A 115,343-nucleotide genomic window follows, 5' to 3' on the forward strand; every position below is an offset into this window, starting at 1 on the left:
TGCAGAAGCAAAAGTATTAAAACAGAACTCTACTAAAGATAAGGATCTTTCCATTCCGCCTCCACATCCTCCATCAGCAAATTTTGTACAGGCATCATTTCCCGAAGGCATGAATATATTGAGAAGCAAAGTAGCCCAAAATTTTGACGGCTCTGTTTTTAAAGGTGACGAAGGAACTGTAAAGTCAGCAGTTTATATTGTAATTGATGAAAATGGTAGTGTTGATAAAGTAGTAGCAACAGGAGATAGCAAAATATTTAACGACGAATCAGAACGTGCAGTAAAATCAGTAGTTGCCAAAACAAAATGGAAACCCGCAACAGACAATGGTAAACCTGTAAAGACAACATTCAGTTTACCATTAACAATGACATTTGAATCCGCCAAAAAAACACAATAAATTATATTCAGGAGTTCGTTTTCGGACTCTTTTTTATTTCATAAATTTGATGTATGAAATTTAATCTTCAATCAGAATATAAACCAACTGGTGATCAACCAACAGCGATCAAAAAACTGACCGAGGGTTTGGAAATCGGTGAAAAATATCAGACTTTACTTGGGGTGACGGGTTCCGGTAAAACATTTACGGTTGCCAATGTTGTTCACAATACTCAGAAACCTACTTTAGTTTTAGCTCACAACAAAACTTTGGCGGCTCAGCTTTTCATGGAGTTTAAAGAATTCTTCCCGGAAAATGCTGTTGAATATTTTGTAAGCTACTACGACTATTATCAACCAGAAGCCTATATCGCAAGTTCAGGAACCTATATTGAAAAAGATTTAAGCATCAACGAAGAAGTAGAAAAACTTCGTCTTTCAGCGATTGCAAGTTTACTGTCAGGAAGAAGAGACGTTTTGATTGTAGCTTCGGTATCCTGTATTTATGGTGTTGGAAATCCTGCCGAGTTTCACAAGTCTTTAATTTCACTGCAAATTGGTGAAAAGACAACAAGAACTTCACTTTTACATTCATTAGTTAATGCATTATATTCCAGAACATTGGCAGACTTCTCAAGAGGTACGTTTCGCGTGAAAGGTGATGTGGTAGATATTTTCCCTGCTTACGCTGATAACGGAGTGAGAATTCAATTTTTTGGAGATGAAATTGAAAAAATCCAGAGTTTTGATCCCGTTTCCGGCAACACTACAGGAAATTTTGATCAGATTCAGATTTACCCGGCAAACCTTTTTGTCACTTCAAAAGAAACTTTGAATGGAGCCATCAGAAATATTCAGGATGACATGGTAAAACAGGTCGATTTTTTCTCTGAAATCGGAAAACCTTTAGAATCAAAGAGACTTCAGGAAAGAACTGAACTCGATCTTGAAATGATCAAAGAATTGGGTTATTGCTCAGGAATTGAAAACTATTCTCGTTATCTTGATGGAAGACTTCCCGGATCAAGACCTTTCTGTCTTTTAGATTATTTTCCGAAAGATTATTTAATGGTTATTGATGAAAGTCACGTTACCGTTCCGCAAGTGCATGCAATGTACGGTGGTGACAGAAGTCGTAAAGAAGCTTTGGTGGAATACGGATTCCGTCTTCCTGCCGCGATGGATAACCGTCCGTTGAAGTTTGAAGAGTTTGAAGCCATTCAGAATCAGGTAATTTACGTTTCTGCAACTCCTGCTGATTACGAATTGGAAAAAACGGGTGGAGAATATATCGAACAAATAATTCGTCCGACCGGACTTTTAGATCCAATTATAGAAATTCGTCCTTCTTTAAATCAGATTGATGATTTAATGGAGGAAATCAGAAAACGTGCTGAAATTGATGAAAGGGTTTTGGTGACAACTTTGACCAAGAAAATGGCTGAAGAATTGACTAAATACTTCACAAAATTCGGAATCAGAACAAGGTATATTCACTCGGATGTTGAAACTTTGGAACGTATTCAAATCATGCAGGATCTCCGTCTTGGAATTTTTGATGTTTTAATTGGTGTCAATTTGTTGAGAGAAGGCTTAGATTTACCGGAAGTTTCACTTGTAGCAATTCTTGATGCAGATAAAGAAGGAATGTTAAGAAGCAGAAGATCAATGATTCAAACGGTCGGAAGAGCTGCAAGAAACCTGAACGGAAGAGCTATTTTATATGCTGATAAAATCACAAAATCAATGCAGTCAACTATTGATGAAACCGAATATCGTCGACAAAAACAGATGGCATACAACCTGGAACATGGTAAAGTTCCGATGGCATTAAATAAAAAGATCTCTGAAAATCTGGTTGGAAGAAGCAAAGATTTCCCGGACGAAAAATATACTCAAAAACAGATTTTACAAAAAGTTGCCGATGTAAAAGCAACCTACGCAACCAAAGATGTAGAAAAACTGATTGCCCAAAAACAAAAGGAAATGGAAGGAGCAGCGAAAAATTTAGATTTTATAAAAGCTGCGCAGTTGAGAGATGAAATTGCTGCTTTAAAAGGTTAATTTAGATAGATATTAAAAGGTTTCGGCGGCACCAAAGGTGCCGCCGAAACTTTTTTCAATAGAAAATTTTAAAACTTATAAACCTTCGTTGTAGGTTTCTGATAATCAACTTTTCCATCCCGAAGTGGCGTTAGCAAATCCATCAAACCATTTAATTTTATTTCGTAAACCGTAGACAACTGCATTCCCAGTTTTCCTTTTGGCATTCCCTGTCTGTGAAACCATTCAAGGTAACTTATTGGCAGATCAGCTAAAACGGTATTTTGATATTTCCCGAATGGCATTTTTACAACACATATTTCCCGCAAGATCTCCGGATCTATTCCCTGCTCCATTTTTTAAACAATTAAATCAATTTTATTTTCTAAATCTTCTGTTTTGCTTTTACTGGAAAGTTCAAGTTCTGGTGTATCATCATCTGAAAATTCATTTCTGTATACCTGAACCAAAAGAAGAGTAAAAGAGACCAGAATAGGACCAAAAACCAACCCCATGAAACCAAACAGTTTCATTCCCATAATGATTCCGAAAACGGTATTTAAAGGATGAATATCTTCTAGTTTTTTTAACAAAGTAAAACGCAAAATATTATCCGTCAAACCTACAACGATCACACAATATGCTGCTAAACCAAGACCTGGTCCCATTTGACCTTCTGCAATCATGAAAATACAGATGGGAACATATACAATTGCCGCCCCAACAATTGGGATCATAGATGCGGCTGCTGTTAATGCAAAAAGTAGAATAGGACTTGGAGCTCCAAAGATAAAATATCCTATTAAAGCGATAATACCCTGTCCTAAAGCAACGACCGGAATTCCGATTGCATTTGCCATGATGAGTTTTCGCATTTTTTCGCCGATCAAAGAAACATTCGCTCTTTTCAGCGGCGCTGCTGAAGCTAGAATTCTTTCAAATAATCTCGGTTTTTCAAACATGAAATACAGAATAAAATACATAGACATCAAAACGGTAAGTGTATTGAAAGTTCCGCTAACAGCAGATGTTGAGAATTTTCCCGCTGTATTTTTTACTTTATCTAAATTTTCCTTGCTTAAAATATCAAATTTAGTTTTAGAATAAACATAGCTGTGGATTTTATCTACAAAAACATTAAATTTCTGCATGTAAACCTGTGCATTTCCAAGCTTTTCTATCAAAAGGTCAGCAATAAAATAAATCGGAAGAATGATGATAACCAAACTTGCAAACATCAAAAGTAGTGATGATGCCCAAGGTTTCCATTTTCGCTCTTCCTGAAGATAAAAATTATATTTCCGGCAGACTACATAAATGGTGATTGCACCCAAAACCGCCGGGATAAAAAGTGCAAGATTAAAACAGATTAACGCTGTTAAAATCAGAATAATAGCAAGCAAAGCAACCTGCTTGATAACAACACTGCTAATTTGTTTTTCGTTGTGTGACATTATTTATATGTTATTTGTCTTGGTTTTCCTAAATATGCGCAATAGGTGGAATACATTACGATTGTGATAAAGGGTAAAGTAAAAATTATACCAACACAACATAAAAGTATTCCGGCAGCACTGATAATAAGTCCTAAAATTGCCGCACCTAAAAATACTCCGTAATTTTCTTTAGCAATATTGTATGTTTTACTTAAAGCATCCATCGCAGAAGAATTTTCAAAAAGCAAAATAGGATAACCTATCAAAAACAGCGGATATACGAAGAAAAAAGGAATAATGCACATGATAATAGAAATCCACAAAATAATATTTGTAATCAAACTGTACAGAAGAATATTTCCTAAATTCTGACGATAACCAATAAAAAGATCAGAAAACTCGACAGCAACTTTTGTGTTAAATTTATTGGTAATATAAATTAAACCTACAAAAAGAGGTGAAATTAAAATTGACACTACGCCTGAAAAAGACGAGTAAGTAGACACTCCCGGTTTATTCCAATAACTATAATCCTTATAATCACCATCCAAATCACGAAAGTCATTGAAATTACTCCAATAATTAAATCCGCTAATCGATTGAATGATAAAATCAGCAATAAAATAAATAATAGAAGCAACAACTGCGTATAGAATTACGCCTTTATACATTTCAAAAGCATGCGAAATAATAGATCCTGTATTTCGATCAGGAGCAGAACCTTGTTGGTCAAATTCGTTAAAGTCAGACATGGTGTTATTTTTTAATGTTTCTCAAATTTAATTTTTTTTGAGAAGAAAACTGTCACCATTCTGAATTTTAACTTTTTTCCTCAAAAATGGTTTTGTAAAGTGAATAAATCATCGCATTCCAGAAAGGCAAAGTCAGTAATCCGCCAACTAAGAATAATGCAAAACCGATATATTTAAATAAAACTGAGACAATTACGCAAACAAGTATTTCTATGAAATATATTTTCAAAGCTTTCCAATTTAAAGCGATTCCCTCAAAAATGGTTTTATTTTGGAAAAACATCAATGGTGCTACAAAAAGTGTAACCATCACCCAAACCACAGGAAGTATGATTGTCTGAGCAATGAATGTATAAAAGAAAAACCAGAAAATAAAATAGCTTATGTATCTGAAAAAATTAAGCCCGTTATATCCGGCAAATAAATCTCCGATAACTATCGTTTCTTTTAAATCAATTTTTTTGAAAATTTGAAAAAAACCTAAGTTTAGAGGATATAGAAAAACTTGAACCGCAACAATTCCTAAATAAAAATTCTGAAAACCCTCGGTTCCCATAATAACAGCAATACTATTTTTATATTCGTCTATCCCGGTTGGTCCAGCTTTCATATAATCTGAAGCTGCACCTAAAAACTGATTCATAATTCCATATTTTTCAGAAAAATAAAAAAATACAGTTAAGAAAATGGCAAAGTATATAATTGAAAACATCAGCTGGAACATCAAAGTTTTGTTCCAATAATAGAAAGCCTGTTTTAAGATAAAATCGATTCCCGGTTTTTGTGGATATTTCTCCTGCATTGAAAATATTTTGTGCAAAAGTAAACATCAATAACTACTTTTGCGGAATGTTTTCGGCAAATCATCAAAAATTTATTGAAATGGACGAACTTTCACAACAGAAGGTTCCATTTTTCTTTATAACAGATTTTCTTGTGGATCAGATTGAAATTTACACTGAATCTCAATTAGAAAAAGAAGGCTTATTAATTGATTTCCAAAATTTTAAAAACACAAAACCAACAGAAGAGCCCCATAAAAAAACAGAATGGAAATCTTATCCTGAAACGATTGAAGATTTTAAAAAAGGATTTGATAAAGTTCAGAAAAACATTAGATTAGGAAATTCTTATCTCGTCAACTATACCCGAAAAACAAAAATAGAAACCAATCTTACTTTAGAAGAAATTTTCTATCATTCTCAGGCAAAATATAAGGTTTTATATAAAGATTTTTTCGTATTTTTTTCTCCTGAAACTTTCGTAAAGATCAGTGATAACAAAATTCTCACTTATCCCATGAAAGGTACTATTGATGCATCTTTGGAGAATGCCGCAGAAGTTTTGAAGAATGATAAAAAAGAAAAAGCTGAACATTATACTGTTGTCGATTTGCTCCGGAATGACCTGAGTATGGTCGCAGATGATGTGCAGGTTGATAAATTCCAACATATTGATTTCCTTAAAACACAGCAAAAAGATCTGTTTGCCATGAGTTCTGAAATTTCAGGGAATTTAAAACCTGAATTTCAGGGAAAAATTGGTAGCGTCATGAAAAAACTTTTGCCTGCTGGATCAATTTTAGGTGCGCCAAAACCAAAAACTTTAGAAATTACCCTTGAAGCTGAAGGCTTTGACAGAGGTTTTTATACCGGAGTTTGCGGATGGTTTGACGGTGAAAATCTTGACAGTTGTGTCATGATCCGTTTTATTGAAAAAGAAAATGATATATTCTATTTCAAAAGTGGTGGCGGAATTACCCACATGAGTACATTAGAAGACGAATATCAAGAAATGAAAAATAAAATTTATGTCCCAATTCATTGAAAGCATCAAAGTAGAAGATCAGGAATTGTTCCTGCTTGAATTTCACCAAAAACGTGTTAACGATACTTTTGCCCATTTCGGGAAGGAAGGTTCTATAGATCTGGCTAAAATCTTTAAAAATCTGAATCATGATGAAGATGGTTTGTACAAACTGAGACTCACTTACGATCTGGATAAGAAATTCAGAACCATGATGATTCCTTACGCAATTCCTGAGATACAGGATTTTCAGCTTGTTGAGAATAACATTTATGATTATTCCTTTAAGTTTGAAGACCGTAAAGAACTGGAAAAGATGAAGATGAAATCGAAAGCCGAAGAGATCATTATCGTCAAAAACAACCATATTACAGATACTTCTTTTTCTAATCTTTTATTTCAAAAAGGAAAAGAATGGTTTACGCCGTCAACTTACCTATTAAATGGAGTTCAGAGACAGAATCTTTTAAAGAAAAAGAAGATCAAAGAGGCAGAAATCACTTTACAGAACATCAAGGAATTTTCACATTTTCAATTGATTAATGCATTGAATGACTTCGATGATATGTTTATCTATCCGATTTCTAAAATCACCAATCTTCCTGGAAATGATGATTATTTAGATCTTTAGAATTAAAATATTCTCGCAAATTAAGCGGATTTTGCAGATTTATAAGCTAAATAAATCTGCATTTTTTTGCCCAAAATTTAATGTTTGAAAATTCCTCTAATTTTCCTTTAAAAAATTAAAATATGCTTTCAAAACATCGGCATTGTTTTTTCCTTGTGTAAAAACTTCAATGATTTTTGGCTGAACATCCGGTTTGTAAAAGTTATCTAAAACACGGTCAAGGGTTCCGTCATCTTCTACTTTTGTATAAGTGAAACCGAAATGTTTGGCTAAAAACTCTGCGTTTTTATGGTGTTTTGTGGCGATAAATTCATCTAAAGTATTCGGATTGGCATTTCCCGGTCCTGGAATAATTTTGAAGATATTTCCTTCCCCGTTATTGAAGATCATAATTCTTGTAAATGGCGGAATATATTGATTCCAGAGTCCGTTGATATCGTAGAAAAAGCTTAGATCCCCGGTAATCAGTAATGTCGGATTTGCATTTTTAATCGCAAAACCCATCGCGGTAGAAGTCGAGCCGTCAATTCCGCTGGTTCCACGGTTACAATATATTTTTCTTTTACCGAAATCAAACAATTGCGCATAACGAATTGCCGAACTGTTACTAAAGTGAATATTGTAATTCTCAGGAATACTCTGCGAAGCTTTATTAAAGAAATAAAAATCAGAAAACTCAATCAGATTCAGAAACTCAGAATGCTTTTTATCTTTTTTATCTCTCAAGACATCCCAAAGATTGAAATATGGTTTTGGTTCTAAATTAATGAAATTAAGCAACTTAGAAAAGAAAACTTCAGGTTTTACCTCAACTTTTTGAGTTAGAGCAAAATAAGTATCCGGCTGCCAAATCTCGTCCAAATGCCAATGAGCTTTCGGATGTGCTTTTCTTAAAAACTGTTTAACTCTTTTAGAAACAACGTTTTGTCCGACTGTTATCAACAAATCCGGAGCATAGGTTTTATAATCTTCCTCTGAAAAATGAGTTACATAACGGTCGATATGTCTGAAAAATTTATCGTGATGCAGCTTTGAATTGGCTTCACTCAAAACCACAACCGAATGATTTTTGACCAATTGCGTCAATTGATTTTCAAGTTCAGGACTGTAATCTTTTGTCCCGACCAAAAGCATAATGCGTTGTGAAGTATTCCAGTCGGCAACTAAGTTTGACGGAATTTCGTATTCTTTCTTTTTAATCGTTTTTTCAACCACGGGAAATTTAGGTAATTCTGAAACTAAATCATACAATGGCTCTTCCAGTGGAATATTGATATGAACCGGACCCTGTTTTTCGAAACAAAGCTCAATTGCTTTTTTAATAATCTCTGAATTGATGTCTTCCGCATTGTCTTTACTATCTTCCAACAGTTCAAAATCTCCGTAAGAATGCTGATGAAAAATATTCTTTTGTCGGATCGTTTGTCCGTCAAAAAGATCAACATAATCAGTTGGTCGATCAGCCGTTAAGATCAAAAGCGGAATATTCGAATAAAAAGCTTCAGTCACGGCAGGATAATAATTTGCTGCTGCAGAACCGCTTGTGCAAGTGATTGCTACAGGTTTTTTCTCACTTATTGCCATTCCAAGAGCTACAAAAGCGGCACTTCTTTCATCAACGATACTGAAACAGTTGAAGTCATCCAATTCCGAAAAATGAATCGCCAAAGGAGCGTTTCGTGATCCCGGAGATATGACAACGTCTAAAATTTCGTATTGCTGAAAAAGATTGGCAAGTACCTGAATACTTCTCTTGGAGGAATATTTTTTCATAGGGCAAAATTAGTGGTTTTTGTTGAGTTCTTAAAGTAAATTTTAATGCGTCAAGTTTTGTCGCATCCCAGACTTAGCTTTGCTTTTAGAAATATTTAAATAAATACTAATTTCAAAACACAACATATGAAACTATTTGATGATGAATGGAGCGATGACCTCTCGGAGTTTAAGGTCATTTCCATAGATGATTTAAACAAAGGAATATTAGGCAAAGGAAAAGACCCTTTTGCAGAAATAAGAACCAGCAAAACATTTGATGAAATTTCTAATGAATATGCATTAAGTACACCTTTTGGAAAGAAAAGTGCTTTTTACAAACCTACTACTGAGGATTACGATGCATTATCCGAAGATTTTTATACAGGTGGAATTAATTATGAACTTCTTGCAGAACATTTAAAAGGGAAATTAGGGTTGATAGAAGCATTTTTATTTGATCCAGAAATTTACTTTTTAGGAGACAAAACTATTTATTCAGGTTCGTCTTCGATGGGTATTCCTACATTCAGTAATATTAAAAATAACAAACCTTTTGTATATAAAAAAGGAGAGCAAAAAGTTCAGGCGACTTTTGACTTAGCCAAATTGAATACCAGAAAGAATTTGTTAAGCAATTCTTATACTTTTGGAATTTATTTTGACAATTATAAGGTAAGTTATAATCTTAATTTTATCTATAAAGATGGAGAGGGTAAAAAATTTCAAGATGCGGAAACAAAACAAACATCTAATCCTACGGATTTTAAGCTAAACGACGAATATGTAGCTATTAAACTCTTTACATCAAATGTTAACACATTTATAGAATTTTTACGAATTGTTAAGGGAGATTCTAATGCAGAATCAATTAAAAAATCAATTACTAGTTATTATCAAGATTTCTTTGCTACGGCAAAAGGTAATCCTGATATTATTGATGGCTTATATGAAAATATTCCTGATTTTGTCTTAGAAGCTCTTACAGATGAAATGCTTTGGAAAGATTTTGTTTCTCTTTCTGAAAAAAGTATTAATGCATCTGGTACGAATGAAAACATTTCGATTATTAACTTATTGAAAGGAGTAAAAAATCCAAATTGGTGGTACAATCAAATTAATAAAAATCCTGAATCTGTCCGTAAAGTATTTGAAAAATTTAATAATAAATATATTAAGGAATTAATTACTACTTTTTCGAGAATTGGCTATAAAAACTGGGCAATTAAAGAACTTGAACAAGCATGGAAATTTGATGTTGATTATAAAGATTATAAACCTTCTGATGATGTTAATGATCCATATATAAGGTATACTGGTTTTGCTTATTATCTGGAAAAAGAAAAAAAATATAGAGTTGGAACAGCGTTATTTGGGTATGATAACAATTCTATTGTAATGCCATATAATGAAAAGGAAATTGGAAATAAAATTGAGTTGCCTTTTAGTCCAATGAAAATGATATTAGATGGAAAAGATTTACATATTCCATGCTTTGTTGCTGAGTATTTTACTAATAAAAAAATAGATGAAGAATTTTGGATAATTCTTAATAATATTGCTTCAGGATTGCTACCAGAAGTAGGAGCAGGAATTGCAAGAGGAGCAGCTATTTTATCAAGAATCCTTAATGGTAGAAAAATAAAAACGGTCGAAGAACTTATAGAATTTTTAGGAAAAGTAGATCAAAATGTAATGGCAGAAGATTTGGAAAAAGTAGGAATACAAGCCCTTTTTAGAGGAACAACGAGAAGTGTAAACGGAGAACTCTTTACAGGAAATGTTAACTCAATAGAATACGGAGCTTCAACCTCCACTGACCCAATAAGAGCTGTTATTTTTGGAGTAGAATCCTCATCTAAACCAGGAACAAAAGGCGTTTTACAAATTTATGTACCAAAAGACTTAAAAGGTTTAAATTTACAAGCCACTAATTATCGAGTTAGTAAAGAATTAGAAGTTATTGTTAATACTTCACCAGAAAATTTATCTAATTTCGCTGTAAAGGAGATTTCAATCGAGGATGCAAGGAAATTAGTTAATGAATTATACGGAATTGATATTCCTAAAACAATTACAAGTAACTCTATTCCTAACAGTAATATGCTATTAGAAGAGACTAAAAAATTAACACCTAAAGAAGCACAAGAATTCTATAAACAGATTATTAAATTTAAAAAATAAAATTTATGAATATATTAACTAATGAAGTGTTTGAAAAGCTAAATGAAAAAAAGTTAGTTTTTAATCCCTTTCTTTTTTCGCACAGAGCCCATTCAGATTCAGATATTAAATACTATGATTTGCCTATAATAAATAAAGAAAAGCAACTTTATTTAGATAATAATAGAAGTGATTTTGATTTTATTATTGGAACAAAATTTAATATTGCTTTTAGAAGAAAGGATGTCAAAGGTTATCAAAAAATTGATGGGGAATTAGATTTTGTTTCTTTAAAAAAAGGAGATAATATTGGTGTTATTCCAAAAGGATATGGGGGTATTGTTCGTTTAACATTTAAAGATAAAGTTCCTGAAATTACAAAACTACTTGTTCAAAATGAAAATGAAAAATATGATGATTCAAAAAACGATGTAATTTATTTTACTACCCAAGAAATAATGGATAAAATCTTAGAAGAATTGGAAAATTCTTAGAATTAGAAACCGTTCAGAATTGAACGGTTTTTTTATAAAATACTTCACCAGAAAATTTATCTAATTTTGCTATTAAAGAAATTCCTATTGAAGATGCTAGAATTAAGTCAAGATTACAGTATATATATATTAGAAAATAAAACAAAGCTTACCCCTAAAGAAGCATTAGGTTTTTATAAAAAAGCAATTAAATTAAAATAACAGAATTATGAATAAAATGATTTTTGATATATTTGGTCAACTAAGAGAGATTGGAATTCTTAATAAATATCCTTTTTTAGGAGCGGATGTAATGTTATCAGATAACGATATTTCTCATTATCAACTTTCTCCAGTTGATAGGAATAAATATATATATAAAATATTGGAAGAGACAGTGATATTATTCTTGGAGAGAAATATAACATTATGTTTAGTTTAAATGCACCTAAAAACTATCTAAAATTAGATTGCGAAATAGATTTCGTCTCTTTAAAAAAGAATGATAATATTGGTATTGTTCCCAAAGGATACGGAGGTTGTGTTCGTTTGAAATTTAAGGATAAAGTTCCTGAAATTACAAAGCTATTAGTTTAAGATAGAAATGAAAAATTTGATAAAGAAAAAAATCAATATATATATTTTATCACTCAAGAAGTAATGGATAAAATATTAGAAGAATTGGAAAATGCAGTAGATCAATAAACAAAAATCTGTAAATTAGCCCCACGTAAAATTTCTATAAAATGGATAAAATACCTAGTGTAGACCTGCGTGATTTCCTTTCGGGTGACCCGGAACGCAAACAGAAATTTGTAAATGAAATCGGAAAAGCTTACGAAGAAATTGGTTTTGTTGCCTTAAAAGGACATTTCCTTGATGACCAACTCGTAGATGATCTTTATGGAGAAGTGAAAAACTTCTTTGAACTTCCCACAGAAACCAAACAGAAGTACGAAATTCCCGGAATTGGAGGACAGAGAGGCTATGTAGGTTTTGGAAAAGAAACTGCAAAAGGATTTAAAAAAGGTGATTTGAAAGAATTCTGGCATTTCGGACAGTACGTTTCGGATGACTCAAAATACAAAAGCCAATATCCTGACAATGTGATCGTAGACGAACTTCCAAAATTCAACGAAGTAGGTAAGGAAACTTATCAGATGCTCGAAAAAACAGGAAAATATGTTTTGAGAGCATTGGCGTTGTATCTTGGTCTTGATGAATTTTATTTTGATGATAAAATTGCAGAAGGTAATTCTATTTTAAGACCAATTCATTATCCACCAATTACTCAGGAACCCGATGACGCGGTAAGAGCAGCTGCTCATGGAGACATCAATCTGATTACTCTTTTGATGGGTTCTCAGGGTAAAGGTCTTCAGGTTCAGAACCATAAAGGAGAATGGATTGATGCGATTGCAGAACCGGACGAATTGATGATCAACGTTGGAGATATGCTTTCGAGACACACCAACAATAAGCTTAAATCTACGATTCACAGAGTAGTAAATCCACCAAGAGAATTGTGGGGAACTTCGAGATATTCCATCCCTTTCTTTATGCACCCGGTGAGCGAAATGTCATTGAATGCTCTTGAAAACTGTGTAGATGAAAATCATCCTAAACTGTATGAAGATACAACAGCAGGAGAGTTTTTACATGAACGACTAATTGAATTGGGATTGATTAAAAAATAATTTGAAACCGGGCTTAAAGTCCGGTTTTTTATTGTTGTTTCTAACTTTGATACCCTAAAAGTTTCCTAATCTGATAGAAAAACCTTTCAATCAGCCTTAAATCCTGAGTTACAATTTCTGCATTTCCTCTTAATTCTTTATCAAACTTCAAAGTTTTGTTATAAGAAGTTTTCAGACCTTTAGGCAAAACAACATCTACATAATAATTTCCTTTGTCATCGGGAATAAGAGAGATATTCTGCACTTTTCCTTCGATAATTCCATATTCCTGAAAGCGGTAGTTGTCTAATTTAACCAAAACTTTTTGTCCGGTAATAATCTTTCCTGAATTTACTGTTGGTACAGACATTCTTCCCACCAGCTGTTCCGTATGATCTGGTAAAATTGATAGTATTGGATCTCCTGCTTTTACGAATTGATTCTCACCATAAAACTGCTGGAAACTCGCCATTCCATCGGTAGAAGAAATGATGAGATAAGTCTGCTCCCATTGTTTCAGCGATTTTCTCAACTGTTCAAATAATTGCAGAGTCTGAGACGAATAAGTGATTTTATCTTTTTCTGTATTGATCGCAGTTCCACTTTTTGTTTTATTAAGATTGGAAATACTTTCCTGCATTTGAGATAAAGAAATACTAATGTTTTCTAAATTTTGCTGAGCCTGAAGATATTTCAGTTTTTCACCCTCAAGTTCTACTGCAGCAATGACTCCCTGATTAAATAATTCCTGTGATCTCTGATAATTTTTGCGGGTAAGTTCAGTTTTTGCAGCTTCAAGATTTCTCTGCTGCTTTAAAGCTATAATTCTGCTTCTGGATTCTGACAAACTTTGATTCGCTGCAAGATTTTCTGGAGCGTAAGGCTGCAATCTTGTAAATAAATTCTCATCCTGAAAAGCTTTAGCAAAACTGTTGTAGTCTCCCTGAAGCTCACCCAGTTTGTAATGAGAAACTTCATTCACGGGAAAAGAAAGCAATTGATCAGAAGCGATTGAGTCCACAATCTTTTTTAATTTTAAAACATCTTCATAATGTGCTGTAGACTGCAAAACTAGCATTACATCACCTTTTCTTACTTTTTGATGATCTTTGATAAATATCTTTTCAATTTTCGAACTGCTTCTTGCCTCGATTTTCTCAGGTGGATTTTGTGAGGTCACAATAATAGGAGCCGGAACAAATTCCGGATATTTGATGATGTAACTCATCCCGAGAATAAGCAATAATATGAGTAATATAATCGTATTTCCCCAACGGAACATCCAATGTGGTGGTTCTGTGAGAATATCCTGAACGCTTTCTGAGCGAAGTTCTATGTTGTCTAAATTATCCAAAACTCACTTTAATTTTATTAAGAGGGTAATCTTTTTTGATTACCCTCTTACCCTAAATAATTGTTTTACAGCTAGCATAGCTCGCATGGCTGAAATTGGCATAATACAACAACATTATTTTCACATACTACACAAGCACCATTAAAGAAATTTGTAGCACCATTTGTAGCACACCCACAACCAAGACACCAAGCTCCCCCTTTAATTGTTCTTAAATTCTCTCTTGATAGTTTTTTTAAATTTTTCATAATAATAATTTGTTTTAATTTTTCCTACTCTTATAGCTTTTCGGATTACGCTTTTTAAATTCTTTTAAATGTAGAAATTAATTCTGACATAGATGATTTATTTTTTAAATTTAATTACCTAATTCAAGTTGATTTTTAACGAGTCTGTAATATTCACCTTTTAAAGCCACCAATTCCGCATGATTTCCTTCTTCCACAACTTTACCTTTATCTAAAACAATAATTTTATCGGCATGTTTTACCGTTGATAATCTGTGGGCAATCACAATGGCAGTTTTTCCTTTAAAAAACCGCTCAAGGTTTTCCATAATAACTTTCTCATTATTTGCATCTAAAGCACTCGTTGCTTCATCGAAAAAGATATATTCAGGAGATTTGTAAACGGCTCTTGCAATAAAAAGTCTTTGTTTTTGTCCACCACTTACGCCCAATCCTTCGTTTCCGATTTTTGTGTTGTAACTTAATGGTAATCCTTCGATAAACTCTTTAATATTGGCAATTTCTACTGCTTTTCTAAGTTTTGATTTATCCACATAATCTTCACCGACTGCAATATTATTGGCAATCGTATCATTAAAAACATACCCTTCCTGCATCACAACTCCACACTGATCTCTCCAGAATCTTGGCGAAATGTTTTTCATCTGGGTGTTTCCAATTTTTATTTCGCCTTCGTTCGGCTCATAAAATTTCATTAATAATTTTAAAAGCGTCGTTTTTCCGCTTCCGCTGGCTCCAACAATTGCTGTTGTTTTTTGGTAAGGAATATTTAAACTTAAATTTTCAAAAACAGGAACATCTGAACCGATATACCTGAAAGACATATTGCTGATTTCTATGTCTTTTTCCGGAACTTCGGTGGCATATTGTTCGTCTTTGCTTTCCTCATCTTCCTTATCATGAATTTCGCCTAATCTTTCTAAAGAAATTTTAGCATCCTGAGTTTGTTTGATAAAGTCAATTAATTGTAAAAGCGGACTGTTTAATTGCCCGATAATATACTGAACGGAAAGCATCATTCCCAAAGTAAGGTTTCCTTCCAAAACCAATTTTGCAGAAAGAAAACTCACCAAAATGTCTTTCATCTGATTGATAAAATTTCCACCTACGGACTGCCATTGTTCTAAAGACAAAGATTTTATTCTCAGTTTAAATAATTTAACCTGCAGAAACTCCCAATCCCAACGTTTTTGTTTTTCGGCATTGTGCATTTTGATTTCCTGCATTCCATTGATCAATTCAATGACTTTGCTTTGTTCTTGGGAAACCTGTGAAAATCTTTTATAATCTAGCTCTTTTCGTTTTCCGAGGAAAAAAGTAATCCATCCGATATACAAAATCGCTCCCACAAGATAAACAACAAATAACCTGTAATCATAAAACAGTAAAACGATGCTGAAAATAATCAGATTGACTAATGAGAATAATGTATTCAAAGAAGAATTGGTCAAAAGCTGCTCAATTCTGTGATGGTCATTGATTCTCTGCATGATGTCTCCCGTCATTCTCGTATCAAAGAAACTGATTGGAAGTTTCATCAATTTAATAAAGAAATCTGAGATAATCGAGATATTGATTCGGGTGGAAAGGTGAAGTAAGATCCAGCTTCGGATAACTTCAATTCCCATTCTGCCAAGAAAAAGCATGACCTGGGCCAATAAAACCAAATAGATAAAATTCAGATCCTGATTCTGAATACCCACATCCACAATACTTTGAGTAAGGAAAGGCAAAATAAGAGACAATAAACTTCCTGCTAATAAACCGACCGCTAATTGAACGATCAACGATTTATATTTCAGTAAATATTTTGAAAGAAAAGAAAAGCTTGCTTTACTTTCTTGATCGTCAAATTCGGTCTGAAAAAATGCGGGAGTGGTTTCAAGGATCAATACGATTCCTTCTTCCGTGTTTTCGTTGGCATTTTCGCCAATCCATCGTTTGATAAATTCTTCTCGTGTGTAAGTAATCAAACCATAACTCGGATCTGAAATGTAAACAATGTTATTTTTATCAATTTTATAAACAACTACAAAATGATTCTTGTTCCAGTGTACAATACACGGGAACGGGACTTCTTCAGCCAACGTATTAAAATCGATCTGCACTCCCAAAGAACGGAAGCCCAAATCTTCAGCAGCATCGCTCAAACCAAGCAAACTGCTTCCTTCTCTTGTTGTTTCGGAAAGATTACGGATCTGCTGCAACGAAATGCTTTTTCCGTAATGTTTACTGACTATTCTGAGACATGTGGGACCACAATCTTTGGAATCGGGTTGAAGGTAAAAGGGGAATTTTTTTGCCAATTAATTGTGATTTAATTTTTCTTAACTAACTCTTGCATACCATAATACTTTATCGCCTTCTCTTTAAGAGGGTTGGTACTCCATTCTTCCCATTCTCCGGTGTAAGGATTATAGCCACATTTTAAAGGCTTTGAAATGTCTAATCCCTCTTTATTTTCATGGGTTCTTTCAGTATAAGCTCTGCAATCTGTACAAATATAACGAAACTCACAATCTTTGCAAACTTCTATTTTGTCTTTGGTAAGATTCCAATATTTTTTGAAATCTTTGTGATCTAATGCTTCTTCTAAAGTTGTGTCTTTTATATTGCCGAAGCTTTGAGACATTGAAGGACAATTGCGAATATTACCATTAATATCAAGAGCGATTTTCCTATTAAGACAAGAATTTTTATTAAGAGATTCCGAAAAATTTTGAATATTTGGAGCAAAATAACTCTTACAAATAGTACCGCACATGTTTCTTTTTAAAAAATCTTTTGAATAAATAATATATCCCGTGTTATTCCATCTTATTGGAGGAGTGAAATTATTTTCTTTACTGTTTAAAACATACATATAGACTATACGTGGGTTTTCTTTCAATAATCGAATTAATCTCTGCTCAGAAAGTTTAACTTCAAAACTAATTACAATCCCAATAGATGATATTATCGATGATTTATTAGTAATGGTTGTCATCAATTTAACTAAGTTTTCTAAGCCGTTTTCATAGATTATAAATTCAACATGCTTACAATTAATTTCGTCTAATTGATTCAATATTAAATTAAAATTAAAATTGTTATTAACTTCAATTATTGCATTTGATATTTTAAAAGGGTATTCAAAGTTTTTATTTAGATCAGGAAAAGAATTAATATTTGAATCTAAAAAAGCAAAATTATTTTTCAGAAGAAAAGTTAAATGTTTTTTGGTTTTTTTTTCTCCTACAATTCTAATTATTTCATTAACAGAAATTTTATTATATTTTATAATAAATTCGTATAAATCAATAGAAATAGGTGTATAATCATTATTTTGTAAATCACATATTATCGCATTTTTGCTACCAATTATAGGGATACAATTTTGGTACAAAACTAACTTTTCAAAGTTCATCAAGATTTAATAATTTTGTTATGGGTTTATAAAAGCTCTGGTTTAAATAATTTTTAGTATTTATTTTTTTTATGTGTATCAACTCATTTTTAACAGGAATTTCATTTGTGTTTTTTAAAATTTTCTCGTGATTTGAAATATAAATTGATGTTTTTTTTTTCATTCTATGTTATTTAAAAATAAATCTTGAGCAATAATTTTTTCAATATAATAATTACAATTTTTTGATAACCAATCGAATTGTCCTTGTGGATTATTTTCTAAGAATATATATTCATTATCATTATTCACAATGACATCCACTGAACCCGTATTAATATTTTTCAATTTAAAAAAATGTTTAATTTTTTTTTCAATTTCATCGGGTAACTTATATGGAACATATCTATTAGGCTTTTTTTCATCATAATTTCGATAATCTAAAATAGTTTTTTTATTTTGCTGTGAAAATATAGCCATAGAAAAAATTAAATCTTTGTATACAAATATTCTAATTTCATATTTTTTCTTAATGCATTCTTGGTATAATCCAAAGGAATTAAGCTCAGCTAATGATATTATATCTTTCTTTTTAACTAAAAAAGTATTCTTGCCAAAAATTTGATACTCCTTAGTTGTTACTTCTAAAGGATATTTTATACATTTTGTAATAATTTTTTTTTTACATTCATTATAAAATGAAATAATCTCATTTTTACAATTTGAAATCAATGTTTTAGGAATGATGAAGCCTATTTCTTTAGCCAAAAAAAGATCTATTATTTTATTATGTTGTTCTTCTTCATTGTATTCTCCAACATAATTATTCCCGTTTTGATTTTTCGATATATATTCAATTGATTTTATGACAGGATTTTCCTCTTTAATTAAATAATCATAAAATATCTCATTCTTGTGTTCATTAGATAAAGTATTAATTCTTCCCCGTCTATGATAAGTATTTTCAAAAGGAAGTACTGTTTTTTCATTACTTAAATATATTGTTACGGATGTTAACTCTTCTATATTATGCCTTAAAAAAGTAGCATTAAAACCTACTAAAAATTCTGCGATATTGTTTGAAGATACATCATCATCGGTAGAAATTAGTTTAATCATGTTATAAAATTAATTCAGTATAAAATTTTATGGCTGCCTAAAATTGACAGCCATGCAATATGTAAATTTTTCAAAAATTGAATTTACTTAGAAATCAATTTTATTCTATCGTCATTGTTGATGTAAATTTTTCTCCTTGATTATATACTCCATTACCATCTGCGTCATCAAACGAATCATTATGAGTGACAGTGCATCCGTCGGCTGTCTTATACTTTGACAGTGTGCTAATGATTTTTCCTCCAAATATTTTTTTCATATCTAGAGATTTTAAAATTTTCTTTTTTTTCATAATTATTCTATTTTATTTATAAATATTATTGGTATATCGAATGAGTGATATTTTATGGAAATATTACATTTTAATTTTTTCCATGATTTTTTGTTCAAACTCTTTATAAGTAAGAGTGTAATTTTCTGGTAATGTTTCACCGTAAATGAAATACTCATAATATAATGGAGGAAGTCCCACTTGACTTCTATAAAAATCTATCTTATTAATATCTTCTATCGGATAAAATTGATATGGTTTTTGCGTGCCATATTTTTGTTTTTTATCAAATACAGAAGTTACTACATCCTCAAAAGGTGTAAAAAAAGAAGGTTCAACATTTCCAACTGCTATTTCTTTTTCTAAAAGAGGTTTAAAAAAATTCCAGAAAGGATCATTTTGCTTAAAAGAAAGCCTATGATGCCATAAAATTAACCAAGAATTCTTCTGATAACCTAGAGATTTAGAGATTTCAATTAATCTAGCTGCATTTATAGAATCTGTTTTGTCAGTCACATTTTCTTTGAAATCCAAATATTGTTGATTTTTTGATCCAGAATGATATTGATCCAAGTTTCGAACAAATTGATCGTGCGTTTTTAACTCTTCAATTTCAAAATAATTTTGAATATTATGAATATTTGAAAATGATTTTGCATAAAGATTTTCATAATCTTTAATAACTCTTAAGTAATTTTTGTTGGAAATATATTTTTTTAATTTGTCATGTGTTTTTAAATATTCGAGAGGTGTTCTGTAAAATAAAATAGACTTCTCTAATAAAACAGATGCTTTCTTATCTTCTCCTAATTCAAAAGCACAAAATGCTGCATCTAATAAGAAATCGGGGTTATCTGTTAATTTGTTTTCAAAAGATTTTTCAAAACAAAGCAAAGCTTTATTGTATTGCTTATTTTTTAAAAAGACTTCTGCTGCATAAATATAATTATATGAATCAGAAAGTTTTTGAGCAACAAAAAGATTACTAAAGGTAAGAGATATTATAATAAAAATATTCTTCATATCGTATATTAAAATTTACTGCTCCAATATATGGAACAGTAAATTATTTTAATAATAAATTTTATTTACAAACAGTCGAAACTGTTGATGTTCCAGACTCATTATTATCTCTAATCCCATTGTTGTTTTTGTCATCAAAAGAATCAGTTTGTGTAGTAGTACACGTAGTATTATCACAAGTTGATGTAGTTTTACCTCCGGTCGTTACTTCTTTACCACCGAAAATTTTAGATAATGATCTTTTTTCAAGAATTTTTTTCATAAGAATAATTTTTTAAAGGTTATGGACACACGATAGTCATTGTTTCGGTATGAGATTCACCACAATCTAACTTACCATTACCGTTATTGTCCTGATAAGTATCCGTAACTTGTGATGTACATCCTGTTGAAGAATCAGTTACTTTTCTACCGCTTGTTGCGACTTCTTTACCCCCAAATAGTTTACTCATCTCATTTGGTTTAAGAATTTTTTTTACTTTCATAATTAAAAAAATAAAATTTAAATATTTATTTTTTGCCATACAATCCCTGGCATGGGTTTTTAACAATTAACAATCTTCTATATATAATTTTGTACTGCGCACATACTCAAAAATAAATGGTTTTGTTTTTTGTTGAAGCAAATATGCATTAAGATTCCATAATTAAACAAACAAATACTTTATATATTTATGAATTTATATATATAAATTCATAAATATATAAATTGCAAAATATTGGCTTTTAAGGGTTTGTTTCTTTTTTTTGAAAAGTTGTTTCTACTTTTTCAATTTCTTTCAAATAAATACTAAGAGGGGTTCCAGTTCTTTTTTTGAAAGCCAAAGTAAATGCTTGTTCATTATTATATCCTAGCTCTTCTGCAATAAAAGGTATTTTATACGAACGAAATTTTTTGTCTTTAGCTAATCTGCTAATAGCATAATCTATTCGCAGATCATTGAGATAAACATTGAAGTTTTTTTCTTTATGAGTATTGATAATCTCTGACAGATAATTGGAGTTGGTTTTTATTCTTTTTGCTAGTGTGGTTAATGTTATTCCTTTCTTTAAAAAATGTTCCTTGGTTTCAAAAAGATTTAATTCTTTAAGAATCGTCTCTGCTACATCTTCGGCAATAACTCTGTTAGTCCTATCTTTTAGATTATCTCCTGAAGTTATATTCTCAGAATTTTCCACTTTGTTTTCACTATGATTATTAGCTATAGATTGAAGCAAATCATGTGCAATTTTTTTATGTCGCTTTTCAGCTTTTTTAGAACGATAATATAGCAGAATTAACAGAGATAAACTCAATAGTAAAAATCCTATGAACATATAAGAAATCGTTTTCTTATTTTCAATTTCACGGATTATATTTTCTTTTTCTTGCAGAAGTTTAGGCGCATCATACCTTCTAGGTAATTCTCGTGATATGTATCTAAATTTAGAATCAAGTTCCTTGTAAACAGTCAAAAAACGGTCAATATAATATAGTTGTTTTTCTTTATTATTTTTCTCTTTGTAATAATCAATCAGATAAGGATAGACTTCTTTAAGCTCAGGAAATATATTATTTGTTTTTTGTATATGGAAATCAATTTTTGTGAAACAATCAATTGCTTTTTCAGTTTCTTGTAATCCCGAATAGGACTGTCCTAAATACAAAAGAGCATAATTTAAATTTAAATCATTTGGTTGAGTTGAAAAATAATTTTTGCTTTTATTTAAATTATCAATAGCAATTTGATAATTTTTCGACTTTAGGTTATATAAGCCAAAAAGGGATAAATATTGATTATATCTGTCTATTTCTCCTCTTTTAGACGTACTATTTAATCCTTCATGAATCAGTTTCAAGGAAGGTTGTAGCTTGTTTATGTCTAATAAAGTATTTGCTAGATTTAACCTTATATGCTCATGTTCATTATCATCTAGAAAATCGCCATTATCATAATAATATTGCAATACTTTAACTGCTTCTGCATGCTTACCTATGTAATTATTGAGATATGCTAAATAAATTTCTGCGATAGCAATATGCCTTTTATTTTTATTTTTTTTTGCATATTTTAAAGCATTGATAAAATTGTTGAGTGCTAGCTTTTCATTGTCAGAATCATAATACAATCTTCCTTTCAACAAATAAATTCTAGTAGGATAACTGTCCTCTTGTGAATTTCTCTTAATAAATTCTAAGCTATCAATATATTTTAATGACATTGAAAGAGTTCTGTTATAGTGCATTAATACATATCCTTCAGCTATATAATTTTGCTTTTTTGCTTTTTTTGCTTTTTCAAGATAGTATTGAGCTATCAATTTAGATTCATTAATCTTATTACTCCCTTTAAAATTATAAAATTTATTTTCAAGTTCTGAATAATTGTATATAGATAAAGTATCACCAAAGATTTTATGCTTTTGAGCACATATCATACTATACCATGAACAGCATAGAAATAATAAAAAGGAATATTTAATTTTCATCCGTTTGTCTAATAACTTTACAAAAATATTATAAATTTCAATAATTCTTTTAAGTAAAGGATTATAATTTAATTCTCACTAATTTTATTTGTAATTTATTAATCTGCATAGTTTTATACTATCTATAAATTCATGAATTTATAAATTATAATTTTTTATATTTGAGAAAATATACATTTATTTGTGAACAATTTTAAATTTTTACAAATGAAAAAACAAGAAAAAGTTAAAAAGTTATCACTTAAAAAACTACAAATCACTAAAATTAATGATCTTAGTAAAATTTATGGAGGAACTAGAAACGGAGGATTAGAAAATGGTGATGGTGGTGATGGTGGCGATTGTAAGTTTCCAGAAAATGCCAGCAAAGTGAAAGACGACAGTCTACATATATAAAATAGCATGAAAAGAATAATATTTATTATTACTATTTTTTTAACAATATTTTTAAATGCTCAAAAGTATAATTTAGCATCATCTTTTCCTGTTTCAGATGAATATTTTGGTTTGAAAATAGTTGATGAGTATAGAAATTTGGAGGATTTAAAAGATGTTAAGGTTGTCAATTGGATGAAATCCCAATCAAGCTATACTGATTCTTTATTAAACTCAATCCCACATAGGAATTATTATTTGGAAAAAAGATTAGAACTTGACAAAAGACAACTTTATTCAATTTCTAATGTTAAAATAATTAGTAATAATAAATATTTTTATCTTAAAAAAAATGCTGGGGAAACTGCTGCAAAAGTCTACTACAGAAATGGGTTCTTAGGAAAAGAAGAATTACTATATGATCCAATATCTTTTAATTCTTTAATAGATAAAAATTCTTCCTCTAAATCTGAACATAAATACTTAATCAATTTAATATCTCCTAGCTGGGACGGTAGTAAGTTAGCTATTTCTTTAACTGAAAAAGGTAAAGAATTATCCGAAGTAATAATAATGGATGTTAAGAAAAAAACAGTCCTTCCTGAAATTATTACAAATACGAATCCGTCCAATATAGGAGGGGTTAAGTGGCTGGAAGATAATTCGGGCTTTTTTTATATCTATTATCCAGTTATTGATAATAAGGATAGTTTATTTGCCAAGAATACTCGTTTAGTTTTATATAAAATAGGTGAAGACCCTAAAAAGTTGAAAGATGTCTTTTCAAATATAAACAATCCAGAACTGAATATTGGCAAAGAAAGCTATCCTGCAATACTTACATTTAATTCAGACGACTTATATTATATTGGTATCTTGGTTGATTCAGAAGATTTCAGAAATACATTTATTATTAGTAAAAAAGATTTGTTAAATGGAAAGATGAATTGGAAAAAACTTTATACAAAGGATAGTAAAGTACATAATATACGATTAATTGGCAATGATCTTTTTTTTCTTTCGGGATATAATTCTTCTAATTATAAGCTATGTAAAACCAATATACTAAATCCGGATTTTAAAAATCCAAAAATATTAATTCCCGAAAAGGAGAATGAAGTGTTGCAAGACTATACAGTCACTAGTGATGGTATTTATTATACGACCAATACAAATGGTGTTGAAGCAAAATTGTTTTTATATAAAGATGGAAAGAATATTTTAATTAAGTTACCTTATATATCTGGAAATATAGATTTACAATCAAAAGGCAAAAACTTTTCTGATATATGGGTATCTTGTTCTGGTTGGGCAAATGATGTACAACGTTTTAGGTACACATTACAAACAAATAACTTTAGCTTAGAAAATCTTGTCCCCGCTATTGAATATCCAGAATTCAAAGACGTTATCGTAGAGGAGATTACTGTAAAATCCTATGATGGCACACAAGTTCCGTTGTCGTTAATATATAATAAAAATCTCAAAAAGGATGGAACCTCTCCTGTATTAATGAATGGTTATGGAGCTTTTGCAGAATCTTATTCTCCTTATTTCTCTATCAGTTATCTGCTTTGGGCAAATCAAGGAGGTATTGTAGCTGTACCTCATGTAAGAGGAGGAGGAGAAAAAGGAGATCAATGGCATGCTGATGGACAAAAACTTAAAAAGCCAAATTCGTGGAATGATTTAATTGCTTGTTCGGAATATTTAATTGCACAAAAATATACATCAGAAAAAAAAATAGCTCTTTTAGGAGCAAGCGCTGGAGGTATTCTTATGGGAAGAGCTGTTACTGAAAGACCTAATTTATTTGGTGCTGTTATTATAGAATCGGGTGTGTTAAATACTTTGAGGGTCGAAAAAAATGGGACAGGAGGTACGACTATTAAAGAATATGGCGATCCTAACAATTCCATAGAGTTTAAAGGTTTATTGGAAATGGATGCTTATCATCATGTTAAAAAAGGAGAAAAATATCCGGCAATGTTAGTTGTAGCAGGAATAAACGATCCTCGAGTTAAACCATGGATGTCTACTAAATTTGTTGCTAAAGTATTAGCAAATAATGGTTCTAAAAATCCAATCCTATTGAAAATACATTATGAGGGAGGTCATGGAGGCTCCATTCCTGTAGCACAACGATATGCAAATATAGGTGATATATTTGCCTTTGCGCTTTGGCAATTAGGACATCCAGATTATCAGCCAAAAGAAAACAGTAAATAATGTCCCAATTCCCTTATCGTTTTTTTGAAGAGTATGTAGTTCGTACTCCTTTATTTTCACGCAGAAGCTTTCAGGAAGAAGCAGTTAAAAAGGCATTTTCGGATATAGAATTAAAAGAAATTTGTAGTAATGTCATTTTTCAAGAGGCAATCTATTTGGCATCGCCAAATTTATATAAAGAATTAAAAAACTGGTTAGATTCAGAAAAAGAATTATCCTCAAGTCAACACCAAAAACTTAAAAACACCATTCTAAAATACTATATCAGAATGAGTACGAGATGTACGCCATTCGGACTTTTTTCAGGGGTTGGCTTGGGGAAATTTAATCAAGAAGAAACAGAAAACAACAACCTTTCTGACAACAGCCAATTGCAAGTGAGAGATACAAAATTGGATATGCACTTGCTCGTTTCTCTTTCGAAGATTTTGGAGAAAAATCCTGACATCAGAAGTCAACTTCTATATTTCCCCAATAATAGTATTTATAAAATAGGGAAGAGAATCCGTTACGTAGAGTACGAATATAAAGAAGGAAAAAGAGATTATATTATTTCCTCTGCTCCACTTTCTGCAGAACTATCCAAGATATTAGATTTCTCTAAACGAGGCAAAACTATCTTCCAAATTGCAGAAATTCTTACAGGAAATGACATAAGTAATGAAGAAGCCAAAGAATTCATAGAAGAATTGATTGATAATCAGGTTTTGGTAAGTGAATTGGAACCCAATGTTTCAGGATGCTATTATTTAGATATTCTCATTTCCGTGCTGAAAAAAATTGAGGCTAAAACAGAAGTTCAGATTCTTAAAAACATCAAAGAAAAACTCAATCAATTAGATTTGCATTTTGGAAATCCGGCTTCTTTATATTTGGAAATTGAAGATTTGATTAAATCTTTCAAGACAGATTATGAGCAAAAATATCTCTTCCAGACAGACGTTTATCTTAAAGATGAATTTACAATCTCAACTCATTGGAAAAAAGAAATCAAAAAAAGCTTGAGTTTTCTCAATAAAATCACTTTACAAAGCCAAGACACTCCCTTTAAACATTTTAAAAAAGCATTTTATGATAGATTTGAAACTCAGGAAATCCCACTATCTTATGTTTTAGATACAGAAATAGGAATAGGCTACCTTCAAAACACAAGTGTTAAAGGAATTCATCCCTATTTAGAAGATTTGAAACTTCCTAATTCTCAAAAGAAACAAAATCTTCACATTCAGCTAACACCATTTCAAAGAATCCTTAACGAAAAGTTACAGGAAGCTTTATTAGAAAATCAATTTACGATCTCATTAAACGATGATGACGTAAAAGACTTCGAAGAGACATGGTATGATTTGCCGGATACTTTATCCGTTATGGCAGAAATCATCTCTGAAAATAATAACGAGAAATTATGCATCGGAAGTGTTGGAGGAAGCAGTGCCGCAAACCTTTTAGGAAGATTCTGTTCAGAAAAATCTACTCTTCAAAAATTAACAAAAGAGATTACAAAAAAAGAAGAGATGCTTTCCTTCGACAAGCTCAGGATAAACTCAGATCAGCATGACAATAGTGAGATTTTAGCAGAAATCATATATCTACCTGAAGCCAGAATAGGAAACATCATCAGAAGACCTACGCTTCGTAAATATGAAATCCCGTATTTAGCAGCATCTGTTTTACCGGAAGAAAACCAAATTCTTGTCGATGATCTCTATATTTCTTTAAAAAATGACAGAATAGTATTGCGTTCAAAAAAACTGAATAAGGATATAAAACCTTATTTGACTAATGCACATAATTATCATCATAATGCTCTGCCAGTTTACCATTTTTTATGTGATTTACAGTCACAAAATACTCGGACAGGTTTACACTTCAATTGGGGAGGTCTTTCTCAGATATATAAATTTCTACCAAGAATAGAATACAAAAACATTATCTTATCAAAAGCCCAATGGAATATCACAGAAAAAGACATTGCATCATTAGAATCAATGATGAACAATAAAAATGAATTCCTTCCACAAATGAAAATATGGCAAAATAAAAGACAAATTCCCCAATGGATACAATGGGTGAAATCTGACAATACTTTACCCATGAACTTAGAAAATTATGACATGGCAAAACTTTTTATACAAACCATAAAAAGTGAAAAATCGATTACGATTGAAGAGTTTTTATACAATGAGAATGATGATTTTAGGCGTGAATTTATTTTTCCACTTTACAAGTAGAAAAAAATAATAATGGACAAGAGGAAATTTACTCCAGCAACAGAATGGCTATATCTGAAAGTTTATACAGGTGTTAAAACTTCTGACCTTATTTTAGAGGAAACAATAAAACCTCTGACAGAATATTTATTGACAAATAATTACATTTTAAAATGGTTTTTTATTCGTTATCATGATCCAAAACCGCATTTAAGAGTACGGCTTTGCTTAAATAATACTGAGGATTACACTACCGTTCTTAACAAAATACACGAAGAGCTTCAAGAGTTTACTGACAGCGGAGAAATTTCAAATATTTCAATTGAAACTTATAACAGAGAAATTGAACGTTATGGACAAAATACCATAGAAGAAGCCGAAACATTATTTCACAAAAACAGCGAATTTACGTTACTATGTCTGCCCTACGATGATGAAGATAAGGTGATATTCAGTATTTTTTATATTAATGAAATATTGAATAAGCTCAATCTTGGAATTCAGGAAAAGCTTGCTTGGATTAGAAATTATAATGATTCTTTTAAAGAAGAATTTAATGCAGACAAAACTCTCAACAGCCAGTTAGACAAAAAATACAGAGAGTTCAAACCAAAATTAATCAACTTTATACAGTCGGATGAGTTTTCGGATGAAAGAAATGCCATTATTCTTCACATAGAAGAATTTATTTCTGTATTGCAAAGTATTCTTCAGCATCATCAAAACCAATCTCTGGAAATTTCTTTACAAAGTTTTTTTCAAAGCATATTCCACATGAATATCAACAGACTCTTTGTTTCTAACCAAAGATTATTTGAAATGGTGATTTATGATTATCTAGTAAGGTATTATAAATCATTAGCATTTTATAGCCTTCATTAAAACTTAATAATTAAAACCAAAACAGTCCAATTAAGTAATGAGATAAATAATATTTTAAAATAAGCCAAACCCAATACCAAAAAGAGAATCAGGAAAGACAAAATAACTGATCTGGAATGGATGAGAATTTCAATACTTTTAGATGTTGAAGTTGATGAAATCTATGAGGAACATATTGAATCGAATAGAATCAACTTAAAAGAAGAATTACAAATATTGAAAGAAAAAATTAAAGTTTTAGAACAAAATTAGCATAAATATTATTTCAATACTATTAAAAAAAGAGACTGTTTATTCAGTCTCTCTCTTTTTTTAATGATTGTCAGATATTTGGACAAAATTAATTGTTACTATCTTTCTACACATACTGCGGACAAACCACAGCTGGACAGTAAATTTTAGGACATCTCGGTCTGCCATCTGTAGGGCAGCAAGCTGTTGAGCAACCAATAATTGGTCCTGCTCCTAAGATATCTTTCATTTCGTTTCTTGCTAATTTTTTCAGATTTTTCATATGACTATTTTTTAAGATTCTACCGGACATGGTGCATAACAATAAATATTTGGGCATCTTTTTATTCCCGGAGGAGGGCAACAAGCTTCAGAGCAAGTTAAACCGCCGCCGTTCAGGATTTTCATCTGACTTCTTGAGATTTTTTTTAAATTTTTCATAATAAATAATTTAGTTGATTTGGTGATTAAATTATGGTTGGTTTCCGCCACCGCAGCCGTCATAAGGCATGCATTTCCATTTTCCGTCGATCAGGCAAAGTTGTCCGCCTTTACAGGTAAGACCGCCCTGAATCGTTTTCATTTCCTGTCGGTTGATCTTTTTTAAATTTTTCATAAAATTGAATTTGGTAATTTCCTACTCTTTTTAAGCTTTTCGGATCTCGCTTTTCATTCATTTAAAATTAATCATTTTTAATTAAATGAAATAATTATGACAGAAAATCTTCATCTTCAATCAATTCGCTGATAAAATAGTGAATATCTTCCCGGTCATATTTATCCGGAAACTGGTAACCATTGATAATGAAAACAGGGGTGAAAGTAAGTCCTGCAGCACTGTTTTCTGCAGTCATCTGAATAATATTGGTAAAATTTTCGGGATTTTCTGATCCTGATATTCTTTTAATTTCACTTTCATCTTTATTTTTAAACCAAGTATCTACAGACTGTAAAAATTCTCTCTGTGATTTGTTTTTGTAAATGTTTAAAAAATCTGAAATAAGCCTTGTGTATTTTTCATCAGCTCTTTCATTTGAATAATTAAACCTCATCTGTGCAGAAATTTCATCAGGATATTGTAGCAATAAATCTTCTACAATCTTATGAGCGTCTTTACAAAAGCCACAGTAGGGGTTAGAAACCACAGAAATATGAAGTTTTGCATCTTTACTCCCTACGAAAAACGTTTCATTATCTGTAAATTCAATTTTTTCTTTATCTGTAAGTTCTCTTTTGAAGAGATCGTAGTTTCTTTTAAACCTGAGATTTTTTGCATTAGATTTTTTGAGTTCTTCTTTCTGATTCATCAAATTGTTTAAAAATGCAACCGTAAAAAACAAAGAAATGAATAATATGACACTGGTAAAGACAACAGGCAAATTTATTCCCCAACTAAAATAGAAAGAACTTAATGCGATCTGACCCAACAAAACAAAAATAATCACCAGACAAACTCTGCAAAGCGATTTTTCAACAAAAGCCTGAACATAAAAAGAGTAAAGAATCACCAGAATCGAAATCATTGCAGTAATCCTTAAAATAACCTGTGATTGTGGGAAAAGTAGTCCGACAAATGTAATTCCCAAAAAATAGATCAGGCTAAAATCTGAAAGTTTCAGACCTAAAACATCCATTTTATCCGAAGAAAAAATCTTGGAACAGGAGCTTTGAGAAGCATTATTGGCAGTACCACCGCAAATATTACTCACCACAGCAGATTCCTGACCAAATTTTTGATTGAAAAGTTCTAAAGAAATATAAACTCCAATCAATGACAAGATGTTGAAAACACTTTCGTACCAGGCAAACTGAAGAAGCGAATAGAGAGTAATAATTCCAAAAACCAAATAAATAAATGGCTTAAAATTGAAAAATGAGGTCGTTTTTACATTCTCAGTTTTCTCAAAAAGAAGTACAAAATCTCCTGAATTTTTGTAGAGTTCCTCTTTATTCAGAGTTTTTACTTTATCAGAGTAGATCGTAAAATCGTTTCCTTTCTTTTTGACCAAAGAAAACGAGTTATCGACCAAAGCCATGTATTCTTCAGGCAATTCGTCCCAATATTCTTTATCTAATTCGTAAGCATCATTTTTTAACCCTAAAAAGTTGAGAGTATCACTGAAAGCCAATGCAGAAGGGTAATTAGGATGAGAATTGAACTGAAAATAAAATTCCTGCTTGTCGAGTTTGAAATGGTCTATGAGACGGTCGAAATTCATGAGTTGGTGTATTATTAATTTTATGAAGATAATAAAAATAGTTATTTATTTAGAATTATATTCTATTATTTTTTAATCAAATATATTTATTGCGGTACGGAAATAAAATAACATGATTATGTGATTTTGTTATGATGTTATTTAAAATTAATGATTTACAGTTTCTTGAAGAAAATCAATTGGAATGGCATTACATCAGAAATAAAATTCTACTGTTTAGTCTATGAGTTTGTTAAAATTCATTGTTTTAATAAATCTAATTCTATAATATTATTGTCTTTCTTCAAGTCTTCAAGCGCCATTTTTTCAAATCGACGGAAAATTTCATCTCCTGTGTGAAAAACACCATCAGCATCTGTTTGATCCGGAAAAGCCCCAACTGAACCTGCCATCGGATTTTTCCGAAAATTTTTATAAATTTTTACGTATTTTGGATAAGTGATTTTCACATCTTTAAAATTATTTACATAAGGATAATTAAAGTCTCCTTTTGTGTCTTTTATTCCTTTCAATTCAAAAATGTGGTTTTTCTGAACATCCTCTATTTTAAGAATCAATCCCGGAAGTCCAAAAAATTTATACGGGCCACTTTGTATCGGGATCTCTTTTGCAAACCATGCAACCCACTTTCTTCCTCCAAACTCTGTGGTTGCTTTTTGCACATTATACCCCAAAATATTATCAAGCTCCGCAAGTATATTCCATTTTAAATCTATATTCTGACTCACCGAATATCTATAAGGTGGAAGGGGTGTAATAAAATCAATTTTTTGAGTATTACTATTTTTAATTACTCTATCACGATTCATTTTTTTGTTAAAGGGCATCGAAAAGACTCCTTTCTTGAAATCTGCATTCAATGTTGAGTCTGATTTGTATTTTTCAACACTATAGAATTCTGATTTATTGTTACCAATATTCAAAACCATTATTTCTCTTTCTACATTTTCCACGTTTGTAGAGTCAGGAATAGATTTGTATTCATAGAGAAATTGTTTGTTTTGACCAAAAATATTAATTGAGGTGAAAATAAGAATGATGATTTTAATTGTATTCATTATATTTTTTTTAAACAAAAGGCTGTCAAATAATTATTCAACAGCCTCAATAATTTTGATCGATTTTAAAAACAACCTTGTAAAAACTTACCTGATGGACAATTGCTGCTGTAACCACATCCACCGCAATCATAAAGCCTGTCACAACATCTATACTTTTTTTCAACTGCTTCACCATCACTTAAGCTTTCTTCAATGCCCAAATTTTTTCCACCAATTAAGTTTTTCAGATCTTTTCTTGAAATTTTTTTTAAATTTTTCATTTTGTTAATTTAAATTTAGTAATTAATTCTTTGTCATACAATCCCTGACATGGGATTTTTTGCTGATCAGCTATAAATATCTATTTTCCTGCACTGTACACATACAAGAAATAAATAATTATGGTTCAAAACTAAAAATTAAACTTTCAAAAAGACTGAATATTTTTTGCGATTTTTGGTAATTTTATTGCAAAATTTGCGCAAAATTCGCGTAATTTTGTTTAAAACATAATCGATGATTCAGGAAAAACTTAAAAATTTAAGAAAACAAAAAGGGTTATCCCAAGAAAAAATGGCAAAGATATTATCTACAGATACTTCTAATTATTCTCGAAAAGAACGGGGAGAAACAAGAATTCACGATGAAGAATGGCAAAAGATCGCCAATGCTTTGGATGTTCCTGTTGAAGATATTAAAGAAGAAAATTCGTCAGGAATTGTTCACAACGACAACTCTACTTTTAATGATAATTCTGGAAATTATTATAATCAAAATTTTAACATTCCAAATTCTATTGTAGAAAATCTTCAGGATTATATTTCACTTCTCAAAAAAGAAATTGAAAATCTAAAAGAAGAGAATGCAGCTTTGAAAGCTCAGAAATAAATTTTATAATCCTACAACAAATACAAAATTGAGAAACGTAATGCTTCTCAACTTTTTTTAATACACTACGATTTAACTTTATAGTTATTAAAAAACAAATGTATTTTTATTGACTTGGTTTGCCAGCTTTTGTGAGTTTTTAGGAACCTAGACAGGAGTTAAAACTCTAAGACAATATGGATTTGTTGGACAAGTTCTTTCTTTACAACATCTTACAATTTGTGGCAATATTCCACCACTAAAAGATTTTAGTTCTTTTCTTGTTAGCTTCTTTAAATTTTTCATAATAAATAATTTAAAATTTAATCCACATTACAATAGTAAGCGTTTGGTCCTGTTCCACCTGCTCCAGACATTGTTCTACATCCTTTTCCATTATTGTAATCTAATGAACAACAAAATCCAGGACCACAATCTGCAGCTGTATCACAGTACTTATAACCACCCTTGATTGTTTTTAAACTTTCTCTTGATAAATTTTTCAAATTTTTCATAATGATTTTAAATTAAAAACATACTTCACCAATAAGTTTACAAACACCGTTGCAATTGAAATGAGTATGAGGATTACATGGACAGTTCTCTGCTGGCTTTGTACCCGTAATATTAGTTGTACAACCTGCAATACCTCCATTTACAGACTTTAATTCTTGTCTTGATAATTTTTTTAGATTTTTCATATTTCTCTATTTATTTTATGTTAACATCCACTAGGAAAACTGCCTTCTACCCAAGGTGGGGGACAACTCATACTAGAAGGGGTATTACAACATCTTGCCAATGATGGAGGATAAGTAGTACAACATTTGATCATTCCACCACTAATTGATTTTAAATCCTGTTTTGATAATTTTTTCAGATTTTTCATAACAATTTATTTTTTATGAGTATTATTAGCAAAACTGGTTAATAGGAATGCATGTTCCATTAGGACACAATTGCTCTCCTCTTTTACATTTACAAATTGCAGGAGGAAACGGACCACTACAGTCATACCATCCGCCACTAATTAATTTCAAATTCTCTCTTGATAGTTGTTTTAATTTTTTCATAATAATTGTTTTAATTTTTCCTACTCTCTCTAAGCTTTTCGGATTTCGCTTGTAACCATTATTACGGATGTGAATTATTTTTAAAAATGATTTATATAGATTGGCATTTGTATGTTTTTTGAATAATAAATCCTCACGGAATTAGTATGCGGTTGATCATTAACTTTATATTCTAACAAATAATTTAGTCACAATTGCAGATGGTGATACTGCCTCCACTTTAATTAAATAGTTTCCAGGAGCCAAATTAGACACATCAATAGAATAAGAATTTGTTGGAGAAATTTGCTGAGTTTTTTTTAAGTTCCCTGATAAATCATAAATGGTGTACTTGGTAAACTGCACTTCTGCTGGCATTAAATAGATATTTAAATCATTTTTTGCCGATTGATTAATCATTATCCCAAAAGGATCAGTTCCGCTTCCTTGTCCACTGGAACTCTTCACCTTCGTACCATCACCATCTAAAGTAGATATTGATGTCGCACTAATCTGCCCAAAATATAGTGAGCATCCGAATAAAAAAAATATTAAAGTTTTTAGCATAATTATATGGTTTTATTCAACAAAAGTATTATTAATACATATTGCACACTATCCCATAAATATGGTATATTTACTTCTATGATGAAATATTTTATATTGCTCTGTCTGTTCAGTAGTATTTTTTTTATGGGCCAGAAGAAAGATCCGGAGATTGAAAAAATGCTTGTAAAATACAGAAGTAATCTAAACGAAAATTTAGATTCTTCCATCTATTATATTAACAAAATTAAAATTATCAGTAAAAAAAAAGGAGATAATTTTTACTTATCAAAGGGATATTATGGATTAGGATATTGTTTTTATCAAAAGGGAGATATAAAGAAAGCTCAAAATTATATTAATACATCTATCCCCATTGCCTACAAATCAAATAATTTTCAAACGCTTGCTCTAGCTTACAATCAATTAGGCTTGATAAAAAATAACGAGAGTAATTATCAGGTTGCAATACAATTATTCCTGAAATCATTAAAAATATCCGAAAAAAATGGACTTAATGAAAAAAGCATCACTTTAAAAAATTTAGGAAACCTATTTTTATCCCAAAACGATACCGTTCAAGCCATTAAATATTATACGGAAGATTATCAATTTACGAAAGACCGAGAATTGATCGCCGATCATTTCGGAAGCTGTAATAATCTAGCGATAATTGAGAGAAAGAAAAATCCTGATTTGGCTTTACAACATTTCAATACCGCTCTTTCAATTGCCAAACAACTTAATAATAAAAGATGGCAGTATGATGTTCATATTAACTTATCAATTCTTTATATGAGTGATAATCAATATAAGAACTTTAATAAAACTTTATTCCATCTTGATGCTGCAAAAAAACTGATCGAAGATATTGGTGATTCAAATCTGTACTTTTTATATTATTATAACTGTGGAGGATATTATTATAAAAAAGGTCAATATTCCGACGCTATCGATTATTATTTTAAAGCTGAGAAGATTGCCCAAAATTCTTCTATTCCTTTAGACTATAAAATCTCTCTGATGGATGATCTGAATACCGTTCTTGAAAAAAACGGAGATTATAAGAAAGCTTACCAATACCAGAAAATTTATCACAAGCTCAATGACAGCATTTTCAGTGTAGAAAAAGCCAAAAACATCAACGAAATTATCACCAAATACGAAGTTGATAAAAAAAACAATCAGATTCTATTACTCAATCAGCAGAAAGAATTTCAGGAGAAGAAAAGCAAATTAGTATTGGTTAGTTCTCTTTTATTGATATTGATATTGATCGGAATCTTGTATTTTGTTTATAAAAAGTCACAGTTTCAGAAAAAGCTGAGACATCAGGAAAACATCAATCATGAGCAGGAAAAAGAAAAATTATTACAGGAACAGGAAATCAAAGAAATGAATGCCCTTATAAAAGGAACAGATTCTGAACGAAACAGAATTGCCAAAGATCTGCACGATGGGATTGCGGGAGATTTGGCAGGGATAAAACTTTTATTAGCTAAAGAAAACTTAGATCTTAACAATAAAAATCTAGAAAAAATTCAGGACAATCTTTCTGATGTATTTCAGGAAATAAGACAAATCTCGCATAATCTGAGCATTAATAATCTTAAAGATAAAAATCTTAAAAATCTTCTATCAGATTTAGAAGCTAATTACCGGAAAAGAAATGAATTCAATTTTGATGTTCATATTTATCCGGAAGATGCTCTTGATGATTTAAGTGAAATAAAAAAAATAAATATCTATCGGGTTTTACAGGAGTTGCTCAATAATATTTCCAAACATGCTAAGGCGACTGAGGTAGAATTATCTGTTAACAGACATCTTGATGACATTAATTTTATTATCACTGATAATGGAATAGGGTTTTCTATCGATGAAAAAGGAATAGGATTAAAGAATATTCAGGAAAGATTAGAAATCATATCCGGAGTAATTAATATACATTCTGACAAAACTAAAGGAACTTCCGTAATTATTGAACTGAAATCATGAAAAATACAATAAAAATTGCGATTATAGATGACCATCTCCTTTTTTTGAAGGGTCTTAGAATGCTTTTAGAACAAGATGGAGATTTTGAAATAGTACATGCTTATGACAATTATTCTGATTTGCTAAAAAATATAAAACTACAGGAGCCGGATATATTAATTACAGACATATCAATGCCCGAAATCAATGGGATTGAACTTTCTAAAATGGTGCGTCAGATTTATCCTTCCGTAAAAATAATGGTCATGAGTTCTTATTCTAACATGATGTCACCTACAGATGTCGATGGTTATTTGCTTAAAGATACAGAGTCTGAAGTACTGATTGAAAGCATCAAAAAAATAGTATGGAATAACGATAAAGTATTTCACAAAGACTTACAAACAGTAAAATTTGATTTTAATAAAAGTATCGTAAGCAAAAGGGAAAAAGAAATTATTGATTTTATCAGTAAAGGCTTTACCACTGACGAAATTGCAGAAAAACTCTGCATCAGCAAACATACCGTTGAAACACACCGTAAAAATATTTTTAATAAACTTCATGTAAATAATATTGCGGCTCTCGTAAAAACATCAATTATGTTGGGACTAATTGACGTTTAGCAGAACTTTAATAAGTTGGGGTATTGATATTCAAAAAAAATAAAAGCAACATAAAAAAATTTTAATTATCTTTACTAAACCATCAAAATTTAAAACAAAACTTTATGAAAAATCTAAAAAAACTCAGCAAAAACCAGTTAAAATCAATTTCCGGAGCAGGAGGAATCAAAGATCTTCCTGAACCAGACTTCTGTATGTATTACTGTAATGGTGTTGTCATCTGTGCAACCTGCAGCAAAGATTTCAAATGTCCGGATGATTCTATGTAAAGAAATTGTCAAAAATGACAGAAAACCGTTCCTGATTGGAGCGGTTTTTTATTTTTAAAACAACCTCAACTGCTGTTCCCTCGTTCCGGTGAACCCATCGGTAGAAAGCTTGGGAAATTCTTTACCTTCGAAATATTTCTTCCTTCCTATTTTAAAAGTATTGTGAATCATTTCTGCTATATTCCCTTCCCCTTTCTGTCTGTCAAAATATCTTTTATCACCCAATTTTCCGCCACGCATCGATTTGATTAAATTTAAAACTTTCTGTGCCCTGTCCGGAAAACTTGATTCGATCCATTTCACAAAAACCGGTTCGACCGTATCATTCAGTCTCACCAAAGTATAACCAAAGCTCTGAGCTCCGGCTTCAGAAATAGCTTTTAAGATACCTAAAGGCTCATCACTATTCAGTCCGGGAATAATCGGAGCAACCATAACGTTGACGGGGATTTTATTTTCAGACAGAATTTCCACCGCCTTCAGTTTATTCTTGGAAGAGCTCGTTCTCGGTTCCATCTTTCTGCGCAGATCTTCATTGATTGTCGGAATACTTAAAGAAACCGAAACCAAATTCTGTTCTGCCATAGGTTTTAAAATATCTAAATCTCTCAACACCAAAGCATTTTTTGTCAGAACATTGACAGGATGTCTGTAATCAAGACAAATTTGCAGCAGTTGTCTCGTAATTTCAAATTGTCTTTCGGCAGGTTGATAACAATCTGTGTTTCCTGAGAGTAAAATAGGTTCGGGTTTGTAACCTCTTTTTCTGAAAAATTTCTCCAATAATTCAGGAGCATTTTTCTTAACCATAATTTTTCTTTCAAAGTCAATTCCTGCACTGTATCCCCAATATTCGTGTGTAGGTCTGGCAAAGCAATAGGAACATCCGTGCTCACAACCCTGATAAGGATTCATAGAATATTCCATCGGCAAATCTTCACTTTTTACCTGATTGACAATGGTTTTAGGAAAAACTTCGGTGAATGTGGTTTTTACAGTTTCAAAATCTTCATCTTCAGGCTCAAAGGTGAATCTGTCGAAACGGTTGATGACATTTCGCTGAGCTCCCTGGCCTTTTATGATATTTTCGTTCTGCATTTATAATGTAAAATTATAACGGTTTGTTTTTAAAATAATGAGTTTTAACACTAAAGTTTTCCACAAAAAAAATCCGTCATCAAAATATGATGCCGGACTTTCTTAAATATTTATTTCTTTTACTACTTCTTATTATTTGAAAGCATAGAATTCTATACCATGATCGTCGTCGTCATATTTTTTATCAAAATGTCTGTGATGATCAGAATAATAATCAGTATATTTTTTATGTTTTTTACTTAATATTTTTTTTACGCTTAAAAAGCTAAGCACTGCCAAAAGACCTACTCCTCCTGCCAGTAAAACTCCTACTTCTTTTTTCATATTTAGTACAATTTTGTAAATAGATTAAGCAAATAGTATACCTTTTTTTATTCGTCTCATGATAATTTTTGTTAATCTCAATATCAATTTTTGAGTCGAAATATCCTTATACTCATAAAATTGTGGTTTGAAAATTGTAGTAATTTAAAACAGAAACAAATCAAAAAAAGATAATATTATGGAAAACCCAGACAACATTGACAGAATGACCACTTTAAGTCAGGTAATGGAAAGACTCAGAGAAAGGGGCATTCACAGAGAATTCAGAATGAACGAAGCTTGCGAAATGAAATATGAAGATTCAGAAAAAAACTATAAGCCCGATGAATTGACAATTTTAAAAACTTATCGATTTGAAGGAGACAGCAATCCGGATGACAGCGCAGTACTTTATCTTGTAGAAGACAACTCCGGAAACAAAGGCATTATCATCGATTCTTATGGTGCAGACAGCAATTATCCCGGTCACGAATTTGATACTTTTCTAAGAGATATTCCTATTAACGAGAGTGATGAGTATGATTTTTAATTAAATAATTCTCAAAAAAATATAAAAATCCGAAACTTACTGAGTCTCGGTTTTTTCTTTTTTATTAAATATTTTTTTGAAGATTCCCTTCTTTTCCTCTGTCTTTTCAGGTTCCTTTTTTGGCGTTGATACTGCTTTGGAAATATCTTTTCCAGCTTCTTTCACAGATTTCTTCACATCTTTTACTGTGCTTTTTACTTCTTTGACAGATTCTTTCGTTTTTTCAACGGTCTTTTTAGCTTTGTCTACATTGATTCCGATCAGCGTTTTCTTCAGACCGTCTTCAATTCCCTTCCAGAACAGATTAAAGAATGACTTTGTAGGATCTCTTTCCACATCTTCCACGATCACAGATTCCGGAAATTTCCCCGAATCTGATTTAACGAAAATATTGACCACAGCGCTCAAAACACCTTTCTTCTCCTTGCTGTTTTTATCTAAAATTGAAACTTTTAAGTCTTTATGTTTAAGATTAAAAGTTCCGCCAATTCCTTTAGGATTTCCTTTAAAATTAAACAACATTTCCTGAATCGTTCCCGTTGCAGTAATACTCATATAAGGAACAACAAAAGCATTCAATGCCACCGCCGGAATATTGCTCAGCTTACCCGCAATCGTAAAACGGTCGCTCTGATCCGCAGTATTAAATCCCCAATTAACAGAAAGAGGTGAAGATTTCATAAATGTACAGTCTATTTTAATATCAACCTGAGTTGGCTTCCCTTTCATCTTTGCCGAATTCAGATTTTTTACGTTCATATTAAAATTAGTAAAAGTCAGCTTTCCGGGTCCGCTGCTTTTTGGCGTATCTTCTTCATATTCTAAAACTGAATTTTTTAGCTGAAAAACATCAATGAACATTGGGATTTTTATATTCCTCAAAAGCCTTGAGTACAATAATTTTTCCTTCGGATCATCTGCAGGAATTTTACTTCTGAAAATATTGGCATTGGCTGATAAAATCGTCATGTTGTTCGCATGAAGAAATTTGTTTTCAGAGAAAAAATCCCATTGTCCGACTGCGGTTATCTGATGGGCTTTCAGATCATACAAATCGCTTTCTACCGGGATCATTCTGATAAACTGAGCTCTTGAAACAAGAGGTTTCATTGCAACTTGATCAAGCTTTATCTTATTTTTACCAAATGCTAAAGCATCGACTGTCATGTTATAAAACTTTGTTTTGTATGCAAAATTTTTAGTTGTCAGATTATAATCTTTCACTTCGACAGCCAAACCTCCATTCTTTGATTTTTCTTTCAATTCAATATCTTTTATTGAAGCATTCAGATCATTAAATTGTAATGGCTGATTTTCTTTGTCGTAAATGATATTTGAATTTTTCAGTGTTACATTTCGAACCAAAACAGGAAACTGAATTCCATTAAAATTTGATTTTTTATCAGATTTAATAGTTCCTGCCGTGATTTTCCCATTGACTTGATTGACCAGAACATCTTTTACATCCAGATTAAGTTTTTCATTTGCAATTTCCCATTTATTGATGTTAAATGCAATTTGATTTGCTTTTAAATCCATCGTTGTTTTACCGGAACGTGAATCATTAGGAACAACCGATATACTCCTGATATCACCTTTTTTGGGAGTCATCGCAATGCTTCCGACTTTGATATCCTGATGATTAAAATACTCAATTTTTTTTCCTGAAAAACTGAAATCCTTATATCTCAAAGGAATAATTTCTGCAGAAGTTTCTTTGCTGAATTCAATATTTTTAATATTTAAATTGACATCCTTAGCAAAAAGCATTTTGTTTCCATCTGCTTTATTGACCTGAATAACAGCATTATTTAATTTGAAATCTCCTAAATTTAATTCAAAATTGAGAGGTTTTTTAACTTCATCAGGAATTGCATTAGTAGTATAAATTAAAATATTAGGATTCTGGAAAGTCGCATTGGTCAAAGAAACTTTGTTATCCTTTAAAACAACATCTTTAAAATCAATTTTCTGAATAGACGCCGAGATCAGTTGCTTTTTCTTTGGGTATGTTTTTTTAAAATTTTCAAAATCAATAATAGGAGCAAGCTGAAATTGATCAATTGAAACCTGTCCGTTTGTCGTTGTGATTTTTGCAATTTTTAAATTATAAATATTATCAGGCTGAAAGAAAATATCTTTTCCTTTAATGCTGTAGTGATCAAACGTCACAGGAAGTTTATTTTCTACCGTTTCTTCGTTCAACTGAAGATTTTCTACAATCAGATCTAAATCATTTACACTTAATAATTTTTGTTTGGTATATTTAAAAACCTGAATGGTTCCGTTGCTGATTCTGATATTTTCAAAACTGATCGGATTTGTCTTCTTATCCGTTTTTTTGTCTTTAGGTTTTGCCAGAATAATATTCAGATTTGGTTTCGCCAACAACAAATCATTTGAACTGATTGTCTTGTTAAAAATAGCATCGTAAATTCCAAAACGGCTGATTTTCAACGTATCGATTGTACCTTGAAGTCCTATTACTTTTGTGTTTTGAGGATTTTTATTATTAACGGTGATTCCTGTAGCGAAAATATTTCCTGTTCCCAAGTCTACATTCAGCGACTTGTAAGAAACTTTATAATCCGTATTTTTCTTAATATAATCCGGAAGCTGGGTTTTGAGCCAGATATTGATTGCTAAATTTGCAATCAGAATAAGTCCCAAAAAAATTCCAAGACCTATTAAAAGCTTTTTAACCCACGGTTTTTTCATAAATTATATTTGAATTAGTTCTTCACATTCATTTCAATCACGTATCCTTCATGCCCTCTCACATTCATAAAATTACCACCTTCGAAACCTAAATACTGACCTTTAATTCCTGTCAGTCTTCCTGCAAATCCAGGTTTTTTATCCAGAGTGAAAGAAGTCACTTTTTCAGGCTTTGAAAAAGGATAATCAAACTTCCACATATTTTCACCTTCAGAATAGAACTTTTGGAAATCTTCAGGAAAATACTCTTTTATTTTCTGCTGAAAATCTGCCAAATCAACTTCATCTTCAAAATCATCCTGCAGCATTTTTCTCCAATTTGTTTTATCAGCAAGATGTTCTTTCAATGCGACTTCGATCATTCCGGCTTCGTAGCGGTTTTCAGTTCTTGCAATCGGTAAAGCAAATGTTGCGCCCTGATCAATCCATCGGGTCGGAATCTGTGTATTTCTCGTCACTCCTACTTTCACGTCTCCTGTGTATGCTAAATATACGGTGTGTGGCTGCAATTGGATTTGTTTCTCAACATCAAGATCACGTTCACCAATTCCCAGATGGGCCGTAGAAAGCTCTGGTCGGATAATAGTGTCACTTGCATACGGACTTTCAAAAAAACAGCTTTTACAGAAACCCATTCTGTAAATCGTTTTATCTAATCCGCAATTTACGCACTGGAAACCAACATGCTTAATACTCAACTCCTTTCCAAGCAATTCATTCATATGAATAAGGTCGCCAGAAAGATTCAGATAATATTGAATCGGCTGATCATTGAAACTCGTCATTTTTAAAATTTGTCCTTGAAACTGCATGTGTGATAACTTTTTAGTAAATATAAAATTTTAGAATCAGTTATTGTTGTTTTTAGTTTTTATTCGTTCTATTTCCTGTTTTAATTCAGAAATCTGCGTCTGCATATCTTTCATTTGCGGAGATTCTGTTTTTTGCTGTTTTGGTGAATACTGCCAAATTAAATGAATATCTTTAACAAGACTGTTATGTTCTTCTAACCGCTCTTTACTGATGGCTAAACTATCATTCAACAATGTTATTTTCAAAAATCTCCCTCCCTTTTCTTCAAAAATTTCGTGATTGATAATCGCTAATTCAGGATGGTTTTCTTTGATTGTTTTAATATAATTCTCAGATCTTTCTTTCAGCTTTTCTTTATCCCATTTCTTTTTGGTGAGCCAAATACTTGGAATAAGGATCAAGACAGAGATCAAACTTATAAAGAGTGATATTTTATGGTTTTTGATTTTGTTTTTCTGAAGATAATATTTTTGATAGCCAAGTACAATGCTGAGTATCCACGTTCCAACCCCGATAAAAAAACAATTGATAAGATAAAAATAAAATCCTCCCCAGAAATATTCCCAATTGCCATTTGCAATCCCAAATCCGGCGGTACAAAGAGGCGGAATGCATGCTGTGGAAACTGCAACACCCGCTATTACTTTGATAGCTTCTTTTCTTACAATACCCAAAAACCAGGCAAAACCTCCCAATATGGCTAAAAAACAATCAAAAACAGTAGCCGTTTTAAAGCTTTCGAGTTGAGCGGTTTCTGAATGAAAAGGAGTGATAAAAAAATAAAGTGTAGATGAGCAAAGTGCCACAACAATCATTAATGCCCAATTGATAATACCCAACTTTATAAGATGCCTGTTGCCAATCGAAAAACCAAAGGCAGCCCCCACAATCGGTCCCATCAACGGTGATATAAGCATTGCGCCGATTACCGCCGCCGGACTATTAATATTAAGACCTATACAAGCAATGCCCATTGAGATGACCAAAAGCCAAAGATTATGACCCCGAAAATAAATTCCTTCCTCAATTTCATTAAAGGTAAAATCTTCTTCCTCTTCTTTGGGTAAACTTAAAAGTTTCTGAAAATTAATCATCTATCATATTTAAAAAACAAAAGTAAGAAAACAGCTTTCAACTATTATTAATAAATTTGTGGTCTAAAAAAAATACACATGACGTATCTCGTTACGGGAGGAAGCGGATTTATTGGTTCCCACTTGGTAGAAGAATTATTGAAACACGGACATTCTGTCATAAACATTGACAATTTTGATGATTTCTATGATTACCAGATGAAGATTAAAAATACTTTAAACTCAATTGAAAAAAATATTGATTTTGAATTTTCCGACAAGCAAAACGATATTGAAAACCTGATTTCTATTTCAAAATCAGAACATTACACTTTATATCATCAGGATATCAGAGACAAAAGTGGTTTAGAAAAAATATTTAAAAGTCATCAAATTGATCTGATTATTCATTTAGCAGCACTTGCAGGAGTTCGCCCCTCTATTGAAAGACCTTTAGAATACGAAGAAGTCAATGTTCGTGGCACAATGAATCTTTGGGAACTCTGCAACCAGTTTGGAATTAAGAAATTTGTTTGCGCTTCTTCATCAAGTGTTTATGGCAATAACGAGAAAATTCCTTTTTCCGAAACCGATAATGTAGACCAACCCATTTCACCTTATGCGGCGACAAAAAAATGTGGTGAGATTTTAGGTCATGTTTATCATAGTCTTTATCATATCGATATGATTCAGTTGAGGTTTTTCACGGTTTATGGACCGAGACAAAGACCTGATCTGGCGATACATAAATTCACTAAGTTGATTTCTGAAGACAAAGAAATTCCGTTCTACGGCGACGGAAACACGGCAAGAGATTACACTTATATTGATGATATTATTGATGGTATTGTAAAATCAGTTGTCTATTTAGAAAACCACTCCAAGGTTTATGAAATCATCAATTTAGGCGAAAGCGAAGTGATCAAGCTTTCTGAAATGTTGTCAGTTATCGAAAAAAATCTTGACAAAATTGCCACAAAAAAAATGCTGCCACTACAGCAGGGAGATGTGCAGAAAACCAACGCAGATATTACAAAAGCCCGAGATTTAATCGGTTACAAGCCAATTACAAACTTCCAAAATGGCACAAAAAAATTTGTGGAATGGTTTTTGAGAAAATGACATCAATCTATCGCAATCACGCTCACAAAAGCATTTGCAGTAAATATAGACGAAATTTAATAAAAGAATTGAAAATCAAGTCATAAAAAAAGTTTATAATATAACCTATTTTTATACTTTTGCAAAAAATAATAAATTATGTACTGGACATTAGAATTAGCTTCATACCTAAGCGACGCACCTTGGCCGATGACAAAAGCAGAACTTATCGACTACGCAATCAGAACTGGTGCACCAATGGAAGTTGTAGAAAACCTTCAGGCAATCGAGGATGAAGGTGAAGTTTACGACGCAATTGATGAGATCTGGAGCGATTATCCTACGGACGAAGATTATCTTTGGAACGAGGACGAATATTAATAAAAAAGCATTAAGCTTTAAGCAACACGCTTAAAGCTTTTTCAATAATAACATACACCCATTAGGTGTAATTTTAATATGCTTAAAGCCCTAGGTTTTGAGCTTAAAACAAATTCTATGAGTTTTTTAAATAAAGTTCTTAAAGGGTTTTTGGGAGACAAGAAAGCGCAGGACCTTAAGGAAGTAAAAAAAGTTGTAACAAAAATCAAAGCTGTTGAACCAAGCATCGGAGAATTATCTGATGATGGTTTAAGAGAAAAGACTGCTGAATTTAAATCTAAAATTAAAGCAGCGACAAATACTATTACAACTCAGATAGAACAAATCAAAGAGCAGATCAAGAATTCAAAAAATGTTGATGAAAAAGAAGCTCTTTTCTCTAAAATAGAAACTTTGAAAAAAGAATCTTACGAGATTGAAGAAAAAGTTCTTTTGCAGGTTCTTCCTGAAGCTTTTGCGTTGATCAAAGAAACCTCAAGAAGATGGGCTCAAAACGGAGAAATCCGTGTAAAAGCTACTGATTGGGACAGAGAACTTGCTTCAACTAAAGATTTCGTTGAGATCCAAGGTGAGGAAGCAGTCTGGAAAAACTCATGGAATGCAGCCGGAACTCCTATTTTATGGGACATGGTGCATTACGACACTCAGTTTATTGGTGGTGTGATTCTTCACAGCGGTAAAATTGCCGAAATGGCAACAGGTGAAGGTAAAACTTTGGTAGGAACACTTCCAATTTACTTAAATGCTCTTCCTGAAAGAGGAGTACACGTTGTAACGGTGAATGATTATTTGGCGAAACGTGACTCCGCTTGGATGGGACCATTGTACCAATTCCACGGAATGTCAATTGACTGTATTGACAATCATCAGCCAAACTCAGACGGAAGAAGAAAAGCATACAATTCAGATATCACTTACGGAACCAATAACGAATTTGGTTTTGATTATCTCAGAGACAATATGGTGACTTCACCTACAGAATTAGTGCAAAGAGAATTAAACTTTGCCATTGTAGATGAGGTTGACTCTGTATTGGTGGATGACGCAAGAACACCTTTGATCATTTCCGGTCCGGTTCCTCAGGGAGACAGACAGGAATTTGATGTTCTTAAACCTTCTATCGACAGAATTGTTGAAGTTCAGAAAAAAACAGTTTCTGCAATTTTTAATGAAGCTAAAAAATTAATTGCAGCAGGAAACACCAAAGAAGGAGGATTTAAATTACTTCAGGCTTACAGAGGTTTACCAAAAAACAGACAATTAATCAAGTTTTTATCTGAAAGCGGAAACAGAGCATTACTTCAAAAAGTAGAAGCTCAGTACATGCAGGATAACAACCGTGATATGCCAATCGTTGATAAAGATTTGTATTTCGTTATCGAAGAGAAAAACAATCAGGTTGATTTGACGGATAAAGGTGTTGAATATATGTCTCAGGGGAATTCTGACAACAACTTCTTTGTTCTTCCTGACATCGGAACAGAAATCGCTGAAGTGGAAGCTAAAAATTTATCTAAAGAAGAAGAATTTGAAGCTAAAGAAAAGCTTTTCGCAGAATTTGCCGAAAAATCTGAGCGTGTTCACACAATGAGCCAGCTATTGAAAGCATATACATTGTTTGAGAAAGATGATGAATATGTTGTCATTGACGGCGAAGTAAAAATTGTTGATGAGCAGACAGGTCGTATCATGGAAGGAAGACGTTATTCAGACGGTCTTCACCAGGCGATTGAAGCTAAAGAAAGCGTAAAAATAGAAGCTGCTACACAAACTTTTGCAACGGTAACTCTCCAAAACTATTTCCGTATGTACAACAAACTTGCGGGGATGACAGGTACAGCAGAAACTGAAGCGGGAGAACTTTGGCAGATTTACAAATTAGACGTTGTAGTAATTCCTACCAACCGTCCGATTCAAAGACATGACAAACAAGATTTGGTTTTCAAAACCAACAGGGAAAAATATAACGCAGTAATTGAAGAGATTGAAAAATTAACAGCAGCAGGAAGACCGGTATTGGTGGGTACGACTTCTGTGGAGATTTCACAGTTGCTTTCAAAAGCACTTCAGTTAAGAAAAATTCAGCACCAGGTATTGAATGCGAAGCTTCACAAAAAAGAAGCAGAGATCGTTGCCGGAGCAGGTCAGCCGGGAGTTGTGACCATTGCAACCAACATGGCAGGTCGTGGTACCGATATTAAGCTTACCAAAGAAGTAAAAGAAGCCGGAGGTTTAGCGATCATCGGAACAGAAAGACATGATTCCAGACGTGTTGACAGACAGTTAAGGGGTAGAGCAGGACGTCAGGGAGATCCCGGAAGTTCTCAGTTCTATGTTTCTTTGGAAGATAATCTGATGCGTTTGTTCGGTTCTGAAAGAATTGCTAAAATGATGGACAGAATGGGTCATAAGGAAGGTGAAGTAATTCAGCATTCTATGATTTCCAAATCTATCGAAAGAGCTCAGAAGAAAGTAGAAGAAAACAACTTCGGTACAAGAAAGAGACTTCTTGAGTACGATGATGTAATGAATAAGCAGCGTGATGTAATCTATAAAAGAAGAAAGAATGCATTATTCGGAGATCACCTGAAATACGATATTACAAACATGATCTTTGATGTATCAAATTCTATCGTAGCAAAAGGTAAAGCAACCGGAAACTATAAAGATTTTGAATTTGAAGTGATTAAAAACTTCACTATGGAATCTCCTATTTCTGAAAGTGATTTTAAGTCAAAACAAATTCCTGAGCTTACAGACATTCTTTTCAAAGCAGCTCAAGCTGACTATGATATGAAACTGAATCTTCTGAAAGAAAAATCATTCCCTATTATTGAGAATGTTTATCAGAACCAGGGTTCGATGTTTAAAATGATCCAGGTTCCTTTCACAGACGGTGTTAAAACATTAACCATCGTTACCGATCTGAAAGAAGCTCACGATACAAACTGCGATAGCCTGATCAATGATTTTGAAAAGAACATCACTTTATCAATCATCGACGAAAACTGGAAACTTCACCTTCGTGAAATGGATGATTTGAGAAAATCTTCTCAGGGAGCTGTTTACGAACAAAAGGATCCTTTGGTGATTTACAAACAGGAATCTTTCCATTTGTTCAGCGAAATGGTTGACAAAATGAACAAAGAAATTATTTCTTTCTTATACAGAGGAGAGATTCCCGCATAAGAGATAAATTACAGATATGATAAAAACCGCTTCAGTTGAAGCGGTTTTTTTGTTATTCAATAAATAACACTTTGCTCATAACATGACAAATGTCAATTTTTGTATTTTATTTAGAATAATTAAAAACAATATATTTGCAAAAATTTATCTTCATGAAAAAACTATTGGTTTGCACATCGCTGTTAGGTTCAATGATAACGTTTGCACAGGAAAGTGATACTATTAAATCTAATGATATTGATGAAGTAGTTGTTACTGGCTATTTAACGAAAGACAGTCAATCTGCAAACAAAATGCCACTAAAAGATATTGAAAATCCTCAGGTTTATAATACCGTAAATAAAAATGTGATTAAAGAACAAGTTGTCACCAACTTTAATGATGCTCTTAAAAACATCACCGGCATCGCAAGACTTTGGGAGTCTACAGGTAGAGGAAATGACGGAGGTGAATATTACTCAATGAGAGGTTTTTCTTTGCAGCCTAATCTCATAAACGGAATGCCTGCTTTCAACAACGGAACTTTAGATCCGGCAGGAATTGAAGTTATTGAAGCTATCAAAGGTCCTTCGGGAACGCTTTACGGAGGTAGTGTAATTTCTTACGGTGGATTATTAAATGTAGTTACTAAAAAACCGTATAATCATTTCGGAGGTGAAGTAGGATACATTACTGGCACTTATGGACTTAACAGAGTAACAGCAGATGTAAATGCACCTGTAGGAAAAAACTTGTATGCAAGAGTAAATGCAGCATATCAAAAGCAAAACTCATTTCAGGACGCAGGTTACAGTGAATCTATTTACGTTAACCCATCAATTAAATATGTTGTAAATAACAGATTGACATTCTTTGTAAATACTGAAATTAAAAAATCTGATGCTGCGAATGCTCCAATGATTTTCCTTAGCAGATATAGCCCTCTTTCTTTTAATTCTATAGATTTGTTTGAGCAGAATTATAAAAATTCTTATACTTCAAACGACTTAAGTATCAAAAACTCTTCATTCAACATCCAGGCTCAGGCTCAATATAAAATTTCAGATAATTGGACTTCAAGTACCATTGTTTCAAGAGGAAATACCAAAACCGATGGTTACAATCATTACTTGTGGGATTCTTCAAACGGAAATGAGTTTACAAGATTTATCTCAAAATTAGGTGGAGAAACAAACACAACTGCAATTCAACAAAATTTTGTAGGAAACTTCAATATTGGAAGTGTAAAAAATAAACTTCTATTTGGTTTAGATTATTTCCAGAGAGAATTTTTGCTTGGTGGAACAGGCTGGGCAGGGTTTGGAACAATCTCATTGGTTAATCAATCAGACACTAATGCAGGAATGCTAAACAAAGGAGCCGTAGATAACGCTTTGGCAACAACCTCTCAAGCAATAGGAAGCATGGAAACTAAAATTTACAGCGCATATATTTCAGATGTTGTTAACATTCTTCCTAATTTATCTGCAATGCTAAGCGTTAGAATGGATCACTTTACAGGAAATCCAACAGCATATGCAGTAGAGAAATCTAAAAATACAACAACTTTTTCTCCAAAATTAGGTTTGGTCTATCAGCCAATTCAAGATAAACTTTCTATTTTTGCGAACTACATGAACGGTTTCCAAAATGTTGAGCCAGTAGAAAACACAGATCTTGGCGGAAATAAATCATTTGCATATTTCGATCCTGAACATGCCAATCAATGGGAAGTTGGAACGAAAGCTAGTTTAATTAAAGATAAATTATCAGTTACTGCAAGTTATTACAATATTTTAGTAAAAGACAAAGTAATGGCAGACCCCACCAATCCATTGGCAAGTATTCAAGGAGGTGAAGTTGAAAGTAAAGGTTTTGAAATCAGTGTTGTAGGAAGTCCGGTTATAGGCTTAAATGTAATTGCAGGTTTCAGCCAAAATATCAGTGAAGTTACTGTTGGAGACCCAACATATGTAGGATATCGTCCTGAAGAAGCGGGTCCAAGGAATATATTCAACTTCTGGGCAAACTATAAAATTCAGGATGGCGCTTTAAGAAACGTAGGAATTGGCTTCGGAACAAACTCTGCAAGTAATCTTTACACATTAAACAGAGCGGGAATCGGAACATTTACTATTCCAAGCTATGCTATTTTCAACACAGCACTTTCTTATAACGAAGAAAGATACAGTGTGATCCTAAAACTTGATAATATTGCTAATAAAAAATATTTCTCAGGATGGTCTACTGTAACACCTCAGAGATTGAGAACACTTTCTTTAAGTTTAAATTATAAATTCTAATCAGAATATAAATTAAAAACCATCTGCCAAACTGCATGAGTAGTTTGGCAGATTTGTTTAGATTAAAACCATTTGATTCGCTAATTATAATTAATCTAAATAAAAATGGAAAATCTTATATTTGCACAACTTTAGAAATTCATGAAGAAAAAACATCACCACAAAAAGAAACCAAGTCTCTTCAAAAAATGGACTGGCAAAATACATTTATGGTTCGGTTTGGGAATAGGATTTTTGATTTTCATCATCTCAATTACCGGTGCTCTATACGTATTCAAAGATGAAGTGGAAAATTACACGAGAAAAGATGTTATCTATCATAACGAGCAAAATATTGATCAAAAACAGATTCTTCCGATAAGAGTTTTAGAAAAATCAGTTGTAGCACAGGTAAAAGAAAAATATCCTGTACATTGGGTTAATATTCCTATTGATAAAAAGATGTCCTATCAGTTTTATTGGTATGAGCACAATCCTAAAGCGTGGAATTATTTTGATGAATTTCCCATCTATAAACTAGCCTACGTCAATCCTTATAACGGTAAAGTTTTAAGGACTTATGATGAAAAAAACGGCTTTTTTCAAATTGTAAAAATGATTCACTGGAGTTATTTACTAAAACAGGAATGGGGAACTTATGTGGTCGGAATTCCAGTAATCATTTTCATTATCATGTTGATTTCAGGAATAATTTTATGGTGGCCAAAAAACAAAGCAGCAAGAAGACAACGCTTCTCATTCAAATGGAAAAATGTAAAAAGCTGGAAAAGAAAGAATTATGACCTTCACAATGTTTTAGGTTTCTACGCATCAATATTTGCTCTTATTTTTTCTTTGACGGGTTTATTTTATGCATTTTTTGTTGTTCAGGCAGCTTTCTACTTCATTTTTTCTGGCGGAAGTACAGTTTATCCTGACTTTTCATCCATTAAAACAAAAGCTCCGATCGAGCTAAGAACGGAAGGCACTTTGGATAAAATCAGCAATACTGTAAAAGAAAAATATCCGGACTCTTACGGATTTGCAATCGACTTAGGACATCCTCATATGGATGATCATGAACATCCCAATTTTGAGGTCTATGTAAAACACCTCTCCTACTCTTATCATAAGAGCAGCAGTTTGATTTTTGATGAAAACTCCGGAGAATTGCTTCATACGCATGATATGAAAGATAAAAATTTCGGTGAAAAAGCTGTGGGGGCCAATTACGACATTCACGTAGGTTCTATTTTAGGCTTGCCAACCAAAATTATTGCTTTTATTGTAAGCTTAATTTGTGCTTCATTACCCGTAACAGGATTTTTAGTCTGGTGGGGAAGAAGAAAAAAAACTAAAAAAGCAATCTCATAATTTTTTAATAATATTCTATATTAAGCAGTATTAATACAATCTTTTTTATAAATTTATTGCCTCGAAATTATACAATAAGAAAATGTCAGTAGTAGATTTGTCAAAACAGGTTGCATTAGGTATCGATATCGGTGGAACCAATACTAAATTTGGTTTAGTAAACCACCGAGGTGAAATTTTAGCAAAAGGCTCTATTCCCACCGACCAATATGCTACTCCGGAAGCATTTATTGATGCACTGTACACACAAATTAAACCTTTAATCGATGAGCATGGCGTAGGAAAAATGATTGAAGGAATTGGTGTAGGTGCTCCCAATGCCAACTACTACAGAGGAACAATCGAGCTGGCTCCCAATCTTCCGTGGAAAGGCGTGATCAATTTTGCAGATTTAATGACTGAAAAATTCGGACATCCATGCAAAATGACCAATGATGCCAATGCTGCAGCTCTTGGTGAAATGATGTATGGCGCTGCAAGAGGCATGAAAGATTTTATCATGATTACTTTGGGAACAGGTGTAGGAAGCGGAATCGTTTCCGGCGGACATTTGATCTACGGTCATGACGGTTTTGCCGGAGAACTGGGACATACAATCGTAAAACCAGGTGGCAGAAAACACTGGAGTACAGGTTCTGAAGGAAGCCTTGAATCTTATGCATCTGCAACCGGAATTGCAATTACGGCAAAAAAAATGAGAGCAGAATTTCCAGACTCGATGCTGAATCAATATCCTGAAGACACCATCAATTCTAAAACAGTACATGAATGTGCTTTGAAAGGAGATCCTGTAGCGATAGAGGTTTTCAGATATACAGGTCAGAAATTGGGTGAAGCTTTGGCTAATTTTGTTATGTTCTCTTCGCCAGAAGCAATCTTGTTGTTTGGAGGGGTGATCAAAGCGGGAGATTTTATTTTAAAACCTGCCAAACTTCACATGGAAAGAAATCTTTTACCTATTTTCAGAAACAAAGTTAGATTGGTTTTCAGTGAACTTGATGAAGCAGATGCTGCCATTTTAGGAGCAAGTGCTTTGGTTTGGGAAAAATAATTCAAAACAAATAAAAAATATTAAGCATTCTCTTTCGAGGATGCTTTTTTTGTTTAATTATTAAATCAAATTCATTAGTGATTATTTGTGAAATCTATTAGTGCGATTTGTGTTTAAGCAATTGCTTCATCCGCTTTTGGCTCAATTTTTTCTTATTTTTGATAAGTTTTTCAACGACTTGAAATAAGTTTGAAAAGAAAATATTTAAATATAAAATCAATCTAAAATGGATAAAAATAATTTACAGCAAATCACCTTCGGAGGCGGATGTTTCTGGTGTGTAGAAAGCTGTTTTAATATGTTAAAAGGTGTAGAATCTGCAATTTCCGGATATTCGGGTGGTCACACAGACAATCCGACTTATGAGGAAATTTGCACAGGTGGAACCGGACACGCGGAAGTTGTACAAATCACTTACGATCCTGCAATTATTTCTTATGATCAGTTGATGGATGTATTTTTCTTCCTTCATGATCCTACTCAACTTAACAGACAGGGAAATGACATCGGAACTCAATACCGTTCGGTAATTTTCTATAAAGATGATGCTGAAAAACAAAGAGCAGAAAATTCTATCAAAGAATCTGAAGCTTCAGGAAAATGGTCAGGAAAATATGTGACAGAATTGGCACCATTTGAAAAATTCTGGTCTGCAGAACAATATCACCAAGGATATTATCACGTCAATCCAAATCAACCTTACTGCAGTGCGGTAGTTGGTCCAAAAATTCAGAAATTCAAAAAACATTTCGGAGAACTCGGAATGTTGAAAGATTCAGAATAAAGTAAAAGCGAAGAGAAATCTTCGCTTTTTTATTCTTCTTGAACTCCTGCATATTTTAAAATCATATGATTGGTTGATTGATCGAGTTCTTTCCCTGTCTCTGGATCTACACCATCCATTGTGAAAAATTCAACATTTCCATTATACTTTGAATACCAAGTTTTTCCTAAAGCGTTATCAACAGTCAAAGTATCTTTTCTATTAATTTTCTTGAAATATTTCAACAATTTAAAATTTACAGGTTTCAGATCAAGATAAGGTCTATCATCCTCACAATCAGCAATTTTGTATTCAAACTTATCCCAATACATACATTTCTTTTCTTTCACAGGCTCAGAACTTCCAAAAAAACCCAAAACAGTAGACTTCTCTTGGTTTTGGTTTTTTCCTTGAGTATTTGAGAAAGCATAATTTCCTGTAAGAAGAAGTATCACAAAAGTAACTTCAACCATTCCGAAACCATTCTGTTTCATAAATTCCGGCATTGCAAGAATAGGTTTATTAATAATAGTAATAACAATTTTAGAAATTGTATGTTGTATTGTATACTCTATTGTTTTCCATTCAGAGCAATAATCTTTAAATGTATCATATCCTAAATATTGGCATAAATTATCTAATATAGATTTTTTTATGTTATAGTCTTCCTCTTTTTCAACTATAGTCTTATAGTAATTTTCAAAGGTTTTATAGCTTAAACTTTCATGTTCATCTTTTAAAATTTGTTCAAGATGTAAAAGAATTCCATTGAAAGAGCTTTCTGTTGCTTCATTAGATGCTTTCTCATAAACATCTTCAAGTAATTTTTTCTTCTGAGGTAAAAATTTTGACATACTCATGGTTATTAGTGCTAAAATTATGACGTTTTGATTACAAAACCTTACGGTTTCCCGTACAACTCACCGAAAAAACTTTCCAAAAACTTTCCAAAAACTTTCTAACCCCTGCCTTCCATTTCGCTGCATCTTTGCCATAGAAATCAGTGATAAACAAACAATTACAAAAAACAAATTTACAAAACTGATTTCAAATTCACTAGATAAAACGGAAGAAAACTCCGGGTTGGGAAGCAGATGTTTCTCTTCCGTTTTTGAAGGTTCACTTCCCAAAAAAATTTTAGAAGCGCTTCGAAATTTTAAATGTGTACAGCTCGTGATATCTACATCTGCGAGAGGAAGAAAAACAATTTCAACTTCAAATTTTAAAGGAAATGATTCAAATAATTTTAATGCTACTTGGCTTAGCATTCGGAAATAATAACGGAAATGCAACATGCAATAACAACAACGGAGGAACAGTAACAACTCAGGATTCCGGAGGCGGAACAGGTATCGATCCGGGAACGGGGACAGATCCGGACGATGGAACAGGTGGACCAGTAACTGGAAATACTGGACAAACTCCGCCTCCTAGACCTTAACATTTATTGAAGGACAGATTTTTATCTGTCCTTTTTTGTTAATTTGCATAAAAACTAATTTATGAGACCAAATTATGTATTTATAATATTATTAATCTTCTATTCTTGCAATAAAGTAAAAACAAGAGATGAAATATATCCAAAAAAACTTTACGAAAAAGCAAAAGAATTTGCAAATGAAAATACTTCAGATTCTGCGTTCTACTATTTTAATCTTGCCAAAAATGATTATCTCGAGATTTACGATTCAATTGGGTCAGGGAAATCATTAGTGAATATGGCAATTATTCAATCTAATAACGGAGATTTTTACGGAAGTATAGAAACTTCATTAGAAGCTAATAAATTATTGCGGGATGAAAATGACAGTATTGTAAAAAGTACTTTAGCTGCAAATTACAATAGTATGGCAATTTCATCATCTTTTTTAAAAAATTATGAAGAGTCTATTTCTTTTTACAAAAAAGCTTTACAATTTTCAAATGATGATAAAAATAAATACATATATAATAATAATATTGGTGATGCACTTATACTTTTAGGCAAATACAAAGAAGCTAAAAAGCATTTGGAATTAGCAACTTTAACAAAAGATAGTTTAATTTATGCAAAGGCACTTAATAACCTTGCTAGGGCTAAGTTTCTTGAAAATCAAGATTATAACCCATTACATGAACTAAATAAAGCTTTAAAAATCAGACAAAATAAAGAAGATTTAGAAGGACAAAATTCAAGTTTTTCAACATTAGCAGATTATTATTCTGATAAAATACCTAAAAAATCTTTATTCTATGCATACAAACTTCTTGAAACCTCAGAAAAAATAAAAATACCTGAAGATCAAATAAACGCATTACAAAGAATCATTATCCTTGATCAATCAAATTATTTAAAAAGCTTTCAAAGATTAACAGCAATAAACGATAGCACACAAACTGCCAGAAACAAAACTAAAAAACAATTTGCCGTAATAAGGTATGATGTAGAACAGAAAGATGTTGAGAATAAAAATTTAAAGCTTAGAAATGTTGAGAATAAAATTAATATAATTTACCTAAGTTTTGGATTAGGAATTTTAACCCTGACATTGATCTTGGGATACTTCTGGAACGAAAAAAGAAAAAAACATATAAGACAGGAGAAAGAAAAAGAAAAAGAACTCGAAGTCAAAAACACGCAACTCAAAATGTCCAAAAAAGTACATGATGTCGTAGCCAACGGAATATATCAGGTCATGACAAAAATTGAGAATCAGGAAAGTTTTAATAAAGATGAAGCTCTTGATGAATTAGAATTTGTTTACGAAAAATCAAGAGATATTTCTTACGAAAAAGAGGATTCTAAAAATTCTGAAGAAGAATTCAAAGAAAAAATATCAAACCTCATCGCTTCTTTTAAAAATTCTTCTATTGAAACCTACGTTGCAGGAAACGAAAGCGAGATATGGAGCAATTTAAGCTCGTCAATAGGAGAAGAAATTTATCAGATCATACGCGAACTACTTGTCAACATGAAAAAACACAGTAAAGCAGACAGAGTGGTTTTCAAATTTGAAAGAATAAATAATTTTATAAAAATTCAGTACACAGACAATGGAATCGGTATTTCCGGGGACTTGATTTATAAAAACGGTCTGTCTTCTACGGTTTCCCGTATGGAAAAAATCAACGGAGAGATTACTTTTGACATCAAAACTGAAAAGGGACTGAAAATCAATATTTCATTTCCTGCTTCTTAAAAAAACTAAAAAAGAATGTTCAAGAAAATTTTAATCGCCGAAGACCACGAAAGCATCAATTTATCCGTACAAAAAACATTGGAGGATCTCAACATTCCGAATGTTGATTACGTATATTATTGCGATGATGCATTGGCAAAAATCCAAAAATCAATCAGAGAGAATGAACCTTATGACCTTCTGATCACCGATCTGTATTATGAGGAAGATCATCGGAAACAGGAAATTAAAGACGGAAGAGAATTAATTCAGAAAATAAAAGAAATTCAGCCTTCTTTAAAAATCATCGTTTTTTCTGCCGAACACAAATCAGGAGTTATTGATTCGCTTTTCAAGGAATATGAAATCAACGGCTATGTTCGAAAAGCCAGAAATGATTCTAAAGAACTGAAAAAATCAATCGCCTCAGTTTATATCAACGAAAATTATTTGTCTCTCGATATGAAACAGGAAATGAGAAAACTTAATAGTTATGAGTTTTCAGCTTATGATATTACCTTAGTTTCTCTTTTATCTAAAGGAATTTTACAGAAAAACATTCCTGTTCATCTGCAGGAAAAAGACATAAAGCCTTATAGTTTGAGCAGTGTTGAGAAAAAACTTAACGGTTTAAAAGAAGATCTTGAAGTCACAAGCAATGAGCAATTAGTAGCTTTCTGCAAAGACATTGGAATTATTTAAAAACAAATTTTCAAAGCATATTTAATAAAGCCTTTCAAAAAAATTGAAAGGCTTTTTTTATTTTTTGCCGGTTTTACGGAAACCCGTAAGGATTGGATTTTAAAGGGTTATATTTTTGGAGTGTTAAATAAAAAACAATCATGGGAAAATTCACAATTACTCAAAGAGTAAACAAGGAGTATCAATTCAACCTTAAAGCCAATAATGGGGAAATCATTTTAATGAGTGAAGGGTACATCCAGAAATCATCTTGTCAGAAAGGAATACAATCTGTAAAAATCAATTCTCAGGATGACGCAAGATACGAAAGACGGGTCTCCACCAATGGCAAAGATTACTTTGTTCTGAAAGCAAGAAACGGAGAAATCATCGGAAAAAGCCAATTATACAGTTCAAAAACAGCAATGGAAAACGGAATTCACTCTGTGAAATCCAATGCTCCAACCGCAGAGATCGCTGATGAAACCATTTAAAAACAGAAACCATGGAACTTAAAATTAAACTTGAGCAATTACATCAAAAGGTTGTTGACTTAAAAGACCAGATCGGAACTGAAGAAGCCACAAAGAATGCTTTTGTAATGCCTTTCATTCAGATTTTGGGTTATGATATTTTTAATCCTACAGAAGTAATTCCGGAACACATTTGTGACATCGGAACCAAAAAAGGAGAAAAAATAGATTATGTTATTAAAAAAAATGATGAACCCATTTTTATCATAGAATGCAAACACTGGAAAGAAAGTGCAGATGCTCACAACTCACAGCTTCACCGCTATTTTCATGTTTCAAAATCTCGATTTGGAGTTCTTACCAACGGAATTGTCTACAACTTTTATACTGATCTTGAAAAACCAAATATCATGGATGAGAAACCTTTTTTCACCATTGATATTGAAGATATCAAAGAAAGCTCAATAAAAATTCTCGAAAGTTTTACCAAAAACGACTATAATCTGGAAAGCATTTTAGATTCTGCAGAAGCCTTAAAATACATTAAAGCCATCAGAAAAGAATTTGAGAAAGAAATCGAAACCCCTTCGGATGAAATGGTCAAAATGTTGGTCAGCAGATTTTTTGATAAACCTTTAACAGCCAATCGAATGATTGCTTTTAAAGAATATTCTAAAAAAGCATTGATCACATCGATCAACGAGTCTATTAGTTTTAGACTAAAATCAGCATTAAGCATCAATGAGCAAATTGAAAAACGGGAAGATGACGTGAAAAATTCTCAGCCCATTGATGAAAACAATGATTCTAAAATCGTAACCACGGAAGAAGAATTGGAAGGATTCCAGATTGTAAAAGCCATTCTAAGAGAAAAAATTCCTTCCGAAAGAATTGCTTACAGAGACACTTTGTCCTATTTCGGGATTTTACTGGATGATAACAACAGAAAACCGCTTTGCAGACTGCATTTTAATACCGCTAATAAATATTTAGAAACTTTTCATAATGGTAAAGATGCCGGAGAAAAGGTTTTGTTGAATAGTCTTGATGAAATCTACAATTTCAGAAATCAGCTTCATCAGACTTTAGAAAACTATAATTAAAACTAATAACCATGAAAACATTTATATCTATCCTAATTATTTTCTTTGGAGTATTGATGTCCGGTTATTTTTCTTCAACAAAAGAAAAAAGTCCACATAATGGCGAAAGATGCACCGGATCTTCAAACTGTTCTGCATGTTCAAGCTGTTCCGGTTGTGCACATTGCGCAGGCATGGGCGGAAGCTGTGGCGTTTGCGGAGGCGGTTCTTACAAGAAGAAATCTTCGGCAAACCACTCATCCTCAAAACATCAAAAATCTAAAACTCCGAACACTTCACTTTCCTATCGTTCTAAAAAAAGCAAACTTTCAGAGCCTCCAAAAATTCGTATTGATGAAGTCAATATCAAAACCGACAACAGATACAATGCAGACGTTTCTGTAATCAAAATTTATGAAAAACCTTCTCTTCAATCTAAAGTAATAGAGAAAGTCTCGAAAACCGCAAAATTAATTCCAGTTTCCAAGCAAAAGTATTGGCAGAAAGTAAAGGTGCAGAAATCCGGGAAAACAGGATATGTTTATTATAAAGATGTAAAATAACAAAACCAAAATATCATGAATTTAAAACAATTTTTAAACGAAGAGCAAGATCCGAAAGCCGTTGAAAAACTACTGGATAGAATCAATAGCCTTCTGACTTCACAAGAGTTTGTAGAATACATTGCAGTTCAGAAAAAACCTGCATTGAATCTTTCTCCCGACTGTATCGCACTTACCAACAGAAGAATTATTTTCTGCAGACCTAAAAACTTCGGTTTTTCTATGGATTTTCAGGATTATAGCTGGGTTGACGTAGCAGATTGCCATATTAAGGAAGGAATTTTGGGCTCTACTTTTACGATGAGAACCGTCAGCAATCTCAGTAATATGATGGATTATCTTCCGAAAGCACAAGCAAGAAAGCTGTATCAGTTTGCTCAGGAAATAGAAGAACAAATGAGAGGGGTTCGAAGAGAAAAAGACCTTGAAGTAAGAAGAGCTTCCGCGGGAGGCGGCGTCACAGTTAATAATACAACACCGATAATTGCTCATCCTTTACAGACACAACAGTCAACACCCAAGCTTATTGAAGCGGAAGATCCATTTGCTATTTTACAAAAACTGAAAGGTTTAGTTGAAAACGGAATCATTTCTCCAGAAGAATTTGAAAATAAAAAGAACGAAATATTATCAAGAGTTTAATTATGAAATCAAAATTTACAACCGCAATGCTTGCTCTTTTCTTAGGAGGACTAGGCATTCACAGATTTTATTTAGGGCAAAATACTATGGGAATATTTTATCTCTTGTTTTGTTGGACACTCATTCCTGCATTGATTGCATGTATTGATTTCTTTGTCTTCCTCTTTATGTCTGAAGATAATTTTAATTACAAATACAATCTCAGAACCGGATTTTAAAAAACTTAAACCATGAAACCTTTTCTCACATTTTGTGCGCTATGTTGTTTCGCTGGTATTTTCAGGCTTCCTATCGAATATTATACTTTTCTGAGAATTCTTGTTTTTATTGGAGCTTCAATCGTTATTTATAATTTTTTGAGCTCTAAACAATATTATTTCAGTATAATTTTTCTGGTTATTCTCATTATTTTCAATCCTTTTATTCCCATTTACTTATATCGAAAAAGTTTATGGATTCCTATTGATACTATAACAGGAATTCTTTTCCTACTTATTGCTTCTGTCGAAAAATTGGAACAAAAAAAGGAAGGAGAAATTACCGAAGAATCTTCAGTGAATACAATACAGCCGAAAGCATATCTGCGAGATAAAATTATTAATCCTAAAAAACCAAAAGAAGACTAAAACCAACTATGGAAAACACTCAAATTACTGAAAATCTCAAAGCGCATTTCCTCAGATTGTACCAAATGGCAATTTGTGATGACGATTTTAGCACCTTAGAACTGAAAATGCTTTATGAATGTGCAGAAGAAAGAGGTATTTCATCTAAAAATCTGGACGAAATATTACTAAACCCAATAAACTTTAAATCTCTTGTCCCTCAAACCATTGAAGAAAAAGTAGATTATCTGTATGATCTTACGGTAATGATCTGGGCAGACGGTGTTGTTTCACCAAATGAATATTCTGCCATGCAAAAATACGTTCTGATGTTTGGTTTTCTGGAAGAAAATGTGAAATCAATCGTTGATTATCTTATTGAATCTGTGAAATTGGGAAAGAATAAAACAGATATTTTATATGAATTAAAAAACTAAAATACCATGACAACAAATATTAAAAATTTATTCAAATTAAAATCAATTCCGATCGAAACTCAGGAAGAAAAAGAACCGGAAGTTTTAAAAACCGAATTTGATACCAACGGAGAATCTCCAGAAGAAAGCAGGAAAAGAACTTATCACGAATCGGGATACAGAGACAGCTCCCGAACCAACGGAAATCACGCTACATTATCAATTTGTCTTGATGCGGTTTATTCAAAATTTCAAAACGAGGAAAAAGAAATGGTTGAAAAACAGCAAAAACTGAAAGAATCCTACGTCAACGAACAGAAGAATAAGGAAACAGAAATTAAAGCTTTGACTGTATCTGTAGAAACAAAAGAAGATCAGTTAAAAAATAAAAATAAAGAAATTGAAAATCACCAAAATCAGATTCAGGTTTTAAAAGCTGAGATCAATGATCTACCCAGAAATCCTGAAAGACACAATGTAAAAGCCACAAAAGGCGCATCTACAAAGTTTTGGATTGGTGCTATTCTTCTTGTTCCGATTACATTATATCTGTTAACTTTTTATATTTCAACTTCTTACTCAGCGTTTTTTAAAAGTTTCGACGCGAAAGTTACTGTTATACAAAGTGTTTTGGATGCAAGAGCTTGGGAAAGAGCTTGGTCCGAAGGCTTTATTGAGGGTGCATTTGTATCTTTTATTCCTTTTGTCTTTTTAGGATTGGGATTTTTGATTCATATGTTTAATGAAACTAAAACTTGGGTAAATTATGTGAAATTGGGTTTGCTTTTTATTGTTACTTTCATTTTCGACGCCATTTTAGCTTATCAAATTGAGTCTAAATTATATGAATTAAACAAAACTTTTAATTCTCCGCCATTTGATCTAAAAATAGCCTTTACCACTATTCAATTTTGGGGAATTATATTCGCAGGATTCATTGTCTATATCATTTGGGGATTGGTTTTTGACTTTGTAATGAAGGAACATAAAGAAAAAGATAAGATTAAGAACGAACAGGAAATCAGACAGAAAAACGTGCTTTTCCTTTTAGAAAAAATCGATGTTCTCAAAAAAGAAATTGAAGAAATTCTTGCAAACATCGGAAGTACAAAAGAGATTGTCATAAAAACACGTGGCAGAATCGAAGAACTTCAGAATATTATCGATGGAGTAATTATTCCAACTAAAGATTATAAACTATATGCTTCGGAATATGTTCAGGGCTGGATAACATTTATTGGTGAAAAAATAGCCGTTTCAAGAACCGAAAAACAAACGATGATTGACAGTTGTATCGAAACATACAATAAAAATCTTGAAGTTGTGGGAGCTAATTCAGAAAATCAAAATCTAGTTTATTTATCATCTTTATAATTACAATTATGAAAAAAATATTTTACTTATTAATCATTATTTCTTTGGTTTCTTGTTGTAAAAAAATTGATACACCTCCTACTCCTCCGATAGAAATTGATTCAAACAATATCAATGTCAGTATTTTAATTGATTTATCAGACAGAATCGACCCTAAAACCAATCCAAATCCGACCATGGAATATTTCCAGAGAGATACGGAATATATCAAATCGATTGAAAAAGAATTTTTAAATCATATAAAAACAAAAAAAATCATCACATACAATGATCAGATGCAGGTTTTCTTCAATCCGGAACCTTCTGATCCGAAAATGAATCACTTTACTAAAGAACTGAAAGTTTCTTTTGATAAAAATACGAGCAAAGACTATTTCAGTTCTGTAGAAAAAAAATACTCTGAACTGCCGTCGAATATTTATCAGTCTGCCATAAATGATGGTAAATTCGTAGGTTCCGACACATGGGAGTTTTTCAGAAATAAAGTCAAAGATTACTGCATAAAAGGCGATCACAGAAATATCCTCTTTATTTTGACCGATGGTTATATGTATCATGAAGATTCAAAATTCTCGCAGGAAAAGAAAACCTCTTATCTAACTTCAAAATTGATAAAAGCAAACAATCTTACAGATTCTGACTTCAAAACTACAATTGAAAAAAATAAATTGGGTTTTGTAAAAGCGAATGATAATCTGAATAATCTTGAAGTTATCGTTTTAGGAATCAATCCTGAAAAAGGCAATCCTTTTGAAGAAGGCGTAATCAAAGAGTACTGGGAAAACTGGTTTAAAGAGATGAAAATTAAAAACTATCAGATAAAATCAGCCGATTTGCCATCTAATTTAGAGCCCATTATTTTAAAAGCAATCTCGGGTAAAAACTAAAAAACACTACATTATATTAAGAGGCGGAAAGAAATTTTCGTCTTTTTTATTTAAATTCTCTTTATAATTCATATTCAATTCAACCCTTCCAGCGTTTAAAACGAAGGGTTTTAAGAAAAACTTTATAAAAACTCATACTTACAAAGCCTTTGTTTCATTAATATTCTTTTCCTATTTTTGTGAAACTCGTTGCATTATGAAAAAAATTGTTCTGATCGAAGATGAAACCAGCGTAGTTTCTTTTATCAAAAAAGGACTTCAGGAAAAAGGATATGAAGTTTCCGTGGCTTTTGACGGTCGCACCGGAGTCAGCATGGTACAGGAAAATGATTTCGATCTGGTCATTTTAGACATCATGCTTCCCGAAATGAACGGATTGGATGTCTGCAAAGAGATCAGAAAAACCAACAAACATGTTCCGATTCTTTTTTTAACCGCTTTGGGAAGTTCAGAAAATATCGTTCTCGGTCTGGAAAGCGGTGGCGATGATTATCTGGTAAAACCTTTTAAGTTTATCGAATTGGTTGCAAGGGTAAAATCATTATTGAGAAGAAGCGTTCCTATTGCTCCGGAAGTGGAAGAAGAGGAAGACTATAACGAATATCTTTTTAAATTTTCAGATTTGACGGTGAATGATTACACAAAAAAAGTGACCCGCTCCGGAGAAGAAATTTCACTGACAACTACAGAATACAAACTTTTGATGTACTTTCTCAACAATCCTGAAAAAGTAATCTCCAGAGCCGAAATTCTTGATGCAGTTTGGGGAGTAAACTATGAATTGGGAACCAATGTTGTAGATGTTTACGTTAATTATTTAAGAAAGAAAATTGACAATCAGGACGATAAAAAACTCATTCACACCGTAATCGGAATGGGTTATGTGCTGAAAAAACCATAGAAAATGTTTAATAGAGTAATGACAAATCAGACCAAAACGATGGTACTTTTGATGGTTGTTTTTATAACCGTTATTTCACTTTTCGGAGGACTGGTTTATTTTTCTATTGTTAATTTTTCGCACCAGAGGTTTTATGAATTATTAAAAATCCGTACCACGACGATTGTTCAGATTGAGAAAAGTAAAGAACGTCTTGATCTTCCTGAAAATCATATTTTAAACAGTCTTAATGACGAAGAGCTTCCGATGGAACGCGATTATGTTTTCGCAGTTCCTACAGATTCAAATTTTAAAAATATTTCGAAGGAAGTACACATTCCTGATACTTTTTTTAAAAATATAATCAGAAAAGGTGAAGCTAATTATAACGATAAAGAGTTTTATTACATCGGGCAGTCTTTTAAGTTTAATAATAAAGAGTATATTGCAATTGCCTCTGCACAAAATCATTACGTAATTTATTATCTGGGATTTCTCAAGAGAACCATCATTACGTGTATGGTTCTTGCCATCTTCTTCAGTATGATTTTTTCCTTTTATCTGTCTAAAACTTTATTTAAACCGATCCTGAAAATCACCGGAAAAGTGAAACAGATCAGCTCAGAAAATTTACATTTAAGACTAGAGCCTCAACCCGACAATAAGGAACTTAATGAATTGGTTGACACCTTCAACACTATGCTGACCAGAATTGAAACTTCTTTTGAAACCCAAAATCACCTGATCGGAAATGTTTCTCACGAGCTCAGAACTCCGCTTACTTCGATTATGGGCGAAGCTGACGTGGCACTTTCTATCAACAGAACCGCAGAAGAATACAAAGAAACTCTGGAAATTATTCTGGACGAAGCCGAAAAGCTTGATAAAAAGATCAAAGCCCTTTTAATTATTGCTCAAACCGGTTTTGACGGAAAAATTCAGAAGATCGACAGAGTAAGAATCGATCAATTGTTATGGGACGTTATTGAAACCATCAGAAAAATTGATTCACGCAATAATATTTATCTTGATATAAGCATGCTTCCTGACAATCCTAAAAAACTGAAAGTTCAGGGGAATGAGCAGCTTCTTCATCTCGCCGTTGCCAACATTGTAAATAACGGTTGTAAATATTCTAATTTCCAACAGGTAAAAGTTTCGTTGGGCGCAACAGATACAGATGTGTACATCATTGTAAAAGACACAGGAATCGGTATCCCCGAATCTGAAATGGACAAAATCTACGATCCTTTTTTCAGAGCTTCCAACACCCGGAATTATGAAGGTTACGGCATCGGTCTTCCTCTCGCCCGAAATATTGTAAGAATGCACAATGGTGAGCTGATTGTAAGTTCACACGAAAATCAAGGTACAACTGTACAACTTCGTTTTCCTACTATTTATGGCACTCATCAGGAGGAAAAACAATCTTAGCTTCAAAACGAAGCATTTTAAAATAGAATTCTAATCTCATTTTAATCTCTTTAATTACATTTTAATTTTATTCCAAAGGTCTTCTAATCTGACAGATATAGTTTTGTATTATCAAAATAGGTAATCACTAAATCTAAAAGATATGATCAAGACCATTTTAATTGCAACAGACTATTCTCTTGAATCTTTAAACATATTAAAGAAAGTATTAAAAGAGAAAAATTCTCAGAAGGAAGATACTAAATACAATATTTTGCTTGTATCGGGTTATGACCTTGGAGATTCTATAAGAGATCTTTTATTCAATACCAAAGGAACGATTTTCAACAAAATAAGATCAAAAGAATTCTGCGATGCGTACAGCATTATTAAAAACAAATATCCGCACTTGGTCAATAAAATCGTTTGCGATGTGTTCAGCGGAAGTTTCCAGAGAGCTTTCAACAATTATCTGAAAGCAGAAAACATCGAAGAAGCTTATTACACATCATCTTTAAAAGACAAAAACAGCAAAGGAAAATTTGATCTGGCCCCTTATATCAAAAAAGCCAAAGATATCAAAGCACGAGAAATTGCGCTTGACGCTCCTGAATTCATGCCTGAAAGAGGAAGACTTGCAGAAGTTTTTGTTGAAGTTTAAGCTTAAATATTAACTATTTAAAATTAGAAAAATGTTAAGAAATTATAGTAACAGCAGGACATTGGGAGACAATATAAAACTGGGGACGCTGACTGCCTTCACGGCAGGAACTATAAACATTGCATCTCTATTGATCTTTCTTTCCTTTACCTCAAACGTAACAGGGCATTACGCCGTATTTGCAGCCGAAATCAGCAAAGGAAACTGGTCGCAGGTCGCTGTTGTAGGCGCATGGATCTTTCTGTTTTTCTTCGGAAGCTTTACAGCAAATTTTTTTGTGATCAACTTTAATAAAAAAAGTAAATATTTTGCCCACGCAATGCCGCTTATCCTGGAGATTTTATGTCTCGTTGGTGTTGGTTTTTACGGACAGTTCTATTACCGGAAAACGTTGGAAGAAGCAGAAGTTCTGGTAGCCTTAATGCTTTTTGCAACGGGTCTGCAGAATGGTTTAACAGCAAGTATATCCAACTTTTTGGTAAAAACCACTCACCTTACAGGAACAACAACCGATCTGGGAATTCTGATGTCAATGTTTACCCACAAAAACTACAGGAAAAACCCCGAATTGATCGCAAGAGCAAAGCTTTTATCAAGCATCATGTTTTCGTATGTCTTAGGAGCTGTTTTTTCAGGATTGGTTTATTATTCATTAGAATTCAGTGTATTTTATATTATCAGTTTATGTTTATTGGTCGTAATCGGCTATGATTTTTATAAAATCAACATAAGACACTTCAGAACCAATTACCGATATGCAAAAATTTATAACAAGCCGAATTTTATGGCATTTATGTATGACAAAATCCACGGTAACGGTGAAGTACTGGTAAAAGAAACCAGGAAAGAAAAATCTAAGCTTGTCCTGGAAGAAACTTAATCATATTAAAAAATAAAAGCATTAATCGTATATACTTAGTTTTGTAGCCTCTGTTTGTTTTGCAAATGGAGGCTTTTTATTAGATTCAATCATTTCTTTTTGTTTACATGTATGAATTTTAATCAGACTTAATTTTTAATTCATCATCTAATTATTTTAATTCTTATTTCCTTTGACTATTTTTGTAAGTTCATTCATCATTTTATGTCAGATATCATTCAGCTTTTACCGGATCATGTAGCCAACCAAATTGCAGCAGGTGAAGTGGTACAACGTCCTGCATCCATCGTAAAAGAACTTCTGGAAAACGCAATCGATGCCGGAGCTTCAAAAATTGAACTGATCATAAGAGATGCCGGAAAAAATCTCATTCAGGTGGTTGATGATGGAAAAGGAATGTCTGAAACTGATGCGAGAATGGCATTTGAAAGACACGCCACTTCAAAAATCCGTGCGACTGACGATATTTTTAAAATTTCAACAAAAGGTTTTCGTGGTGAAGCTTTAGCTTCCATTGCTGCTGTTTCTCAGGTAGAATTAAGAACAAAACAGCCGGAATCACCTTTAGGAACAAATATTTATATAGAAGGTGGGGTTTTTCAATTTCAGGAACCTATACAGACTGCGGAAGGATCGAATTTTTTAGTTAAAAATCTTTTCTATAATGTTCCGGCCAGAAGAAAATTTCTAAAAAATAATAATATAGAATTCAGACACGTTATTGATGAATTTCAGCGTGTGGCTTTGGCTCATGAGAATTTAGAATTTTCTATGTTTCATGATGACGAACCTATTTTCAGATTGAGAAAAGGAACTCAGATGCAAAGGATTGTAGATGTTTTCGGAAGAAAATTACATCCGCAACTGATTCCTATTAAAGAAGATATTCTTTGGTGCAGACTTCACGGATTTGTTGCTAAACCGGAAGGTGCAAAGAAAACCCGTGGCGAACAGTTTCTTTTCGTCAACGGAAGATTCTTTAAAAGTCCATATTTCAACAAAGCGGTTCAGGAAGCTTTTGAAGGACTTCTTTTACCTGGATACATTCCGACATTTTTTCTTTTTCTGGAATTAGATCCTGAGAAAATTGATGTCAATATTCATCCTCAAAAAACGGAAGTAAAATTTGAAGATGAACATTTGATCTTTGCGTTGATCCGTTCTACAATCAAGAGATCTTTAGGAATTTACAATATTGCGCCAAGCTTAGATTTTGAAAGAGATCCGCAGCTTGACGAAATGATGCAGAAAAGTTTCCCGAGCAAAAGCAATAATACCGGAAATCTGAAAATGCCGGAAATAATTGTAGACCGCGATTACAATCCTTTTCTGGAAGAAAGAGAAGTAACCAAAACGGAAATTCATAATCTTACGGAAATGTATCATCAGAATATTTCTGCCGAACCATCAAAGATCAATCTTTTTGAAGATGAAGATTTTGACGAAGATCTGATGCGACTTCCCAACGGATATTGGCTTTTCAACAAAGGCGACCGAACTTTGATGCTTGATTTGGGCAGAATGCACCGATTGCTGGTTGCCGAAAACAATAAAAATGTAAAAAAAGGCAATGTAAGTCACGCTTTACTTTTCTCTCTTGAGTATCATATGAACGAAATTGAGAAAAATAAATACAAATCGATCAAAAAGTTTCTTCCGGAACTTGGGTTTGACATGAAAATTGCACATGAGAACGTGCTTAGAATCGATACCGTTCCTGAAGGACTGAAAGAAACTCAGGTCATGAAATTTCTGGAAAATCTTTTTGATATCCTTGAATATAAAACCGAAGACGAATTTATGCAGTTTTACCATAACCAATGGGCAAAAATGCAATCGAAATCGAGATTTGATTTCATTTATAAAGCTGATGCTGAGCAAGTGATCAAAGACTTCACGGCATTAGGTTTCCCGGAGTTTTTACCTAACGGAAAAAGATGTTTTTATGAAGTTCCTTTTAATGATTTAAAAAATAAATTTTAAGAAGATGTTTAATAATATACCGCCAATTACCCGAAATATAATTATCATCAATGTTGTTGTTTTTATAACCTCATTTTTCTTACCACAGCTCAATAACTTGTTTGCTGCATATTACCCTTTTTCTCCTAATTTTAAATCTTGGCAGGTTATTACACATATGTTTATGCATGGGGGTGTTATGCATATTCTTTTTAATATGTTTACTTTATTTAGTTTTGGTCCTGTTTTGGAGCAGGCTCTTGGTGAAAAGAAATACTTAATCCTTTATTTTCTAAGCGGCTTAGGAGCTTTCTTTTTGTTTAATTTATGGAATTTTGTTGAAGTTCAACAATTAGTTTCTGGATTAGAAAACTTAGGACTAAATGCATCTGAGATTTATGCAAAATCAGCAATTGATTATTCTGGGGATTTAAAAATTAGTGCAACAACTGCCGAAGGGCAAGAGCTATCACAGAAATTATACATGGCACTCAGAACTCCTATGGTAGGAGCATCGGGAGCCATCTTTGGAGTTATAGCTGCATTCGCAACATTATATCCAGATGCGAAAATTGGAATTATGTTTATTCCAATTCCTGTAAAAGTAAAATATGTGTTGCCGATTGTTGTAATAGGGTCAATTTATTTGGGTATTTCTGGAAATGGCGGTGGTATAGCCCATTTGGCTCACGTTGGTGGAGCAATTGTAGGATTCATTTTAGCAAGAATCTGGAGAAAACATTTATATCGATTTAATTAAAACATTGTGAAAATCGTCCGAATCGTCCTTTTCATCCTGCACCTGGGAATATTATTTTTATTGACAGGTGTTTTATTGAATGCCTATATTCCGCCAAAAGTTTTCCCTTGGTTTAATCTCTTGTCTTTAGGTTTTCCTTTATTCATTATAGGATATGTTGTGCTTACATTTTTCTGGATTTTTTCATGGAAAAAAAGAGCGTTTGTCTTTATGTTTTTAGGATTGTTTTTCTTGAGCCCTGTAAAAAGATGGATCAATTATTCTACGGATAAAAAAGAATCAGCTAATTTAAAAATAGTCTCTTTCAATGTAAAAGGCGGAAAATTTGGCCCGGAAAACATTGAGAAATTCATTAATGAGCAAAATGCAGACATTGTCCTCATTCAAGAAGATGCAGATTTTGAATATGAATTTAATAATCTGAAAAAAGAATACAAAAACCCTGTTGTAGGTACATATTCAAAATACAAAACTGTAGGGCACAAAGAATTATTTGCCGGTATGTATAGCGAAGAATTCAACGCATATTCTGAATATACAGATATTGAAATCAAAGGGAAAACATACCGTATTATCAACACTTATATGCAGCCTTTCAAATTTGAAAAAAGTATGGTAAAGCTCAACGGAAACAGTGAGCAAGATGAGCAAAAAGTAAAAGATATTATTAAACGACTGATTCCTACATTTAAAATGCATCAGGAGCAGGTAGAGATTATTCGAAAAAGTATTGATGAATCGCCTTATCCTGTAATTTTAGCAGGAGATCTAAACTCTGTTCCCAATTCTTACGAATATTATCATTTGGGAAAGGGTTTAAAGGATACCTTTTTTGAAGTTGGAAAAGGAAGCGGTACCAGTTTTCACGATTACAAATATCCTTTGCGAATCGATTTTGTTTTTGCATCACCCTCAATAAAGCCTGTGACTTATCATGTTGACCGTTCGGTAAAACTTTCTGATCATTATCCTGTAATTGCAGAATTTCTATTAAATTAGTTCCATGAAAAAAGTATTGGTAACAGGATGTATAAGTTTTGTTTTGTTGATTGCATGTTCAAAACGAGAACCTGCAAATCTGGATCAAACTCAAGCTGTACAACCTCATTATGATACGACGGCTATCGATTCTTTTTCAGCAGGTGCAACATCCGTTGATATCGTTCGCCAAATCAGAATGTCATCTCAAAAATATCAGGATTCTTTGAAAGAAGCCATGAAGCTAGAGCAGGAAGAACAACGAATCGAGGCCGAATTGGAAAAAGAAAACAAGAGAAAACAGGAAGAAGAAAAAAAACAGAAGACAAAGGAAAATACGACAGTTTCCACTCCTGTAACACAATAATTTAATGTAAAATATACAAAATGAAAAAACAAATTATCACAGCATTTGCCGTTTCTGCATTTATCATAAGCTGCACACAATCTACTTCAAAAACAGAAAAAGTGGAAAATCCTGACGGATCTGTAACAACAACGACAACCACAGAAAGTCGCACAGGTTTTGTGGATACTGCAAAAGTCGACAAAGCTAAGTCTGATGTTAAAATGACGGTCAGTAAAACAGGTGAAAAGATTAATGAAGCCGGAAAAGATATTAAAAACGAGGCTGATAAAGTAGGAAAAGACATCAAAGCCGGTGCAAAAGAAGTAGGAAATGATGTAAAAGATGCTGCAGCAAAAGGAGCTGCAAAAGTGGAAGAAGGTGCGAAAAAACTAAAAGAAGATCTTAAAAAGTAAATATTTCATTGTATTTTGATTAAAATGCAATGTTTTTTGTAAAATTTATAGTAATTTAGAATTCTAAAAATTCACCAAAAAAAATTATTATGAAAAAGTTAACTGTATTAAAAGCAAAAAAACTGACAAGAGAAACTCTTAAAAAAGTACAAGGAGGCTATTACGTTCCGAAAGAAGAAGATGACGGGTGTGCATGGAATATGTGCAGAAATGCTTTTGGAAGATGTTCAGTTTTTGCTTGTCCAGGATCTATTTAATTAGATTTACTTTAAAAAAAACCGCAGAAAATATTTTCTGCGGTTTTTTTATGATTGATTCATCTCCAATAAAGGGTCGATATATTCTCTGTCATTACTCAGGCGTGGCACTTTATTTTGTCCGCCCAGTTTTCCTTTAGATTCCAGCCAGCAATAGAATAAATTTGGTTTTGCGATATGTATCACCGGTTTTTTCAACGTAATATTATTATATCTTTTGGCTTCGTAATCAGAATTGATCGCTTTCAGCTGCTGATCAAAAATATCTACAAACTCTTCAAGATTTTCCGGTTTCTCGCTGAATTCAAAGATCCATTCGTGAGCACCACTTTCATTTTCTTTCATAAAGATTGGAGCTCCGGTAAAATCTGTCACAGCCGATTTTGTTGCCTCACAAGCTTTCGTCAATGCCGATTCTACGTTGGTAATCATTAATTCTTCACCGAAAGCATTGATGTAATGTTTCGTTCTTCCTGTAATTTTTATTCTGAATGGATTGGTTGAAGTAAAAACAACGGTGTCGCCAATTAAATATCTCCATAAACCACCATTTGTTGTGATGACCATTGCATAATTTTTCCCAATTTCCACCTCTTCAAGACTTACAACTTTCGGATTTGAACAATGAAACTGATCCATCGGAATGAATTCATAGAAAATACCGTAATCGAGCATCAGAAGCATTTCATCACTATTTGGTCTATCCTGAATTCCGAAGAAACCTTCAGAAGCATTGTAAATTTCGTAGTAATTGATATTTTTTCCTATGATTTGTTTAAACTGATCTTTGTACGGTTTAAAGCTGATTCCACCGTGAAAAAACACTTCCAGATTTGGCCACAGTTCTGAAATGTTTTTTACATCAGTTTCTTTCAAAACCCTCTGTAAAAGCACCATCATCCAACTTGGAACGCCTAAAATACTTCCCACATCTTCATTCTTCACTTCAGAAGTAATTGCTTTTAATTTGCTTTCCCACTCTCCCATCAGAGAAACTTTCTTGCTCGGCGTGGTAGTAATTTCAACCCAAAAAGGAAGATTATCAATCAGAATTGCCGAGAGATCCCCAAATTTGGTGTTAAAATCTGCATATAATTCTGAACTTCCTCCCAAACGCAAATTTTTATTGGTAAAAAGCTGATTTTCAGGATGATTATTAGCATAAATGGAAACCATATCTTTTCCTGCTTTCATGTGGCAATATTCCAGACTTTCTGCTGAAATGGGGATGAATTTACTTTTAGCATTTGTTGTTCCGGAAGATTTTGCAAAATGTTTGATATACCCGGGCCAGCTTACATCTTTATGACCTTGTCTGGCTCTTTCAATGTAAGGTTCGAAATCCTCGTATGTAACTACAGGAACTTTATTTTTAAAATCCTGGTAACTCGAAATAGAATTAAATCCATATCTTTTACCATATTCCGTATCTTCTGCATGAAACAACTGTGAAAACAGAATTCCATTCTGCGTTTCGATAGGATGATCCATAAAATTCTGTATCTGATCTATCCTTTGACGGATAAACCAATTGACTACCGTATTGAAAAGTACTTTCGTTGCCATTTCAACAAATATAATCATATTTGAATTTCCTGCGAATGAATTTAAATAAAAAACCGTCACAAATTTTGTAACGGTTTCTATATGAAGTTTTTAATTACTCAATATTAGCAATATTCATCATAAGCAGCCTGAAGGTTTGCAGCGATTGCTCCTGCAGGATTACCTTCAATGTGATGTCTTTCTAACATATGAACCAATTCTCCGTCTTTGAAAAGAGCTACACATGGCGAGCTTGGAGGAAACGGTGCTAAATGTTTTCTTGCTGCGTCAACTGCGTCTTTATCAAAACCCGCAAAAACAGTTGTCAAATGATCTGGTTTTTTTTCTCCAGTTAAAGAATAAACAACTCCCGGTCTTGCTGCTCCTGCAGCACATCCGCAAACGGAGTTGATTACTAAAAGAGTGGTTCCGGACTGCTTCAAAGCATCTTCTACTTGTGAAGGAGTTTCTAAATCCTGAAAACCTTTATCTGTAAGTTCAGCCTTCATCGGCATTACTAAATCTGATGGATACATTTCTTGTAATTTTTAATTGTATACAAATTTACAACATTTATGAATTTATATCAATTAATAAAAACTATTGATGAATTCGTGAAACAAAATAAAAACAAACCCACACATATATAAATCACATTAAAATCATAAAATTGTTGAATAAAAAAGGTTAATAAGTGACGATTTTTTGCTAAATTTGAAATAATTCTAAAAACGACCTTCATGAAAAGAAACTTTATTAATAAAATTTCTAGGACATATCAAATTAAATATGATGTGAATTGTAGTTCCCCCTTATCCTTTTAAAATTACCTATTGCGTATAGTTTTTAGATAATTTATTGGTATTTTTGAAAGGTTTTTTGAGTAATGAAGTCTGGAGCAAAATGATCTGGACTTCTTTTTTATTTAAACAACTCAATAAACCCTAAACTATCCTTATGAAGAAAATCTACATGATTCTAATGTCCGGACTATTTGCCGGATCAAGTTTTTCACAAAATTGTACTATACCACAACTTGCCATTCCGCCCGTTTTTACCTGCGGACAATCTACCGCAACAATAAATGCTACAACTACTGGTACAGAAGTAAAATGGTTCAATTCAGCTACATCTACTGTGCCGATTTATTTAGGGAATACCTACACCACTCCTGCAATCACATCGAATACTTCTTTCTGGGCAGAAGCGTATAATTACGAATTAGGAGCGCAGGTGACCGGTGGAAAAACTACACCGTCAACAAGTTCTAGTGCTGTCGCTGCAATTTCCAGTCCGTGGGGATTGGCTTTCACAGCAACCAGCAGCTTTATGTTAGAATCCGTAGATATTTTTGCTTCTGCATCCGGAACTTTAGAACTCGAACTTTTAGATGCAAATTATGTAAAAATTGCTCAGAAAAGCGTTACTATTCCTACAGGAGGAACATCTTCTGCTCCTTTGCAGTTTACAGTTCCTGTCAGTTTTTCAGTTGTTGGAGGAAATTCTTATAAGCTCGTTGCTAGATCAGCGCCTTCAATGAGAAGAGATACAGGTGCTACAAATTCATTTCCTTATGCTCTAGGAACTTTAGGAAGCATTACAGGCGGAACTATTAACAGTTCTAATACAAATACCACAACTTACTATTACTTTTACAATTGGAAAATAAAGCCAATTTCAGGAATCTGCGCAATTGGACGGGTACAAACTACCGTAACAGTAAATGCTGCAACACCAGCTCCAGCAGCTGCAACTACCCAAACTGTTCCGTCAACATCAACTTTGGCTGATCTTTCTGTAGGCGGACAAAATCTTACATGGTATTCTTCTTCAGCTATGACTACAGTTCTTCCGTCTAATACCGTAGTCAGCAACGGAACAACTTATTATGTAACCCAAACTGCTAACGGATGCCAAAGTACAGCAACAGCGATTACGATAACAACAAATCTAAGTACTTCAGACTTAGATCTTGAAAAGCAGATTAAAATTTATCCTAATCCTGTTTCAGATATTTTAATGATTGAATCTAAAGATAAATTTAGAACAATAAGTATTTTTGATTTGTCCGGAAAATTAATTGAAGTAATAAATATCAGAGAAAATCAATCTGCTAAAATCAATCTAAATTCATATACAAAAGGAAAATATATTTTGAAAATTGAAACCAAAAATGGATCTCAGATTTTCCCTTTTATTAAAAAGTAAAATTTAAAATATATAAATAAATGAAGCCCGGAACATAAAGTCTCGGGCTTCTTTAATCAAATCGATATGCAAAGGTTGAATATCCGTTGTAAATAATTGTTAGTTGATAAAAATGATCATTATCTATTTCTTATCAATCATAATTTATGAAAGTAGCTTCTTAGCCATCTCAGAAATACTTTTTCCGTCAGATTTTCCGGCTAAATTTTTTGAAGCAATTCCCATTACTTTTCCTAAATCTTTAATAGATTCAGCACCCGTTTCGGAAATAATCTGCTTTATTTCAACTTCTAATTCTTCAGAAGATAATTGTGCAGGTAAAAACTTCTCAATGACTTTCATCTGAGCCTCTTCTACTTCTGCCAAATCATTTCTCCCTTGTGCAGTAAATTGCTCGTAAGAATCTTTACGCTGTTTGATCATTCTTTGCAAAATTGCAATTTCCTGTTCAGGAGAAACTTCAGCTCCTAAAGCTTCTGTTTTTAGCAATAATATCTGTGATTTCACAGCACGCAAAGAGTCTAAAGCAACTCTATCTTTTGCTCGCATCGCCGTTTTTATAGCTTCGCTTATGGTAAGTTCTAAACTCATACTTTATGCTTTTGGCAATTTGCTATTGGCTAAAAGCTAACAGCAAATCGCAATTTAATCTACATCTTTATTTAAAAATCTGTTTTCTCTGATCTGCATGTTTCCGTTGTTGTCAGACAAATAAGTGTTTATATTTTGGTCTGAAGCATTGGAACCGTCAATCGAGATATTTTTTCTCTTGAATGCAGGTACAGATTCAAATTCATTCACATGATCAAAATTCTGATAGCGCGAGTTGAATTCTTTTAGCTTGTTTCTTCTTTCTGTTGCTCTTTCCTGATCTGCAGGTTTGTTGACAAAAGTAAATTCAGATTCTGTGTGTCTCGTAGTTTCTACTTCTACTCTTCTTTCAACAACAGGATTTTCTTCTACTTTCGGTTGCTCAGGAGTTTGATAAAATGTTTCAACCTTGTGAGTTGTTTCTTCTATCTTCATCTCAATCACTGAAGAAGTTTCAATCTCATTTTTTGGCTGTTCAAAATCATATTTAGGCTCAACAATCGGTTCGTTAACTGTAAAATTAAATTCAACCGCTTTTTCATCCGAATAATTATTGCTGAAAGAACTTTGTTTTGTTTCTTCTTTTTTATTTTCGAAATCAAAAGAAAAAGACTGAATTTCCAGATCATTAGGATCGTCATCAAAAGAAAACAAATTGACATTTTCTTCCTGACCTAAATCTTCGTTTCTCCAGCTCTGAATTGGGCTTTCTAATGTATCTTCCTCTCTATCAGAGAATTTTATTTCAGTTTTTACATCTTCATCCTCAATAATCATTTTTTTTTCAGTAGACGTCACTTTAAATTGTGGCGTTGCCTGATCTTCATCATCCAGTCTGAAAAGGTTTTTACCTCCGAAATCGTAACCTTGCTCTGGAGCTACTTCTCTCTCGTCTCTTGTTTTAAAAGGCGAAGTTTTTGGAGCTTCTAAAGCATCATTTAAACCAATTCTGATTTTCTCAGTTGGTCCTGCAAATTTTTGATTGTCATTTGAAAAACCAGTAGCAATTACCAAAACGCTTACCGCATCACCTAATTCCTCATCAGCACCAACTCCAAAAATAATGTCTGCTGTATGACCAGCTTCTTTCTGGATATAATCCATGATGATTCCGATCTCATCCATTGTAGCTTCTTCTACACCACTTCTGATCAATAACAATACATTTCTTGCGCCTGTAATTTTATTGTCGTTCAATAATGGAGAATCTAAAGCTTTTCTTACAGCTTCTTCAGCCTTGTTTTCACCTGAAGCCATTCCTGTAGACATCAAAGCCGTACCTGAATTCTGAAGTACAGATTTGGCATCTCTAAAGTCAATGTTTACATCAAAGTAACCTGTGATAACTTCTGCCATTCCTTTTGCAGCATTAGTTAAAACTTCATCGGCTTTTGAGAATCCTTGTTTGAACCCAAGATTTCCAAACTGTTGTCTCAATTTATCGTTATTGATTACAATTAATGAATCAACATTATTTCTTAATTTTTCAAGACCCAATTCTGCCTGTTCCAATCTTCTTTTCCCTTCAAAACTGAAAGGAACAGTAACAATACCTACAGTAAGAATTCCCATATCTTTGGCAACTTTAGCAATAACGGGAGCTGCACCAGTTCCTGTTCCACCACCCATTCCTGCGGTGATAAAAACCATTTTGGTGTTTTGTCCCATTGAAGCTTTGATGTCTTCGATGCTTTCAATAGCTGCTTTTTCTCCAACTTCAGGATCTGCACCCGCTCCAAGTCCTTCAGTGATGGTAACTCCCAACTGAACTTTATTTGAAACCGGATTGTTATCTAAAGTCTGCGCATCGGTATTGCAAATCACGAAATCTACCCCGTGAATACCCTTTTCGTACATGTGCTTTAGTGCGTTGTTTCCACCGCCACCAACACCGATTACTTTGATGATCGAGGAATTTCCTTTTGGTAAATCAAATGAAAATCCTTGTGTACCTATATTTTCCATACTCTATTTTTTTATGTTTGATAAACGACTATGATAGTTGATGAGAAAAATCATTCATCGCTTATCATTCATCACTTCTATTAATTATTCTACTTCTTCAAAGAATTTTTTTACTTTTTCCATCAGAGACTGTCCGAAAGTCAATCTTACTTTTCTCTGTTGCTGCTGAGCCGGAGTTTCATATTCCTGCACAGACTGTTGAGACATTTGAGTTTGAGATTCCATTGTAGAAACTATTTGCTGCTCAGTTTGTTCAGCTTTTGTTTCAATCTCGATTTCAACTTCTTCTACAGCAACCGTTTTTTTATCTCTGATCTTCAAACTTTCCATCAGCAAACCGATAGACGTTGCAAATTCCGGTCCTTTAAGATACTGGTTTTTATCGTTTGCAATATATTCATTTGCGAAACCAATTCTACTATCGAATCCCGTCGTATAATTTGCCAATTGACGAAGATGTTTCAAATTTGAACCACCACCTGTCAGAACTATTCCTGCAATCAGTTTTTTCTTCTGTTCAAATGCTCCGTAAGCTTTTAATTCTGTGTTGACCATTTCCAAAATTTCCTCCACTCTTGCATTGATAATCTGTGCTAAAGTTTTTAATGAAATTTCTTTATCCGGTCTTCCGTGAAGTCCCGGAATCGTTACAAATGTGCTGTCTTTTTCCAGCTCAGGAACCGCAGAACCAAACTTAACCTTTAATTGCTCGGCGTGCTTTTCTATAATTGAACAACCTTCTTTGATGTCTTCCGTAATAATTCCGCCTCCGTAAGGGATGACGCAAGTATGACGGATTATATTATCTTTAAAAATAGCAATATCCGTAGTTCCACCACCGATGTCTACGATTGCTACTCCTGCTTCTTTTTCTTCTTTAGTTAAAACAGCTTCAGAAGATGCTAAAGGCTCCAAAGTAAGCGCTTCCATCTCCAAACCTGCTTCTCTTACGCATCTTGCGATGTTTCTAATGCTTCCCATTTGTCCTACGACAACATGGAAATTGGCTTCCAGACGTTTTCCGTGCATTCCGACAGGCTCCTGAATTTCTCCTTCAGAATCAACCTTATATTCCTGCGGAAGAACGTGGATAATTTCCTCGCCCGGTAACATGACCAGCTTTTTCACCTGATCTTTCAATGCTTCGATGTCATCATCTGTGATGAATCTGTCCGGATTCTCACGCATAATGTAATCTGAATGCTGCAGTGAACGAATGTGTTTACCCGCAATACCTACAGTTACCTTATGAATCGGAACTCCTGCGCTCGACTGTGCTTCTGCAACAGCGGCTTTGATGGAGTTGATAGTTTGTGAAATATTATTCACAATACCCTTATGAACTCCAAGACTTTTGGCCTTACCAACACCGAGAATTTCTATTTTCCCGTGTGCATTCCTCCTTCCGACAATGGCGACAATCTTGGTTGTCCCGATGTCAAGACCTACTGAATACTCTTGATTTTCCATTGTTTTATATCGATTTGATTTAATTACTTATTTAAATTAATAGGATTCCACCTATTTTACTCTATTTTCACCTTTGCTTTCGTATTTGGCTTTACTGCCGATTTCTTTTCGGGAGTTTTCTTTTTCTCCTTTGGTTTGACGACAACTTTTGGCTTAGTCGATTCTTTTGGTTTTAAAGAAGATGAATTAACCTTTTTCACTGTTGGTTTCAAATTGACTTCTGCTTTTTTAACAGGAGCCACTACAACAGGAGTTTTTGCTAAATCTTTATGCCCCGCTTTTAAAATACTGTCATTTTCTTTAAAATAAGGATTCAAAGTCGTTACAATCTGATTCTGATATTTTACAGAAACCATACTGTACTTCTGTGGGTCTTGAAACACAAGATATTTCTCAACAAACGTTTTAAAACCTTTTACTTTTAATTCAATATTATCTAAATCTCCAATCTCAACTTTATAATTTCCTTCACTCGTGAGAAGATTATAACTGTCTTTATATTTTGAAATTCCGATGAAATATTTTTTGCTGAAATCGTCTTTGTCAATTTTATCAACCAATTCTGCCAGCTTTTCATATTCGTCTCTCTTTACATCACCTGTTACCAACATACATGGATGGGAATAGGTTCTGGAAATTGGAAATTCGGTACCTTTTTCATCTACATAAAAATCTTTCCCATTATAATTTAGCCTGAAAACCGGAACTCGCTGTTTGATGTCTAGATTCAATTTTCCATTTAAATTTAAATAAACATTAGCGCTGTCGACCGCCGGAAGTGCATTGATTTTCTTTTCCAGTTCCGGAATATTTAAATCTCCTACTTTCCCTGATGGATTTTCTTTGATGACGATTTGCTTGATATCTTTTTCGTCAATAAAGTACACCGGAGTTTTCTCATTCATTTTTACAGAAATTTTCTCATCCGTAATCTTCTGACCACTGAATTTCTTTAACGAGAAACTCAGCAGGAACCCAAGAATGATCACTGTGATGGCAATTTTTAAAATTCTGTATTTGTTTTTCATTTATCTTTTTTTGAACACAGGGTGCACAAAGGTTTTTTATTTTTAAGTTTCACAAAGCCGCTTCGCTTATATAAGCTTACATTTTATTTTATATATCCGTTTATTACTCTTTGAATTCCGGTCTTAAAAAGTTTAGAATTAAAATTTAATAATAATCCCAATCTGTAATTTCCTAATTTCAAATAATTTAATAATTGAGCATTATCAAAATTATCTAACGCTTCCTGAGCTTTAATCTCTATAACAACCTTATTTTCAATTAATAAATCAATTTTAAAAGCATTTTCTACTTTTAAATTTTCATATTGAATTGAAAGAAACTTCTGTCTTTCGACCAGTAATCCTCTATTTTTCAATTCATATTCAAGACATTGTTCATAAACCTTTTCATACAAACCATACCCTAAAGCTCTATGAACTTTCAATCCTGCATCAACTACAATTGCCTATATTTCATTTTCATTCATTTGTGTGTTTTAATTTTTTTTGAACAAGAAGTTCACTAAATTTTTATAACATCTCATTCATTTGTTTCACGAAGCCGCTTCACTTGTAAGAGAAATTTCTGCTTTTATAAGCGAAGCGGCTCTGTGAATCCTCATTCGCATTAAAAAAACATCTCTGCGCACTCTGTGTTCATTTAACTCTTTCTTAACCATTCACAAATCGGGTCATACAGTGTATCAATATTCCCTGCACCAACCGTTAGCAAAATGTCAAACTCTTTCTCTTTAATTTTATTAAAAGCTTCAGCTAAACCGGAAACTTCTTTTTTATCTAAATTCACTTTTTCCAATAACCAATCTGAAGTAATGCCTTCAAAATTTTCCTGAAGTTCTCTTGCCGGATAAATATCGAGCAAAATCAACTCTTCAGAATTGCTTAAACTTTCAGCAAATCCATCCGCAAAATCTCTCGTTCTACTGAATAAATGTGGCTGAAAAACAACCAAAAGCTTTTTATCCGGATAAAAAGTTTTAATTGAGCCAACCACCGCATTGATTTCTGTCGGATGATGGGCGTAATCATCAATATAAATTTTACCACTCGGATAAATGTGTTTTGTATATCTTCTTTTAATTCCTTTAAAATTGGCAATGGCTTTCTTTAAAGTTTCAAAATGAACTCCAAGATTGCTTAAAATTGCCAATGCAACCGTTGCATTTTCTACATTGTGAATTCCCGGGACATCCCAGACAAAATCTTTTACAGTCTCTATCGGAGTATGAAAATCGAAGTAGATTTTATCATAATCCATACGAAGATTATCCGAGTAATAATCAGCTTCTTCGTTGACAGCATAGGTTTTATGCGCTCTTCCAATCTCAATACCTTTTCTCACAAAAAGTTGTTTATCTTCAGGAACCAGGGCTGCAAATTGTCTGAAACCTTCTTCAATTGTATTTTTATCTCCGTAAATATCCAAATGATCAGCATCCGTAGAAGTAATCACCGCCCAATCCGGAGAAAGGTTAAGGAAACTTCTATCGTATTCATCAGCTTCCACCACAGAATACTGATTTCCGTTGTAGAGAAAATTAGATTTAAAATTTTCAGAAATCCCGCCTAAAAAACATGAAAAAGGCAAATCTGCTTCTTTGCACAAATGCGAAACTAAAGTAGATGTCGTTGTCTTTCCATGAGTTCCTGCAACTGCGATGCAATCTGTATTTTCGGTGATTAATCCTAAAACTTTTGCACGCTTTAAAACTTTAAATTGATTTTCATTAAAATAATCTAAAATCCCAAGCTTTTTGATTGCCGGAGTGTAGATTACTAAGGTATTTTCTTTCTCAAGAGAATTGATTTTATCATCAATAATATCTTCAAAAACAATATCAATTCCCTCACTCATCAAAGCCGTCGTCAATTTGGTGTTGGTTTTATCGTAACCCAAAACTTTCTTGCCCGAAGCATGGAAGTAACGCGCCAAAGCACTCATTCCGATACCTCCGATTCCAACGAAGTAAAAATTTTGATATGTTTCTAAATTGTTCATTTCTAAATTATTATTAACTAAAAAAGTTTAATTCCCATCCAGACAAAAAATGCAATCGCTGATAGAATTAAAATATTTTGACCGTGGCTTCTATCATTTCTATCAAAACCATATATTCTGTCACCGTTTGGTAAAGCTTTTTTGTAATACATTAAATAAGCTCCTATAAATATCCCTAAAAAGCCACCAAGTATTGCAGTTACATAACCAATAATTATCAGCCATGTAGGACTTGTTTCTTGCGTTGCAAGATCTTTTACTCTTTGTTTATTGATAACATTAATAAGTTCTGGATTTACTTCCTTCCCTCTTTCTTTTAAAATTTTCTGAGCTAACAAATAATCAAATTTGCTCCACTCTTCTTTCTTCATCACGATTTCCATTAATTCTTCATCAGAATAGTCAAATAAGTGATATTCTTCATCTACATTTTCGATTGCATCATGAACTAATTTTTCTTCTAATTTTTCAGCTAGTTCAAAGTCTTCCTTATGGATTTTTAGCTCAAACTGTTTTGTATTGATATCACCTCCAAAATTAGAATCTAACTGAGATGAATTATTTGCCAATTCGTAAGTAATATGATTCTGTTTCAGAATTTCCATTAATTCTAAAGCATCATCTTCATAAATGAATTTTCTATACGTTGAAAGTCCTTTTATCATTACTTAATTATTTTAAATATCTCATTCACAATCTCTTTTGCCGCATTGGGTTTAGCGAAATATTTCAGATTGTCAGACATTTCTTTTCTTATACTTTCGTTTTCGCAGATTTCTGATAATGTATTCCAGAATTTTTCCTGCATTTCAGAATCTTTGACCATTTTGGCTGCTTTTTTTTCAACCAAAGTCATCGCATTTTTCGTTTGATGATCTTCCGCCGCAAATGGAAACGGAACCAACAAAACCGGTTTCTGTGCTACTGCTAATTCTGAAATGGCAATCGCTCCCGCTCTTGAAACAATCACATCAGCTGCTGAATACGCAGTTTCCATGTCTTTGATGAATTCTTTTATTTGGATTTGGCTGTTAGTTCCTGGTTGTTGGTTGTTGGAACTTCCATCAACTGACAACTGACAACTATCAACTATCTCTTTATATTCCAGTTTTCCGGTTTGCCAGATTAACTGATACCCTTTTTGTTCTAATTGATCTAAATTCTCTTTCCAGCCGTTGTTTAATGTTCTTGATCCTAAAGAACCACCGACTGATAAAATTGTGAGCTTATTTTTATCTAAACTCATTTTTTCTTTTGCCTGAGAGGTTTCCTGCATTCCTGAAATGATATTTTCACGAATCGGATTTCCCAAAAACTTTATCTTTTCAGCCGGAAAACCTTCTACTTTCGGATAGGCTGTAAAAACTGCTTTTGCTTTTTTACTTAAAATTTTATTCGTCACTCCTGCATGTGCATTCTGCTCCTGAATAAAAATCGGAATTCCCATTTTGCTTGCTTCATATAAAGCAGGTCCGCTTGCGAAACCACCTGTTCCGACCGCAAAATCAGGAGCGAAATTTTTAATGATTCTTTTTGATTTAGATAAACTTTTCAAAATTTTGAAAGGCAGACCTAAATTGGAAAGCAGATTTCCCCTATTTATTCCGGCGATGTCAATTCCTTCGATTTTATATCCCGCCTGTGGAACTTTTTCCATTTCCATTTTTCCGTTGGCACCAATGAACAAAAATTCTGCATCAGGAAATCTTTTCTTGATCTCATCCGCAATCGCAATCGCCGGGAAGATGTGACCTCCTGTTCCGCCGCCGGATAATAAAACGCGGATGGCTTTGGGGTTTTGGCTTTTTGCTGATTGACTGTCCATTTTATTTAATCAAAAATTTATTCGTTTTAATTTTTTTTGATAGGATTGTATCCTATCCTTTGTTAAATCGTCCCTTTGTGACTCTTTAAGCTATGTCATTTATTTCTTCAATATTTTGTCTCTTTCCCATTCCTTCTTCATCGTAAATCTGTATTCTTGAACTTATATTCAAAATAATTCCCAACTGTAAATAGGTGACTAACATTGATGTTCCACCATAACTTATCAATGGTAATGGCTGTCCAGTTACCGGAATCAGATTGACTGCCACTGCAATATTGACCGCCAATTGTATAAAAATCATCACCCCGAGACTGAGCACGAGCAACGATCCGAAAAAAGCAGGCATTTTGCTGGCTATCATTACAATTCTGATAATCATAATGAGATACATACTGATCAGAAATGTTGCGCCGATTACGCCATATTCTTCTACAATTACTGCAAAAATAAAATCAGATGCCGACTGTGGAAGCATTTGCTTTAAAGCACTTTTCCCTGGTCCCATTCCGGTAATTCCGCCGTGAACGATGGCGGCTTTTGCCTGCATTACCTGATAGTTTTTCGCCTTTACGCTCTCATCATCTACATCTGCAGTTTTTGCTTTGCTTGATGTAAATGTTTCGATACGGCTCATCCATGTATGAACACGGTTTCCACCAATCAGATTGGTATTTAAAGCAATGATTAAAAACAAAACTATCGCTACAAATGAAGACGAAATAAATCCTGCAATGTATTTCCAGTGAAGCTGTCCGATAATTAAAACCACAACAGAAACCATTAAAATCATCAATGCTGTAGAACCATTATCTTTTGCCACCAATACAAAAACCAGTAAAATAGGTCCGAAAATGTACATAATGTTCTCAATCGGAAGCCTTTCTCTTGTAATTTTCTTGGTCAAATATCTGCACAGATAAATAATCAACATCAAAAAAGCAAAAGATGAAGGTTGAAATGAAATCGGTGTTCCCGGAATTTTCAACCATCGGGAAGCACTCGCTCCGTCGATAGTCTGTCCCGTAAACATAGTGACAACCAACAAGATAATCATTAAACCGAGCAAAATACTGCTGAGTTTTCCGATGTATTCATATTTTACCGTTCCTACCAATCTCATTATTCCCAAACCTAAGACTACAAAGAACATATGCTTAATAACGTGACCAGTTGTAGTCCCGTTATTAACAATATATTCCAGATTTGAGCTTGCAGAATATACAGGGAAAATAGAGAAAATGGAGATCACAAGAATGACCATCCAAAGCACTTTATCGCCCTTTAGAAATTCAAATCTGCTTTCTGTGTCTTGTTCGTTCATATCTTTTGCTTTTAGCTTTTGGCTATTAGCTATTTACTTTTAAAACCTGTTCTTTAAACTGACGCCCTCTGTCTTCATAACTTTTGAATAAATCAAAACTTGCACAACATGGGGACAGCAAAACCGTATCTCCTTTTTTTGCCAGAGATTTTGAAATCTCTACCGCTTTTGCCATGCTCGAAGTATCGTAAATAAATTCTTTTTTCTCTTTAAAAAAATCTATAATTTTTTGATTGTCAATTCCAAGGCAAACAATTGCTTTTACTTTTCTTTTAACTAAATCCTCAATTTCTGAGTAGTCATTGCCTTTATCCTGCCCGCCAACAATCCAAACGGTCGGCGTTTTCATACTTTCCAAAGCATAATACGTTGCATTCACATTGGTTGCCTTGCTGTCGTTGATGAATTTTACTCCGTCAATTTCAGAAACAAACTCCAGTCTATGCTCAACTGCCTGAAACGTCATTAATGAATTTCTGATACTTTCATTATTGATTTCCAATATCTTACCTGCAATTGATGCCGCTAAACTGTTGGCAACGTTGTGATTTCCCATCAAAGACAATTCTTCCAATTTCATTGAAAATTTATCTTTCAGTTTTACAATTAATTGCTCATCATCAATAAAACCTCCTTCACTCAGTTTTTCTTTGGTAGAAAAAGGAATCATTTTCGCTTTTATTTCAAATTTTTCGAGAATATTCTTGCTCATTTCGTCATCTTTATTATAGATAAAGAAATTGTCATTTTCCTGATTTTCAGCTATTCTGAATTTTGCCAAAGCATATTCTTCATAGTTGTAATTGTACTGATCCAAATGATCTTTCGACAGATTCAACAACAAAGAAATATACGGTCTGAAGTTCTGAATATCATCCAACTGGAAAGAGCTTACCTCCAAAACATAATATTCATGGTTTTCATCGGCAACCTGTTTTGCAAAGCTGTATCCAATATTTCCGCCCAAACCTACATTCATGCCGTCATTTTTCAGAATGTAGTAAATAAGAGACGTTGTCGTTGTTTTCCCATTACTCCCGGTGATGGCAATGATCTTGGCATTTGTAAATTCTGAAGCGAATTCTATTTCCGAAGAAATTCTGATTCCTTTCATGTGAATTTTATGAATCATATCTGCCTTTTTCGGAATTCCAGGGCTTTTTACGATCCAGTCTGCGCCTAAGATTCTTTCTTCATCGTGGTTTCCTTCTTCAAAATCAATTTCATTTTCTGTCAGAAACTGCTTGTAGTTATCCTTAATGGCTCCTTTGTCTGAAAGAAACACTTTCAAACCTTTCTTTTTAGCCAAATAAGCAGCACCACAACCGCTTTCTCCACCTCCTAAAACAACTATTTTCATATAATTTGCTTTATGCACTAGGCTTAAGCTAATCGCTTATCGCTTACTGCTAATTTTATCTCATTTTCAATGTAATGAGACATACAATCGCTAACATTACACCGATGATGATCATTCTGTTGACAATTTTACTTTCGTGAAAACCGTCTTTCTGATAATGATGATGCAATGGCGACATTTTAAACAATCTATTGTTCTGGGCATATTCTAACCCGAATTTTCTTTTTCTGTATTTGAAAACAACCACCTGCAACATTACAGAGACATTTTCTATCAGGAAGATTCCGCAAAGAACAGGAATCATTAATTCTTTTCTTAAAATAACCGCTAAAACAGCAATCACACCACCCAACATTAAACTTCCGGTATCACCCATGAAAACCTGAGCCGGATAAGTATTGTACCAGAAAAATCCGATGACCGCTCCTACCATGGCGACGACAAAAATTGTGGTTTCACCCATATTTGGAAGGAACATGATGTTGAGATAATCTGCAAAGATGATGTTCCCGGAAACGTAAGTAAAAAATGCCAGAGTCAGTAAGATAACTGTACTAGTTCCGGCTGCAAGACCATCAATTCCGTCGGTAATATTGGCTCCGTTTGAAACCGCTGTTACGATGAAAATCACAATTGGAATGAAAACAATCCAAGCCCATTCGTGAGCATCTTCGTCGTTCATCCAAAATAAAACTCCACTGTAATCAAACTCATTATTTTTAGCAAAAGGAACGGTAGAAACAGTGATTTTCTCGGCAGGCATGAAGTTTTGCTCTACATTGTTTCTATTGACCACTTTTGTATCTGCATACTTTCTTTTAACTGTAATATCGGGATGGAAATACATTGTTACTCCGATGATTAACCCTAAACCAACCTGTCCTACAATTTTGAATTTCCCGCTTAATCCGTCTTTATTTTTCTTGATTTTCTTTAAATAATCATCTAAAAAGCCTATTGCTCCCATCCAAACCACAGTCACAATCAGAAGAACAATATAAATATTGGTAATTCTTGTAAACAGCAAAACCGGAATTAAGGTCGCAATAATAATGATAAAACCTCCCATTGTAGGCGTTCCTTCTTTTTGTTTTTGTCCGTCTAATCCAAGATCACGAACCAACTCGCCCATCTGTTTTCCTCTCAGATAGTTGATGATGCTTTTTCCGTAAATAAGAGCAATCGTCAAAGACAACAAAACTGCCATCCCTGCACGGAACGAAATGTACCTCAACATTCCTAATCCCGGAATGTGAATGCCTTGGCTCGTTAGATATTCATATAGATAATATAGCATAATGCTTTTATTTAAAATTTATTTGCTCATTAATTGCCATAACTCATTAATCACTTCTTTGTCATCAAAATGATGTTTCACACCATTAATTTCCTGATAGTTTTCGTGGCCTTTTCCGGCTACAAGAACAATATCTTTTGGTTCAGAGAATTTGATGGCCATTTTGATGGCTTCTCTTCTGTCTGGAATTGAAGTGTATTTGCTGAAGTTTTGAGGTTCAACGCCTGCTTCAATTTCTTTTATAATCTGATTTGGGTCTTCAGTTCTTGGGTTGTCTGAAGTGATGATTGCCAAAGTTGATTTCTTTGAAGCAATATTTCCCATTTCAGGTCTTTTCGAGTGATCTCTGTCGCCTCCACAACCGAAAACCGTAATCAGTCTTTCGTTTTTTGTTCTGATATCGTTGATGCTGTCTAAAACATTTTCCAATGCATCCGGAGTGTGTGCGTAATCTACGATGAAGAAGATTCCGCCATCCGATTTGAAGGTTTCAAATCTTCCGGAAACTCTTTTCAGAATGCTGATTGCCTGAAGAATTTCACCCTGCTCAAAGCCTAATTCAGAAGCAATTCCGAAAACTAAAAGCAAATTATAGACATTGAATTTTCCTGTTAGAGTCGTCCAGAATTCTTTACCGTTGAAATTTAACAGCATTCCGTTGAAATCAACTTCCAAAGTCCTTCCGTGATAATCAGCCATCGTTTTCAAAGCATAAGACCTTTTTGCAGCCTTTGTGTTTTGAAGCATCACGTTTCCGTTTTTATCATCAACATTGGTGATGGCAATTGCATTTTCATTTAATTCATCAAAAAATCTTTTCTTGATTTTTAAATATTCATCAAATGTTTTATGATAATCTAAATGGTCGTGGGTAAGATTGGTAAAGCCGGCAATTTTGAAAGTAAGACCTTCAATTCTGTTTTGAGCAATTCCATGAGAGCTTACTTCCATAAAAGCAAATTCGCAGCCTTCTTCAACAGCCTGAGCCAGAATTTTATTAATGGTAATTACATCCGGAGTCGTGTGTGTTGCCGGAATAATTTTTTCTCCAATTCTTATTTCTACTGTTGACAATAAAGCTGAATCATAGCCTAAATTTTTAAACACATCAAACAGCAAAGTCGAAACAGAAGTTTTTCCGTTGGTTCCGGTAACGCCGATCAGCTTTAATTTTTCTGAAGGATTCCCGTAAAAGTTGGAAGCTAAATGGCCTAAAGTTTTTGATGCGTCTTTTACTTTAATGTAAGTAATATTTTCATCTAAATTTTCAGGAAGTTCTTCGCAAACAATAGTTTTTGCACCTTTTTCAATAGCAGCTGCAATAAATGAATGTCCATCCACAACCGTTCCTCTCAACGCAATGTAAAGAGAGTTTTCAGAAACCTTTCTGCTGTCAAAAACCAACTCGGAAACTTCACGGTCGTTTTCACCGTGAATTTCTAATACTGGAATTCTGTTTAATAATTCAACTAATTGCATTTTTTTGATGCTTTATCTTTTTTAATTCTGCAGAGTCAAATAAATTCTCTGGTTTTTACTGATTGTTGTACCCTCCAAAGGAAACTGTTCCTTAATTCTTCCAACTCCTTTAAAGTCTACCCGATATCCTAAATTTTCCAATTGTGGGATTGCATTTTTACCAATCAATCCTACAACACTTGGCATTTGTTTATTATTGACTGCTATTTTCACATTCGGTTCAACCATTTTATTGAGGTTGACTTTTCTGTCGACAAGCATTTCTTTTTCAACATTCTGAGGTGTTTTCAGGAAAGTTTTTCCTGCGATTTCTTTAAAAACCGGTGCGGAAACCGTTCCTCCATAAAATCCTTTTGACACATTTGGTTCGCTAATCATTACGTAACACGTATATTTCGGATTATCTGCCGGATAAAATCCTGCAAACGAAGCTCTGTACTTCATCGGACCAGGCAACCAATATTCAAACCTTGCAGTTCCGGTTTTTCCTGCCATTTTCAGGTTTGGTGTGAAAATACTCCTTCCCGTTCCTTTTTCAACGGCTTTTGTCAAAGCACTTGTCATCATCTGAATCGCTTTATCTGAAGCCATTTTTTTAACCATTACTTCTTCTTTGGCTTCAAAAATAGTTTTGCCATCTTTCATTATTTTATCAATGAAAATAGGTTTCAGCATTTTACCTTTATTGGCTACACCGTTATAGAATGTTGCTAATTGTAACAAGTTTATATTCGTTGCATAACCATAACCAATTGAGGCTAATGTTGCTGCATTCCACGATTTGCTTTTTGGAGTTAAAATTCTCGGTTTTGTAATTCCGGGAAGCTCAATATCCATTTTGTCGAATAATTTCCATCTTCTTAAATGATCAAGAAAAATTTCCGGTTTGTCTGCGTAATATTTCGTGATTAGTTTTGCTGTTCCTACGTTACTCGATTTTGCCAAAACATCACTGATATCATAAGTTCCTCCACCGTGACCATCAGAAATTCTTTGTTTTGCGTAAACCCAAACTCCGTTTCCTACGTTTACCGTTGTGTTTTCATCGATAAATCCGTCGTCCATTGCAGCCAAAAGCGAAATCGTTTTGAAAGTAGATCCCGGTTCGATATTATCTTTTAAACCATAGTTATAAGCATCTTCGTAAACTCCAGGCTCGGTTTCTCTTAAATTAACCATTGCACGAACTTTTCCGGTTGCAACTTCCATTACGATTACTGTTCCGTGTTTTGCTTCAAAATTGATCAGTTGCTTTTCTAAAGCTGAATGTGCAATGTCCTGAATTCTAAGATCTAAAGTAGTGTAAACATCCTGTCCGTCAGTTGGTTCTTTAACTTTCCAGAAATCAATAGGCTTCCATTGTGAAGAGTTGACTCTTTGCTCAAGCCTTTCACCATCTGTTCCTGTTAAATATTTTGAAAAAGCACCTTCAAGACCTGCTTTTGCGACTCCATTATCAATTCCGATTGTTCCGGCTCCAATTTCTGAAGTTGCCAGCTCTCTCTTGTAGTTTCTGTCAATAATGAAACCTCCTTTATTTTTACCTCTTTTAAAAATCGGAAACTTTCTGATTCTGTCATACTGATCGAAATCTAACCCTCTTACCAAAGAATAATATTGATTTTTCTTTTTTCTCTGCTCATCAAATTTCTTTCTGAATTCAGCTCTCGGTTTTCCGAACATTTTACTTAAAGAATCTGTAAGCGGACCAATATTGTTAGTATAAACTGTGTCTTTTATCGTTTTAAAATCAAGAAAGACATCGTAACGCATCACGGTTGTTGCCAAAATAGATCCATCAGAAGCATAAAGATTTCCGCGGGCAGCTTTTAGAGTTGCTGTACGGTAATTATTATTGATATAATCATCCTTAATCTCCTGAACATTGGTATTCTGAAGAATGACAATTCTTGCAATGAAAAGCACAAAAACACACAAAGCTCCCACTGCAAAGAGGTAGCCCCATCGTAAAGTTTTTTTACGTTTGTTATCGTATTCATTTTGCTTTTGCATCTGTACTGTCTAATTTTATTAAGAGTTTATGTGGGTGGCTTTCTAAGGTCATTAACGAGTCTGCTGCGACTTGTTTCCCCAATTCAGATTCCATTTTTACTTTGATCAGCTTACTTTGTGCGTAAGCGTTTCTTGATTTATATTCTTCTGTTTCTTCTTTTAAAGCGTTTACGATTTTTATTTTTTTGTTTACCAAATGGTTAGAATATATCATTGCCATCATTAGAACAAATATTAACAGGAAAAATTTATAATGCGTTTTCAACTCATCACGATTCAGAAAATTTCCTTTTATAATATCTATAAAAGTGAGTCTTTTTTGAGGACGATATGTTGTTTTTTTTGCCACAGACTTTGTCTGATTTATTTATTAATTATTCTTTTTAAACCACTCCGTCAAAAATTCTCTCGAATTTTTGGCACCCTCCTCTGGAGGAGAATTTACGTGCTGTGATTTATAATTTTATTCCTGTTCTCATTTTAGCACTTCTGGCTCTTGAGTTTTCTTCAATTTCCTTATTATCAGGAATGATTGCCTTGCTTTTCACCAATTCAAATGCTTTTGCATAATTTCCGTAGATATCACGTTGCGGCTCACCTTCAAACATTCCATTTTTCAGGAATCTTTTTACCAAACGGTCTTCTAAAGAATGATAAGAAATAACGACCAATCTTCCCCCCGGTTTCAAAACATTGTAAGCCTGAACCAACATTTCTTTTAAAACTTCCAGCTCCTGATTTACTTCAATTCTTATTGCCTGAAATAGCTGCGCATAAAATTTATTCACCTTATGCGGCGGAAGAAAACTGAATAATTTTTTCAGGTCTTCCGTTGTATTGATGCTCTTTATTTTTCTGTGATGAACGATATCTCTTGCCAGTTTTCTCGCTTCTCTAAGTTCACCGTAGTAATAAAAAATATCCGCTAAAGCTTCTTCTTCATATTCATTGATCACTTTTTTAGCATCAAGACTCTGCATCACATTCATTCTCATATCGAGTGGCGCATTGTTTCTCGTTGAAAATCCTCTTTCAGCCTCGTCAAATTGATGGGAAGAAACACCAAGATCAGCCAGAACACCATCAACTTTAAAAACTCCGTACATCAGAAGAGAGTTTTCTAAAAACCTGAAATTCTGATTGATTAATGTAAATTTAGGATCATCTAATGTATTTTTAAGTGCGTCCAAATCCTGATCGAATGCGTATAATTTTCCATTTTCAGAAAGTCTTCCCAAAATTTCTTGTGAATGACCTCCACCTCCAAATGTGCAGTCCACATATATTCCGTCCGGATTCGTCACCAAATCATCCACACTTTGCTTCAATAAAACGGGGTTGTGATATATGCTCATTTGTGTACTTATTTATTCTTCGCCAAAAGCGCCCATTACATCTTCTGCCAGACTTGCGAAATCTTCTTCATTGGTTGCAATTACCTTTTCATATGCATCTTTATCCCAAATTTCGAAAAGCTCACCAGCGCTTGTTATTACAATATCTTTCGTAAGATCAGCAAAATGCGTAAGATCTTTTGAAATCTGCAATCTTCCGGCACTGTCTAACTCCACAGTTTTCACACCGGCAGTAAACATTCTGATGAAATCAGCATTCTTTTTAACGAATCTGTTTAGTTTATTTATTTTTTCCATAAGCTTATCCCATGCTTTCATAGGATAAACTTCGAGACACGGTTGAAACACAGAACGCTTTACCACAAAGGTTTTGTCCTCAAAGTCTTCCATCTGCTTGATTAGCGATGAAGGCACCTTGAGACGACCCTTGTCGTCTATTTTGCACTCATATGTTCCAATGAAATTTCTCATTTGGGACAAAATTATACAAAAAATTCTAAAACCTCCCACTTTTTCCCACTTTTTGACTTAATGTTAATAAGTTTTACTCAATCACTAACAAACCCAGTTTAAATATTTGATATAAAAACAGTTACAAACCTTGTTATTCAGCGAATAATAAAAAGATTTTCGAAAAAAATGGATGGATTACTGTTATTATATTATTTTTATTTTAAATTAGAGATATCAAAAAATTTTTGGTGTATAATTTGTATTTTTGCAATGCTTTATTAAAGCGACTTTATGATATTTAGTACAAAAAAAGATAAGAAATATACCTTCATTGAAGCTGGGGAAGGACATCCATTAGTGCTTTTGCACGGTTTGATGGGTGGATTGAGTAATTTTGATAAGATGGTGAATTTTTTTTCAGAGAAAGGTTTTAAGGTCTATGTGCCTCAATTACCGATCTACGATTTGCCGGTACTTAATACCAACCTTACCACAATTGCCAAATATGTGATCAAATTTATTGAGAGCGAAATTGGCAAACCAGTCACCATAGTCGGAAATTCTATGGGTGGTCATGTGGGACTTATTCTGACATTAGCAAGACCAGATTTGGTACAGAATTTAGTTCTTACAGGAAGTTCAGGATTATACGAAAGAGCTTTTGGAGATAGTTTTCCGAGAAAGAATGACCGTTCTTATATTAGAAAAAAAGCAGAAGAAGTTTTTTATGATCCCGCTGTAGCCACTGAAGCTTTGGTAGACGAAGTTTTCAGCGTTGTCAATGACAGAATGAAAGGGATCAAAACCGTTATGCTGGCAAGAAGCGCCATCAAACACAATATGCTGAATGATCTTCCTAAAATTTTGCGTCCGACGTGTTTAATTTGGGGAAAACAGGATAATGTAACACCTCCGGAAGTTGCGATTGATATGCATAAATTTATCCCAAATTCAGATCTTTTCTGGATCGATAAATGCGGACATGCAGCAATGATGGAAAAACCAGATGAATTTAATGAAATTCTTTACAACTGGGTAAAAGATAAAATATAAAATTAAGACTAAACCATTAAGACTTTCTTAATGGTTTATTTTTCTAAATAAAATCAAGAAAAAATGGTTATAAAAACAGCAGAGTTTGTAAAAAGTAGCGGAAAATGGCAGGAATGTCCTGAAGGAACTATGCCTGAATACGCTTTCATCGGACGCTCAAATGTAGGAAAATCATCGTTGATTAATGCAATGCTAAACAGGAAAGATTTAGCAAAAACGTCAGGAACTCCGGGGAAAACTCAGTTGATTAATCATTTTATTATTAATGAAAGCTGGTATCTTACTGATTTACCGGGATACGGATATGCGAAAGTTTCAAAAGTTATGAGAAGAGACTTTGAGAAACTGATCAACAACTATATATTAAACAGAAACAATCTTGTGAATCTTTTCGTTTTGATAGATTCTCGTCATACTCCACAGAAAATTGATTTGGAATTTATTCAATGGTGTGGAGAAAGTGGTGTTCCGTTTTCAATAGTTTTTACGAAAGCTGATAAGCTCAAACCGAATATTGCCATAAAAAATGTGGAAGATTACAAAGTTGAACTTCACAAAACCTGGGAAGATCTCCCCGAAATTTATGTAACATCAGCCGAAAAGAAAACGGGAACTGATGAGATTTTAAGTTTTATTCAAAAAACAAATGAGTTTTTGGCAAATAACAGTGTGACTTTTAATGAATAATATTATCTGGAAAATAAAAAGTTTTGAAGAAATTACCACTTCAGAACTCTATGAGATTATCAAAGCGCGAGTTGATGTTTTTGTGGTAGAACAGGATTGTCCATATCATGATTTGGATGGATATGACCAACAAGCCATGCATATTTGGGCTGAACAAGAAAATAGTGTTTTAGCGTACTGCAGAATATTTAATAAAGGCATAAAATATCCTGAAACTTCCATCGGAAGAGTTTTAACAACAGAAAAGGCAAGAGGAAAAAGTTTAGGCAAACAATTAATACAATATGCAGTTGAAACTATAGAAAATCGTTTTCATACAAATGAAATCAGAATTTCCGCACAAGATTATCTGTTAAGATTTTATTCAGGATTTGGTTTTGAAGATACCGGAAAAAAATATCTGGAAGACAATATTCCGCACACAGAAATGTTTAGGAAATAATTGAATATAAATACTGAACAGCACTTTTTTGAAGGTGCTGTTTTATTTTAAATTAAAAGAGCCTGATCTCAAAGACCAGACTCTCCATTTATAAAACAAAATAATGTTTAAGGATATTCATTTCTTGCTCTCGTAACAAGCCCTACTAAATCTGAACCGCCACTTGCAAAATTAATGCTTGGATTATGAGCACTTTGGGTAGCAACTGCGTAAGGTACTCCGTTCCAATACGCCCAGAAAGGACCACCGCTTTGTCCAGGCCAAATATCCGCATGATGATTGATGCTCTGATTATCATCCGGACTCCAAAAATCACCGTCTAAAGCAATTCCCGTTTGATAAGTTGGCCTTTGAGTTCCTGTCAAATCTGCGGGATAGCCAGCATGAGTAAACGAAGCTTGTCCGTCCCAAGAATCTGAGTAAGATTTTGAACCTAACCAGCCTGTACTATTTCCGATTGGTCGGTCTAAAACTACAACTACATAATCAAACTGCACTTCAGTACCGTCAATCGTAGGACCTGCAACTTTATGCTTGTAATAGGTTTGAATTCCCCATGCTGCTCCATAAGGAGCGCTCCCGTTGTAATACATTGGAGTGAATTTTAACCAGCCAGTCTGGTTATTGGGTTTCCAATCTATAATGTGAGAGCAAGTCAAAAGATGTCTCGGACCAATCATCACACCGCTTGCAATTCCCAAAGGACTTTCTACTCTTCCTACGCAACGCCAGGGATACGCTGTTGAATTGAATACTTTTCTCTGATCTATTCCGAATATGGTTTTTGCACCTTCAGCCGTAAGGAAAGTTTCTCTTTCAATAAATTTAGGTTTTCGGTCTTTCTTTGGCTCTAACTTTGGCTGATATTCGAAATCTGCGTGTGTAGGATAGAAATGATCGGTTTCCATAATTTCGTCGTCAACAGATTTTTCTTTCATTGTAATTGCGACAGATTTCATTCCTTTCGGATAAACTCTTCCATCGATGTTTTCCATTTCAGGCTCTTTGTCGATTGATTTTAAATTTGCTGATTTTTCAGCTGACTTTGCTTTGATTGTTTTAAGTTTTAAAACTTCTTCAGCTGTCATTGGGTTGTTGTTTTCAATATTAGACATGATTATTTGGTGTTTTAATCAGTTTTTTCCTACTCTTTGGATGGCTTTTCGGATTCCGCCAATGATTTATGAAAATATTTTTTGTGAAAATTCTGCTGTAATGCTTTCTGTCTGGTTGATCTGTGCAGCGCCCATTGCCGCTAAAGCCATAGCAATCTGTTTGTCGAGTGTTTTTCTGACAATATTTCCGTTAGTAGCACGAAGTATTTTACAGAAATGATAGGTAAAATAACCCCGGATTTGTCCGCTCATGTTTCCTTCCATTGAAACCTGATTATCTTTGGATGCAGCCCATAAAGTATGATTTAAACCCGCAACAGGAACCAAAGCTTTGGTTGTAAAGGATTCTTTTTTCGAACTTTTAGATAACGGAATTTCACTTGCATAAGTCATATAAAACTCATCTTCAAGCATGGGCGGAATAAAACGTGCTGCTTCGTAGGAAAAATCCATATCCAAACCTAAATCCATTTTTCTTGTTCCTGTTCCAGAATGACAACAATCGAAAATAACTTCAAGATTTACTCCTGCTTTCAGTTTGCTTAAAACCGCTTTAAAGTCATCGTCACGAATTACTCCTGCGCTCGCATAATCGTGCGGACAAATCGCTTCATCCAAACCATCGATTTCTAAATCTGCGCCGATGTTGGCAACACGTGTTCCATGTCCGGAATAATAGAATACAAGCGAATCACCTTTCACACTATTGTTGACCAGTGATTTTAAATATTTTAAAATATTGGCTCTTGTAGCATTCTGATTGGTTAAAATTCTGATTTGCGTAGGAGCAAAGCCACAAATCACTAAAGTATTTGCCATATCACGCGCATCGTTGATGCATCCGTTAAGATCCGGACCACCTGAACCGATCGGTGCGTAATCGTTGATTCCTACAATTAATGCTTTTTTCATGGTATTAGTTTTTTAAATTCCCTACTCTGTTTTAGGCTTTTGGGGTTCCGCCGTTATCTTTAATTTTATATGACAAAATTCTGATTTTCAGGAACATAAAAACAGAGGAGAATCCCTGAATCGTTACAGGAAAAGCACCTTTCTTTGATTGAATTTTAAATTGGAAAATGATTTAGAAAGAAAAAATCCTCACCGGAAATTGGTAAGGATTGATGTAATATTGATGAAGATAGCGTTTCTTCTGAATTTTAGCCTATGGACCAGGGTAATTATTCTAGAAAAAAAGTATCATTCCTACGGAAGTCACTGGTATAGTTTATTTATTACTCCTACAAACATTTTGCTCCTATTTATTAAGTTGATCATTGTTTTATTATCATGAATTATTATCTCAACATAAACTATGCTTTAAAGCAAATAGAACAAGACCGACTCTATTCTTTATTTCTAACTTAACAAAAACAGAATCTCGGTAACCATCAATCGTTTTTGGGCTCAGACACATTTTATCGGCAATTTCTTTGTAGGTCAGTTCGCTGCAAGCCAATTTGATGAATTCTTTTTCCCTTTCTTTTAAATCGGAAAGTAATGAAGCGTTTTTAGCATCTTCAGTCTGTACTTTCAGGAGTTTTTGAGCTACAAAATCTGTATAAAAACTTCCTTTTTCAAAAACGGTATCGATTGCCTGAAAGAGTATCGAAGGGTGCATATCTTTCAGCAAATACCCTTTTGCTCCGGCTTTCAGCATTTTAATTAATACTTTTTCATCATCTTCCATAGTGAGGGCAATCACTTTGATGTCGGGATGATGTCCGGTAAGCCATTCTGTGGTTTCGATCCCATTTTTGTATGGCATATTGATATCCATCAAAACAACGGCGGGAAGTTCAGAAGCATTTCCTAATCCTTCGATAAAATCCTCTCCATTGGGCTGATTCATCACTACTCGGTATTTTGGATTTTCTGTGATCATGTTTTCTAATGCTTTCGACATTAAAGTATGATCATCAACAATAGCTATCGGAATTGTTTTCATGATACGTTTTTATGATATATAATTGAAGTTTTCGTCCCTTCTTCCAATTTTGACTCGATAGAAAATTCTGCGTGAATTAGTTTTGCTCTCAATTCCATATTTTTCAATCCGGAACCGTCTCTCATAATATTGGTATTAAAACCCTTCCCATTATCTGAAATGGTAATTTTTAATATTTCGTGATCATCCTCGAGCTGGATAGATACATTTTTAGCTCTTGAATGTTTTAAAATATTATTGATACTTTCCTGAATGATTCGGAATAAAATCAACCCGTGTTTTGGAGTGATATCAATGTCGTTCTTCTGTGTTACAAATTCAATTTGCAGTAATCGTAATTTTTTTATTCTCTGAATTTCTCTTTCGATAGATTCTACCAACCCAAAATGAATGATCTGTTCGGTAATCAGGGTTTTAGATAAATTTCTGATATCCTGAATGCATTCACCCAATAATTCATTCAATTCATTCAGCTCTTCTTTTTCTGAATTATCGAGCCTGGTAAGCAGCTGATTTTGTCTTAAACGAACCACGGAAAGCTTTTGACCTAAATCATCATGCAGTTCCTGACCGATGTAATTAAGCGTTTGTTCTTTCATTTCTACCTGTGAAGTGGCTAGTTCCTTTTCAAAATGCATATCTTTTTCCTTCTGCTCGATTAACAGCGTCGTTTTTTTCCGAATGAAAATCACATAAACGAAAATCATCGTTAACACGATTATCAACAGAGTAACTGTAAAAATTATGACAAATCTATCTTCTTCCATGCTTTACAGTCAGGTATATTTTACTTCATCGGGTTTGTTCCAAAATATTCCTAAAACAATTAATCCGTTGTTGATCAGATTTAATAAAAATATTACGATAGCAAAAATATCTGTTGAAACTTTTACCCTGAAGAAAAAAAGCGGAATTATTCCTATGTAAAAGATAAGCGAACCCACCGAAATCCAAAAAGGCAGATAATTTTTTATCTCAAATATTTTATCTGAATTGAACGTCTGATACAAAAATAAAATGATCGAAAATATTAACAAAAGAATATTGATATAAAAAATATTAAAGGACAAGCCTTCAAAAAAACTGTGTTCTATAATAGACATTCCGAAAATATTAACAAAAAACATGATCAAAATTATCCGTTGTATTTTTCTAAGTATAGGAATGCACATCAATTTGTAATAGTAAATCAGGTACATTAAAAACACGATTGCAATACAAACACTATAATATTTTTCGGTGAGCAAATTGGTCATCTTGGTAAAAAAATAGAAAAAGAAATCGTTTAATGATAATAAGATATATCCTGCGAAGAAAAACAGATTCACTTTTTCTATTTTTTTATACTTCGCAGCAATCAATATCATCATGATGACCAAAATGATCATGGATATCTGTTTTCCCAATTCTACATTCCAAGCCATTACTTATCAATTTTAATTCAAAGTATTTGCAGATACATGATTTGGCGGTGGAGACAGATTTGTCATATTCATTGGCTGAATAGACTCTATTTTTTCATTTTCATCTGATGTTGTTCCACGACTTTTCATATTGGCATCAGAAGATCTCTCTTTTTTTGCGGTAGGCATTAAGAAGATGGTTTGGTAACCCGCATATTCAGGTTTCGCCATTTTATTTACAGGATGATTTGCAGGATATTTTCCCATATAGATTTTGATTCCCACGTTTTTAAGATTTTGCTTTTTAGCATTTTCTTTCACATATTTGATATATCCCTCCATCTCTTCAATAGTGAATGAGTACCATCTTGAATCGGGCTGTCCGTTTCTGGATGCTGTGAGAATTCTATTATTTGTTTTTGTATATTCATCAAAAAGAACCTGCGCTTCCCGATGCGTGATCAGCTTCTTTTTATAACTGTTATCAACAGGAGTTTCAGGCGGTGGCGGTGTACAACGGATAAAGCTGATGACAAATACACTTAAAACAAGTACACGAAAAAACACATTTGCATTCTTAAATAAAAAAGGAGTTTTCATCTATAAAATTTTATAAGGTTATGTAACAAAAGTAGTTAACTCTTTATAGATACAAAAGAGGAAAAACACTGTTTTTGAATTTTATAAGAAAAAAATTATGTAAAAATTTAGAAAAAATAGAGTTCCTAAACTCTTTAACAAGGAGATTATTGAATCTGTAGACCGGACAATTTAAAGAATTAGATGAAATGAGTGTAAATTTTCATATATAAACTGATAGGTAAAACAAAAAAGACTGCTAATCAATGATTAACAGTCTTTTTAAGTACCCCAGACGGGACTTGAACCCGTACATCCTTGCGGATACAGGATTTTAAGTCCTGCGTGTCTACCAATTCCACCACCAGGGCATGGTGTGGAGCGAAAAACGGGACTCGAACCCGCGACCCCAACCTTGGCAAGGTTGTGCTCTACCAGCTGAGCTATTTTCGCATAATTTTGTGCGGATGAAGGGACTCGAACCCCCACGCCTCACGGCACCAGATCCTAAGTCTGGCGTGGCTACCAATTACACCACATCCGCATTATTATTGAGTTATTTTAAAGAACTTCTTTCGTTTTTGTGAGTGCAAATATAGGGCAATAATTTGTATTTGCAAGAGTTTTCACAAAAAAAATTATTTTTTTTCAAAATTTCTTTGGGAGACGTTTTTATTACATTTCAATTTACTACTTTTACAAAGTTAATATTTACGATATGGAATTACAAGGAACGGTAAAGAAAATCACTGATGTTCAAACATTTGCGAGTGGTTTCCAAAAAAGAGAAATGGTTATTCTTACACAAGAGCAATATCCACAGCCAATCAACATCGAATTTTTACAGGATAAAATAAACTTATTAGATGCTTTGAAAGAAGGAGAAAATGTAAAGGTAGGAATCAACATCAGAGGTAGAGAATGGGTTTCACCACAAGGAGAAACGAAATATTTCAACTCTATTACAGGATGGAGAGTAGAAAAAGTGATGGATGGCGGTACAGGCTCAGAGCCAACTCAGGCATCTTCTCAACAATCTGCAGCGCCGGTTTCTAATGAAAATCCTTTTGCCGGAGATGATGACGACGATTTACCTTTTTAATTAAAGCATACAATCAAACATAATCCCGCTTTTTAAGTGGGATTTTTTTCACCCTTATGATCCGACTGGACCCAAACGAAATTTCATTTCCCAATCCGCTGCATTACGACGGGCACGAAGGCATGATCGCTTTTGGCGGAGACTTATCTGTGGAAAGAATTTGGTTTGCTTATCAAAACGGTATTTTCCCTTGGTTTAATCCCGATGAAGAAATTTTATGGTGGTGTCCTGATCCGCGATTCGTTCTTTTTCCTGACGAATTGAAAGTTTCAAAATCGATGAAAAAAATTTTAAAGAACAATGTTTTCACATTCACCGAAAATAAGAGCTTTAAAGAAGTCATTAAAAACTGTCAGGAAATCAACAGAAAAGGACAAGACGGAACCTGGCTTTCAGATGAGCTGATGGAGTCTTTCATTACACTTCACGAGTTTGGCTTTGCAAAAAGTATCGAAGTCTGGCAAAACGAAGAGTTGGTTGGCGGATTTTACGGTTTACAGATAGGAAAGGTCTTCTGCGGAGAAAGTATGTTTGCGAAAGTGAGTAACGCCTCAAAAGCAGGATTTATTCATTTTGTGGAAACCCATAAAAACGAACTCGAATTAATCGACTGTCAATCTCACACCGAACATCTTGAAAGTTTAGGCGCAAGAATGATTCCCAAAAAAGAATTTTTAAAAACTTTACACAAAAATAATGAACGCAGATAAAGAAAAATGGATTCTTCTGATCGTCCTCAGTATTATCTGGGGGTCGTCATTTATTTTAATCAAAAAATCATTAGACCATTTTACTCCTTATCAGGTCGGAGCATTGAGGGTTTTGATTGCAGGAATTATTCTGATGCCCATCGCAATATCAAAATACAGACTTTTCCCGAAGAAACATTTGAAATGGCTTATTTTAGCGGCGTTTACAGGAAATTTCATTCCGATGTTCTTATTTCCTATTGCTGAAACCGAAATCAGCAGCAGTATTGCGGGAATTATCAATTCAATGATGCCCATTTTTGTGATTATTGTAGGAACATTATTTTGGAAATTTGAAACTACCAAAAGACAAATGACCGGAATTTTTATAAGTTTTACCGGAGTTTGTCTTCTCGCCTTCGGTGGCGGAGATGATTCCAAATTTAAAATATTTCCTATTCTTCTTTTGCTTTTGGCAACATTATGTTATGCAATCAGTACAACGACTGTAAAATCTAAGCTAATGGAGGTTTCTTCAACTATTTTGTCGGCATTTGTGTTTTCTTTCATTCTATTTTTACCTTCCCTCATCGCATTAATATCAACAGGTTTTGTTTCAACATTTACTTTTTCAAAAGAAAATATGATCGGTTTAATGTTTGTGAGCTTACTTTCCGTTTTCGGAACCGGATTGGCAATGATGATGAATTACCGATTGCTGAAAGTTTCCAGTCCTCTTTTTGCATCGACCGTTACTTTGTTGATGCCGATCGTTGCGATCATCTGGGGAATTTTAGATGGTGAAAAACTGACGATTTTACAATTTGTGGGAGCTAGTATCATTATTGCAGGTCTGATCTTTTTAAGAGCTAAAACTATTGTTCAAAAATAAATCCCGCATTGCTGCAGGATTATTTTATTTAAATTGATTTTGATTGTCTATTTTAATTCTTACAATTAATTTAGATTAAAACGGATATTCAAAAAATTTTAGAACTATTAAGGTTTTCCGATTTTAAGAAAGGATTTAAAACTTCCATCTCAAGCTTCTAACCTAATTTTTTTTCTTCACTTTAGCTTTCACTTTTTTCACCTCGTCTTTGATGTACGGATATTTTTTCTGCATATCTGTAATCAGCGAAGGATCTAACTCTAAGGCTTTTAGTAGTGTTTCAGTACCTTTGCTATTATTTTTTAAGTTGAAATAGCAATTGCTCAGCTGATAATACAATTCTGCACGGTTGTGATGTTCCAAAGCGGAGATCAAAACAGCTACAGCCTCTTCATATTCACCTACCAACATTAAAACTTCAGTATAAGCATACCAATTATAAAATCTTGAAGGTTCTGCATCTACCAATTTTTTAAGGCAAGAAAGACTTTCTTCAAACTTACCTGAATCGATAAACAAGAACGCCAGTCTTTTCTGATATTCAAGGTTTCCGTCATTCAGCAAAGTGGCTTCCCTTGCGAAATGCAGAGCTTCCGACATTCCGCCCATTTCTTCATAAAGATAAGACTGCTCCATCATTGCCAGATAAAACTGAGGATCTTCTCTCAATGATTTCTGAAAATAATTTAAAGCTACCGTCGGCTGTTTTAAAGCCTTATAACACAATCCTATTTTATAAAATGTAAAAGCCTTTGTATATTCCAGCTCAAGCATTTCTTCATAAACCTCAACTGCTTTTTTGTATTGATTTAAAGCTTCATAACAAGCTGCTTTACTTGCATATACTCCAACAGCGCTGGAATTAATTGCCAACATATAGTCGAAACCTTTAATGGCTTCTTCATAGTTTTTTCTGTTGAAATAATACTGTCCATACTCGCTCCAGGCTACTTCCGAATAAGCAAAATTATCAAGATAATCATTCAGAAAAGCAATAGCTTCATCACTCTTATTCAGTTCGTTGAAACAGATCATTGCGTTCTCCAGAGAATATTCATCCGTAGGATCTTCTTTCAATGCCTGCTGATAATGTTTAAGAGCGTTAAAAGGATCTCCCAAATTCACATATTCGTCTGCAATAAAATTATTCAGGAAGTTTTCTTCTTCATTTAATTCTAAGGCTTTTTTGCAGATTTCAATAGATTTTCTAGGGTTTCCTAAATTCGAATAATATTTTGCGTAGCAAACCAAAAAGTCTGTATTCTCCATAGAAGAACCTTTTAACTCATCGATTAATTCCTTCGCCATATTATAATCTTCCCATTCTAAGAGCACTTCAAGTTTTTTAATCTTGATATCCAAAGAATTGGGATGAAGTTTGAGACCGTAATTGACTGCCATATCAGCATAATTAAAATCTCCCAACTCCAGATAATAAACAATAATATCATCTAATTCTTCTGTATCGAAATAGAATTCATCATTATTTTCCATCATTTCCTCGAACTTTTTTACAAGTTCATTTCCAAAATATTCTTCCAATATAGTATCTCAGCGTTATTTTCAAAGTTCAAAATTATTTTATAAACTTCGAAAAAACTTTTTTTAATTAAAATTTCCTATTGTTAGGATTTTGTCGATTTGAAAAAAATGAAATAATTTCAATCTTTTCATTTTCTATTTTATAGTACAAAGTATTAAACTTTGTTATCACCACTTTACGAATATCTAATTTTTCAGTTCTTGAAAAAAACAGCGGATTTTCTGAAATTATACCTAAATTTCTTTTCAATCTCACCCGACAACCTTCTCAATTCCTTATTTGTAAAATTCTGCTCCAGATATTCAATTGTTTCTTCTAACTCTTTTAATGATTGATCAGACAAACGATTTCATAACCACTTTTCATAAAGCTTTTTCACTTCAGAATGAGCAACTACTCTACCTTCTTCAATATCCTCTAGTCCCAATTCTATTGATTTTTTTTCAGCATCTGAAAGTTTATCATACCAATCTTCATCTGGACTTTCTTCTACAAAATCAATTTCAACCGCCTTTAAAATCGCTTTTATTTTGGCGAGCTCTTTTTTGTTTTTAGGGTTAATGGTAATTGTCATCGTACTATTTTTCTATATTAAATGTACAAAAATTCTGAATTAAATCAAACTTTTTATCTTTGCGATCATATCATCACCCAATTTGTCGGCTTCTTCTTGTGAGAAAGCCTCTGTATAAATTCTGATAATGGGTTCGGTATTCGATTTTCTAAGATGCACCCAATTGTTTTCAAAATCTATTTTTACTCCGTCAACGGTAGAAACCTCTTCATTTTGATATTCTTTTTCCATTTTAGTTAAAAGATCATCAACATTTATTTCAGGAGTCAGTTCGATTTTCTTTTTCCCCATGAAATAACTTGGGTAGCCGGCTCTCAATTCAGAAACCGTTTTGTTTTCTTTTGCTAAATGCGTCAAAAACAAAGCAACACCAACCAAAGAATCTCTTCCGTAATGAAGTTCAGGATAGATAATTCCACCGTTTCCTTCACCACCAATCACGGCATTTTTTTCTTTCATTAAATTCACCACATTCACTTCTCCCACTGCGCTTGCAAAGTATTCTGAATTGTGAGTTTTGGCAACATCTCTCAAGGCGCGGCTTGAAGAAAGATTTGAAATGGCAACTCCGTTTTTGTTTTTCAACAGGTAATCAGCAACAGCAACCAACGTATATTCTTCCCCGAACATCTCACCATTTTCATCTACCAAAGCCAATCTGTCAACATCCGGATCTACTACAATACCAAAGTCTGCTTTTTCTTTGATCACCAATTCACAAATGTCTCCCAAATGTTCTTTCAAAGGTTCAGGATTGTGCGGAAATTGTCCGTTTGGTTCGCAGTATAATTTTACCGTTTCACAACCCAATTTATCTAAAAGCATCGGAATTGCGATTCCGCCTGTAGAATTTACGGCATCTAAAACAATTTTATATTTTTTAGCTTTAATGGCTTCAACATCCACCATCGGCAAATCAAGAATCTGCTGAATATGAATATCAAAAGCATCATCTCTTATTTCGTATTTTCCTAAATCATCAACCTCAGCATAATTGAAATCTTCATTTTCAGCGAGTGCTAAAACCTCCGCACCGTTTTCTCCATTGATGAATTCTCCTTTTTCGTTTAATAACTTCAGTGCATTCCATTGTTTCGGATTGTGAGAAGCCGTTAAAATAATTCCTCCATCCGCATTTAATTCAGGAACCATTATTTCTACAGTTGGCGTTGTAGAAAGCCCAAGATCAACTACATTGATTCCCAATCCCTGCAAAGTTGCAGTTACTAAAGAATTGACCATTGAACCTGAAATTCTTGCATCGCGACCAATAATCAAGGTTAAATCTTTTTTATTTTTATTGTTCTGAAGCCAGGTTCCGAAAGCTGATGCAAATTTTACAACATCAAGCGGTGTCAAGTTATCATTTACTTTTCCACCAATCGTTCCTCTGATTCCGGAGATACTTTTTATTAATGACATACTATTTTAATCTAATTTTTCTGGATTTTTATTTATTTTCTTTTGTTCGGAAACTACTCTTCTTTCTAGTTTTTTAATATCTTCTTCTGCAGGTAAGTTTTCAGGTTTTATCCCTCTTTCTAAAAGAATTTTTCTTACTGATTTATTATTTGTAACATGTTCTGCCGAAATCTTACTTTCAGTTGAAAGGTTATTTTCTTTTGCATTAAAAATAGTGATTTCTGTTGCAAAATCTTTTGCCTTAATGGTAATTGTTGGTAGATAATCAGCTAATGCTCTTCCTTTTGGAATTCCTAATTTATCTTTCATCTGCTGGGTTGATTTTCCAAAAAGAGCAAAATCACCTTTACTTCTAATCAATCCGAAATCTTTTTCATTACCCGTTCTTTGAAATATTAAACTTGATAAATCATTTTCAGAAATACTTAATTTTTGCCTTGCTTGTAGTCTTTCCCAATCAATAATTCTTTTTTGAATTTCCTCAAACTTTCTTGTTTGTACAGCAAAGTAATTTTGAGCAAATGCTATTTTTTCTTTTCTTGGATCACCATTTTGAGCAATAAGATAACAAGCAAATCTTGTAAGCATAATATCATCAATTTCTCTTTTTGATCCAGATCCTAAGTCGACCATTTTGTTGACGTCAACGAAATGGTCTGAAATATTATTATCACTTGTTTCACAAGAAATTCTCGCTTTTACAATTACACCATTAAAATTTCTCCAATCTACATAACCTAAAAGTTGTTGAATGTCTCTGGCGAACCAATATTCAATTCCATTTTCAGTTTTTTGCGAATGATCTTCAAAAGAGTTTGTTAGTGATTGTATTAATTCTTCTTTCATCGAAATGTTTTTGCAAAAATACGAATAAAACAAAGATTGATTGATGAAATATGCTTAACGTTAGTAAGTTGTTATTTCTGTAAGGAACCATTTTCTTTGTTAAAATTTTCAGTTTGGAAAATATTAAGAACATCCGCAATCCTTATCGCAACCCGATCTTTTAGAATCAAATTTCTTTGGTACAAAATTTTTCCTGATCAGTCTAAATAAAGAATAACAGGCAAAAAGAACTACAAGAGCGATAATAATGTATTGAAAAATTAAGGAAGAATCCATTTTATTTTAAGATTTGATAAGCTATTAATGACACAAAATATGCCAAACCTGTCATCATCACAACCTGAAAGCCAGTCCATTTCCAGCTTTTGGTTTCTCTGTAAACTACTGCAATGGTAGAAACACACTGCATTGCAAACGCATAAAACAATAAAACCGAAATACCGGTTGCAAAACTGAAGACTTTTTCGCCATTTGGTTTTACATCCATTCGCATTTTATCGATTACTTTTCCTTCCGGAGCGTCATCATCTAAACTGTATAAAGTAGACATCGTACCAACGAAAACTTCTCTTGCCACAAAACTTGTTAAAATTCCGACTCCCATTTTCCAGTCGTATCCAAGAGGAGCAATTGCAGGCTCTATTGCTTTTCCCATTTTAGCCAAATACGAATGATCAAGATGTACATCTGTCGCAACAACCTGATCCGGATTTTGTTTCGGTCCGAAATAACTCAGACACCAAATGATGATACTTACAATGAATATAATTTTCCCGGCTCCTGTAATAAAATCCCAAACTTTCCCTAAAACCATTTTCAGATCATATCCGAAAAGAGGCTTTTTGTAGGTTGGCAAATCCATGACCAAGTATGTTTTACCTTTATTTTTAATAAAACCTTTCAAGATCGCTGCTGAAAGAAGCGCCACGAAAAATCCCAACAAATACATTCCTAAAAGTACTAAAGCTCTGTATTGAATTCCGAAAATCGTTTTATCTGAAATAATTAATCCAATAATAATGCTATAAACCGGAAGTCTTGCCGAGCAAGTCATAAATGGTGTCACCAAAATCGTGAGCAATCTTTCTCTGAAATTTTCAATATTTCTTGTCGAAATCACTGCAGGAATCGCACAAGCCGTTCCTGAAACTAACGGAACGATACTTTTCCCGTTTAATCCAAACGGTCGCAAAAATCTGTCCATCAGGAAAATCACTCTTGCCATATACCCTGAATCTTCCAAGAGATAAAGGAAGTATAATAAAATCCCGATTTGCGGTGCGAAAATAATGATACCTCCTAATCCGGGAACAATTCCGTCGGAAATTAGCGAATTGATCGGACCCTCAGGCAAATGTTCTTTGCTAAACGCCGAAAGCCCTGCAAAAAACTCATCGATCCAGTTCATCGGATATTCTGCAAGGAAGAAAACGCTGTTAAAAATGATCAGCAAAATTCCAATAAAAACAATATATCCTAAAATTGGATGAACAAGAACCTTATCTAATTTTTCGGTTAATAATTCTTTAAACTGAGGTTTTTTTGAGATAACATTTGATAAAATTTTATCAATATTTTGGTATCGCCTAACAACTTCCTGCACCTGCAATCTTTTCGGAACCAAACTTTTAGATTCAGGATCGTTAATTAATTCAGTTGCAGAATCTAATTTATTTAAATCTGCACCGATTGAAAGGCTCATCCAAGCTTTATAGTTGTTGTCAAACTTTTTGTGGGCTGAAACTTTATCTAAAAAATCTTTGTGTTCGGCAGGAATTTCAAATGATGGCTTTTCTGTTTTAGCAAAATCATTATTTAAAATGGCTTTCTGAATGGCTTCAATTCCTAATTGTTCCTTCGCATTGGTCTGAATAATTTTGATATTCAAAGCTTCGGAAAACTTTTCTATATCGATATTGATTCCTCTTCTCTCAGCCTGATCCATTTGATTAACAACCAAAATCATCGGAACGCCCAAATCCTGAATCTGCTGAAATAGAAGCAGTCCTCTTTTTAAACTTAAAGCCTCTAAAATATAAACAACTCCGGCAAAATTTTTCTGACTTTCCAAAAGAAATTTAGAAAAAATAGCTTCATCTTCCGAACTTGGATAAATGCTGTAAGACCCGGGAAGATCTATAACTTCTACTTCTTCATTTTTGTATGTATAAGATCCGGAATGACTTGCAACGGTAACACCTGCATAGTTTCCTGTCTTTTGCTTTTTGTTGCATAGAGCGTTAAAAAGTGTTGATTTTCCTACGTTTGGGTTGCCTACTAAAAGTATCTGTTTTTTGTTTTGTTGCTGCATCAATTCCAATCTTCTACGATGATAAACTCTCCTTCTTCTTTACGAAGTGCAATCCTGCTTTTTTCTTCGCCAAATTCCACGTAAAGAGGACCACTGAAAGGAGCCTGATACAGTATTCTGAAGACAGTTTCCGGCAAAAGCCCCATTTCTATGATTTTATTGGGCATTCTCAACTGATTATTATCATAGCCCAAAATTTTCCCAAGTTTGTTCTTCGGAAAGCTGCTTAATGTTTGTAAATAGTTATCTTTCAATACCTATATTTTTGTACGTGCAAATATACGCTATTTAAATTTAATCTAAATAAGAGCGATTTTAAATATTCACAGAAACTACTATGGAAAACAATAAACCCAAACACACTTCTGCATTTGGGTTTATTTCAATATAGCTGAGTTAAATATGAATGTTATTTTTTATCGTTTTCTTTTCCTACTTTTTCAACTTCACCAACAATTACTTTTCCGTAAGCCGGCTCTATTGAATTATCTGTAGCATTAAAGAAATCTTTGTACTGTTTTTCCTGTTTTTTCATCATATCACCGATAGTTCCATCCATTCCGGGGATTGATTTTGACATCATTTCCTGTGTCATCATAGGTCTGATCGTAGCAAATGGATCTTTTTTGAACTCACCGAATTTTTTCTCGAATTTATCTCTTGGTAATTCATTTACTTTCCCTCCTTTTGCCTGCATCAGATTTTCAATATAAGAAAATTCTGTATAGTCTTTTACTTTTTTATTACCCTGAAGCACCCAAGAATAATTTTTAGCATCATCTTCAATTTTTACAATTAAGCCTGGAAGACCTGAAAACTTGTACGGTCCGTCCTGAAAAGGAATGTCTGAGCTGAACCAAGCAGTCCATTTTCTTCCACCAAATTCCGTAGTTGCCTTTTGGGTATTATATTCGCCAATTTTTTGTTTATCGTTTAAGATTTTCCAGTTGAATTTTGCATCCTCGCTGTATCCAATGTTTGCTGGAGTAAATCCGCTTGCTATTTTCTCTACAAACTGAATTTTCATGCTTGGATACGTTTTGTAAACTCTTGCAGAAATTTTCGGTTGCTTAATAGACTTCGAAAGATCCTTCATGATACCCGCTTTCTGCATGGCTTCAATTTCTACTTTCATGATAGAATCCTGTGCAATCACAGTGTAATCCTGATAAACAGATCTGTTTTTATCTGTAATATCCAAAATTGTAATTACTTTTTCTATTTTAGCAGAATCCTGTTTAGGTTTAAAAGTCAATTCATAAAAGAATCTGTTTGCCGTTTCCTGTGCATTAGCAATTGCAAAAGCTGCAATCAATACTATTGAAAATAAATTTTTCATTTTAATAACGTTTAAATAATTAGTTAGCAGTTGTGCAATTTTGTTACAGTTTTTTATTAAAAATTTTCTTCACTTGTATTTCTCTAAAATTTCTAAATTTAAGTCACCTAAATACAAATATTTTATGGACACTTTAAAACAACTCAGAGACGAACTGGAAGCCGAATATCAAACAACCAAGAAGTTTTTTGAAATTTATCCTGAAGACAAAAATGATTATGCTCCACATCCAAAAAGCATGAAAATAGCCCATTTGGTCACTCATATTGCAGAAATTTTTGGCTGGGCTAGCTTTATGCTCAACAGCTCAGAACTTGATTTTGCAAAAAGTAGCTTGAGACCCAAACTGCTTACCACAAAAGAAGATTTGCTCAAAGTATTTGAAGATAATTACAAAGCCAGCAAAGAAGCTTTGGAAAAAGCAACTGAAGAAGAGCTTAATCCAACATGGTCTTTGAAAAACGATGGGCAGGTGCTGTCTTCCTGGACAAAATATGGCGCAATTCGTCACAGTTTGAGCCAAATTACCCATCATCGTGCTCAATTGGGCGTTTATTACAGGCTGAATGATATTCAGCTTCCAGGAAGTTACGGTCCGACTGCAGACTTAGAAAGTTTTTAGTTATAAATAAAAAACCAACCTCATTGAGATTGGTTTTGTTTCTATTTAAAGTTGAATTTTACTGTGAACATGACTTGGCTAGGTCTCAGCTGTATTCTTGTGTACTGTACTGCATTCTGAGATGCTATGATATTATACGTTTCAAACACTCTTCTGTTAGCAATATTCATCCATTTCAATTCAAAATCAATTTTTTTCTTTGACCAGGTATATTGATATGAAAGATCAAAAAATGCATTATCAAACTTTCTTTCGCCATCACTAGAATTTACCTGATCCCAATTAAATCCTAATGTGTGATTTTCTAATGGATATAGGAATGCAGCTAAATTATGATTGAAACCTTTATTTGTGGCTAACCTTCCGCCATTTGGAAGCCCTACGTTTTCCTGCTTGTTGCGAGACATACTTACATTATAGTCGATACTCATCCAGCTGAAATACGTATTATTAAATTTTAAACCATAAGACTGACTGTTATTTTGACTTTCATATTGGGTATTATCTAAGAAAGCATCTGAAACAGTGTCTGAATTTCTGTAATTTACAGATAAATTGGTTTTAAATTTTGGAAAGTATTTTCCAATTTCTCCACTAAAGCTGTTACTTTGTGATGAATTCTCTTGATTTCTATATTGTATCAAAGTAAATCCTGTCGTTCTATCTAAAATGGGAGATGACAACAAGTTTCTGCTGGTATCACTTATTCTATAATTTACATTAAAAAACAAGTTGTTTAGCGGATTTCTATATTCAATTCTAGAACCAACACTTTTGGTATTAATTTCTGGGATGGGATTATTCGCATCCATCACATTAAATCCAGCGGGGCTTGATAACATATAACCTGCATAAGCCGTTTGAATGTCTCCAAAATTATTACTGATATTTCCATTTAAACTGGCTTTCCAAAAAGAGGCAAAGCTGTATTGTACGAAAGCGTTTGGTGTAAATGTAGTTTTATTAAGAGATTTTGAAACACCTCTCAAATCATCTTCAGCTTTGATGCTGTTAAAATTGACGGGTACGTTTGCAAAAATACTCCACGAATCGCTTTTGTAATTAATACCTACAGATGCCGATGGTACAAGTTCAGTAAATTTCAAATTATTCTCATAAACTGAACTGCTGAAATCTGGCTGAACATCATTAGGTATAAGAGGATTAGGAATTGCCAAACCTTCAAAATTTGTAGATAACTTATCCGTAGAAAAATCTATTCCTACTTGCGGAGTAAATGTCCATCCTTTCGTTGTAAAGCTGATGTTAGCAGAGTGTGAGGTATCTAAAGTTTTAATTCTGAAATCCTGTACTGCTCTGGTTCCCGGTGCAAAATTTATGATTCCGAATTCGTCTGGGTCACTTGCATTAGCTTTTGGAAGCAAATAAGGAAACTGTAAATAATTCGCAGGAGAAATAGTTAAAGTCTGACTATCATCTTGATAATTGACATAAGATTTTAAGTTAACCATTTTTTCTTTCCAAGGTATAATTGTACTTAAGGAGTTCTGAAAAGAAGATGTTGGAGATTGCAATGACTGATCACCTACTCGACCTACTCTTATTGCCAATGCCCGATCAGCATTCCAGAATTGTGAGAAAGTAGTTACATTTTTGAAAAAACCTTTTTTAGCATTTTTCGTAAAAATTAATTCTCCTTTTAATTTGTCTGTAAAATAGTTATTTCTGGTAGTTGTTGTTATTGTAGATCCTGCTTGAGCATCTGTTCCCGCATAAACAGTTTCTACATTATCTTCTCTCTCTACAGAATTATTGGTATAGTTGGCATTTGCTTTAAGCTCCCACTCTTTTTTCTTATCAATATTAGTAAGATAATTTGCTGATAAATAATGAACATTATTAAATAAATATCTTCTCACGGGCAAATTTGGCGTTTGTGAATTTTCTACGCTCAACCAATTATTCTGTGAAGCATTTCCTCTTCTGCCTTCCCAACTGCTTCCGAAACCGATGATATTCCCTTCGTTTTCTACCTCCTCACCAACATTATTGGTTTTATAATTGACTACCCATTGACTTTTCTGCCCAAAAAACATGGGTGTCAGTTTCACATTCCAAAGCCATGGATCTCCGAAACCGGTTCCTACTTCGCCACGACCTGTCATTGTCACAGCGTTTTTAAGCTTGATATTGATTGCTGCTGCATCAGAAGGTATTTTTCCCTGAAGCATTTTTACGGGCTGGTGATTTTCAAGAACCTCAACTTTCTGCACAGCATCTTTTGGAAGC

115 protein-coding genes and 3 tRNA genes (2 of these 118 cut by a window edge) are annotated in these 115,343 nt (G+C 33.3%); 54 read left to right on the forward strand and 64 right to left on the reverse strand.

Annotated elements, in window-relative coordinates; translation table 11 throughout:
* Both K0R77_RS04440 and uvrB read left to right on the forward strand, forming a co-directional pair.
* Nucleotides 1-400, forward strand: partial view of a M56 family metallopeptidase gene (locus tag K0R77_RS04440; RefSeq protein WP_300349030.1) — the 3' end only. It extends 1,391 nt beyond the left edge of the window; 400 of the gene's 1,791 nt are visible here — the last part of the coding sequence; the start codon falls outside the window, past its left edge; it ends in the stop codon at nucleotides 398-400.
* 53 nt (nucleotides 401-453) lie between these two features.
* Nucleotides 454-2,445, forward strand: a complete 1,992-nt coding sequence (uvrB, locus tag K0R77_RS04445; protein ID WP_300349032.1) for an excinuclease ABC subunit UvrB — start codon at nucleotides 454-456, stop codon at nucleotides 2,443-2,445.
* A gap of 68 nt (nucleotides 2,446-2,513) precedes the next feature.
* Here the strand turns inward: uvrB and K0R77_RS04450 are convergent, their stop codons facing one another.
* The 4 genes from K0R77_RS04450 to K0R77_RS04465 form a co-directional block, all read right to left on the reverse strand.
* The gene (locus tag K0R77_RS04450; RefSeq protein ID WP_300350425.1) at nucleotides 2,514-2,768 is read right to left on the reverse strand and encodes a DUF3820 family protein; all 255 of its coding nucleotides are present in this window, start codon (nucleotides 2,766-2,768) and stop codon (nucleotides 2,514-2,516) included.
* Nucleotides 2,769-2,783: 15 nt separating this feature from the next.
* Nucleotides 2,784-3,878, reverse strand: coding sequence for an AI-2E family transporter (locus K0R77_RS04455; RefSeq protein ID WP_300349035.1), 1,095 nt, complete (start codon nucleotides 3,876-3,878; stop codon nucleotides 2,784-2,786).
* Nucleotides 3,878-4,612, reverse strand: a complete 735-nt coding sequence (locus tag K0R77_RS04460) for a beta-carotene 15,15'-monooxygenase (protein WP_300349038.1) — start codon at nucleotides 4,610-4,612, stop codon at nucleotides 3,878-3,880. The genes K0R77_RS04455 and K0R77_RS04460 overlap by 1 nt, the downstream gene beginning before the upstream one ends.
* Nucleotides 4,613-4,679: 67 nt before the next feature.
* Complete coding sequence (locus tag K0R77_RS04465) at nucleotides 4,680-5,414, reverse strand: hypothetical protein (RefSeq protein ID WP_300349041.1); 735 nt, start codon at nucleotides 5,412-5,414, stop codon at nucleotides 4,680-4,682.
* Nucleotides 5,415-5,461: 47 nt separating this feature from the next.
* Between K0R77_RS04465 and K0R77_RS04470 the strand changes: the two genes are divergently transcribed.
* Nucleotides 5,462-6,439 carry an aminodeoxychorismate synthase component I gene (locus K0R77_RS04470; RefSeq protein WP_300350428.1) on the forward strand — a complete coding sequence of 326 codons (978 nt, stop codon included), beginning with the start codon at nucleotides 5,462-5,464 and terminating at the stop codon, nucleotides 6,437-6,439.
* Nucleotides 6,423-7,049, forward strand: coding sequence for an aminotransferase class IV (locus K0R77_RS04475; RefSeq protein ID WP_300349043.1), 627 nt, complete (start codon nucleotides 6,423-6,425; stop codon nucleotides 7,047-7,049). The genes K0R77_RS04470 and K0R77_RS04475 overlap by 17 nt, the downstream gene beginning before the upstream one ends.
* 96 nt (nucleotides 7,050-7,145) lie before the next feature.
* Here the strand turns inward: K0R77_RS04475 and menD are convergent, their stop codons facing one another.
* Nucleotides 7,146-8,822, reverse strand: coding sequence for a 2-succinyl-5-enolpyruvyl-6-hydroxy-3-cyclohexene-1-carboxylic-acid synthase (menD, locus tag K0R77_RS04480; protein WP_300349046.1), 1,677 nt, complete (start codon nucleotides 8,820-8,822; stop codon nucleotides 7,146-7,148).
* A 126-nt stretch (nucleotides 8,823-8,948) separates the two neighbouring features.
* On the opposite strand from menD, the gene K0R77_RS04485 reads away from it, so the two are divergent.
* From K0R77_RS04485 to K0R77_RS04500, 4 genes are all read left to right on the forward strand, one after another.
* Nucleotides 8,949-10,985, forward strand: a complete 2,037-nt coding sequence (locus K0R77_RS04485) for a hypothetical protein (protein ID WP_300349049.1) — start codon at nucleotides 8,949-8,951, stop codon at nucleotides 10,983-10,985.
* 5 nt (nucleotides 10,986-10,990) lie between these two features.
* Nucleotides 10,991-11,458: a hypothetical protein gene (locus K0R77_RS04490; RefSeq protein ID WP_300349052.1), complete on the forward strand. Its 468-nt coding sequence runs from the start codon at nucleotides 10,991-10,993 to the stop codon at nucleotides 11,456-11,458.
* Nucleotides 11,459-11,666: 208 nt separating this feature from the next.
* Nucleotides 11,667-11,879, forward strand: coding sequence for a hypothetical protein (locus K0R77_RS04495; protein ID WP_300349054.1), 213 nt, complete (start codon nucleotides 11,667-11,669; stop codon nucleotides 11,877-11,879).
* Nucleotides 11,880-12,183: 304 nt separating this feature from the next.
* Nucleotides 12,184-13,134, forward strand: a complete 951-nt coding sequence (locus K0R77_RS04500) for a 2-oxoglutarate and iron-dependent oxygenase domain-containing protein (RefSeq protein ID WP_300349057.1) — start codon at nucleotides 12,184-12,186, stop codon at nucleotides 13,132-13,134.
* Between the two features lie 40 nt (nucleotides 13,135-13,174).
* Here K0R77_RS04500 and K0R77_RS04505 read toward each other — a convergent pair whose 3' ends face one another.
* The 10 genes from K0R77_RS04505 to K0R77_RS04550 form a co-directional block, all read right to left on the reverse strand.
* Nucleotides 13,175-14,467, reverse strand: a complete 1,293-nt coding sequence (locus tag K0R77_RS04505) for an HlyD family efflux transporter periplasmic adaptor subunit (RefSeq protein WP_300349059.1) — start codon at nucleotides 14,465-14,467, stop codon at nucleotides 13,175-13,177.
* Between the two features lie 358 nt (nucleotides 14,468-14,825).
* On the reverse strand, nucleotides 14,826-17,021 hold the full coding sequence (locus tag K0R77_RS04510; protein ID WP_300349061.1) for a peptidase domain-containing ABC transporter: 2,196 nt from the start codon (nucleotides 17,019-17,021) through the stop codon (nucleotides 14,826-14,828).
* Between the two features lie 11 nt (nucleotides 17,022-17,032).
* A complete protein-coding gene (gwsS, locus tag K0R77_RS04515; RefSeq protein WP_300349064.1) occupies nucleotides 17,033-18,121 on the reverse strand; it encodes a grasp-with-spasm system SPASM domain peptide maturase in 1,089 nt (362 codons plus the stop codon).
* Entirely contained in the window at nucleotides 18,111-18,284 is a 174-nt protein-coding gene (locus K0R77_RS04520) for a hypothetical protein (protein WP_300349067.1), read from the reverse strand. Before K0R77_RS04520 ends, gwsS begins: the two co-directional genes overlap by 11 nt.
* Nucleotides 18,281-19,219 (reverse strand): hypothetical protein, encoded by a 939-nt coding sequence (locus K0R77_RS04525; protein ID WP_300349070.1) that lies wholly within the window; start codon nucleotides 19,217-19,219, stop codon nucleotides 18,281-18,283. The genes K0R77_RS04520 and K0R77_RS04525 overlap by 4 nt, the downstream gene beginning before the upstream one ends.
* A 100-nt stretch (nucleotides 19,220-19,319) precedes the next feature.
* The gene (locus K0R77_RS04530) at nucleotides 19,320-19,511 is read right to left on the reverse strand and encodes a hypothetical protein (protein ID WP_300349073.1); all 192 of its coding nucleotides are present in this window, start codon (nucleotides 19,509-19,511) and stop codon (nucleotides 19,320-19,322) included.
* Between the two features lie 63 nt (nucleotides 19,512-19,574).
* A complete protein-coding gene (locus K0R77_RS04535) occupies nucleotides 19,575-20,513 on the reverse strand; it encodes a hypothetical protein (RefSeq protein ID WP_300349076.1) in 939 nt (312 codons plus the stop codon).
* A 61-nt stretch (nucleotides 20,514-20,574) separates the two neighbouring features.
* Nucleotides 20,575-20,775 (reverse strand): hypothetical protein, encoded by a 201-nt coding sequence (locus K0R77_RS04540; protein ID WP_300349079.1) that lies wholly within the window; start codon nucleotides 20,773-20,775, stop codon nucleotides 20,575-20,577.
* A 19-nt stretch (nucleotides 20,776-20,794) separates the two neighbouring features.
* On the reverse strand, nucleotides 20,795-21,037 hold the full coding sequence (locus K0R77_RS04545) for a hypothetical protein (protein ID WP_300349082.1): 243 nt from the start codon (nucleotides 21,035-21,037) through the stop codon (nucleotides 20,795-20,797).
* Nucleotides 21,038-21,239: 202 nt separating this feature from the next.
* Nucleotides 21,240-22,982 carry a helix-turn-helix domain-containing protein gene (locus K0R77_RS04550; RefSeq protein WP_300349084.1) on the reverse strand — a complete coding sequence of 581 codons (1,743 nt, stop codon included), beginning with the start codon at nucleotides 22,980-22,982 and terminating at the stop codon, nucleotides 21,240-21,242.
* A 207-nt stretch (nucleotides 22,983-23,189) separates the two neighbouring features.
* Between K0R77_RS04550 and K0R77_RS04555 the strand changes: the two genes are divergently transcribed.
* From K0R77_RS04555 to K0R77_RS04570, 4 genes are read left to right on the forward strand one after another with little or no spacing between them, the layout of a single operon-like run.
* On the forward strand, nucleotides 23,190-23,378 hold the full coding sequence (locus K0R77_RS04555; protein WP_300349087.1) for a hypothetical protein: 189 nt from the start codon (nucleotides 23,190-23,192) through the stop codon (nucleotides 23,376-23,378).
* A 6-nt stretch (nucleotides 23,379-23,384) separates the two neighbouring features.
* Nucleotides 23,385-25,586, forward strand: coding sequence for a prolyl oligopeptidase family serine peptidase (locus K0R77_RS04560; protein WP_300349089.1), 2,202 nt, complete (start codon nucleotides 23,385-23,387; stop codon nucleotides 25,584-25,586).
* The gene (locus tag K0R77_RS04565; RefSeq protein WP_300349092.1) at nucleotides 25,586-27,817 is read left to right on the forward strand and encodes a lantibiotic dehydratase family protein; all 2,232 of its coding nucleotides are present in this window, start codon (nucleotides 25,586-25,588) and stop codon (nucleotides 27,815-27,817) included. Before K0R77_RS04560 ends, K0R77_RS04565 begins: the two co-directional genes overlap by 1 nt.
* A gap of 12 nt (nucleotides 27,818-27,829) precedes the next feature.
* A complete protein-coding gene (locus K0R77_RS04570; RefSeq protein ID WP_300349094.1) occupies nucleotides 27,830-28,678 on the forward strand; it encodes a thiopeptide-type bacteriocin biosynthesis protein in 849 nt (282 codons plus the stop codon).
* A 358-nt stretch (nucleotides 28,679-29,036) separates the two neighbouring features.
* On the opposite strand, the gene K0R77_RS04575 is transcribed toward K0R77_RS04570, so the two are convergent.
* The 6 genes from K0R77_RS04575 to K0R77_RS04600 all read right to left on the reverse strand — a co-directional run bounded on the left by K0R77_RS04575 (nucleotide 29,037) and on the right by K0R77_RS04600 (nucleotide 32,449).
* The gene (locus K0R77_RS04575) at nucleotides 29,037-29,192 is read right to left on the reverse strand and encodes a hypothetical protein (RefSeq protein WP_300349097.1); all 156 of its coding nucleotides are present in this window, start codon (nucleotides 29,190-29,192) and stop codon (nucleotides 29,037-29,039) included.
* An 11-nt stretch (nucleotides 29,193-29,203) separates the two neighbouring features.
* Nucleotides 29,204-29,350, reverse strand: a complete 147-nt coding sequence (locus K0R77_RS04580) for a hypothetical protein (RefSeq protein WP_300349100.1) — start codon at nucleotides 29,348-29,350, stop codon at nucleotides 29,204-29,206.
* A 31-nt stretch (nucleotides 29,351-29,381) separates the two neighbouring features.
* Nucleotides 29,382-29,525 (reverse strand): hypothetical protein, encoded by a 144-nt coding sequence (locus K0R77_RS04585; RefSeq protein ID WP_263002858.1) that lies wholly within the window; start codon nucleotides 29,523-29,525, stop codon nucleotides 29,382-29,384.
* 94 nt (nucleotides 29,526-29,619) lie between these two features.
* On the reverse strand, nucleotides 29,620-31,128 hold the full coding sequence (locus K0R77_RS04590) for a vitamin K epoxide reductase family protein (protein ID WP_300349104.1): 1,509 nt from the start codon (nucleotides 31,126-31,128) through the stop codon (nucleotides 29,620-29,622).
* Nucleotides 31,129-31,367: 239 nt separating this feature from the next.
* Complete coding sequence (locus K0R77_RS04595; RefSeq protein ID WP_300349106.1) at nucleotides 31,368-32,186, reverse strand: GLPGLI family protein; 819 nt, start codon at nucleotides 32,184-32,186, stop codon at nucleotides 31,368-31,370.
* A gap of 65 nt (nucleotides 32,187-32,251) precedes the next feature.
* Nucleotides 32,252-32,449: a hypothetical protein gene (locus tag K0R77_RS04600; protein ID WP_300349109.1), complete on the reverse strand. Its 198-nt coding sequence runs from the start codon at nucleotides 32,447-32,449 to the stop codon at nucleotides 32,252-32,254.
* 235 nt (nucleotides 32,450-32,684) lie between these two features.
* Here K0R77_RS04600 and K0R77_RS04605 point away from each other — a divergent pair, with 235 nt between their 5' ends.
* The gene (locus K0R77_RS04605) at nucleotides 32,685-33,056 is read left to right on the forward strand and encodes a helix-turn-helix transcriptional regulator (protein ID WP_300349112.1); all 372 of its coding nucleotides are present in this window, start codon (nucleotides 32,685-32,687) and stop codon (nucleotides 33,054-33,056) included.
* A gap of 302 nt (nucleotides 33,057-33,358) precedes the next feature.
* Here the strand turns inward: K0R77_RS04605 and K0R77_RS04610 are convergent, their stop codons facing one another.
* Both K0R77_RS04610 and K0R77_RS04615 read right to left on the reverse strand, forming a co-directional pair.
* Nucleotides 33,359-33,550: a hypothetical protein gene (locus K0R77_RS04610; RefSeq protein ID WP_300349115.1), complete on the reverse strand. Its 192-nt coding sequence runs from the start codon at nucleotides 33,548-33,550 to the stop codon at nucleotides 33,359-33,361.
* Between the two features lie 723 nt (nucleotides 33,551-34,273).
* On the reverse strand, nucleotides 34,274-34,654 hold the full coding sequence (locus K0R77_RS04615) for a T9SS type A sorting domain-containing protein (RefSeq protein WP_300349117.1): 381 nt from the start codon (nucleotides 34,652-34,654) through the stop codon (nucleotides 34,274-34,276).
* Between the two features lie 126 nt (nucleotides 34,655-34,780).
* On the opposite strand from K0R77_RS04615, the gene K0R77_RS04620 reads away from it, so the two are divergent.
* From K0R77_RS04620 to K0R77_RS04630, 3 genes are all read left to right on the forward strand, one after another.
* Nucleotides 34,781-36,631, forward strand: coding sequence for a sensor histidine kinase (locus tag K0R77_RS04620; RefSeq protein WP_300349120.1), 1,851 nt, complete (start codon nucleotides 34,781-34,783; stop codon nucleotides 36,629-36,631).
* Entirely contained in the window at nucleotides 36,628-37,236 is a 609-nt protein-coding gene (locus K0R77_RS04625) for a response regulator transcription factor (protein WP_300349123.1), read from the forward strand. The genes K0R77_RS04620 and K0R77_RS04625 overlap by 4 nt, the downstream gene beginning before the upstream one ends.
* Nucleotides 37,237-37,340: 104 nt before the next feature.
* Nucleotides 37,341-37,505, forward strand: a complete 165-nt coding sequence (locus K0R77_RS04630) for a hypothetical protein (RefSeq protein ID WP_300349124.1) — start codon at nucleotides 37,341-37,343, stop codon at nucleotides 37,503-37,505.
* Nucleotides 37,506-37,559: 54 nt separating this feature from the next.
* Here K0R77_RS04630 and K0R77_RS04635 read toward each other — a convergent pair whose 3' ends face one another.
* Complete coding sequence (locus K0R77_RS04635; protein WP_300349126.1) at nucleotides 37,560-38,603, reverse strand: PA0069 family radical SAM protein; 1,044 nt, start codon at nucleotides 38,601-38,603, stop codon at nucleotides 37,560-37,562.
* 132 nt (nucleotides 38,604-38,735) lie between these two features.
* The gene (locus tag K0R77_RS04640; RefSeq protein WP_050377777.1) at nucleotides 38,736-38,927 is read right to left on the reverse strand and encodes a hypothetical protein; all 192 of its coding nucleotides are present in this window, start codon (nucleotides 38,925-38,927) and stop codon (nucleotides 38,736-38,738) included.
* Between the two features lie 178 nt (nucleotides 38,928-39,105).
* On the opposite strand from K0R77_RS04640, the gene K0R77_RS04645 reads away from it, so the two are divergent.
* Nucleotides 39,106-39,456, forward strand: coding sequence for a hypothetical protein (locus tag K0R77_RS04645; protein WP_300349130.1), 351 nt, complete (start codon nucleotides 39,106-39,108; stop codon nucleotides 39,454-39,456).
* A gap of 36 nt (nucleotides 39,457-39,492) precedes the next feature.
* Here K0R77_RS04645 and K0R77_RS04650 read toward each other — a convergent pair whose 3' ends face one another.
* From K0R77_RS04650 to K0R77_RS04660, 3 genes are read right to left on the reverse strand one after another with little or no spacing between them, the layout of a single operon-like run.
* Nucleotides 39,493-42,174, reverse strand: coding sequence for a hypothetical protein (locus K0R77_RS04650; protein WP_300349133.1), 2,682 nt, complete (start codon nucleotides 42,172-42,174; stop codon nucleotides 39,493-39,495).
* A 14-nt stretch (nucleotides 42,175-42,188) separates the two neighbouring features.
* The gene (locus K0R77_RS04655; RefSeq protein WP_300349136.1) at nucleotides 42,189-42,986 is read right to left on the reverse strand and encodes a DUF2797 domain-containing protein; all 798 of its coding nucleotides are present in this window, start codon (nucleotides 42,984-42,986) and stop codon (nucleotides 42,189-42,191) included.
* A gap of 36 nt (nucleotides 42,987-43,022) precedes the next feature.
* The gene (locus tag K0R77_RS04660) at nucleotides 43,023-44,081 is read right to left on the reverse strand and encodes a DUF389 domain-containing protein (protein ID WP_300349139.1); all 1,059 of its coding nucleotides are present in this window, start codon (nucleotides 44,079-44,081) and stop codon (nucleotides 43,023-43,025) included.
* Between the two features lie 78 nt (nucleotides 44,082-44,159).
* Between K0R77_RS04660 and K0R77_RS04665 the strand changes: the two genes are divergently transcribed.
* From K0R77_RS04665 to msrA, 7 genes are all read left to right on the forward strand, one after another.
* Nucleotides 44,160-45,182, forward strand: coding sequence for a GDP-mannose 4,6-dehydratase (locus K0R77_RS04665; protein ID WP_300349142.1), 1,023 nt, complete (start codon nucleotides 44,160-44,162; stop codon nucleotides 45,180-45,182).
* Between the two features lie 138 nt (nucleotides 45,183-45,320).
* Entirely contained in the window at nucleotides 45,321-45,542 is a 222-nt protein-coding gene (locus tag K0R77_RS04670) for a DUF2795 domain-containing protein (RefSeq protein WP_034709134.1), read from the forward strand.
* A 117-nt stretch (nucleotides 45,543-45,659) separates the two neighbouring features.
* Nucleotides 45,660-48,731, forward strand: coding sequence for a preprotein translocase subunit SecA (gene secA / locus K0R77_RS04675; protein ID WP_300349156.1), 3,072 nt, complete (start codon nucleotides 45,660-45,662; stop codon nucleotides 48,729-48,731).
* Nucleotides 48,732-48,883: 152 nt separating this feature from the next.
* Entirely contained in the window at nucleotides 48,884-51,013 is a 2,130-nt protein-coding gene (locus K0R77_RS04680) for a TonB-dependent siderophore receptor (protein WP_300349159.1), read from the forward strand.
* Nucleotides 51,014-51,154: 141 nt separating this feature from the next.
* Nucleotides 51,155-52,366 carry a PepSY domain-containing protein gene (locus K0R77_RS04685; protein WP_300349162.1) on the forward strand — a complete coding sequence of 404 codons (1,212 nt, stop codon included), beginning with the start codon at nucleotides 51,155-51,157 and terminating at the stop codon, nucleotides 52,364-52,366.
* Between the two features lie 82 nt (nucleotides 52,367-52,448).
* Nucleotides 52,449-53,417, forward strand: a complete 969-nt coding sequence (locus K0R77_RS04690; RefSeq protein ID WP_300349164.1) for an ROK family protein — start codon at nucleotides 52,449-52,451, stop codon at nucleotides 53,415-53,417.
* A 226-nt stretch (nucleotides 53,418-53,643) separates the two neighbouring features.
* Nucleotides 53,644-54,201, forward strand: a complete 558-nt coding sequence (gene msrA, locus K0R77_RS04695) for a peptide-methionine (S)-S-oxide reductase MsrA (RefSeq protein ID WP_300349166.1) — start codon at nucleotides 53,644-53,646, stop codon at nucleotides 54,199-54,201.
* 29 nt (nucleotides 54,202-54,230) lie between these two features.
* On the opposite strand, the gene K0R77_RS04700 is transcribed toward msrA, so the two are convergent.
* Entirely contained in the window at nucleotides 54,231-55,034 is an 804-nt protein-coding gene (locus K0R77_RS04700) for a hypothetical protein (RefSeq protein WP_300349169.1), read from the reverse strand.
* Between the two features lie 395 nt (nucleotides 55,035-55,429).
* Between K0R77_RS04700 and K0R77_RS04705 the strand changes: the two genes are divergently transcribed.
* The 22 genes from K0R77_RS04705 to K0R77_RS04810 all read left to right on the forward strand — a co-directional run bounded on the left by K0R77_RS04705 (nucleotide 55,430) and on the right by K0R77_RS04810 (nucleotide 72,614).
* A complete protein-coding gene (locus tag K0R77_RS04705; RefSeq protein ID WP_300349172.1) occupies nucleotides 55,430-55,621 on the forward strand; it encodes a hypothetical protein in 192 nt (63 codons plus the stop codon).
* A gap of 61 nt (nucleotides 55,622-55,682) precedes the next feature.
* Nucleotides 55,683-57,359, forward strand: a complete 1,677-nt coding sequence (locus tag K0R77_RS04710; protein ID WP_300349175.1) for a tetratricopeptide repeat-containing sensor histidine kinase — start codon at nucleotides 55,683-55,685, stop codon at nucleotides 57,357-57,359.
* Between the two features lie 15 nt (nucleotides 57,360-57,374).
* On the forward strand, nucleotides 57,375-58,040 hold the full coding sequence (locus K0R77_RS04715; RefSeq protein ID WP_300349177.1) for a response regulator: 666 nt from the start codon (nucleotides 57,375-57,377) through the stop codon (nucleotides 58,038-58,040).
* 140 nt (nucleotides 58,041-58,180) lie between these two features.
* Nucleotides 58,181-58,513, forward strand: coding sequence for a YegP family protein (locus K0R77_RS04720; protein ID WP_300349180.1), 333 nt, complete (start codon nucleotides 58,181-58,183; stop codon nucleotides 58,511-58,513).
* Between the two features lie 11 nt (nucleotides 58,514-58,524).
* Nucleotides 58,525-59,595: a type I restriction endonuclease gene (locus K0R77_RS04725; protein WP_300349183.1), complete on the forward strand. Its 1,071-nt coding sequence runs from the start codon at nucleotides 58,525-58,527 to the stop codon at nucleotides 59,593-59,595.
* An 11-nt stretch (nucleotides 59,596-59,606) separates the two neighbouring features.
* Nucleotides 59,607-60,137 carry an SH3 domain-containing protein gene (locus tag K0R77_RS04730; protein WP_300349185.1) on the forward strand — a complete coding sequence of 177 codons (531 nt, stop codon included), beginning with the start codon at nucleotides 59,607-59,609 and terminating at the stop codon, nucleotides 60,135-60,137.
* Between the two features lie 15 nt (nucleotides 60,138-60,152).
* Nucleotides 60,153-60,779, forward strand: coding sequence for a PH domain-containing protein (locus K0R77_RS04735; protein WP_300349187.1), 627 nt, complete (start codon nucleotides 60,153-60,155; stop codon nucleotides 60,777-60,779).
* Between the two features lie 2 nt (nucleotides 60,780-60,781).
* Complete coding sequence (locus tag K0R77_RS04740) at nucleotides 60,782-60,997, forward strand: TM2 domain-containing protein (RefSeq protein ID WP_300349190.1); 216 nt, start codon at nucleotides 60,782-60,784, stop codon at nucleotides 60,995-60,997.
* A gap of 12 nt (nucleotides 60,998-61,009) precedes the next feature.
* Entirely contained in the window at nucleotides 61,010-61,405 is a 396-nt protein-coding gene (locus K0R77_RS04745; RefSeq protein WP_300349193.1) for a DUF6804 family protein, read from the forward strand.
* 8 nt (nucleotides 61,406-61,413) lie between these two features.
* The gene (locus K0R77_RS04750) at nucleotides 61,414-61,821 is read left to right on the forward strand and encodes a hypothetical protein (RefSeq protein ID WP_300349196.1); all 408 of its coding nucleotides are present in this window, start codon (nucleotides 61,414-61,416) and stop codon (nucleotides 61,819-61,821) included.
* A 6-nt stretch (nucleotides 61,822-61,827) separates the two neighbouring features.
* On the forward strand, nucleotides 61,828-63,174 hold the full coding sequence (locus K0R77_RS04755) for a beta-carotene 15,15'-monooxygenase (protein ID WP_300349199.1): 1,347 nt from the start codon (nucleotides 61,828-61,830) through the stop codon (nucleotides 63,172-63,174).
* A gap of 8 nt (nucleotides 63,175-63,182) precedes the next feature.
* Nucleotides 63,183-64,061, forward strand: coding sequence for a hypothetical protein (locus K0R77_RS04760; protein WP_300349201.1), 879 nt, complete (start codon nucleotides 63,183-63,185; stop codon nucleotides 64,059-64,061).
* 196 nt (nucleotides 64,062-64,257) lie between these two features.
* Nucleotides 64,258-64,962: a response regulator transcription factor gene (locus K0R77_RS04765; RefSeq protein ID WP_300349203.1), complete on the forward strand. Its 705-nt coding sequence runs from the start codon at nucleotides 64,258-64,260 to the stop codon at nucleotides 64,960-64,962.
* A 3-nt stretch (nucleotides 64,963-64,965) separates the two neighbouring features.
* The gene (locus K0R77_RS04770; protein WP_300349206.1) at nucleotides 64,966-66,375 is read left to right on the forward strand and encodes a HAMP domain-containing sensor histidine kinase; all 1,410 of its coding nucleotides are present in this window, start codon (nucleotides 64,966-64,968) and stop codon (nucleotides 66,373-66,375) included.
* 142 nt (nucleotides 66,376-66,517) lie between these two features.
* Entirely contained in the window at nucleotides 66,518-67,015 is a 498-nt protein-coding gene (locus K0R77_RS04775) for a hypothetical protein (protein WP_300349209.1), read from the forward strand.
* Nucleotides 67,016-67,046: 31 nt separating this feature from the next.
* Nucleotides 67,047-67,895 carry a YoaK family protein gene (locus K0R77_RS04780; RefSeq protein WP_300349211.1) on the forward strand — a complete coding sequence of 283 codons (849 nt, stop codon included), beginning with the start codon at nucleotides 67,047-67,049 and terminating at the stop codon, nucleotides 67,893-67,895.
* 204 nt (nucleotides 67,896-68,099) lie between these two features.
* A complete protein-coding gene (gene mutL, locus K0R77_RS04785) occupies nucleotides 68,100-69,878 on the forward strand; it encodes a DNA mismatch repair endonuclease MutL (RefSeq protein WP_300349213.1) in 1,779 nt (592 codons plus the stop codon).
* A 4-nt stretch (nucleotides 69,879-69,882) separates the two neighbouring features.
* Nucleotides 69,883-70,617, forward strand: a complete 735-nt coding sequence (locus K0R77_RS04790; RefSeq protein WP_300349215.1) for a rhomboid family intramembrane serine protease — start codon at nucleotides 69,883-69,885, stop codon at nucleotides 70,615-70,617.
* A gap of 6 nt (nucleotides 70,618-70,623) precedes the next feature.
* The gene (locus tag K0R77_RS04795; protein WP_300349217.1) at nucleotides 70,624-71,616 is read left to right on the forward strand and encodes an endonuclease/exonuclease/phosphatase family protein; all 993 of its coding nucleotides are present in this window, start codon (nucleotides 70,624-70,626) and stop codon (nucleotides 71,614-71,616) included.
* A 4-nt stretch (nucleotides 71,617-71,620) separates the two neighbouring features.
* Nucleotides 71,621-71,962, forward strand: a complete 342-nt coding sequence (locus K0R77_RS04800; RefSeq protein WP_300349219.1) for a hypothetical protein — start codon at nucleotides 71,621-71,623, stop codon at nucleotides 71,960-71,962.
* Between the two features lie 20 nt (nucleotides 71,963-71,982).
* A complete protein-coding gene (locus K0R77_RS04805) occupies nucleotides 71,983-72,357 on the forward strand; it encodes a hypothetical protein (protein WP_300349221.1) in 375 nt (124 codons plus the stop codon).
* A gap of 89 nt (nucleotides 72,358-72,446) precedes the next feature.
* Entirely contained in the window at nucleotides 72,447-72,614 is a 168-nt protein-coding gene (locus K0R77_RS04810) for a hypothetical protein (RefSeq protein ID WP_300349223.1), read from the forward strand.
* Nucleotides 72,615-72,662: 48 nt separating this feature from the next.
* Here the strand turns inward: K0R77_RS04810 and K0R77_RS04815 are convergent, their stop codons facing one another.
* Together K0R77_RS04815 and K0R77_RS04820 are read right to left on the reverse strand one after the other, a co-directional pair.
* Nucleotides 72,663-74,180, reverse strand: coding sequence for a GH3 auxin-responsive promoter family protein (locus K0R77_RS04815; RefSeq protein WP_300350431.1), 1,518 nt, complete (start codon nucleotides 74,178-74,180; stop codon nucleotides 72,663-72,665).
* A 104-nt stretch (nucleotides 74,181-74,284) separates the two neighbouring features.
* A complete protein-coding gene (locus K0R77_RS04820) occupies nucleotides 74,285-74,695 on the reverse strand; it encodes a BrxA/BrxB family bacilliredoxin (RefSeq protein WP_300349225.1) in 411 nt (136 codons plus the stop codon).
* Nucleotides 74,696-75,116: 421 nt separating this feature from the next.
* Here K0R77_RS04820 and K0R77_RS04825 point away from each other — a divergent pair, with 421 nt between their 5' ends.
* The gene (locus K0R77_RS04825) at nucleotides 75,117-76,367 is read left to right on the forward strand and encodes a T9SS type A sorting domain-containing protein (RefSeq protein WP_300349228.1); all 1,251 of its coding nucleotides are present in this window, start codon (nucleotides 75,117-75,119) and stop codon (nucleotides 76,365-76,367) included.
* 144 nt (nucleotides 76,368-76,511) lie between these two features.
* On the opposite strand, the gene K0R77_RS04830 is transcribed toward K0R77_RS04825, so the two are convergent.
* The 16 genes from K0R77_RS04830 to mraZ all read right to left on the reverse strand — a co-directional run bounded on the left by K0R77_RS04830 (nucleotide 76,512) and on the right by mraZ (nucleotide 94,544).
* Nucleotides 76,512-76,958: a GatB/YqeY domain-containing protein gene (locus K0R77_RS04830; RefSeq protein WP_300349231.1), complete on the reverse strand. Its 447-nt coding sequence runs from the start codon at nucleotides 76,956-76,958 to the stop codon at nucleotides 76,512-76,514.
* Nucleotides 76,959-77,012: 54 nt separating this feature from the next.
* Entirely contained in the window at nucleotides 77,013-78,923 is a 1,911-nt protein-coding gene (gene ftsZ, locus K0R77_RS04835; protein WP_300349234.1) for a cell division protein FtsZ, read from the reverse strand.
* Between the two features lie 84 nt (nucleotides 78,924-79,007).
* Nucleotides 79,008-80,393 (reverse strand): cell division protein FtsA, encoded by a 1,386-nt coding sequence (gene ftsA, locus K0R77_RS04840; RefSeq protein ID WP_300349237.1) that lies wholly within the window; start codon nucleotides 80,391-80,393, stop codon nucleotides 79,008-79,010.
* A gap of 56 nt (nucleotides 80,394-80,449) precedes the next feature.
* Complete coding sequence (locus K0R77_RS04845; RefSeq protein ID WP_300349241.1) at nucleotides 80,450-81,421, reverse strand: cell division protein FtsQ; 972 nt, start codon at nucleotides 81,419-81,421, stop codon at nucleotides 80,450-80,452.
* Nucleotides 81,422-81,504: 83 nt separating this feature from the next.
* Complete coding sequence (locus tag K0R77_RS04850; protein WP_300350433.1) at nucleotides 81,505-81,864, reverse strand: GxxExxY protein; 360 nt, start codon at nucleotides 81,862-81,864, stop codon at nucleotides 81,505-81,507.
* A gap of 197 nt (nucleotides 81,865-82,061) precedes the next feature.
* A complete protein-coding gene (gene murC / locus K0R77_RS04855; RefSeq protein WP_300349244.1) occupies nucleotides 82,062-83,420 on the reverse strand; it encodes a UDP-N-acetylmuramate--L-alanine ligase in 1,359 nt (452 codons plus the stop codon).
* A 17-nt stretch (nucleotides 83,421-83,437) separates the two neighbouring features.
* The gene (locus K0R77_RS04860; RefSeq protein ID WP_300349247.1) at nucleotides 83,438-84,085 is read right to left on the reverse strand and encodes a hypothetical protein; all 648 of its coding nucleotides are present in this window, start codon (nucleotides 84,083-84,085) and stop codon (nucleotides 83,438-83,440) included.
* Nucleotides 84,085-85,245 (reverse strand): undecaprenyldiphospho-muramoylpentapeptide beta-N-acetylglucosaminyltransferase, encoded by a 1,161-nt coding sequence (murG, locus tag K0R77_RS04865; protein WP_300349249.1) that lies wholly within the window; start codon nucleotides 85,243-85,245, stop codon nucleotides 84,085-84,087. The genes K0R77_RS04860 and murG overlap by 1 nt, the downstream gene beginning before the upstream one ends.
* Before the next feature lie 85 nt (nucleotides 85,246-85,330).
* Nucleotides 85,331-86,569, reverse strand: a complete 1,239-nt coding sequence (locus tag K0R77_RS04870) for an FtsW/RodA/SpoVE family cell cycle protein (RefSeq protein ID WP_300349251.1) — start codon at nucleotides 86,567-86,569, stop codon at nucleotides 85,331-85,333.
* 25 nt (nucleotides 86,570-86,594) lie between these two features.
* Nucleotides 86,595-87,929, reverse strand: coding sequence for a UDP-N-acetylmuramoyl-L-alanine--D-glutamate ligase (gene murD, locus K0R77_RS04875; protein WP_300349253.1), 1,335 nt, complete (start codon nucleotides 87,927-87,929; stop codon nucleotides 86,595-86,597).
* 55 nt (nucleotides 87,930-87,984) lie between these two features.
* On the reverse strand, nucleotides 87,985-89,226 hold the full coding sequence (gene mraY, locus K0R77_RS04880; RefSeq protein ID WP_300349255.1) for a phospho-N-acetylmuramoyl-pentapeptide-transferase: 1,242 nt from the start codon (nucleotides 89,224-89,226) through the stop codon (nucleotides 87,985-87,987).
* 18 nt (nucleotides 89,227-89,244) lie between these two features.
* Nucleotides 89,245-90,705, reverse strand: a complete 1,461-nt coding sequence (locus K0R77_RS04885; RefSeq protein ID WP_300349257.1) for a UDP-N-acetylmuramoyl-L-alanyl-D-glutamate--2,6-diaminopimelate ligase — start codon at nucleotides 90,703-90,705, stop codon at nucleotides 89,245-89,247.
* A 21-nt stretch (nucleotides 90,706-90,726) separates the two neighbouring features.
* The gene (locus K0R77_RS04890) at nucleotides 90,727-92,718 is read right to left on the reverse strand and encodes a penicillin-binding transpeptidase domain-containing protein (RefSeq protein WP_300349261.1); all 1,992 of its coding nucleotides are present in this window, start codon (nucleotides 92,716-92,718) and stop codon (nucleotides 90,727-90,729) included.
* Nucleotides 92,702-93,067, reverse strand: a complete 366-nt coding sequence (locus tag K0R77_RS04895) for an FtsL-like putative cell division protein (protein WP_300349263.1) — start codon at nucleotides 93,065-93,067, stop codon at nucleotides 92,702-92,704. Before K0R77_RS04895 ends, K0R77_RS04890 begins: the two co-directional genes overlap by 17 nt.
* Before the next feature lie 106 nt (nucleotides 93,068-93,173).
* Nucleotides 93,174-94,067, reverse strand: a complete 894-nt coding sequence (rsmH, locus tag K0R77_RS04900) for a 16S rRNA (cytosine(1402)-N(4))-methyltransferase RsmH (RefSeq protein ID WP_300350436.1) — start codon at nucleotides 94,065-94,067, stop codon at nucleotides 93,174-93,176.
* 18 nt (nucleotides 94,068-94,085) lie between these two features.
* Entirely contained in the window at nucleotides 94,086-94,544 is a 459-nt protein-coding gene (mraZ, locus tag K0R77_RS04905) for a division/cell wall cluster transcriptional repressor MraZ (protein ID WP_300349266.1), read from the reverse strand.
* Between the two features lie 273 nt (nucleotides 94,545-94,817).
* On the opposite strand from mraZ, the gene K0R77_RS04910 reads away from it, so the two are divergent.
* The 3 genes from K0R77_RS04910 to K0R77_RS04920 all read left to right on the forward strand — a co-directional run bounded on the left by K0R77_RS04910 (nucleotide 94,818) and on the right by K0R77_RS04920 (nucleotide 96,708).
* Nucleotides 94,818-95,579, forward strand: a complete 762-nt coding sequence (locus K0R77_RS04910; protein ID WP_050377820.1) for an alpha/beta hydrolase — start codon at nucleotides 94,818-94,820, stop codon at nucleotides 95,577-95,579.
* 63 nt (nucleotides 95,580-95,642) lie between these two features.
* Nucleotides 95,643-96,266 carry a ribosome biogenesis GTP-binding protein YihA/YsxC gene (gene yihA, locus K0R77_RS04915; protein ID WP_300349271.1) on the forward strand — a complete coding sequence of 208 codons (624 nt, stop codon included), beginning with the start codon at nucleotides 95,643-95,645 and terminating at the stop codon, nucleotides 96,264-96,266.
* Nucleotides 96,259-96,708 carry a GNAT family N-acetyltransferase gene (locus K0R77_RS04920; RefSeq protein ID WP_300349273.1) on the forward strand — a complete coding sequence of 150 codons (450 nt, stop codon included), beginning with the start codon at nucleotides 96,259-96,261 and terminating at the stop codon, nucleotides 96,706-96,708. The genes yihA and K0R77_RS04920 overlap by 8 nt, the downstream gene beginning before the upstream one ends.
* A 107-nt stretch (nucleotides 96,709-96,815) precedes the next feature.
* Here K0R77_RS04920 and K0R77_RS04925 read toward each other — a convergent pair whose 3' ends face one another.
* From K0R77_RS04925 to K0R77_RS04965, 9 genes are all read right to left on the reverse strand, one after another.
* Nucleotides 96,816-97,823 carry a hypothetical protein gene (locus K0R77_RS04925; RefSeq protein ID WP_300349276.1) on the reverse strand — a complete coding sequence of 336 codons (1,008 nt, stop codon included), beginning with the start codon at nucleotides 97,821-97,823 and terminating at the stop codon, nucleotides 96,816-96,818.
* Nucleotides 97,824-97,889: 66 nt separating this feature from the next.
* Nucleotides 97,890-98,735, reverse strand: coding sequence for a caspase family protein (locus K0R77_RS04930; RefSeq protein ID WP_300349279.1), 846 nt, complete (start codon nucleotides 98,733-98,735; stop codon nucleotides 97,890-97,892).
* A gap of 391 nt (nucleotides 98,736-99,126) precedes the next feature.
* Nucleotides 99,127-99,771 (reverse strand): response regulator transcription factor, encoded by a 645-nt coding sequence (locus K0R77_RS04935; protein WP_300349281.1) that lies wholly within the window; start codon nucleotides 99,769-99,771, stop codon nucleotides 99,127-99,129.
* Nucleotides 99,768-100,538, reverse strand: coding sequence for a histidine kinase (locus K0R77_RS04940; RefSeq protein ID WP_300349283.1), 771 nt, complete (start codon nucleotides 100,536-100,538; stop codon nucleotides 99,768-99,770). Before K0R77_RS04940 ends, K0R77_RS04935 begins: the two co-directional genes overlap by 4 nt.
* 9 nt (nucleotides 100,539-100,547) lie before the next feature.
* Nucleotides 100,548-101,195: a hypothetical protein gene (locus tag K0R77_RS04945; protein WP_300349286.1), complete on the reverse strand. Its 648-nt coding sequence runs from the start codon at nucleotides 101,193-101,195 to the stop codon at nucleotides 100,548-100,550.
* Nucleotides 101,196-101,207: 12 nt separating this feature from the next.
* Nucleotides 101,208-101,774, reverse strand: a complete 567-nt coding sequence (locus K0R77_RS04950; RefSeq protein ID WP_300349289.1) for a hypothetical protein — start codon at nucleotides 101,772-101,774, stop codon at nucleotides 101,208-101,210.
* Nucleotides 101,775-102,040: 266 nt separating this feature from the next.
* Nucleotides 102,041-102,124 (reverse strand) — tRNA-Leu (locus tag K0R77_RS04955).
* Nucleotides 102,125-102,130: 6 nt separating this feature from the next.
* Nucleotides 102,131-102,206 (reverse strand) — tRNA-Gly (locus tag K0R77_RS04960).
* Between the two features lie 9 nt (nucleotides 102,207-102,215).
* Nucleotides 102,216-102,297: transfer RNA gene (locus K0R77_RS04965), tRNA-Leu, on the reverse strand.
* Nucleotides 102,298-102,471: 174 nt separating this feature from the next.
* On the opposite strand from K0R77_RS04965, the gene K0R77_RS04970 reads away from it, so the two are divergent.
* From K0R77_RS04970 to K0R77_RS04980, 3 genes are read left to right on the forward strand one after another with little or no spacing between them, the layout of a single operon-like run.
* Entirely contained in the window at nucleotides 102,472-102,855 is a 384-nt protein-coding gene (locus K0R77_RS04970) for a DUF3127 domain-containing protein (RefSeq protein WP_300349292.1), read from the forward strand.
* A gap of 56 nt (nucleotides 102,856-102,911) precedes the next feature.
* Nucleotides 102,912-103,565 (forward strand): leucyl/phenylalanyl-tRNA--protein transferase, encoded by a 654-nt coding sequence (gene aat, locus K0R77_RS04975; protein WP_300349295.1) that lies wholly within the window; start codon nucleotides 102,912-102,914, stop codon nucleotides 103,563-103,565.
* Nucleotides 103,552-104,436 carry a DMT family transporter gene (locus tag K0R77_RS04980; RefSeq protein WP_300349298.1) on the forward strand — a complete coding sequence of 295 codons (885 nt, stop codon included), beginning with the start codon at nucleotides 103,552-103,554 and terminating at the stop codon, nucleotides 104,434-104,436. The genes aat and K0R77_RS04980 overlap by 14 nt, the downstream gene beginning before the upstream one ends.
* A gap of 162 nt (nucleotides 104,437-104,598) precedes the next feature.
* Here the strand turns inward: K0R77_RS04980 and K0R77_RS04985 are convergent, their stop codons facing one another.
* The 7 genes from K0R77_RS04985 to K0R77_RS05015 all read right to left on the reverse strand — a co-directional run bounded on the left by K0R77_RS04985 (nucleotide 104,599) and on the right by K0R77_RS05015 (nucleotide 112,471).
* A complete protein-coding gene (locus K0R77_RS04985) occupies nucleotides 104,599-105,978 on the reverse strand; it encodes a tetratricopeptide repeat protein (protein WP_300349300.1) in 1,380 nt (459 codons plus the stop codon).
* A 350-nt stretch (nucleotides 105,979-106,328) separates the two neighbouring features.
* Nucleotides 106,329-106,553, reverse strand: a complete 225-nt coding sequence (locus K0R77_RS04990; RefSeq protein WP_300349303.1) for a DUF2683 family protein — start codon at nucleotides 106,551-106,553, stop codon at nucleotides 106,329-106,331.
* A 39-nt stretch (nucleotides 106,554-106,592) separates the two neighbouring features.
* Nucleotides 106,593-107,975, reverse strand: coding sequence for a phosphoglucosamine mutase (gene glmM / locus K0R77_RS04995; RefSeq protein WP_300349306.1), 1,383 nt, complete (start codon nucleotides 107,973-107,975; stop codon nucleotides 106,593-106,595).
* 6 nt (nucleotides 107,976-107,981) lie between these two features.
* Entirely contained in the window at nucleotides 107,982-108,821 is an 840-nt protein-coding gene (gene dinD / locus K0R77_RS05000; protein WP_300349310.1) for a DNA damage-inducible protein D, read from the reverse strand.
* Nucleotides 108,822-109,098: 277 nt separating this feature from the next.
* Nucleotides 109,099-111,132, reverse strand: coding sequence for a ferrous iron transport protein B (feoB, locus tag K0R77_RS05005; RefSeq protein ID WP_300349313.1), 2,034 nt, complete (start codon nucleotides 111,130-111,132; stop codon nucleotides 109,099-109,101).
* Entirely contained in the window at nucleotides 111,132-111,386 is a 255-nt protein-coding gene (locus K0R77_RS05010) for a FeoA family protein (protein WP_300349316.1), read from the reverse strand. Before K0R77_RS05010 ends, feoB begins: the two co-directional genes overlap by 1 nt.
* A 155-nt stretch (nucleotides 111,387-111,541) precedes the next feature.
* Nucleotides 111,542-112,471: a GLPGLI family protein gene (locus K0R77_RS05015; protein WP_300349318.1), complete on the reverse strand. Its 930-nt coding sequence runs from the start codon at nucleotides 112,469-112,471 to the stop codon at nucleotides 111,542-111,544.
* Nucleotides 112,472-112,595: 124 nt separating this feature from the next.
* On the opposite strand from K0R77_RS05015, the gene K0R77_RS05020 reads away from it, so the two are divergent.
* On the forward strand, nucleotides 112,596-113,093 hold the full coding sequence (locus K0R77_RS05020) for a DinB family protein (protein WP_300349320.1): 498 nt from the start codon (nucleotides 112,596-112,598) through the stop codon (nucleotides 113,091-113,093).
* Nucleotides 113,094-113,134: 41 nt separating this feature from the next.
* Here K0R77_RS05020 and K0R77_RS05025 read toward each other — a convergent pair whose 3' ends face one another.
* A protein-coding gene (locus K0R77_RS05025; protein WP_300349323.1) for a TonB-dependent receptor crosses the window boundary here: on the reverse strand, nucleotides 113,135-115,343 show its 3' portion. It continues 554 nt past the right edge of the window; the window shows 2,209 of its 2,763 coding nt (coding positions 555-2,763); its start codon lies beyond the right edge, outside the window — the gene reads right to left on this strand; it ends in the stop codon at nucleotides 113,135-113,137.

Source organism: Chryseobacterium sp. (assembly GCF_029240215.1).
Taxonomy (GTDB): domain Bacteria; phylum Bacteroidota; class Bacteroidia; order Flavobacteriales; family Weeksellaceae; genus Chryseobacterium.

Bases quoted from the DNA above. Each gene is read 5' to 3' on its own strand.
- uvrB (WP_300349032.1), top strand. From the start codon at position 454: ATGAAATTTAATCTTCAATCAGAATATAAACCAACTGGTGATCAACCA.
- K0R77_RS04455 (WP_300349035.1), bottom strand. From the start codon at position 3,878: ATGTCACACAACGAAAAACAAATTAGCAGTGTTGTTATCAAGCAGGTT.
- K0R77_RS04460 (WP_300349038.1), bottom strand. From the start codon at position 4,612: ATGTCTGACTTTAACGAATTTGACCAACAAGGTTCTGCTCCTGATCGA.
- K0R77_RS04465 (WP_300349041.1), bottom strand. From the start codon at position 5,414: ATGCAGGAGAAATATCCACAAAAACCGGGAATCGATTTTATCTTAAAA.
- K0R77_RS04470 (WP_300350428.1), top strand. From the start codon at position 5,462: ATGTTTTCGGCAAATCATCAAAAATTTATTGAAATGGACGAACTTTCA.
- K0R77_RS04475 (WP_300349043.1), top strand. From the start codon at position 6,423: ATGTCCCAATTCATTGAAAGCATCAAAGTAGAAGATCAGGAATTGTTC.
- menD (WP_300349046.1), bottom strand. From the start codon at position 8,822: ATGAAAAAATATTCCTCCAAGAGAAGTATTCAGGTACTTGCCAATCTT.
- K0R77_RS04485 (WP_300349049.1), top strand. From the start codon at position 8,949: ATGAAACTATTTGATGATGAATGGAGCGATGACCTCTCGGAGTTTAAG.
- K0R77_RS04490 (WP_300349052.1), top strand. From the start codon at position 10,991: ATGAATATATTAACTAATGAAGTGTTTGAAAAGCTAAATGAAAAAAAG.
- K0R77_RS04495 (WP_300349054.1), top strand. From the start codon at position 11,667: ATGAATAAAATGATTTTTGATATATTTGGTCAACTAAGAGAGATTGGA.
- K0R77_RS04500 (WP_300349057.1), top strand. From the start codon at position 12,184: ATGGATAAAATACCTAGTGTAGACCTGCGTGATTTCCTTTCGGGTGAC.
- gwsS (WP_300349064.1), bottom strand. From the start codon at position 18,121: ATGAACTTTGAAAAGTTAGTTTTGTACCAAAATTGTATCCCTATAATT.
- K0R77_RS04520 (WP_300349067.1), bottom strand. From the start codon at position 18,284: ATGAAAAAAAAAACATCAATTTATATTTCAAATCACGAGAAAATTTTA.
- K0R77_RS04525 (WP_300349070.1), bottom strand. From the start codon at position 19,219: ATGATTAAACTAATTTCTACCGATGATGATGTATCTTCAAACAATATC.
- K0R77_RS04530 (WP_300349073.1), bottom strand. From the start codon at position 19,511: ATGAAAAAAAAGAAAATTTTAAAATCTCTAGATATGAAAAAAATATTT.
- K0R77_RS04535 (WP_300349076.1), bottom strand. From the start codon at position 20,513: ATGAAGAATATTTTTATTATAATATCTCTTACCTTTAGTAATCTTTTT.
- K0R77_RS04540 (WP_300349079.1), bottom strand. From the start codon at position 20,775: ATGAAAAAAATTCTTGAAAAAAGATCATTATCTAAAATTTTCGGTGGT.
- K0R77_RS04545 (WP_300349082.1), bottom strand. From the start codon at position 21,037: ATGGCAAAAAATAAATATTTAAATTTTATTTTTTTAATTATGAAAGTA.
- K0R77_RS04550 (WP_300349084.1), bottom strand. From the start codon at position 22,982: ATGAAAATTAAATATTCCTTTTTATTATTTCTATGCTGTTCATGGTAT.
- K0R77_RS04555 (WP_300349087.1), top strand. From the start codon at position 23,190: ATGAAAAAACAAGAAAAAGTTAAAAAGTTATCACTTAAAAAACTACAA.
- K0R77_RS04560 (WP_300349089.1), top strand. From the start codon at position 23,385: ATGAAAAGAATAATATTTATTATTACTATTTTTTTAACAATATTTTTA.
- K0R77_RS04565 (WP_300349092.1), top strand. From the start codon at position 25,586: ATGTCCCAATTCCCTTATCGTTTTTTTGAAGAGTATGTAGTTCGTACT.
- K0R77_RS04570 (WP_300349094.1), top strand. From the start codon at position 27,830: ATGGACAAGAGGAAATTTACTCCAGCAACAGAATGGCTATATCTGAAA.
- K0R77_RS04575 (WP_300349097.1), bottom strand. From the start codon at position 29,192: ATGAAAAATCTGAAAAAATTAGCAAGAAACGAAATGAAAGATATCTTA.
- K0R77_RS04580 (WP_300349100.1), bottom strand. From the start codon at position 29,350: ATGAAAAATTTAAAAAAAATCTCAAGAAGTCAGATGAAAATCCTGAAC.
- K0R77_RS04585 (WP_263002858.1), bottom strand. From the start codon at position 29,525: ATGAAAAATTTAAAAAAGATCAACCGACAGGAAATGAAAACGATTCAG.
- K0R77_RS04590 (WP_300349104.1), bottom strand. From the start codon at position 31,128: ATGAATTTCGACCGTCTCATAGACCATTTCAAACTCGACAAGCAGGAA.
- K0R77_RS04595 (WP_300349106.1), bottom strand. From the start codon at position 32,186: ATGAATACAATTAAAATCATCATTCTTATTTTCACCTCAATTAATATT.
- K0R77_RS04600 (WP_300349109.1), bottom strand. From the start codon at position 32,449: ATGAAAAATTTAAAAAAAATTTCAAGAAAAGATCTGAAAAACTTAATT.
- K0R77_RS04605 (WP_300349112.1), top strand. From the start codon at position 32,685: ATGATTCAGGAAAAACTTAAAAATTTAAGAAAACAAAAAGGGTTATCC.
- K0R77_RS04610 (WP_300349115.1), bottom strand. From the start codon at position 33,550: ATGAAAAATTTGAAAAATTTATCAAGAGAAAGTTTAAAAACAATCAAG.
- K0R77_RS04615 (WP_300349117.1), bottom strand. From the start codon at position 34,654: ATGCTAAAAACTTTAATATTTTTTTTATTCGGATGCTCACTATATTTT.
- K0R77_RS04620 (WP_300349120.1), top strand. From the start codon at position 34,781: ATGGGCCAGAAGAAAGATCCGGAGATTGAAAAAATGCTTGTAAAATAC.
- K0R77_RS04625 (WP_300349123.1), top strand. From the start codon at position 36,628: ATGAAAAATACAATAAAAATTGCGATTATAGATGACCATCTCCTTTTT.
- K0R77_RS04630 (WP_300349124.1), top strand. From the start codon at position 37,341: ATGAAAAATCTAAAAAAACTCAGCAAAAACCAGTTAAAATCAATTTCC.
- K0R77_RS04635 (WP_300349126.1), bottom strand. From the start codon at position 38,603: ATGCAGAACGAAAATATCATAAAAGGCCAGGGAGCTCAGCGAAATGTC.
- K0R77_RS04640 (WP_050377777.1), bottom strand. From the start codon at position 38,927: ATGAAAAAAGAAGTAGGAGTTTTACTGGCAGGAGGAGTAGGTCTTTTG.
- K0R77_RS04645 (WP_300349130.1), top strand. From the start codon at position 39,106: ATGGAAAACCCAGACAACATTGACAGAATGACCACTTTAAGTCAGGTA.
- K0R77_RS04650 (WP_300349133.1), bottom strand. From the start codon at position 42,174: ATGAAAAAACCGTGGGTTAAAAAGCTTTTAATAGGTCTTGGAATTTTT.
- K0R77_RS04655 (WP_300349136.1), bottom strand. From the start codon at position 42,986: ATGCAGTTTCAAGGACAAATTTTAAAAATGACGAGTTTCAATGATCAG.
- K0R77_RS04660 (WP_300349139.1), bottom strand. From the start codon at position 44,081: ATGATTAATTTTCAGAAACTTTTAAGTTTACCCAAAGAAGAGGAAGAA.
- K0R77_RS04665 (WP_300349142.1), top strand. From the start codon at position 44,160: ATGACGTATCTCGTTACGGGAGGAAGCGGATTTATTGGTTCCCACTTG.
- K0R77_RS04670 (WP_034709134.1), top strand. From the start codon at position 45,321: ATGTACTGGACATTAGAATTAGCTTCATACCTAAGCGACGCACCTTGG.
- secA (WP_300349156.1), top strand. From the start codon at position 45,660: ATGAGTTTTTTAAATAAAGTTCTTAAAGGGTTTTTGGGAGACAAGAAA.
- K0R77_RS04680 (WP_300349159.1), top strand. From the start codon at position 48,884: ATGAAAAAACTATTGGTTTGCACATCGCTGTTAGGTTCAATGATAACG.
- K0R77_RS04685 (WP_300349162.1), top strand. From the start codon at position 51,155: ATGAAGAAAAAACATCACCACAAAAAGAAACCAAGTCTCTTCAAAAAA.
- K0R77_RS04690 (WP_300349164.1), top strand. From the start codon at position 52,449: ATGTCAGTAGTAGATTTGTCAAAACAGGTTGCATTAGGTATCGATATC.
- msrA (WP_300349166.1), top strand. From the start codon at position 53,644: ATGGATAAAAATAATTTACAGCAAATCACCTTCGGAGGCGGATGTTTC.
- K0R77_RS04700 (WP_300349169.1), bottom strand. From the start codon at position 55,034: ATGTCAAAATTTTTACCTCAGAAGAAAAAATTACTTGAAGATGTTTAT.
- K0R77_RS04705 (WP_300349172.1), top strand. From the start codon at position 55,430: ATGCTACTTGGCTTAGCATTCGGAAATAATAACGGAAATGCAACATGC.
- K0R77_RS04710 (WP_300349175.1), top strand. From the start codon at position 55,683: ATGAGACCAAATTATGTATTTATAATATTATTAATCTTCTATTCTTGC.
- K0R77_RS04715 (WP_300349177.1), top strand. From the start codon at position 57,375: ATGTTCAAGAAAATTTTAATCGCCGAAGACCACGAAAGCATCAATTTA.
- K0R77_RS04720 (WP_300349180.1), top strand. From the start codon at position 58,181: ATGGGAAAATTCACAATTACTCAAAGAGTAAACAAGGAGTATCAATTC.
- K0R77_RS04725 (WP_300349183.1), top strand. From the start codon at position 58,525: ATGGAACTTAAAATTAAACTTGAGCAATTACATCAAAAGGTTGTTGAC.
- K0R77_RS04730 (WP_300349185.1), top strand. From the start codon at position 59,607: ATGAAAACATTTATATCTATCCTAATTATTTTCTTTGGAGTATTGATG.
- K0R77_RS04735 (WP_300349187.1), top strand. From the start codon at position 60,153: ATGAATTTAAAACAATTTTTAAACGAAGAGCAAGATCCGAAAGCCGTT.
- K0R77_RS04740 (WP_300349190.1), top strand. From the start codon at position 60,782: ATGAAATCAAAATTTACAACCGCAATGCTTGCTCTTTTCTTAGGAGGA.
- K0R77_RS04745 (WP_300349193.1), top strand. From the start codon at position 61,010: ATGAAACCTTTTCTCACATTTTGTGCGCTATGTTGTTTCGCTGGTATT.
- K0R77_RS04750 (WP_300349196.1), top strand. From the start codon at position 61,414: ATGGAAAACACTCAAATTACTGAAAATCTCAAAGCGCATTTCCTCAGA.
- K0R77_RS04755 (WP_300349199.1), top strand. From the start codon at position 61,828: ATGACAACAAATATTAAAAATTTATTCAAATTAAAATCAATTCCGATC.
- K0R77_RS04760 (WP_300349201.1), top strand. From the start codon at position 63,183: ATGAAAAAAATATTTTACTTATTAATCATTATTTCTTTGGTTTCTTGT.
- K0R77_RS04765 (WP_300349203.1), top strand. From the start codon at position 64,258: ATGAAAAAAATTGTTCTGATCGAAGATGAAACCAGCGTAGTTTCTTTT.
- K0R77_RS04770 (WP_300349206.1), top strand. From the start codon at position 64,966: ATGTTTAATAGAGTAATGACAAATCAGACCAAAACGATGGTACTTTTG.
- K0R77_RS04775 (WP_300349209.1), top strand. From the start codon at position 66,518: ATGATCAAGACCATTTTAATTGCAACAGACTATTCTCTTGAATCTTTA.
- K0R77_RS04780 (WP_300349211.1), top strand. From the start codon at position 67,047: ATGTTAAGAAATTATAGTAACAGCAGGACATTGGGAGACAATATAAAA.
- mutL (WP_300349213.1), top strand. From the start codon at position 68,100: ATGTCAGATATCATTCAGCTTTTACCGGATCATGTAGCCAACCAAATT.
- K0R77_RS04790 (WP_300349215.1), top strand. From the start codon at position 69,883: ATGTTTAATAATATACCGCCAATTACCCGAAATATAATTATCATCAAT.
- K0R77_RS04800 (WP_300349219.1), top strand. From the start codon at position 71,621: ATGAAAAAAGTATTGGTAACAGGATGTATAAGTTTTGTTTTGTTGATT.
- K0R77_RS04805 (WP_300349221.1), top strand. From the start codon at position 71,983: ATGAAAAAACAAATTATCACAGCATTTGCCGTTTCTGCATTTATCATA.
- K0R77_RS04810 (WP_300349223.1), top strand. From the start codon at position 72,447: ATGAAAAAGTTAACTGTATTAAAAGCAAAAAAACTGACAAGAGAAACT.
- K0R77_RS04815 (WP_300350431.1), bottom strand. From the start codon at position 74,180: ATGGCAACGAAAGTACTTTTCAATACGGTAGTCAATTGGTTTATCCGT.
- K0R77_RS04820 (WP_300349225.1), bottom strand. From the start codon at position 74,695: ATGTATCCATCAGATTTAGTAATGCCGATGAAGGCTGAACTTACAGAT.
- K0R77_RS04825 (WP_300349228.1), top strand. From the start codon at position 75,117: ATGAAGAAAATCTACATGATTCTAATGTCCGGACTATTTGCCGGATCA.
- K0R77_RS04830 (WP_300349231.1), bottom strand. From the start codon at position 76,958: ATGAGTTTAGAACTTACCATAAGCGAAGCTATAAAAACGGCGATGCGA.
- ftsZ (WP_300349234.1), bottom strand. From the start codon at position 78,923: ATGGAAAATATAGGTACACAAGGATTTTCATTTGATTTACCAAAAGGA.
- ftsA (WP_300349237.1), bottom strand. From the start codon at position 80,393: ATGGAAAATCAAGAGTATTCAGTAGGTCTTGACATCGGGACAACCAAG.
- K0R77_RS04845 (WP_300349241.1), bottom strand. From the start codon at position 81,421: ATGAAAAACAAATACAGAATTTTAAAAATTGCCATCACAGTGATCATT.
- murC (WP_300349244.1), bottom strand. From the start codon at position 83,420: ATGAACAATTTAGAAACATATCAAAATTTTTACTTCGTTGGAATCGGA.
- K0R77_RS04860 (WP_300349247.1), bottom strand. From the start codon at position 84,085: ATGATAAAAGGACTTTCAACGTATAGAAAATTCATTTATGAAGATGAT.
- murG (WP_300349249.1), bottom strand. From the start codon at position 85,245: ATGGACAGTCAATCAGCAAAAAGCCAAAACCCCAAAGCCATCCGCGTT.
- K0R77_RS04870 (WP_300349251.1), bottom strand. From the start codon at position 86,569: ATGAACGAACAAGACACAGAAAGCAGATTTGAATTTCTAAAGGGCGAT.
- murD (WP_300349253.1), bottom strand. From the start codon at position 87,929: ATGAAAATAGTTGTTTTAGGAGGTGGAGAAAGCGGTTGTGGTGCTGCT.
- mraY (WP_300349255.1), bottom strand. From the start codon at position 89,226: ATGCTATATTATCTATATGAATATCTAACGAGCCAAGGCATTCACATT.
- K0R77_RS04885 (WP_300349257.1), bottom strand. From the start codon at position 90,705: ATGCAATTAGTTGAATTATTAAACAGAATTCCAGTATTAGAAATTCAC.
- K0R77_RS04890 (WP_300349261.1), bottom strand. From the start codon at position 92,718: ATGCAAAAGCAAAATGAATACGATAACAAACGTAAAAAAACTTTACGA.
- mraZ (WP_300349266.1), bottom strand. From the start codon at position 94,544: ATGAGAAATTTCATTGGAACATATGAGTGCAAAATAGACGACAAGGGT.
- K0R77_RS04910 (WP_050377820.1), top strand. From the start codon at position 94,818: ATGATATTTAGTACAAAAAAAGATAAGAAATATACCTTCATTGAAGCT.
- yihA (WP_300349271.1), top strand. From the start codon at position 95,643: ATGGTTATAAAAACAGCAGAGTTTGTAAAAAGTAGCGGAAAATGGCAG.
- K0R77_RS04920 (WP_300349273.1), top strand. From the start codon at position 96,259: ATGAATAATATTATCTGGAAAATAAAAAGTTTTGAAGAAATTACCACT.
- K0R77_RS04925 (WP_300349276.1), bottom strand. From the start codon at position 97,823: ATGTCTAATATTGAAAACAACAACCCAATGACAGCTGAAGAAGTTTTA.
- K0R77_RS04930 (WP_300349279.1), bottom strand. From the start codon at position 98,735: ATGAAAAAAGCATTAATTGTAGGAATCAACGATTACGCACCGATCGGT.
- K0R77_RS04935 (WP_300349281.1), bottom strand. From the start codon at position 99,771: ATGAAAACAATTCCGATAGCTATTGTTGATGATCATACTTTAATGTCG.
- K0R77_RS04940 (WP_300349283.1), bottom strand. From the start codon at position 100,538: ATGGAAGAAGATAGATTTGTCATAATTTTTACAGTTACTCTGTTGATA.
- K0R77_RS04945 (WP_300349286.1), bottom strand. From the start codon at position 101,195: ATGGCTTGGAATGTAGAATTGGGAAAACAGATATCCATGATCATTTTG.
- K0R77_RS04950 (WP_300349289.1), bottom strand. From the start codon at position 101,774: ATGAAAACTCCTTTTTTATTTAAGAATGCAAATGTGTTTTTTCGTGTA.
- K0R77_RS04970 (WP_300349292.1), top strand. From the start codon at position 102,472: ATGGAATTACAAGGAACGGTAAAGAAAATCACTGATGTTCAAACATTT.
- aat (WP_300349295.1), top strand. From the start codon at position 102,912: ATGATCCGACTGGACCCAAACGAAATTTCATTTCCCAATCCGCTGCAT.
- K0R77_RS04980 (WP_300349298.1), top strand. From the start codon at position 103,552: ATGAACGCAGATAAAGAAAAATGGATTCTTCTGATCGTCCTCAGTATT.
- K0R77_RS04990 (WP_300349303.1), bottom strand. From the start codon at position 106,553: ATGACAATTACCATTAACCCTAAAAACAAAAAAGAGCTCGCCAAAATA.
- glmM (WP_300349306.1), bottom strand. From the start codon at position 107,975: ATGTCATTAATAAAAAGTATCTCCGGAATCAGAGGAACGATTGGTGGA.
- dinD (WP_300349310.1), bottom strand. From the start codon at position 108,821: ATGAAAGAAGAATTAATACAATCACTAACAAACTCTTTTGAAGATCAT.
- feoB (WP_300349313.1), bottom strand. From the start codon at position 111,132: ATGCAGCAACAAAACAAAAAACAGATACTTTTAGTAGGCAACCCAAAC.
- K0R77_RS05015 (WP_300349318.1), bottom strand. From the start codon at position 112,471: ATGAAAAATTTATTTTCAATAGTATTGATTGCAGCTTTTGCAATTGCT.
- K0R77_RS05020 (WP_300349320.1), top strand. From the start codon at position 112,596: ATGGACACTTTAAAACAACTCAGAGACGAACTGGAAGCCGAATATCAA.